This is a genomic window from Ectothiorhodospira shaposhnikovii (genome assembly GCF_022227765.1).
Classification (GTDB): domain Bacteria; phylum Pseudomonadota; class Gammaproteobacteria; order Ectothiorhodospirales; family Ectothiorhodospiraceae; genus Ectothiorhodospira.
This window is the reverse complement of record NZ_JAJMLZ010000008.1, coordinates 1-115343: the sequence shown is the minus strand read 5'-3', so window position 1 is coordinate 115343 and position 115343 is coordinate 1. Positions and strand designations below refer to the sequence as shown.

Genomic DNA, 115343 nt, shown 5'->3' with positions numbered 1-115343 from the left:
CCCCGAATGACAGTTTCCCGATCCCAAAATCATCCAGCGAAAAGCGCAGGCCCCTTGCCCTGAGTCGCTGCATCCTGGCAATGGCCTCTCCCATTTCCCCGTTCAGGCATTCTTCATTGATTTCCAGGCGGATGCGTCGGGGATCGACGCCGGTTTCATCCACCATGTCCATGATCATGGCTTCCAGCCCTGGCTGACGGAATTGTCTGGGACTCAGGTTGATGGCCAGCACCACGTTGGACCAGTCCCGATGTTCGGACCAGCGTTTCAGATCCTGGAAGCCCTGTTTCATGATCCATTGACCGATGGACAGGATCAGCCCCGATTCTTCCGCCACCGATATCACCTGAGCGGCCTTGATGAGGCCCCGGCGGGGATGTTGCCACCGCAACAGGGCTTCCGTTACCCGGATACGGCCATCGAGGTCATATTGCGGTTGGTAATGAAGGGTCAGTTGTCGATCGACCATGGCCTGATGCAGTTCATGGGCCAGGGCGGAGCGGGTTTCCAGGGATGACTGCATGGAGGGCTCGAAGACGCGCGTGCCGCTGCGTCCCTGGCGTTTCATCTCATACATGGCCATGTCGGCCTGTTGCAGTACCTCATCAATACTGACCGTATGCCCGTTGAAGAGGCTGATGCCGATGCTGGGCGTGATGACATGTTCCAGGGTGTTGAGCAGATAAGGTCTGCTCATGGTCTTGAAGATCTTGTCGCCGATGTCCTTTGCCATCTTCAGGGCCTCTTCTTCCCGCGAACCCAGGTTTTCCAGCATTACCACGAATTCATCTCCGCCCAGTCGAGCGACGGTGTCCACTTCCCTGACGCAGGCCTTGAGGCGATCGCCGACCTGTTGCAGCAGCAGGTCTCCCGTGCTGTGTCCGTAGGTATCGTTCAGGGCCTTGAACCGGTCCAGATCCATGAACAGCAGGGCCCCGTGCTGATCACTGCGCTTGCTGGAAACCACCGCCTTATCGAGTCGGTCCAGCAGCATGCGTCGGTTGGGGAGCTGGGTCAGTGCGTCATAGAAGGCCATCTGCGCGATGCGCTCACTGGCCTGTTTCTGCTCGGTCACATCCCGGATGACCGCCATGACCTCCCGGTCATTGAGCTTCACCAGGCGCGCCTCGAAGGTGCGCCGGGCGCCGGATACGTCCAGCGTGTATTCCACGAAATGCATGCGGTCCTCCGCCAGGACCCGCCGAATGGCGTCCAGAACGCGGACGGCGATCTCCAGGGGCAGCACTTCGGACACGTTCTTGTGCAGGAAGGTCTCGGGGGATTTGTAAAGGAGGCCTTTCTGACCGGCATGCCAGTCCAGATAACGTCCGTCATGGCTCAGGCGGAACATCAGGTCCGGCATGGCTTCGAGCAGGGCGCGGTTATAGCGTTCACTCTCAGCCAGCGCCGCTTCCGCCTCCTTGCGGCGATGGATGTCTTTGTTCACCCCGATCACCCGTGTGGGTCCGCCCTGTGCGTCCCGGCTGATCACCTGTCCCTGGTCCAGGACCCAGAGATAACTGCCGTCCTTGCAGCGCAGTCGGTATTCCGACTCATACATCGGGGTAAGGCCGTCCAGGTGTTGTTGGAGATCCTTGATCACCCGATCCCGGTCATCGGGATGCAGGCGCCCCTCCCAGGCATCAAACGACGGGGATATCTCTTCGGGCGCATGACCCAGCATCAGTGCCCAGCGGGGAGAGTGATAGGTCTGCCCGGTGACGGTATTCCAGTCCCACAGGCCCTGATGACTGCCCTCCAGGGCAAAGCGCCAGCGCAGTTCATTGTCCAGGATGGTGGTCTGCTGGGCCTCGGCCTGAATCCGCAGGTGGATGTTCTCGTTGAAACTGGCCTGGATGCGGGTCGCACTGACGAAGACGAATAGCAGAAAGAGGCAGACAATCAGCCCGGCCATCACGGACAGGGGTTCATCCTGCATCAGCAGGGCAACGGCCAGGGGCACCAGCATGGGGCCGACCAGGAACAGGGTGGACAGCCGGTCGGTGGCCAGGGAAATGATGGCTCCGGCGGTGATGCCGGCGATGGCGAAGGCCAGAAAGGCCTGAAAACTCAAGTCGCCGGACTGGGTGAGCAGGGCGCAGCCGATGCCCCAGCCGATGCCGGCGGCCAGGGTGGTGGCCCTGAAGCGCCTGAGCCAGACGGGGCGCTCGGGGGTGTCGGTGCGCTGGTAGGCCAGCCACAGTCCGCCCCGGACCAGGGCAACCAGCAGGATGAGGCAGAACCAGCCCAGCAATATGGGGACCGGTAGCACCGGCAGATGAATCAGGGCCAGGATGGCGGCCGCACCGATGGAGACCGCCACGGTGGCGGGCAGTCCCTCATAGAGGTAGCGGGTCTTTTCGGCATGATTGGCCAGTTCGGTCATCGGGACGACTCCCTTTGACAGGTTGACCGACCGGAGCGCCTGGTGTCGGGTCCGGTCTGGGAACGGCATCCATCTTGTGTCGGGCGAGTCTGGTTCATGCCCGAGGGCATCGCGTATCCGTTGCCGCGCATCCTGTTTGCATGCCTCGTGTCTCAGCTGCGTGGGTCAGCATGTCACAGCGGATGCACACTGACCATGTCCGGTTGACCCATCGATCCTGCCGCTTGAATCTTCGGTTCGTCACCGGCCTGCGGCGGCGGGTGTCTTGTCCTTGAAATCGCACAGGTCGGCGATCAGGCATTGCCCGCACTTGGGGATGCGCGCGATACAAGTATAGCGCCCATGCAGGATCAACCAGTGATGGGCGTCCCGCTTGAATTCCGCGGGTACCACCTTGAGCAGGCGTGTTTCCACCGCCAGCGGCGTCTTGCCCGGCGCGATGCCGGTCCGGTTGGCCACACGGAAGATATGGGTGTCGACGGCGATGGTAGGCTCGCCGAAGGCGGTGTTCAGCACCACGTTGGCGGTCTTGCGCCCGACCCCGGGCAGGGCCTCCAGGGCGGCCCGCTCACGGGGTACTTCTCCCTGCCACTGTTCCACCAGGATCCGGCAGGTCCTGATGATGTTTTCCGCCTTGCTGTTGTAAAGGCCGATGGTGCGGATATGGCTCTTGAGGCCTTCCAGCCCCAGGTCGAGGATGGCCTGGGGGGTGTTGGCCACGGGAAACAGCAGGGCCGTGGCCTTGTTGACCCCCTTGTCGGTGGCCTGGGCCGAGAGGATCACGGCGATCAGCAGTTCAAAGGGGGTGCGGTAGTTCAGTTCCGTGGTGGGGTGGGGGTTGGCCGCCCGCCAGCGGGTGAAGATCTCCCGGCGCTTGTCGTTGTTCATCGTTCAGCCGTCCGCCTCAGGCCCGGGCCTCCCCGAGGGCCTCGGCGCGACGGGCGGCCCGTTTTGCCAATCGATCATCCACCAGGTTCTTCACGGCCAGCAAAAGGCCCAGGCCGATGAAGGCCCCCGGTGGCAGGATGGCCAGCAGAAAGCCCCGGTAATCCTCGATCAGGGTCACCGTGAGTCCCCGGGCCGCCTCGCCGAACATGAGGTGGGCCTGGTCGAACAGGGTGCCTTGGCCGATGGCTTCGCGCATGCCCCCCAGGGCCACCAGCACCAGGGTGAAGCCGATGCCCATGATCAGCCCGTCGACGAAGGCCTTGGGGATGGTGTGCTTGGAGGCAAAGGCCTCGGCCCGGCCGATGATGGCGCAGTTGGTCACGATCAGCGGAATGAAGATTCCCAGCACCAGGTAGAGTTCATGGAAGTAGGCATTCATGGCCAGTTCGATGGCGGTGACCACCGAGGCGATGATGAGCACGTAGATGGGGATGCGGATTTCCGGCCGCACCCAGTTGCGGATGAAGGAGACGCTGACGTTGGAGGCGATCAGGGTCAGGGTGGTGGCCAGGCCCAGCCCGAGGGCATTGACCACCGTGCCGGAGATGGCCAGCAGGGGGCACAGGCCCAGCAGCTGCACCAGAGCGGCGTTGTTGTACCAGAGGCCGTCGGCGACGATCTTGCCGTAGGGGGTGTCATTCATCAGTGTGCGCCTCTTCATCCGTGTCATCGACGGGCATCGGCTCGAATACCTGTTCCCGATGGGTGTCGAAGTAGATCAGGGTGTCGCGTACCGCGCGCACCACCGCCCGAGGGGTGATGGTGGCCCCGGTGAACTGGTCGAAGATGCCGCCATCCCGTTGCACCGCCCAGCGTTCCACCGGCGGATTGCCCAGTTCCAGGTCGTCAAAGCCCAGGATCCAGTCGGAGCGGCCGGCCTCGATGTCGTCGCCCAGCCCCGGCGTCTCCCGGTGGCTGACCACCCGCACGCCGGCCACGCGGCCGTCCGCGCGCACGCCCACCAGCAGGTGGATGTCACCGGAATAGCCGCCGCGGGCAATCACGGTGAACACCGCGGCCACCGGCTCGTCTCCCAGGCGCGCCCGGTAGACCAGATGATTGCCGCCGCCGAGCAGGGCATGGCCGAGCACGGTGGTGTCGTTGATGATGTCGTTGTCGTATTCACCGTCGGGCAGGATTTCATGCAGGCGGGCCAGGGTGGCCGCCTCCCGGTTGGCTTCGATGCGCTCCGCCGTGCCCATGTGGATCAGGGCCACCAGTCCGGCCCCCACCAGTCCGAAGGCGGCCAGCAGGGCCGTGGAGAGATAGATTTCCCGCAGCACGTCCTAGCCCTCCTTGCCGGCCGTGGTCTTGCCGAAGACCCGGGGCTGGGTGTAATGGTCGATCAGCGGGACCATCATGTTCATGAGCAGGACCGCGAAGGCCACCCCTTCCGCATACCCCCCCCAGGTGCGGATGACGAATACCAGCGCCCCCACTCCGGCACCGAAGATCAGGCGTCCCCGGGGCGTGGTGCTGGCGGAAACCGGGTCGGTGGCGATGAAAAAGGCGCCGAGAATGGCGGCACCGCTGAAGACGTGGAACAGGGGGGAGGCGTAGGTCTCCGGATTGATGAGCCAGAACAGGCCGGAGAGCAAGGTGAGGGTGCCCAGCATGGCCACCGGGATCTGCCAGCCGATCACGCCGCGCTTGAGCAGCCATAGCCCCCCCACCAGGAACCACAGGCCGATCCACTCCCAGCCGACGCCTCCCAGATAGCCGAAGAAGGGGGAGTTCTGGATCTCGCTGATGGGGTGTGCCAGTCCCACCCCGGTCTGGATCCGGTCCAGCGGCGTGGCGGCGGTGATCATGTCCCAGGTCAGCCCGTCCGGGAGCGTGCCGGCGAAAATGGCGGCAAAGGTCTGGGGCAGGCTCAGGTTCAGTTCGGCGATGACGGAAGGACTCAGCCACAGGGTCATTTCCCGCGGAAAGGAGATGAGCACCACCACATAGCCCACCATGGCCGGATTGAAGGGGTTGTAGCCCAGGCCGCCGTAGAGATGTTTGGCCACCACCATGGCAAACCCGACCCCCACCAGGGTGACCCACCAGGGTGTCAGCGGCGGCACGGCCAGGGCGAACAGCCAGCCGGCCAGCACCGCGCTCAGGTCGGTGATGTGGGGCGTCAGGGTGCGACCACGCACCAGCAGCATCAGGGCCTCGCAGGCCAGGGCCACGGTGACGGCCAGGGAGACATTGATCAGCACCCCCCAGCCGAAATACCAGGTCATGGCCGCGGTGCCGGGGATGAGGGCCAGCAGTACCTGTCCCATGACCCGGTTGACACTGCGGGCGGGCGCCATGTGCGGCGAACTGAAGGTCTTGAAGCGCATCAGCGGTTTTCGTTGTCGTTTTCGGAGGCCGGCGCGGCGGCGGTGGTGTCCTGGGCGGCCTGTTCGGCCTTGCGGGCCTGAGCCCGCGCCAGGGCGGCACGGATCACCGCCTGCTTGGGATCTTCCCCCCCGTCGGCGGTGGGGGCCGTCTGCTGGGCGGCGGCCTGCTTGCGCTTCATGCGCTCGGCCTTTTCCCGTTCTTCCCGCTCCAGGCGTTCCCGGCGCAGTTCGTGGCGCTGTTTGGCGGCCTCGGCCTGGCGGCGCTCCCGTTCCTGGGACCAGATCTCGTTCTTGGCAAAGCGGTAATACTGCACCAGCGGAATATTGCTGGGACAGACGTGGGCGCAGCAGCCGCATTCGATGCAATCGAACAGGCTGTATTCCTGGGCCTTGTCGAAGTCACGGGCACGGCTGAACCAATACAGTTGCTGGGGCAGCAGGCCGGCAGGGCAGGCCTTGACGCATTCTCCACAGCGGATGCAGGGCATCACCGGACCGGGGCGCTCCACGTCGGCGGCGCGGGCGGCGATGATGCAATTGCCGCCCTTGATGATGGGTACCGCGTCGCTGGCCAGGGCAAAACCCATCATGGGGCCGCCCATGATCAGTCGCTCCACGTCGTCGGTGTAGCCCCCGGCCAGGGCGATCAGGTCCGCCACCGGGGTGCCCAGGTAGACCTGGAGGTTGCGGGGGCGGTGGACCCCGCTGCCGGTGACCGTCACCAGGCGGGAAATCAGGGGTTCCCCCAGGACCACCGCCCGGTAGATGGCGGCCAGGGTGCCCACGTTGTGGCAGACCACGCCGACGTCGGCGGGTAGCCCCTCGCTGGGGACTTCGCGGCCGGTGAGTACGCGCACGAGCTGGCGTTCGCCGCCGGTGGGATAGATGCTGGGAATGGGGACGATGCGGATGTTGTCCCGTTCCTCGCCGCCCAGGGCCTCGGTCATGGCGCGGATGGCCTCGGGCTTGTTGTCCTCGATGCCGATCAGGCATCGCTCGGGTTTCAGGGCGCGGCGCACCAGATGCATGCCGGCGATCACCGTCTCCGCCTGGGTGCGCATGAGCATGTCGTCGCAGGTGATGTAGGGTTCGCACTCGGCGCCGTTGATCACCAGGGTGTCGATCTTTTGGTGGGGGCGGGGGTTGAGCTTCACCGCCGAAGGGAAGGCAGCCCCCCCCAGGCCCACGATGCCGGCATCGCGCACCCGGTTGCGCAGCTTGACCGGATCGATGTTGCGATAGTCCTCGATGGGCGGCATCCGGCTATCGCCCCAGTCATCCTCGCCGTCGGCCTCGATGACGATGCTGGGGGCGGACAGGCCGGAAGGGTGGGGCACCGGCTGATCGCCGATGAGGGCGATGCGACCTGAGGTGGGGGCGTGCAGGTGGGCACCCACATAGGTATCCGAGCGAGCGATGAGCTGTCCCTTCTTGACGTGCTCGCCGCGCTTGACCACCGGCACGGCGGCCTCGCCGATGTGCTGCCGCAGCGGCAGGATCAGCCGCTGCGGCAGGGGCGCGGCGGCCACCGGCTCGGTGGTGCTTTCCGCCTTGTGGTCAGGCAGCTTGACGCCGCCATGGAATCGCCAGAGTGTATGGGAACTTGCGGTCATGGGTTGTCGTGGTCAGCGGGGGCTTTTGCGCCTCAGGCGCCGGAGCCCGCGGATGCCGGTCGGGCCAGATCCACCAGGCAGAGGCGATCGGCGGCGGTGTCCATGGGGAAGGGCCATTTCCAGGTATTCAGGTCCTGGGCAATGGGCACCATGCGGATGCAGTCCACCGGGCAGGGCATCAGACACAGCTCGCAGCCGGTGCACTGGGTCTCGATGACGGCATGCAGTTGCTTGGCAGCGCCGACGATGGCGTCCACCGGGCAGGCCTGCACGCACAGGGTGCAGCCGATGCAGCTGTTTTCGTCGATACGGGCCAGGGCCTTTTCCTTGACCTTGCCCTCGATGGGCTTGGCGTCGCGCCCGAGCATGTCGGCCAGGGCCATGAGCAGGCCGGTCCCCCCTGGAGGGCAGAGATTGATGTCCGCCTTGCCCTCGGCGATGGCGGCGGCATAGGGACGGCAGCCGGCAAAGCCGCATTGCCCGCATTGGGTCTGGGGCAGCATGTTGTCGATCTTCTCCACCACCGGATCGCTTTCCACGCGAAAGCGGATGGCGGAATAGCCAAGGATCATGCCGAACAAGGCGGACAGCGAACTGATGACTAGGACGGCGGCAAGCATGGGCGATTACGGCTCCTGGCTCGTCGATGGCGGCATCCGGGTCAGGGGGCCAGCCCCAGAAAACCCATGAATGCCAGTGACATGAGGCCCGCGGTGACCAGGGCGATGGCACTGCCGCGGAACGGTACCGGCACATCCGCGGCGGCAACCCGCTCGCGCATGGCGGCAAACAGGATCATGACCAGGGAGAAGCCGGCGGCGGCACCCAGGCCGTACATCACCGACTCCAGGAATCCATGGCTTTCCTGCACGTTGAGCAGGGCGACCCCCAGCACTGCACAGTTGGTGGTGATCAGGGGCAGAAAGATCCCCAGTACGTTATAAAGCAGCGGGCTGGTCTTGTGTACCACCATCTCGGTGAACTGCACTACGGCGGCGATCACCAGGATGAAGGCAATGGTGCGCAGGTATTCCAGACCGAAGGGCGCGAGCAGATACTCGTTGACCAGATAACTGCAGACCGAGGACAGGGTCAACACGAAGGTGGTGGCCAGGCTCATGCCGATGGCCGTTTCCACTTTCTTGGAAACCCCCATGAACGGGCACAGGCCCAGGAACTTCACCAGGACGAAATTGTTGACCAGGACAGTGCTGACCAGGATCAGTAGGTACTCGGACATGGGTCTCCCGCTCTGATGATTGAGTATCCGCTACCGGGCGCGCTGCCTGCAACCGGGCGGGTCATGGGGAAATCGCATGGAATCAGGGCTCCAGCCGGATCTGGTGAAAATCCGTCACCACCGGATGAGAGCCGGAGGCGGCCGCGCCCTGTCGCTGTACCAGGGTGGTCCGCAGGCCGGCTGCCGCCGCGGCATCCAGTTCCCGCGTGTCGTCGCAGAGGAACAGGGCCTCGCCCGGGGCGCACCCGATGCGTTCGGTGATGAGCTTGTAGGCGGCAATATGGGTCTTGCCGCCGATGCGGGTGTCGAAGTTGCCGCTGAACAGGGGGCGCAGGTCGCCCGCCTCGCTGTGGGCCAGGAAGTCTTCCTGGGCGCGTACGGAGCCCGACGAAAAGACATGCAGGGTGATTCCACGGTCATGCCAGGCCCGCAGGCAGGCCACGGCGTCCGGATAGATATGTCCCTTGAAATCCCCCCGGCGGTAGCCTTCTTCCCAGATCAGGCCCTGCAGGGCCTTGAGGGGCGTGATCTTCTGATCCGCCGACATCCAGGCCACCATGCGTTGCATCAGAGCCTCGTCATCCAGGGAGCCACCGGCATAGGCCCGGATGTCGGCCAGCAGGCGCTTCACCTCCGGTACCGTCCGGTGGGTGCGGACGAACTCGGGCAGGTGCTTGACCGCATGGGGGAGCAGCACTTCCCGGGTGAAGGACACCCCGGACAGGGTGCCTTCGATATCAGTGATGATGGCCCTGATCATGGCCGTGATTTCCGGATCTGGATGGGTGTCATCATGGCTTGAGTCTGCGCAGTTGCAGTTCACAGTCAAAGAGGAATTCGAAGGCTTCCACATGATGCCGGGCCTCGGCCGCATCCCGCCCCCAGGTATAGAATCCATGGCCCTCGATGAGGTAGCCGGGGGTGTCCGGGTGACGGTTCATGTGATCATCCACCTGCGCCGCCAGTTGGGGGATGTCCTGATCATTGCCGAAGATGGGCAGGGTGATCGAGGCGTCCCGGCAGGCGATGCCCGGCAGGGTACGGAGGACTTCGCAGTCGGTGAGGGTCAGTTCGGCGCCCTCCACGATGCGGGACAGCACGGTGGCGCTGACGGAATGGGTATGCATCACGGCACCGATCCGCGGGGAACGGCGATAGAGGATGATGTGCAGGAAGGTCTCCGCGGAGGGCTGCTTGCCGGGGGACAGGACGTTGCCGTCCAGATCCACCATCATCAGGCCGTCGTGTCCGAGTTCGCCCTTGTTGCGACCGGATTCCGTGATCACCATGCGGTGATCGTCCAGGCGCGCCGACAGACCGCCGGCGGTGGCCGGCATCCAGCCCCGGTGATAGAAGAAGCTTCCTGCCGAGATGAGTTGGGCGGCACGTGCCCCCAGGTGCTCGTGTGTCTCTTCCATACCTGCCTGATCAAAGGGAAAACAGCGGGTTAATGTACGCGACCCATGCGGCCGCGTCCATCCTGCCGGTCCCTTCGTTCAGGCACAGTGCGAAATGCCCTCCGGGACCTCCATGTTGCGGCACAGGGCTTCCAGGTTTTCCGGGTCCGGGTTCTGGGCCGCCCGCGCCACGTGCTCATGGGTGAGATGCGGGGCGAGCAGGGTGATGAAATCATACATGTAGCCGCGCAGCCAGGCGCCCCGGCGAAAGCCGATGCGGGTGATGTTTTCCGACAGTCCGGGTTCCGTGTCCAGTGCCACCAGGTCGTCGTCATGGCCCTTTTCCAGGGCAATGCGGGCGATGATGCCCACGCCCATGCCGTGGCGTACGTAGGTCTTGATGACATCCGCGTCCGCCGCCGTCAGCACCACGTCCGGGGTGAGTCCGGCGCGGCGGAAATCCGCGTCCAGCTTGGTGCGGCCGCTGAAGCCGTCCAGATAGGTGACGATGGGGTAGTCCGCCAGCCGTTCCAGGGGGATGGCGCCGGCACCGGCCAGCTCATGCCCCTTGGGAACCACCACGCAGTGAGACCAGCGGTAGGCGGGCAGCACGATCACTTGGCCGGAGGCCAGCATGGGCTCGGTGGCGACGATGAAGTCCACCTCGTCATGGGAGAGCATGTCGGCAATCTGCCGCGGCGTGCCCTGGTGGATCTGTACCCTGACCCGGGGGAAACGATGGCGGAAGGCGTCCACGATGGGGGGCAGGATGTAGCGGGCCTGGGCATGGGTGGTGGCAATGCGCAGATCCCCGGCTTGTTCATCCCGGGCCTCTTCCGCCGCCGCGCGGATGTTTTCCACTTCCCTGAGGATGACTTCACTGTATTCCAGCACCCGGCGACCCACGGCGGTCATGCCGGACAGATGCTTGCCGTTGCGCTGGAACAGGGGGACACCCAGTTCTTCCTCCAGCAGGCGGATCTGCTTGCTGATGCCCGGCTGCGAGGTGGCCAGGCGATCCGCGGCTTCGGAGATGTTGAGGTTGTAGCGAGCAATGGCCTGCAGATAGCGAAGTTGCTGGAGTTTCATGTCGAGATTATCCTGTGATCAAGGGCAAATGGCCCCGGATCAATCGGCTCCGAAAGGGAGCGTTGTCTGTATCGGCCCAAGTATACATATATAATCTTGCGTTATGTATCCGCCCCTCCGAGAAACACCCAAGAGGTTTGCTGCCGTCATTCCAGGGCCTTTGCCGTCGCTCCCGCGCAAGCGGGAGACAAGGGTTTTCGGCCCGTGACTGGATTCCCGCTTGCGCGGGAATGACCCGTTCATCATTCCCCCCTGCGGGAGCCGGTCTATCGGTGGATTCAATGCTCGGGCAGGTCAATGCCCTCGAAGATCCGGTCCACGCTCTCCTGGGTCCGGGCATTCAGGGCTTCCTGGACCCTTTCCTCTCCCGCGTGGGGGGCGAGCAGATCCATGAAGTGGCACATGAAGCGGCGCAGGTAGACGCCCTTGCGGAACCCGACCCGGGTAACATTTTCCCTGAACAGTGACTTGGCATCCAGGTAGGCCAGATCCGTATCCTGGCCGGGCTCATAGGCCATGTGGGCAATGATGCCGATCCCCAGTCCCAGTCTGACGTAAGTCTTGATGACGTCCGAGTCCGCCGCGCTGAGCACGATCTCCGGCGCAAGCCCGGCATTGGCAAAGTCCTGTTCCAGACGGCCCCGACCGGAAAAGCCGTGCACGTAGGTGACGATGGGGTAGCCGGCCACGTCTTCCAGGGCCAGGGACTTGACCCCGGTGAGCGGGTGCCCCTTGTCGACCACCACGCAATGGTGCCAGCGATAGGCGGGGATCATGAGCAGTTCCCGGTTCAGGGCGATGGCTTCGGTGGCAATGGCAAAGTCCACTTCACCGGAGGCGGCCATCTGGGAGATCTGTACCGGGGTGCCCTGGTGGATGAGCAGATGCACCCGGGGATAGCGGCGCCGGAACTGGGTGATCAGGGGCGGCAGGAAGTAGCGGGCCTGAGTATGGGTGGTGGCGATGCGCAGGGTGCCCCGCTCCTCGTCCCTGAAGTCTTCCGCCAGGGCATGGATGTTCTGCACTTCACTGAGGATGTTTTCGGCCCGGGCCAGGATCTGGCGACCGGCGGGGGTGACGTGACTGAAATTCTTGCCGCTGCGATGGAAGATCTCCAGCCCCAGTTCCTCTTCCAGCAGTTTCACCTGCTTGCTCACCCCAGGCTGGGAAGTGAACAGGCGCTCGGCGGCCTCCGTCACATTGAGGTTGTTCTCGACGATGGCCTTCAGATAACGCAACTGCTGGAGCTTCATGGGGACCCGGGTCTGTGTTGCTAATTCTATTGGGTGATTACAACACAAATTTATATTCTTTCAACCCGGCTTCGGGGGTTGCTAGATTTGATTTCAATCAAATGAGGAGGACCCGTCATGGCCCAGTCCAGCATCCACACCCCTGCCCAGGCCCATCATCGGGAAGTCGCGCTCAGACGTCGCATGGTGGCGCTGGAGCGGGAATTGCGTCACCTGGAAGAAGAATTGAACCAGGTACACCAAGCTACCGGAGCGCAGGGCCTGCCGAGTCGGCAGCCCCACAACCCCGGGTTCAGTCATCCGATTCCCGTCGCCGCCGGCTGACGGGCGGCCTATTTCACCCGCATGCCCGGCTGGGCGCCGGTATCCGGTGACAGGATGAACAGATCCTTGCCGCCGGGACCGGCGGCCAGCACCATGCCTTCGGACAGGCCGAACTTCATCTTGCGCGGTGCCAGGTTGGCCACCATCACCGTCAGGCGTCCTTCCAGGTCGGCCGGATCATAGGCCGACTTGATGCCGGCGAAGACCTGTCGGGTCTCGCCGCCCAGGTCCAGGGTCAGGCGCAGCAGCTTGTCGGCGCCTTCCACATGCTCGGCCCGGCTGATGCGGGCGATGCGCAGATCCACCTTGGCAAAGTCGTCATAGGTGATCTCTTCCCGGATCGGGTCCCGGGCCAGCGGCCCCTGGGGCTGGGTCGGCGTGGGTGCCAGACTTTCCTTCGAGGCCTCCAGCAGGGTCTGCACCGCCTGCGGGTCCACCCGGGTCATCAGGGGTTCGTAGGCGTTGATGCGGGTTCCCACCAGGGGCTGCCGCACCGCTTCCCAGGTGAGGGCGGGAATACCCAGAAACCCTTCCGCTTTCTCCGCCATGGACGGCAGCACCGGTCGCAGATAGGTGAGAATGGCCCGGAACAGGTTGATGCCCTGGGTGCAGACGGCCTGGACATGGGCCTGACCGTCTTCCTGCTTGGCCAGCACCCAGGGTTTTTGTTCGTCCACATACTGGTTGGCCAAGTCCGCCAGGGCCATGATCTCCCGCATGGCCTGACCGAATTCCCGCCGTTCATAGTGTCCGGCGATTTCCTCGCCGGCCCGCACGTAGCGGTCATACAGATCCGGATCCGGCAGGCTGTCGGCCAGGCGGCCGGCAAAGCCCTTGTGGATGAATCCGGCGCAGCGGGAGGCGATATTCACCGCCTTGCCCACCAGATCGCTGTTCACCCGGGCGATGAAATCGTCCAGGGACAGGTCGATGTCATCCACGCCGGGGCCGAGTTTGGCCGCGAAGTAGTAGCGCAGGTATTCCGGCTGCAGGTGGTCCAGATAGGTGCGGGCCTTGATGAAAGTGCCCCGGGACTTGGACATCTTCTGGCCGTTGACGGTGAGAAAACCATGGCAGTGCACCGCCGTGGGGGTACGAAAGCCCGCGCCGCTGAGCATGGCGGGCCAGAACAGGGTATGGAAGTAGGCGATGTCCTTGCCGATGAAGTGATGTAGCTCCGCCGTGCTGTCGGCGCGCCACCAGGCATCGAAGTCCAGGCCCTGCTGCTCGCAGTAGTGCTTGAAGCTGGCCATGTAGCCGATGGGGGCGTCCAGCCAGACGTAGAAGTACTTGCCCGGTGCATCCGGGATCTCGAAGCCCCAGTAGGGGGCGTCCCGGGAGATGTCCCAGTCGTTCAAGCCCGCCTCGAACCATTCCCGCAGTTTGTTGCGGATCTCCCCCTGCAGGCTGCCGGAGCCGGTCCATTCCCGCAGCATGGCGTGGAAGTCGCCCAGTTTGAAGAAGTAGTGCTCGGATTCCTTTTCCACCGGCGTGGCGCCGGAGATGGCGGAGACCGGGTTTTTCAGGTCCGTGGGGGCGTAGGTGGCGCCGCAGGCCTCGCAGGAGTCTCCGTACTGGTCCGCCGCGCCGCAGCGGGGGCATTCCCCCTTGATGAAGCGATCCGGCAGGAACATCTTCGCTTCCGGGTCGTAGGCCTGGCGGATGGTGCGCCGGGCGACATGTCCGGCATCCCGCAACCGGGTGTAGATCAGTTCGGCAAAATGGCGGTTTTCTTCCGAATGGGTGCTGTGGTAGTGGTCGAAATCCACCAGGAAGCCGGCAAAGTCCTCCCGGTGTTCCCGGCCGATGCGCTCGATCAGGACCTCCGGGGTGATGCCTTCGCTTTGCGCCTTGAGCATGATGGGGGTGCCGTGGGCGTCATCGGCGCAGACGTAGATGCACTGGTGGCCGCGCATCTTCTGGAAACGCACCCAGATGTCGGTCTGGATGTATTCCACCAGATGGCCCAGGTGGATGGGTCCGTTGGCGTAGGGCAGGGCGCTGGTGACCAGGATGTTGCGGGTATCGGATGTCATGATCTTGGCGGGGCAGGGAAAATGATTAAAGGTAGCAGGTCGGACGGATCGGGGCCAGTTTGTCGGCCTTTTTCAGCCTGCCCCTGTAGGGTTTGATGTTTTTTCGGGTTAGATTGGACGTCGAACCGTCTGCCGTTTGCAGATGTCAATAAACTCAAGGATCCATCGCCATGACACGCCACTTCATCGCATTACCCCGACACCTGGCCTGGTTCGGCGCCGTGCTGCTCCTGACCGCCTGCGTCACCATCAACATCTATTTCCCCGCCGCCGCCGCCGAGGATGCCGCCCGCACCATCGTGCGGGACGTGCTGGGCGAGACCGTGCGGCCCGCCGATGAGTCCCCGGAAGCCGCGCCAACCGCTCCGGACGCCCGTCTGGACGGCACCTCCCGGCGTGTGCTGGCGCTGATCCTGGACACGGTCATCCCGCCGGCCCAGGCCCAGCAGGCCAACATCAACATTCGCACCGCCACCATCGACGGTCTGCGGGCCTCCATGCGCTCGCGCACGCCGTCACTGCAGCCTCACTTTGCCTCCGGGGCCATCGGCTTCACCCGGGACGGGCTGGTGACCATTCGCGACCTCAATGCCGTACCCCTGCGGGACCGGGCCGCGGTACAGCGCCTGGTGACGGAAGAAAATGCCGACCGCAACGCCCTGTACCGGGAGATCGCCAGGGCCAATGACCGTCCCGAGTGGGAGTCGGACATCCGCGCCACCTTCGCTCGGGTCTGGGTGCAGGAGGCCCCACGGGGATATTGGTACCAGGATGAGCGGGGACAGTGGCGGCAGAAGTAGCCGTCCAGGGTGAATGACTGCATCGGCTACACTTCTTTCCATGTCGGATCGATATCGCCGCCTGGCTCCCTCTCCTCCGCGCCGTTTCCTGGTCACCCTGTCGGCAGCTCTGGTCCTGTGGTGGATCCTGACCGGCGGCGCGCCCGGTGCCTGGGCCATCGGTATCCCGGTGGCCCTGCTGGCTGCCGCCTCGGTCTTTGTCCTGCCGCCGGGGCGGCGCTACCGGCTATCCTTGCGTGGTCTGATGGTGTTCATGGGCTTCTTCCTCTGGCAGTCCTTCGTCGGCGGCCTGGATGTCTCCCGTCGGGCCCTGTCGCCACGGATGCCCCTGGCTCCCGGATTCATCGATTACCCGGTCCGGTTGCCGCGGGGGCCGGCACTGACCTTCTTCATGAACGTGATCGGCCTGCTTCCGGGCACCCTGAGCGTGGGGCTGCATCGACGCCGCCTTCAGCTCCATGTGCTGGATGTGGGGATGCCGCTGCATGCTTCCCTGTCCCGGCTGGAAGATCGGGTGGCGGCGCTCTTTGGTCTGCGGCTGGAGGCTTCGTGACATGACCGTGTTCTGGCTTTTCTGCGCCCTGTTCCTGCTTTTCACCGTTGCCGTGGGCATGGTGCGGGTACTGTCCGGCCCCACGCCGGGAGACCGGATGCTGGCGGCCCAGCTCTTCGGCACCGCCGGGGTGGCCATCCTGCTGCTGCTCTCCCTGGCCATGGAACAGCCGGCCCTGGTGGACGTGGCCCTGGTCTTCGCCCTGCTGGCGGCGGTGGCCACGGTGGCCTTCGTCAGACAGCGGGGTTTGCCACGGCAGGGGGGAGATCAGGCATGATGGGTCAGGTCATGGATGCCGTCAGCATGGGATTGGTGCTGATGGGGCTTGTGTTCTTTGCCGCCGGCAGCATCGGCATGCTGCGGTTCCCGGACGTCTATACCCGGCTCCATGCCCTGACCAAGGCCGACAATCTGGGGCTGGGGCTGGTGGTCGCGGGGGTGGCCCTGCAAGTCGGCAGCCTGCCCCAAGTGTTCAAGCTGATCCTGATCTGGGGCCTGGTGCTGGCGGCCGGCGCGGCCGGGTGCCATCTGGTGGCCCAGCGGGCCCGCCGGCGGGAATCCCATCGGCTCTGACTTCCCTGTTCGTTCATGCGACCACGCGATGCCTGAAGAGATCACCACCTGGTTTTTGATCGGTTTTGATGCCCTGCTGGTCCTCACCCTGCTGGGGGTTGCCTGGCGTCTGCTGGCGGGCGGGGATCTATTCCGGTCCGTGGTCCTGTTCATTGCCTTCGGTTTGCTGCTGTCCCTGGCCTGGGTGCGTCTGTCCGCCCCCGACGTGGCCCTCGCGGAGGCCGCCATCGGTGCCGGCGTTACCGGTGCCCTGCTGCTGGTGGCCCTGGGACGGTTGCGGCGTCTGGAAACCCGGGTCTTCGGGGGAGGAAAAAAGCGATGATCCGGCATCGCTCCGCACCGGCCCTGGTGCCCTTGATGAGCCTGGCCCTGGCTGGGCTGCTCCTTGTTGCCGTGCTGGATCTACCGTCACAGCCCGGGCTGGTCGAACCGGTGGCCGGCGCCATGGACCGGGCCGGTGTGGATCATCCGGTCACGGCGGTGCTGCTCAATTTTCGCGCCTACGACACCTTCCTGGAACTGGCGGTGCTGTTGCTGGCCGTGCTGGCGGTCTGGTCCCTGGGGCGTCGTGATCCGATTCCGGCCCGACCGGTGCAGGGGCCGGTGCTGCACGGCACCCTGCGTCATCTGATCCCGGTGGCGGTGGTTACCGGGGGCTATCTGGTTTGGGTAGGCAGCAGCGACAGCGGCGGCGCCTTCCAGGGCGGGGCCGTGCTGGGGGCCGCCGGCGTCATGTTGATGTTGTCGCGTCCCCGCGAGCTGCCCATGCTGCCCGCGCCGCTGCAGCACCTGGGTCTGGCCCTTGGGGTCTGTGTTTTCCTGGCGGTGGGCACCGCGGGTCTGCTGGCTGGTCACGGCTTCATGGGGTATCCCCCCGCCTGGGCCTACCCGTTGATCCTGGGTATCGAACTGGTCGCCGCCCTCTCCATCGCCCTGACCCTGGTGCTGCTGTTCCTGGGAGGGCGCCATGGCCACTGAGCCCGTCAGTCTTCAGATCTACCTCGCGTGTGGCACCCTGCTGTTCGTGATGGGACTGCATGCCCTGGTGGTGCGTCGTCATCTGCTGCTGAAGATCCTCGCCATCAACATCATGGGTTCCGGGATATTCATGGTCCTGCTGGGAGTGGCCGCCGGCGGTGATGGCGGAGTGGATCCGGTACCCCATGCCCTGGTCATTACCGGCATCGTGGTGGCACTCAGCGCCACGGCCGTGGCGCTGGTGCTGATGCTCAGGGTGAAGGCGGCCACCGGCCTGGCGCGATTGCCCCGGTCCGGGCCGGAGGACTGACATGCCGCTGGCCGCTGTCATGGCAGACGTGCTCCTGGCTCCCTGGCTGGTGATCCTGCCCCTGGCGGGTGCCTTGCTGGCGGGACTGTGGCCTGCCGCGGCTCGATGGTGGGGGCTGCTGACGGCGCTGCTCACCCCGGTCATGGCCCTGCTGCTGGCCCTGCAGGTGCATGCCCAGGGTCCCGTGATCCTGGATCTGGGAGGCTGGGCACCGCCCCTGGGTATCACCCTGGTGGTGGACGGCCTGGCCAGCCTGATGGTGCTGATGACCGCCGGGGTGGGGCTGGCCATCAGTCTGTATGCCCTGGGCTACCTGGGCGGAACAGACCGGGGCCGCTGGTTCTGGGTCCTCTGGCTGTGGCTGTGGGCGGCCATGAATGCCCTGTATCTGTCCGGGGATGTGTTCAATCTCTATGTCACCCTGGAACTGGTGGTGCTGGCGTCGGTGGCCCTGGTGGCCCTGGCCGGCGGTGCCGCCCCCCTGGTGGCGGCCATGCGCTACCTGCTGGTGAGCCTGCTCGGATCCATGGCCTACCTGATGGGGGTGGCCCTGCTCTACGGGGCTTATGGCACGCTGGATCTGCAGGGGTTGGGTGCCCAGGTGGTACTGTCGTCGGCCCCCATGCTGGCGGCGGTGCTGATGACCGTGGGGTTGCTGGCCAAGTCCGCCCTGTTCCCGCTGCATGTCTGGTTGCCCCCCGCCCATGGCAGTGCCCCGGCGCCGGTCAGCGCGGCGCTTTCGGCCCTGGTGGTCAAGGTGTCCTTCTATCTCATCCTGCGGCTTTGGCTGACGGTCTTCCCGGCATTGCCTCTGTCGGGGCTGGATGTGCTGATGGGGGCGCTGGCCGCCGGGGCGGTGCTCTGGGGCGGCCTCATGGCGTTGCGGGCCCCTCGGCTCAAGCAGGTGGTGGCCTATTCCACCGTGGCCCAGGTGGGCTATCTGTTCCTGCTGTTTCCGTTTCTCCGGGCGCATCCGGAGGGCTGGAAGGCGGTGGTCTTTTTCGCGGTTGCCCACGGGGTGGCCAAGGCCGCCGTGTTCCTGGCCGCCGGCACCCTGCAGCGGGCGGCGGGTCACGACCGGCTGGCGGAGTTGGGGGCGGTGATGCGGGGGCGGCTCAAGACCAGTTTTGCCCTGGGGATTGCTGGTGCCGGTCTGGTGGGTTTGCCCTTCACCGGGGGTTTCATCGCCAAATGGCTGCTGGTGCAGACCGCCCTGGAGGCCGGGCTGTGGATCTGGGCCCTGGTGGTGCTGGGTGGCGGGCTTCTGGCCGGTGCCTACGTGTTCCGTCTGCTGGGGCCGGCCTTTGAGCCGGGCCCCGCGGATCGGGGGCGTCCCTTGCCCGCGGTGATGGAATGGGTGCCCCTGGCCCTGGCCCTGCTGACCATCGGCCTGGGGTTTGCCGGTAGCCCGGCCTTGTCGTTGCTGGCCCGAACCCTGGCCGGGGGAGGGGGCTGAAATGGCAACGGGGGGATACATGCTGCTGCTGATTCTCCTGAGCTCCCTGCTGCCCGGGGTGGCCATCTTCTTCCTGCGGGAGCAGCAGTTTGCCCTGCGCACGGCCCTCAACCTGGGGGGCGCCACCCTCAAGTTCCTGCTGATCATTGCCCTGTTGGTGGGAGTGTACCGAGATGGCAAGACCTACAGCCTGAGCGTGAACCTGTTGCCGGGGATCGATCTGGTGCTGGCGGCGGATGCCCTGTCCCTCTTGTTTGCCACCCTCTCGGCGGTGCTCTGGCTGGTCACCACCATCTACGCCATCGGCTACCTGGAGGATTCCCCCAACCGCAGCCGCTTCTTCGGTTTCTTCAGCCTGTGCGTGAGCGCCACGGTGGGGATCGCCTTCTCCGGCAACCTCATCACCCTGCTGATCTTCTACGAGATCCTGACCCTGGCCACCTGGCCCCTGGTGGTACACCGGGGCACGGCGGAATCCTTCCGGGCCGGGCGCATCTATCTGGCCTACACCCTCCTGGGGGGCGCGGTGCTGCTGGGGGCCGTGGTCTGGCTGACCCTGCTGGCGGGTTCCGAGCCCTTTGTCGCCGGCGGTTATCTGCGGCATCTGAGTGCCGACCAGGGTCCGGTTCTGATCATGATCTTTGCCATGCTCATGGCCGGATTCGGGGTCAAGGCGGCCTTGCTGCCTCTGCATAGCTGGCTGCCCCGGGCCATGGTGGCCCCGGCCCCGGTGAGTGCCCTGCTGCACGCGGTGGCCGTGGTCAAGGCCGGGGCCTTCGGCATCGTGCGGGTGCTCAATGATGTCTACGGGGTGGAACTGGCGGCGGATCTGGGGGTGACCCTGCCGTTGCTGCTGCTGGCCATCATGACCATCGTCTATGGTTCGGTGCGTGCGGTGTTTGCCGATGATCTCAAGCAACGGCTGGCCTTTTCCACCGTCAGCCAGGTGTCCTACATCATCCTCGGCGTGGCCCTGGCCGGACCCATCGGTGCCGTGGGGGGGCTGGTGCATCTGGTCCATCAGGGGGTGATGAAGATCACCCTGTTCTTCTGCGCCGGGAATTTCGCCGAGACCCTGGGCATCCATCGGGTGGATGAGATGCGTGGGGTGGGCCGGCGCATGCCCTGGACCATGACCGCCTTCACCCTGGCGGCCCTGGGGATGATCGGCATTCCCCCGCTGGCCGGGTTCATCAGCAAATGGTATCTGGGCCTGGGCGCCCTGGAGGCGGGAATGGCCTGGGTGACCGGCGTGCTGGTGGTCAGCAGTCTGCTCAACGCCCTGTATTTCCTGCCGCCGATCCTGCGGGGCTGGTTCAGTCGCCGGGAGGGGCCGTGGCCCGATGAACGTCACGGGGGACGACGGCTGGAAACCCACTGGATGCTGCTGCTGCCCACGGTGACCGTCGCCGCCATGGCCCTGGGCATGGGGCTACTGGCCTCCCTGACCATCAGTCCCCTGTACTGGGTGACCTTCATCGTGGAATTCGAGTACGGCTACGATCATATCTGGCGCGCCATCTTCGAATGGGAGACGCCATGACCCCGGATCTTTGGCTGCTTCTGATTCCCCTGACCCCGCTGCTGCTGGTGTCTGCCCTGGCGTTACCGGTGGTGGGTCGTCATCTCTGGCGCCTGACCCCGCTGGCGGTGCTGCCGGCCCTGGCGGGTGCGCTGTGGCTGCCGGAAGGGGCATGGGCCTTCTACCCCTGGCTGCTGCTGGGCACGGAACTGGCCCTGGATCCGGTGGGACGCGGCTTTCTGCTGCTCACCGCCCTGCTGTGGGGCGCGGCGGCCGTTTACGCCCAGGGGTATCTGGGGGCAGGTCCGGCCCGGGTGCGTTTCCACGCCTTTTTCCTGTTGGCCATGGCGGGCAACCTGGGGCTGGTGGTGGCGGCGGACGTGGCATTTTTCTATACCAGCTTCGCCCTCATGAGCCTGGCCTCCATGGGGCTGGTGGTGCATGAACAGCGTTTTGAGTCCTGGCGGGCCGGGTGGGTCTATCTGGGCATGGCCCTGATGGGCGAGGTGGCCCTGTTCACGGGCCTGATCCTGCTGGTCCATGATGCCGGCGGGCATGGTCTGGTCCGGGTCTGGGAGCAGCCGCCGGGGACGGCGGCTGTGATCCTGTTGCTGGGTGGCCTGGGAGTGAAGGCCGGGATGGTGCCCCTGCATCTGTGGCTGCCCCTGGCCCACCCGGCCGCGCCCACCCCGGCCAGCGCCGTCCTGTCGGGGGCCATGATCAAGGCGGGCCTGTTGGGCTGGATGCGCCTGCTGCCGCCGGGTAGTGTGCCGGAAGCCCTGGGCACGGTCCTGCTGGTGTTGGGTCTGGTGGGGGCCGGTTATGGGGTGCTGGCCGGGGTGTTCCAGCATCGGGTCAAGACCGTGCTGGCCTATTCCAGCATCAGTCAGATGGGCCTGATGACGGCGGGCCTGGGGGTGGCCATGATGCACCCGGCCCTGGCGCCCGCCCTGATCTCGGCCCTGGTGCTCTATGCCTTGCACCACGGCATCGCCAAGGCCGCCCTGTTCCTGGGGGTGGGCATTGCCCAGCGGGTGGGGCGAACGGCGGCGCTGGCCTGGTTGCTGCTGCCGGGACTGGCGCTGGCGGGGATGCCCCTGACCAGCGGGGCCGTGGCCAAGACCCTGCTCAAGACACCCATGTACGATGCGCCCGTGGATCTGTCCCTGGTGACCCTGTGGCTGTCCACGGCCGCGGCCGGCACCTTCCTGCTGATGCTGCGATTCTGGGTGCTGGCCGCCGGTGGTTCGCGGGAGCCCCGCCCGGTGCCGGTGTCCCTGTGGATGCCCTGTCTGGTGCTGGTACTGGGCACGGTGGCCCTGCCCTGGGTGCTGGCGCCGGAGGATGCCTTCAAGGCCCTGGCCGTCGAGCCTGCGCTGGCGTTGCTCTGGCCGATGGGATTGGGTTTGCTGATCGGCGGCATTGCCCTGTTGCTGGCCCGTTTCCGGGGCTGGACCCTGCCCCGATGGATTCCCGAGGGGGACCTGTGGGTGCCTTTGGAGCGGGGCGGTCAGGGGGTGCTGGGATGGATTTCCCGTACCCCCGGGTTCTGGCACATGCCGGGCGGCGGGTTCACCCTGGCCCTGGTCCATGGGCTGCCCCGGCTTTGGGCGGCATGGCTGGTCCGGGTGGCCCGGGGCGAGCGCCTGCTGCTGCGCTGGGAGACCCTGGGGCTGCTGTTCATCGGTCTGGTGCTGTCGATGCTGGTGGCGATCTATCTGGGGGCGGTCATGGTCATGTCATGAATGGCCGTTAATCTGTCGGGGTTTTTGACAGTTTCCTGCGTCATACTCAAGCCCCGTTCCTGGTGATCCATGAAAATCACGATCCGATTGATGGCCGGAGCCACCGTGCTCACCGGCCTGGCCGTGCTGTTGTCCGCCGTCACCACGAGCCATGTGGCCGACCGCAGTGCCACCCAGGTGATCGAACATGCCATCGGTCAGCAGTTCCAGACGGTGGCGGATGGTCGTCAGGCACGATTGCTGGACGAGATGCAGGGGCTGGAAAATCTGCTGCAGACCCTGGCCCATGGCCGTCTGGTGCAGGATGCGGTTTACGGCTTCATCCGCCCTTTTGCTTCCTACCGCTACGAGGTCGAGGGTGGGTCCACGGAACAGCTGCGGCAACAGGTGGGTCGGTGGTATGAGGATCGCTATGCGCCCTTGTACGCGGCCCGTACCGGGGGCCTGAGCGCGCCCCTGGGAGATTGGCTGGGGGCCATGTCCCACGAGGCCCTGCTGATCCAGCGCTATTATGTGGCCGACAACCCCCATGACCCGGAAGACCTGAAGGCCCTGGTGGACCGCCGTGACGGCAGCATCTACGGACAGCAGCATCTGCGTTATCACCAGAGCTTGCGGGATACCCTTGAACGCCTGGGGTTCAATGACCTCATGCTCATTGATGCCCAGTCCCTGGCGGTGATCTACTCGGTGACCAAGGGGCCTGTCTTCGGTACCTCCCTGCGCCAGGGGCCTTTTTCTGACAGCGCCCTGGGGGCGTTGGCCCGGGGGATGATGGCGAATCGGGGGGCGGACGGGTTTCGCATGGCCCCCTTCGAGGACTTCTCGGGACGCTTCAATGAACCGGTGGTCTTCATCGGCGTGCCGGTCTTTCATGCCGTCTACAGTCCCGAGCGTCCCCTGGGCATGCTGGTGGCGGAGATCCCCGCGGCGCGTTTCACCCAGATCATGACCAATGCCGGTGGTTGGGTACAGGCGGGGCTAGGGGCCACGGGAGAGTCCTATCTGGTGGATGAGCGCCATCGTCTGGTGACCGAGTTGCGGCCCATGCTGGAGAATCGCACGGAATTCCTACGCCGGTTGCAGTCGGTTCGTCCCGACGCCCTGTCTCCGGATTTTCAGCGCGCCGCCGGCCAGGGCCGGATTGCCGGGCACCTGACCTTGGATACCGGCGCGGTCCGCGCCGCGCTGGCGGGGCATGGCGGCATGGGCCTTGAAAAGGATTATCTGGGACGGGACATGTTCATGGCCTGGACCCCCCTGGAGATTGCGGGCCATCGTTTTGCCCTGGTGACCCAGCAGGATCCTCTGGAGATCATGGCGCCATTGACGCAGATGCGGCGGGATCTGAGTGTCGGCGCCGTTTCCGGAGTGATTGTCCTGTCCCTGCTGGCGGCGCTGGCTTCCTGGTGGTTCGCCCGTCTCATCAGCCGCCCGCTGAGGGATCTGGCCCGTAACATCGGCGAAGCCGCCTCCCATCAGGATCTGACCCGTCGTTTTTCCAATGGTCGCCGGGACGAGATCGGCATGATTGCCACTGCCCTGGATGGCCTGTTCCGCGAGTTGGAGTCCTTCGTGGGCGGTATCGTGACCCGGTCGGGGCGTACTGCCGCCCTGGCGGACGGCAATGCCGCCACCAGCGAGCAGTGCCTGTCCTCCGTGCACGACCAGCGGGCCGCCCTGGATGCGCTGGACGCAGAGGCGACCGCCATGGAGTCCGCGACCGATCGTATCGTCGAGCAGATGCAACGGGTTGCCGAATCCGCCTCGTCGGCCACCCGGCTGGCGGAGGGTGGCCAGGCCCAGGTGCGGGACGTGGCCGGACTGACGGATGAACTGGCCCGGCAGGTCACCGAGTCCAGCGCACATCTTCAGGCACTGCAAGTGGCTGCCGGGGATATCGATTCCGTGCTCACCACCATCCGCAAGATAGCCGAACAGACCAATCTGCTGGCCCTGAACGCGGCCATCGAGGCGGCCCGGGCGGGAGAGCAGGGGCGTGGCTTTGCCGTGGTGGCGGAACAGGTACGCGGTCTGGCCGCCGATACCCGCGAGGCCACGGGGCGCATCCAGGGCATGGTGGAGCGTTTGCACGGCAACATGCGGGAGGTGGTGGATGCCATGGAAAACGAGCGGCAGACCGCCGAGCGCTGTGTGACCGAGACCGGCGAGGCGGTGACGGCGCTGGTATCCATCGGGCAGGCGGTGGAGGCCATCCGCCATGTGACCGAACAGGTCTCCGGGGATACCGACGTGCAGCGCGGCAAGACCCTGAGCATGCGCCGGCGTCTGGAGGTTTTGCTGCGGGAGGCCAATCAGACCGAGCTGGCCATGGCGGAGCAGGCCGCGGCTGCCCGGGAGCAGAAGCAAGTGGCGGCGGAGCTGGATCAGGCGGCAGGGTGTTTCAGGATTTCATCGCCCCACGGAGCGTCGCCCCAGGCATCGTCCGCCCCGCCGGTGGCGGGGCCGATCCCTCAGCCCCGGTCGAGGGCCTTGAGGACGGCATCGGCGGCACTTTCCACCACCTGACGGGGCTTGTCCACGCCGATCCACTCCAACCGGCCGTTGTCGATGATCATGGCATAGCGCCGGGAGCGGACCCCCATCTGACTGCCGGTGGCATCGGATTCCAGTCCCACGGCCCGGGTGAAGTCCCCATTGCCGTCGGAGACCATCATGATCCGGTCGCCCACTGCATGGATGTCGGCCCAGGCATCAAGGACGAAGATATCGTTCACCGCCAGGCACAAGAGGCGCTCGATGCCGGCGGCCCGCAGCTGCTCCGCCTTGTGGATGAAGCCGGGCAGATGAACACCGGAGCAGGCGGGCGTGAAGGCGCCGGGAACGGCGAACAGGGCGCTACGGTAGCCACTGAAGAGTTCCGTGGTGGTGATGGGGTGGTCACCTGCCGGTGTCATCACGCGCAGGGTGATCTCGGGGATCTGATCGCCGACCTGGATGGGCATGACGGGCGCTCCTTGAATCAATCCGGGTGGGGCAGTGTAGCCGCTCGTTGAGTAATAGATAAGTATTCACGGGATTGTGCTACAACCTGATCATGTTCACCGGCTCCACCCATTCCGTGACGATGCACAAACGAGGCAGTTCATGTCGGTAACGCAGCAGAGGATCGTCAACCCGCCGGAACTGATCCTGTTCGGGCTCTGGGTGCTGATCACCTTTCTGCTCGGCCTGACAGCATGGTTGCTTGAAGGCGGCGCCAGAGTAGTGATCCTGGATATGCTCCATTGGACTTCCGCCTTTGCCCTGTCGCTGGCCCTGGCATGGCGGGGCATGCGCCTGGCGGCCACGCACGATGCGGATGTGCTGTTCTGGCTCGTTCTGGGGGCGGGGCTGATGCTGGTTGGCCAGTTGGTCTGGAATCTGCAGGTGCTTGCCGGCTGGAATCCTTTTCCCTCCCTAGCCGATGTCCTGTTCCTGGCGGTGGGTCCCCTCTGGATGATCGGACTGATGCGCGCATTGAAGCTGCATCTGCCCGCGGACCGTTTCCATTCCGCGATGCTGGACATCTGCGGAATGGTATTTGCCCTGCTGGCGCTGGTGCTCACGCTCTATGTCCCCCATGGAGAGGAGATTTCCCTGATTGCCCTGCTGGTGCTGGTCTTCTATCCGGTCAGTTTTCTCAGTGCCGCCTTCTTTGCCCTGTTGATGATCCCCGGCATGGCCCTGCGCATGGCGCCGGCCCATCTGCTGCTGATGGTCGGTATCACCGCCTATGGGCTGACCTGGATGCAGTGGAATCTGATGGTGCTGGATGGCCAGCTGCAGGCGGGCATGCTATTCAACATGGCCTTTGGCGTCAGTGCTTTGTTGTTGGGCCTGGGTGCCCGTTTCTGGCGCATCGAGGTTCGACAGGAGCCGGGATATCTGAATGCCTGTGAGAGGGTCATGAATCATGTGCCCCTGCTTGCCATGTTGCTGGCCCTGGCGTTGCTGTTCCATTTCTTTTATGCCTTGACTGAAACGGGGTTTGAGCGAGGCATCATTTTCGTCTGCTGTTTGCTGACGCTGCTGCTGGTGGGGGTGCGCCAGACGCATATGTTAGAGGTGCTGGAGCGCCTGCGTCAGGCGGAAACGGCCATTTTGCAGAATCAGGAGCAGATGTTCCGGCTGGCTCATTATGATGCCCTGACTCATTTGCCAAACCGACTGTTCTTCGAGAACCAGATGGAACACGCCTTGCAAATGGCGGCTCGACGCCATGATCGAGTGGCCTTCATGCTGGTGGACCTCGATCATTTCAAGCAGATCAATGACATTTACGGCCACCGCACCGGAGACATGTTGTTGTGTGAAGCCAGCGCCAGGATCAGTCGTTCGCTGGATGATCGGTGTACCCTGGCCCGCATGAGCGGTGATGAATTCATGGTGATGGTGGAACAGTGCCGATCCAGAACGGAGGTTGCACAGCTGGCCGAAGGGATTCTGCAGGGGTTTTCCAAGCCATGCCTGGAAAGCGGCAGAGAGCCGCATTTTGTCACTGCGAGTATCGGCATCAGCCTGTACCCGGACGATGCTTCCACCGTGATGGAATTGGTCCGAAACGCAGACTTGGCGCTGAATCAGGTGAAATCCAGCAATCGCAACAGTTACTGCTTCTATTTGCAGGAATACACGCTCATCGCCCGTAAGCGCCTGGAATTGAGCACCCTGCTGCATCGTGCCCTGCCGGAAGGACAATTCCATGTTCTGTATCAGCCGCAAATGGATGCGGCCGGGCGGCTTGTGGGGGCAGAGGCATTGTTACGGTGGACCGTGCATGGCCAGCCGGTTTCGCCGGAGGATTTCATTCCCCTGGCCGAGTCCACCGGACTGATCGTACCCATCGGGGAGTGGATCTTCCGGTCTGTCTGTCGGCAGTTGAGGCAATGGCGGCAGGGTGGGGTAGAGATCGGAGCCGTCTCCATCAATATTTCGGCGGTACAGCTACGCCGACCGGAGCTTGCCCGTCAACTGCTGGACATCGCACGGGAGGAAGGCACTTCTCCTGATACCATCATGCTGGAGGTGACCGAATCGGAAATGCTTGATGACGAGGTCATCCCCACCGTGGTGGCCTTGCGGGAGGCCGGATTCGGCCTGTCCATCGATGATTTCGGCACCGGGCAGTCGTCCCTGGTCAAACTCAAGAAACTGCCGGCGGGTGAGTTGAAGATCGACAAGGCCTTTGTACGCGACATTGCCCACGACGAAGGGGATCGTCAGATCTGCGCCATGATTCTGGCCCTGTCCCACGCGCTGGGCCTGACGGTGGTGGCGGAAGGGGTGGAAACGCCGGAGCAGTTTCGACTGCTCCGTGGCATGGGCTGCCATCGCTTTCAGGGATGGCTGTTTTCTCCCGCGGTCGAGGCGGATGCATTGGTAATGGCAATTCCGGGCCTGATGGCTGGACTTCCCGGAAATGATGCCGGAAATACCCCGATCACCGATGGGGCCGCGTCTTGTGACACTGTTTGAGATGCACCGGGCCTTATCTCACATGTGACAGCCTGCTCCCGCGCGGCCTATCATGGTGTCATGCGTATTCTGCAAAGGAGCCGATCGGTGAAGATTGCGGACTATCCCGAGCACCTGAGAAAACTGGTGGAGCAGGGTGACCTGCGACGCATGCCCCGATCCCAGGCCCGGGCGGTGGGTGCGGCGCGGGCGGTCATGAGCATCGGCCGGGAAGTCTCCGCCGGTCAACTCAACCTGCATGCCATGAGCCTGGTCTATACCAGCCTGCTGTCGGTGGTGCCGTTGCTGGCCCTGTCCTTTTCCGTGCTCAAGGGGTTTGGTGCCCACAACGCGGTGGAACCATTCCTGCTGATGGTGTTGGAGCCCCTGGGCGAGCAGGGAGAAGAGATCGCCGCCAACGTGGTGGGCTTCGTGGATAACATGCGGGTCGGGGTGTTGGGTTTTATCGGCCTGATCTTCCTCTTTTTCACTGTGGTCGGTCTGATCCAGAAGGTGGAGACGGCCTTCAATTACATCTGGCATGTGACCTGTCCGCGCGGTTTTGCCCAGCGGTTCGCCAATTATCTCAGCGTGATCCTGGTGGGGCCGGTGCTGATCTTCTCCGCCCTTGGCATCACGGCCTCGGTGATGGCCACGGATGTCGTACAGAGGGCCATGGACTATGGTCTGGTGGGGGAGTCGGTGGCGTTGTTGAGTCGCCTGGTGCCGTATCTGCTGGTGACGATGGCCTTCGCCTTCATTTATGTCTTCGTGCCCAATACCCGCGTGAAACCGCTGCCCGCGCTGACGGGGGCGCTCGTGGCCGCGCTGCTCTGGCAGACCACCGGCTGGGGCTTTGCCTCCATGATGGCCGGGTCCACCCGGTACGATGCCATCTATTCCGGATTTGCCATCGTCATCATGGCGCTGTTCTGGCTGTATCTGAACTGGCTGATCCTGTTGGTGGGCTCCCATGTGGCCTTCTATGTGCAGAATCCCGGCTATCTGCATGTGGCCCAGGGGGTGCCGGTCAGACTCTCGGGGGATCTGCAGGAGCGTCTGGCCCTGAGGGTGATGCGGCTCACCGCGGAACGTTTCTATCAGGGCGAGGGGCCGACGCCAAGGATACAGATGGCCCGGGACTTCAATCTGCCCGAAGAGGCCCTGGCGCCGGTGCTGGAGGCGCTGAAGCAGGCCGGTCTGTTGGTGGCGGCGAGGAAAGAGGACGCAACCTATGTGCCGGGGCGGGATCTGGAACGGATCAGTTTGAAGGAGATCCTGGATTCGGTGCGCGGCTATGGCAGTTCATTGCTGGATGACGGGCTGCCCGGTGAGGATCGGCGGGTGGACCGGGTATTGAGGGAGCGGGACGAGATGCTGCGGGAGCGCCTGGGCGGCATGACCTTGAAGGCGCTGGTGACCGATGAGGGATCGGTACGGGGCGATAAGGATGGTGCCGGGGACGTGAAGCAACCCTGACCCATCGGGGCCGCGCCCGTTCGTGGACAGGCCCGCTCCTGCGGGTCTGTGTCCAGGACGGGTCTGTCACCAAAATGTCATGCTCTCTTCACAAACCTGACACCGCAGGTTTTCATACTGCCTCACGTCAAGACGGTAGGTAGCCCTTGCGGGCTTCTCGACACACGCACACCCCTGTCCAGAGGAAATCAATGATGAACCTGAAGAAGGCCCTTGTCGCCGGCGTGGCCGCGGCCCTGATGGTTTCCGCGCCCGCCATGGCGGATCGCGTCGACCCCAACCTGCCCGACTACCAGCGCGTCTCCGGCATCTCGGGCAATCTGTCCTCCATCGGCTCCGATACCCTGAACAACCTCATGACCCTCTGGGCCGAGGAGTTCAATCGCTTCTATCCCAACGTCAACATCCAGATCCAGGGTGCCGGCTCCGGCACCGCTCCGCCGGCCATCACCCAGGGTACCGCCAACTTCGGCCCCATGAGCCGTGCCATGCGCTCCTCCGAGATCCAGGCCTTCGAACAGGCCCACGGCTATCCGCCCACGGAAGTGGGTGTGGCCATCGACATGGTGGCGGTGTTCGTGAACAAGGATAACCCCATCCAGGGCATGTCCATTCCCCAGGTGGACGCGGTATTCTCCGCCACCCGCCGCTGCGGCCATCCCGAAGACATCACCCGCTGGGGTCAACTGGGTCTGACCGGTGCCTGGGCCAACCGCGACTTCACCCTCTACAGCCGTAACGCCGTCTCCGGCACCTATGGCTTCTTCCGTGAATTCGCCCTTTGCGGGGGTGACTTCAAGCCCAGCATCAACGAGCAGCCTGGTTCCGCCTCCGTGGTTCAGGGCGTGACCGAGTCCATCAACGGCATCGGCTATTCCGGCATCGGCTATCAGACCGCCGGTGTGCGCGCCATTGCCATCGGCAAGGATGAGTCCCAGCTCTTTGAGCCCACGGCGGAAAATGCCGCCACCGGTGACTATCCGCTGGCCCGTCAGCTGCTGGTCTACGTGAATGCCCACCCCAACCGGGGCATGGCGCCGCTGGAAAACGAATTCGTCAAGCTCATCCTGTCCAAGCAGGGGCAGGAAATCGTGTTCCGTGACGGCTACATCCCCCTGCCGGCCTCCGTGGCCGCTCAGGTGCGCGAGCGCGTCGGTGTGAAGTAAGCGGTCCTTGCGATCGACTGCAAACCGGCCCCGGCGAGGTATCGCCGGGGCCGGTTTTTTTGTGCCTCGCTTCCGTCACTCCCGTCACTCCCGCGAAAGTGGGAGCCCAGGCCTTTCAGTCCACCACTGGATTCCCGCCTTTGCGGGAATGAAGACATGCGTGCCTTTCATGAAATATGACAGTCCGTAACCATACTGTCACTTTCATGGGTTACCGTGCGCGCAAAGTGCAATCCCTTCGGACGGCGATTTCCCCATGACTGATGCATCCATCACAGCCCCGGGCAAGGACAGCAGGCCGTCGGCCACGCTGCTCCCCAGCGGTGAAAAACGTGCACGCCTGCGCAAGTGGCGCTATTTCAAGGACGGTGTGTCCCGCTATGGCGTGGGTGCCGGCGGTATCGGGGTGGTGTTCGCCCTGGGTCTGATCTTCGTCTACCTCTTTTACGAGGTTTTCCCGCTGCTGGTGCCGGCGGATGTCTCCGTCGAAAGCACCTACCAGCTCCCCGGTGATGCCGACGCCGATACCCTGTTTCTGACCCTGGAGCGCTATCAGGAACTGGGGGTGCGCTTTTCCGACCGCGGTATCGCCACCTTCTTTGAAACCGGCGATGGCCGCGTCCGCGCCCAGGCGGCCATGCCCATTCCCGAAGGGGTGGCTGTCACCAGCTTTGCCCATGGCGAGGCTCGCCAGCGACTGGTGGCCTATGGCCTGTCGGACGGCAGCGCCATCATCGGCCGCCATGCCTATGACCTGAGCTATCCGGATGACATCCGTTACATCACGCCCAAGGTGGATTTCCCTCTGGGGGATGACCCGGTGGTGGTGGACCCCCAAGGCAGGGCCCTCACCCAGATTGCCGTCCAGGAAGGCCCCCAGGGTTTCGTGCTGGCGGCGCTCACCGAAGACAACCGTCTGCTCATGAGCCGGGTACGCAGCACCACCAACCTCTTCACCGGGGCCGTGGACGTGCGGCGGGACTCTTTCCAGTTGCCGTCTCCACCCGGTAACACCCGGCAGATCCTGGTGTCAGGGGATCATCGCAGCGTCTTCGTTGCCGATGACCTGGGACAGCTCCATTACTACGACATCTCCGTGCCGGCCAATGCCCGTCTGGCCGATTCCGGCCGGGTGGTTCCCCAGGGACATCAGATCACGGCCATGGACTTCCTGGTGGGCACCCTGTCCATCATCGTCGGTGGGTCCGACGGTTCGGTGTCCCAGTGGTTCCTGGTGCGGGATGAGCAGAATCTTCATCACTTGACCCTGGTACGGGAGTTCGAGCCCCATGCCGCGCCCATCACCGCCATCACGCCGGAACTGGCCCGCAAGGGATTCTATGTGGGAGATGCCTCCGGTGTACTGGGCATTCATTACGCCACCTCCCACCGGACCCTGCTCAAGCGTCAGGTGACCGATGGTCCGATCCTGGACATCGGTCTGTCACCGGTGAATCGGGCCATGCTGGTGAGGGACGAGGCCGACAACATTTTGTTCCTGGACCTGCGCAATCCCCACCCGCAGGCTTCGTGGCAGGCTCTGTGGAGCCGGGTGTGGTACGAGGGGCGCAGTCAGCCCGAATTCATCTGGCAGTCCTCCGGCGCCACCGATGATTTCGAGCCCAAGTTCAGCCTGATTCCCGTGACCCTGGGTACCCTGAAGGCCGCCTTCTTTGCCATGCTGTTCGCCACCCCCCTGGCCATCATGGGTGCGATCTATACCGCTTATTTCATGCAGCGCCACCTGCGCACCGTGGTCAAGCCCACGGTGGAGATCATGGAGGCCCTGCCCACCGTGATTCTGGGCTTCCTGGCGGGCCTGTGGCTGGCGCCGTTCATCGAGTCCCATCTGCCGGCGGTGTTCAGTATCCTCATCCTCATGCCCCTGGCCATGCTGGCGGCCGGCTTCGCATGGACCCGCGTGCCCATGAGCGTGCGCCAGTACGTCCCCCTGGGCATGGAGATCCTGGTGTTGGTGCCGGTGATCCTGTTGGTGGGCTGGCTGTGCGTCGCCGCCAGTCCCCTGATGGAGGTGCTGTTCTTCGGCGGCAGCATGCGTCAGTGGTTGACCGACGTGGGCATTACCTACGACCAGCGCAATGCCCTGGTGGTGGGGATCGCCATGGGTTTTGCCGTCATTCCCACCATCTTCTCCATCGCCGAGGATGCGGTGTTCAACGTGCCCAAGCACCTGACCCAAGGTTCCTTGGCTCTGGGCGCCACCCCCTGGCAGACGGTGGTGGGCGTGGTGCTGCCCACCGCCAGCCCCGGTATCTTCGCCGCCGTGATGATGGGCTTCGGTCGGGCCGTGGGCGAGACCATGATCGTGCTGATGGCCACCGGCAACAGCCCGGTGATCAACTTCAACATCTTCGAAGGCATGCGCACCCTCTCGGCCAACATCGCCGTGGAACTGACCGAGACCGCCGTGGGCAGCACGCACTACCGCATCCTGTTCTTCTCCGCCCTGGTGCTGCTGATCCTCACCTTCGTGGTGAACACGGCGGCGGAGATCATCCGCCAGCGCCTGCGTCAGCGCTACAGCAATCTGTAGGCCGGGGAGGGCATGACATGATGATTTTTCTGGAACTGGACCGGAACATGCCGGGAACAAGCAAATGACTCTCAAGAACTGGTTCAAGAGCGGCAGCCCCTGGGTCTGGCTCAATGCCGGCGCCATCGCCATCAGCATGATCATGGTGGTGGGCCTTTTGGCCCTCATCCTGGTGCGCGGTTTCTCCCACTTCTGGCCCTCGCCGATCCTGATGACGGATCTGATCACCCATGACGGTCGCGAAATTCGCATCGTTGGCGAACTGTCCCGCTCCCAGGTGCTGCCGGCCCAGGTACTGCGGGATGCGGGGGTGCCCATCGATGACGATATCCAACTGGTCACCCGTCACCTGATCAAGCAGGGTAACCGGGATGTCTGGGGGCGGGACTTCGTCTGGTATCCGGAAATCGGCATGAGCCAGTGGTCCTATCCGAGAGATGTCATGCGCCTGGAGCGGCGTGAATGGGGCGATTTCTACGGCTTCCCCGTGCGCATCCTGGAACAGGGCCGCACCGTGGCGGAAGGAGACCAGCTGTGGCCGGAGCTGCAGCAGCGCATTCGCCGCGCCAACGATATCTTTGATGAAATCCGCCGCATCGAGCGACGGGAGATCGGCAACGTCAATCACCGCATGGAGCGGGTGCGTCTGAGCGAGCGGCGCCTGGACCTGCAACTGCGTGAAGGCCGCATCACCGTGGCCGAGCGGGATCAGGGCATGGCGGCCTTGGCCGCCCAGCGCCTGGTACTGGACCAGGAATACGCCGTGCTGCAGGAGCAGCTGGACGCGCTGTACAAGGACGTGCGTCGCGACACTCTGGTGACGCGGGTGATGGATGGTCGGGAATGGGAAATTCCCATGGCCCAGATCATTCGCGCCATCCAGCCGAACGACATGAATGTGTTCAGCAAGATCGGCCTGTATCTCAAGCAGTTCTGGGAGTTCATGAGCGGCTATCCCCGTGAGGCCAACACCGAGGGCGGCATTTTCCCGGCCATTTTCGGTACCGTGACCATGGTGTTCATCATGTCCATCATCGTCACTCCCTTCGGTGTGCTGGCGGCCATCTACCTGCGGGAATACGCCCGCCAGGGGCCGCTGCTGCGGGTGATTCGCATCTCCGTGTACAACCTGGCGGGGGTGCCCTCCATCGTCTTCGGGGTGTTCGGCCTGGGCTTCTTCGTCTATTTCATGGGCGGGGCCATTGACCGCAACTTCTATCCGGAGGCCCTGCCGTCGCCCACCTTCGGCACGCCGGGTCTGATGTGGGCCTCCTTCACCCTGGCCCTGCTGACCCTGCCGGTGGTGATCGTGGCCACGGAGGAGGGGTTGTCACGGATTCCAAGCACCATCCGTCACGGCAGTCTGGCCCTGGGTGCCACCAAGGCGGAGACCCTGTGGAAGGTGGTGGTACCCCTGGCCACGCCCGCCATGATGACCGGCCTGATCCTGGCCATCGCCCGGGCCGCGGGCGAGGTGGCGCCGCTGATGCTGGTGGGGGTGGTGAAGCTGGCTCCGACCCTGCCCATCGACGGTAACTTCCCCTTCATTCATCTGGAGCGCAAGATCATGCATCTGGGCTTCCACATCTTTGATGTGGGCTTCCAGAGTCCCAACGTGGAGGCGGCCCAGCCGCTGGTTTACGCCACCGCCCTGACCCTGGTGGTCCTGATCGTGGTGCTGAACCTGACCGCCATCAGCATTCGCAACCATCTGCGCGAGAAATATCGTGGCGAGTCGGATTGATCCCGATCGAAGAGATTCAAGAATATGGACGGCATGACAACCATGACAGAGCAGAACACCATGACCCACGGCGTCACCGCCGGTCTCTTCGAGAACACCGAGCGCAAGCGTCTGCGCCTGGCCGACGAGACCATTGCCCTGGAAGTGCAGGACCTCAACCTCTACTACGGTGAGGCCCAGGCCCTGAAGCGCATCTCCATGAAGGTGGCCGCGAAGCGGGTCACCGCCTTCATCGGCCCCAGCGGCTGCGGCAAGTCCACTCTGCTGCGCTGTTTCAATCGCATGAACGACCTGGTGGATGCCTGCCGTATCGAGGGCAAGATCCTGCTGGAGGGGGACGACATCTATGACCGCAAGGTGGACGTGGCCGAACTGCGTCGCCGGGTGGGCATGGTGTTTCAGAAACCCAACCCCTTCCCCAAGTCCATCTACGAGAACGTGGCCTACGGCCTGCGCCTGCAGGGTGTGCGGGACCGCAAGGTGCTGGACGAGGTGGTGGAGCGATCCCTGCGGGGCGCGGCCCTGTGGGACGAGGTCAAGGACCGTCTCCACCAGAACGCCTTCGGGCTTTCCGGGGGTCAGCAGCAGCGTCTGGTCATTGCCCGGGCCATCGCCATCGAGCCGGAGGTGATCCTGCTGGATGAACCGGCCTCGGCCCTGGACCCGATTTCCACCGCCAAGATCGAAGAGCTGATCTATGAGCTGAAGAAGGAATACACCATCCTCATCGTCACCCACAACATGCAGCAGGCGGCCCGGGTATCCGACTACACCGCTTACATGTATCTTGGCGAGATGATCGAATACGGTGACACCATGACCCTGTTCACCAATCCCAGGAAGAAGGCCACCGAGGACTACATTACGGGTCGTTACGGCTGATCGGCCGTTCTTCACCGACATTTTCGAGGCAATAGCGATGGACAAGAACAAACTGGGTGGTCACTACCTGGAGAAATACAACGAGGAACTGGAGAGCTTGCGCAACCGCGTCCTCGCCATGGGTGGCTTGGTGGAATCCCAGGTGATCGATGCCGTGAACGCACTGGTGGCCGCCGACGTGCGCCTGGCGGATCAGGTCATCAAGAACGATGCCCGGGTCAACAGCCTGGAGGTCATCATCGACGAGCAGTGCGCCGAGATCCTGGCCCGCCATCAGCCGGCGGCCAGCGATCTTCGCTTCATTATCTCCATCGTCAAGACCATCACCGATCTGGAGCGTATCGGCGACCAGGCGGAGAAGGTGGCCCGCATGGCGGTGCACTTGGCGGAGAAGGACAGACCCAAGAATCAGTACGCGGATGTTCAGTCCCTGGGCGAACGGGTGGCGCGTCTGGTGCATGAGGCCCTGGATGCCTTTGCCCGCATGGATGTGGAAGTGGCCCTGGCGGTGGCCAGGGAAGATGCGAACGTGGACCGGGAGTACGAGTCCGTGATGCGCCAGCACATCACCTACATGATGGAAGACCCCCGCACCATCACCCGTGCCCTGGACGTGATCTGGGCCCTGCGGGCGCTGGAGCGCATCGGCGATCATGCCCGCAACATGTGCGAATATGTGATCTACCTGGTGAAGGGCAAGGACGTGCGCCACGTCAGTCTGGAGGAGATGGAAAGGGCTGCCCGGGGCGAGACGCCGGGAGAGGAATAGGCCGCCCTCGCGGGAGTCTCCCGCATCGTGACTGCTGGTGCCCGGCTCTCAGTAGAGCCGGCCGCCGGTCGCCAGATACTGATTGAGCACGGCCACGGCCTCCTCCCGCAGCACCCCTCCCGTCACCCGGATGCCTCGCCGTTCCAGGGCCTGCGGCCAGGCCGCGGGCTTGTCGCCCTCGTCAAACCCGATGGCCCGAACATCCTCGTCCAGGGCCGCGTAGACCAGTTCCCGGATGCCGGACCAGGGCAGGGCACCCATGCACATGGCACAGGGTTCGGCCGATACCGCCAGCCGATACCGGTGTTGCCCGCCATCGCTCAGGTCGTGCCGCCCCACCCTCTGCTGGGCCATGGCCAGTGCCACCATCTCCCCATGCAGGATGGAACAGCCCCGGCTCACCACCATGTTCACCCCCGGTGCCACCAGGGTCCCGTCCTCGTCGAAGATGGCGGCCCCAAAAGGCCCGCCGGTGCCGTGGATCACATTCTGTCGGGACAGTTCGATGGCGAACCGGACCTGTGCCTCGGCGGTCTCCAGCACGGGAACCGGTCCTCGCAGTTGTGTCTGCAACCAGTCGGGCAGGCGGACTGTCAGCTCGGGTAATTCCATGATGCCTCCAGGTGGTCAACTGCCTGGGCTTCATTGTAGGCCTTGCGGGGCGTTCCTGAACCTGGCCGACACTCCCCTTGACCTGCCTCATATTCACTAAAAGAATCAATAGATGAATACAAATTCTTTTTTGATCGTTATCAATTGAAGTAACCTCCTGCAAAGCTCAAGAATGCAGGAGACGGCAGACAATGTACCAACAGGATGAATGGGACCAGGCCCTGCTGCGGGAGCGGGTGGCGGAATTCCGCGACCAGACACAGCGTTTTCTGGCCGGGCAGCTGACCGAGGATGCCTACCGTCCGCTGCGCCTCATGAACGGCCTCTATGTGCAGCGCCATGCCCCCATGCTGCGGGTGGCCATCCCCTATGGTGTCCTCTCCTCGGACCAGTTGCGGGGGTTGGCCCATGTGGCCGAGCACCATGACCGCGGCTATGGCCATTTCACCACCCGCCAGAACATCCAGTTCAACTGGCTCACGCTGGCGTCGGTCCCCGATGTCCTGGCCGAACTGGCCGAGGTGGGTTTGCATGCCATCCAGACCAGCGGCAACTGCATCCGCAACGTCACCACCGATCCGCTGGCGGGACTTTTGCCCGGCGAGGTGGATGACCCCCGGCCCTGGTGCGAGCTGATCCGGCAATGGGCCACCCTGAACCCCGAGTTCACCTTCCTGCCGCGCAAGTTCAAGATCGCCGTCAGCGGCCGCCTGCACGACCGCGCCGCCTGCCGGATTCATGATCTGGGGCTGGAACTTCGGCGGGATGAACAGGAGAAGCCGGGATTCCGGGTCTGGGTCGGCGGCGGCCTGGGTCGAGAGCCCCATCTGGCCCAGTGCCTGCGGGAGTTCCTGCCCGCTGATGATCTCATCGACTATCTCACGGCGGTATTGCGGGTCTACAACCAGGCCGGGCGCAGGGATCATCTCTACAAATCCCGTATCAAGATCCTGGTCAAGAGCCTGGGGATCGAGGCCTTCTCGAATCAGGTGGAAGCAACCTGGCAGGACATTCGTGAAACCCGGTCCATCTCGGCCCTGGCCGCCCTGGCGCGGATCCAGGCCCGATTCACCGAGCCGGCCCATGATCCCGCGCTGGCCGATGACCGGATCGAGCCCACGCCCACCGGGGCTTTTGCCCGCTGGCTCCGGTACAACACCCGTGAACACCGGGTACCCGGGTACCGGGTGGTCTTCATCCTGCTCAAGGGGCTGGAACGGGCGCCCGGCGACCTGACGGCGGTGGAGATGCGCGTGCTGGCCGATCTGGCGGATCAGCACGGCTTCAGCCGGTTGCAGACCACCCATGATCAGAACCTGCTGCTGCCCCATATTCCGGTGCGGGCCCTGCGGGAGGTCTGGCAGACCCTGGACATCCTGGGTCTGGCCAATCCCGGCATCGGCACGGTGAACGATGTGACCGCCTGTCCGGGACTGGATTACTGCAATCTGGCCAATGCGGCCACCCTGCCGCTGGCGCAGCAGATCCAGCAGCGTTTCCAGGATCTGGATTATCTCCATGACCTGGGGGAGGTCCACCTGAAGATCTCCGGCTGCATGAACGGATGTGCCCATCACCACGTGGCGGACATCGGTCTGCTGGGTGTGGAAAAGCAGGGCGGTTCCTGGTTCCAGCTGCTGCTGGGAGGCCGTGCCGGGGCCGAGAGCCGGCTGGGGCGCGTGCTCGGGCCGGCCCTGCGGGCGGAGCAAGTCCCGGACGCCATCGAAACAATACTCGCCCTTTACGCCGCCCGGCGGCTGTCGGGGGAGCCTTTTGCGGAGACGGTGCAACGCATCGGTCTCAAGACTTTCAAGGAAACGGTTTATGAACAACATGATCATTCTCGACGGGCAACTCACCACGGATCACTGGCGCACAGTGAGGGATGACGAATCCCTGCCGCCGGACGGAAACCTGCTGTTCGGGTATGAGCGGTTCGTCGCCAACGCCCTGTTCTATTCCCAGCGCCCCGGCGGACTGGGCGTGATCCTGCAACCGGAAGACAGCCTGGAGCCGATCCTGCCGTGGCTCGGCCGATTGAACCTGATCGGCCTGCATTTTCCCCGGGTGGCGGATGGCCGGCACTACAGCACTGCCCGGTTGCTGCGTACCCGGCACGGCTATCAGGGCGAACTCAGGGCGACCGGCGAGGTCTATCGGGATCAGCTGGACTTCATGCGCCGGGTCGGTTTCAACGCCTTCCAGTTGCCGGAGAGTGAAGATCCGCAGGCGGTGCTGAACGGTGTGAGGAGTCCGAGGGCCTATCCGGATCTGCAGTATGATCTGCTCAGAACCGCTTGATCGTCCGGTCTCCAATTTCCATATGGCTTTGGTCAGGCCCCGTTCAGGTCTTTTGGTCTATCCTCCCACGGAAGCCTGAACCTGTCTGCGCAAAAGACCCGGGAGCATCATCATGACCATTCTGAGCAAGATCAGCATTGCCGCCATCATGGGCGCGGCCGTCCTCGTCGGCGGCTGTGCGACGGGACCGACCCAGGAGCAGACCGGGGCGGTGATCGGCGGGGCCCTGGGCGGCGTCATCGGCAGTCAGGTTGGTGCCGGCAGGGGGCGTACCGCCGCCATCATTGCCGGCACCCTGGCGGGCGCGGCGGTCGGCGGTTCCGTGGGACGGACCATGGACGAAGTGGATCGCATGAACGTCTCCCGTGCCCTGGAAACCTCCCCCGACAATCGCCCGGTGGCCTGGCGAAACCCGAATACCGGCCACAGTTTCCAGGCCACCCCCACGCGTACCTACCAGGCCTCGGGTCAGGACTGCCGTGAATATACCGTCATCGGCAATATCGACGGTTCACGGGAAACCATCACCGGCGTGGCCTGCCGGGATGCCCAGGGGCGCTGGATCAATCAGTAGTTCTTTCAATCGATGACCGTAGCCGGTCCGGAGTCAACCATGTCCCCCGCAAAGGATGTTCCATTTTTCCTGAAACCCATCCTGATGCTGTCCCTGTTGATCGGTGCCCTGTCTCTGGGGGGGGTACAGGCGGAAGACGTGGCCATCACCGTCTACAAGGACCCCGACTGTGGGTGCTGTACCCTGTGGGAACAGCACCTGGAGGCCAACGGGTTCCGGGTGGACAGCCGGGAAACCCGTGCCATGGGTCTGGTCAAGGCGCAGGTGGGGTTACCCCGTGCCATGGCCTCGTGTCATACCGCCATTGTGGATGGGGTGATCGTGGAGGGACACGTTCCTGCCGAGGTGGTGCATCGCTTCCTGGCCGAGCGTCCGGCGGGAGCGGTGGGTATTGCCGCCCCGGGCATGCCGCTGGGTTCTCCCGGGATGGAAATGCCCGATGGCCGGACCCAGCCTTATGACGTCATGGCCTTCGATGCCGAAGGCCGCAGTTGGGTCTACAGCTCCCATAACGACGGTCAGTAGCCGAACACTACCACTGGCTCACACATGCTCATGCAACCCGCACTCGCGCTTGAGGCCGAAGAACCGCATCTGTGACGGGTCATCAATCTCATGTACCGAGCGCGTGGTATGGACATCACCGATGGACAGGTAGCCCTCGTGCCACAGCGGGTGATAGGGCAGTTCATGGCGGGTGAGATAGCGGTGCACATCCCGGTCGGTCCATTCGATGATGGGGTGAATCTTCAGCCGCCCATTCTGTGAGGCCACGATATCCAGGTTTGCCCGGGAGGCCGACTGCTGTCGGCGCAGCCCGGCAAACCAGGCGCGTGCCCCCAGTTCACCGAGTGCCCGCTGCATGGGTTCCACCTTGTTCATCCGGTTATAACGCTCGATTCCCTCCAGCCCCTGTTCCCACAGCTTGCCGTAGCGCGCCTCCTGCCAGTGCGGGGAAAGGGCGGCGCGGTACACATGCAGGTTCAGGTTGAGGCGCGAGGACAGTTCATCCACGAACCGATAGGTTTCCGGAAAGAGATAACCCGTATCCACCAGGATTACGGGGATATCCGGTTGTTCACGGGTCACCAGATGCAACATCACCGCGGCCTGCGCACCAAAACTGGAACTGAGCACGATCTGCTCGCCGAAGTGCTCCAGTCCCCAGCGCACCCGGGCCTGCGCATCCAGGGATGCCAGTGTGCGGTTGATGCCTTCCAGGTTTTCGTGGTTGTGCCGTTCAATGGCCGGTGCTGACATGCCGTGTTCCTCCATTCGTCGTTGGAGGTACAGTAGCAAGGATTGCGGATGGTCAAAAAAGAATAAAATGTAACTTATCGATTCATTTTTGATATTTATGGCGGTCTAGCCGGCCAGCCGCAGAGCCCGGAGCTGGGCGGTCTTCTTGTGCTGATGGGCCTGCATCCGCACCAGGATGCTGTCCAGGGTCTGAAGGGCGTCCAGGATATAGGGACCCTTGTTGAGCATGACGCATTCGGCCCGTCCCGCCATGGCGGCGTCCGTCAACTCCGGCCGCGAGATCAGGCCTTCCTTGGCCAGGCTTTCCAATACCTGGGTGGCCCAGATCACCGGCACATGGGCCGCTTCGCAGAGCCACAGGATCTCTTCCTGTATCTCCGCCAGACGTTCTCCCCCGATCTCCACCGCCAGATCGCCGCGAGCGATCATCACCCCCAAGCGGTGGCGCCCCAAGGTGGCCAGGATGATCTCCGGCAGATTCTCCACGGCTCGGCAGGTCTCGATCTTGGCCACGATGCCCAGGCCCGAGCCTCCTCGCCGGGCCAGTTCATCCATGAGCAGCATCATGTCCTGCCGGGATTCGACGAAGGAATAACCCACCAGATCCGCGTGGGCTGCCACGAAACCCAGGTGTTCGAGATCCTGCGGACTCAGGCCGGGCAGGTTCAGCGAGGCGCCGGGGAAATTGATGCCCCTGTCCGGCCGCAGGCGATGTCCCTGGGGACGGCAATGGGTGATGCGGATCATGACGCCGTCGTCAGTGAGGTGATCCACCGTACCGCCAATCTTGCCGTCATCGATCCAGACTTTTTGTCCCGCCTCCAGGGTCGCCAATGCCTCGGGCGTGGTACAGGCAATATGTGCGGGCAGCAGACATTGCCCCCTGTCGTCCACCGTTGCCGGTTGTCCCGGGGTCTGGGTGCGAGTCAGGTGCAGCAGATCATCCTTGAACAGTCGGATCGTGACGGGTTCCAGCGCGGGCCAGTCCAGTTGCAGTGTCTGTATCTCCTGCCAGTCACCCATACTGTTACGGCGTTCATGAACGAAATGGGTGGACTGGGTGAAATAGGCGCCGCGGTCCAGGGTGGCCAGCCGACCGCCATGGTCCAGTGTCTGCACGATGCTCATCCGGCGCTTCTTGCCCCGGGTATCTTCAAAAACCAGTCGGTCACCGGCCTGCATGCGATCCAGACAAGGAGCCGGCAGCAGATATTGATACACACCCTCACCCACAGTCATCAGCGTCCCGTTCGCGGGATTCAGGATGATCTGCGCTGGTTGCATCACCCTGCCAAGCAGGTTGCGCCGTGGTTTGACATGAGAAACCGGCGGACGATGGGCCAAGGGACCGGTGCGTAGCTTGTGACCCGCCAGATCCATCAGGATCGTACAGCGGGAGTTCAGTCTTCGCTCGGCGGCGCGCAGGTGGCGGATCATGGCGGACCAGACTTCCGGATCATCATGGGCGCAGTTGATGCGGGCGCAGTCCATGCCGGTTTCCATCAGTTTCTGCACCAGATCCTCATGCAGGGCGGCTTCCCTGGGCAGTGTGACCATGATGCGCACCTGCCTTCCGGCCGGCGGGGTTCCGAACAGATGGTCGGCATTTTCCTTGAGCGTGTGCTGACCCCGTTCGAAATCGATCCCTGCGGGTTCGGGATCGGCTTCATGGTTGCGGTGGGTGAGCCGGGTCAGTACCCGCAGCACCTGATTGATGCTGGCCATGACATGGGCTTCCGTGCGCCCCAGGGAAGAGAGCCCCTGTCTTGCCAGGCATGTCTGCAAGGGGCGCAGGTCTATTGCCCTCAATGCCAGATACTGGGCCAGATTGCGGGCGGAAAAGGGAATGATGTCCGGGCAATCGGGATGAAATTTCTTCAGCCGCTGTTCAGCGCCGGACACCACCTCGCTCCTGAGCTTGAGCATGGCATCCGTCAAGGTATTGAGGTCTGCCAGAGAGGCATCCGGGGTTGCCGAGGCGGGGCGCTGAGTCATGGGTTGGAGAACCTGTATCGCGCGTGGCCATTTCCACGCATCCACCCGTGAATACCATGCGGGCATGACAGGCGCGTGAACTTTTACAAAGACACGGCATTGTCAGCAAATTGTCATCGTGAATGCATAGCATGAGCGTGTTTTGCTTATCGAATCTCATCTCGACAATGGCTGACTGTGAGGAATGATTGTAATGAAACCGAAATTTCCCCTCCTGCTCGCAGGTCTTGTGCTGGTGCTGGGCGTGACGGGTTGCCAGACTGCGCCGGAAAAGTCCCCGATGGCTCAGGGGTTGTCACAACAGGCTGACATGAAGGGCCCCTTTGATCGCCCTGGATTCAGGGTGGAGGCGTCGGATGGCCGTTTGTGGGTGCTCAAGCCGGGCCAGGAAAAAAGTGGTGAGCACGTGGCCCTGATCGGTGCGGGTCCCCAGGGGATGACAGTGCGTGCCGTGGACCGTGATACCGCGCTGGAATATCTGGCCGCCAAGCCCGGATTCCAGGTAGAGGCGAAGGATGGGCGTCTGTGGGTACTTAAGCCTGGACAGGAGAAGAGTGGCAACCATGTGGCACGTATCGGCGTCGGTCCATTGGGCAGCACTGTCCGTGCGGTAGATGCGGAAACCATGGAAGCGTATCTGGCCGCTCAGCCTTGATTTTTATTAACGCGGCAATCAAACAAATCACTTTATTTCGTGTCTACTTTCAGCAAAATCAGTAACTTACTGGAGGCGCGATGGATGTGAATGGTCGCCGGTTTAATAATTCGCTAATTAAATATATACAATTTGGCCGGTATGGATGTTTGATTTAGAGGAAAATAAAAGCCTTGAAAAGTCAAGTGATTGAATTGCTGGATTGGTAATAAGTCAAGGCAGGTCAACGAGAAGCGCTCTGAAGTGAATTTCAGAGTGCTTCTTTTTTTTGCGCTCCATTTGAATATTTGATGTGGAAACCGGTCTGCCTGCTTGAAACCTTGGATAAGGCATAGTTTGAATACGTCATTCCCGCGAAAGCGGGAATCCAGGAACTGATTAGGAATTTAGGATTCCCGCTTTCGCGGGAATGACGGCAGGGAGGGGGCTTTTTTCCCTGATGTTGGATTGCCTGATGTTGAGTTGAATTTGTCAAATGATGTCTTTATCCATCTTTTTGTTTTTTAAAATGCTATCAAAAAGGGTTTTCCTGATAACAGTTCCGGGCCCAATTCTCTCCCATCTGCCGTCTGGGTGGCGTATCCAGTTGGGTTCTTTTGGTAGTTTTTCAGTTTTTAGTAGTGACCATTGCCAGTCTTCAGAATTGATATTTATAGGCGCGTTCTTTTTTGCTTGCGCATCTTCTTGGTGATTTTGGTCTTTGTTTTCCATGAATCTTAATATGTAGCAGTAAATTTCTTCTGCTTCTTCCGCTGTGTATTTGTTTTCCAGGCAGTCTGATATGTTTATTAGTTTGTATGTCAGGTAGGCGCTTGGCGCTCCGTTGGTAATTAAGTCGGCTGGTGGTCTTATGATGCTTAGGTGTGTTTCTTCGTATTTTGTTGGCTTAACTGGATTATGAATGTCGTGAATTAAGAATGATGTGTCGCTCCAGTTTACAGTGTCTTGTCTTTTTGATAGCAGTTTCGGGATGTGGACGATTTGATTTTTTTTGTCAAAGATTACGAATCTGTTGTGCTTCGTTTTTTCAGTTAATTTAAATAAAATAAGGCCTATGGGTATTAGTAGTGTTAGCCATATCATCCATAAGTTTATGCCGTAAAAAATGGCTGATATTGGCATAACTGCTCCAATTAGCAATATTGTCGTGGCGATCGTGTCTACAGTTTGGCTCCAGTAGTTATCTCCATATATTAATAGATCCCCATGATGCTTGGCTGGGGCTGGATTTTCTATTTCATTTTTTTTTGTTTTTTCGATAGTTTTTTCTGAGAGGGGTGAGGTGTTCTTTTCTTTTGATATTTTTATGTCAGATCTTTTAAATGTTTCTATTAGTGGGGATTTTACGGTTGATCTTGCTATTCCCATGTTTTCTCACTCCCTGTTAGCTGTGTTTGGCGGCCCACTTCACTCGCCTTGTTATTGATTTACCTGAAAATATTACTGCTTGGCCATTTTTTCTCAATATTTATTATTTTATAATTTTCTATTCCAGGTAAGGCGACATCTATGTTTGCTTTGATTCCGTGTATTATTTCTTTTCTTTTGGCCTCTAGGTAGAAGTGAGTTTTCTGTTTATTTTCTGAATTTTCTGTCCTGGATTTTGTTTTTTCCGTGATTTTTTTATTAATGTTTTTGTGGTTGAGTGTTATGCTTCCTTTTATGTTTTTGAGCTCTATTAGGTTGTGTGGAGTGGATATTGTGATTTCTATGATAACCTTGTCTTCGGGCCCTAGTTTTTTTGTTTTTCTGTAAATTTTAAATAGGTCTTCTTGGGTTTTATTTGTTTTTCTTTTGAGGTTTTTTATCTGGTTTGATTTGATGTCGTGGATTGTTATTGTTAATTCTATGTTGATTGTTGATATTATGATATTTTCGATTTCTTTCTTGATGTCTTTTGGGTTTTTTGTTCTTGGTGTTTTCCCGAAATGGCTTGTTATTATTGCTTTTTGTGTCTCGCTTCTTGTGCTAGCCATTATTGCTGTCTGGCCTAATGCGCCAATGGCTAGTGCCGTAAGTATTAGTAGTCCAGGTCCTGCTGGGGTAAGAAAAGTTATCGCTCCTGAGATGAATATTAATGACCCTCCGAAGACTTGGCCCATATTTTTAGATTTTATTCCATTTTTAATGGCGATAATGCCAGTTGCAGACTCTATTAGTCCTGCTCCACGATTTATTAATCTACTCGTTTTTCGGAGCAGTCCATTATAGTAATCTCTTCTGGCAGAGTTTTTTATTGCTTTCTCTGCTTGTATTTCATTTATTGAGAATAATGCAAGCGCTGATATTGCTGAGGCTAGATTTAGCTGTTCTTCAAGTGTTGCATTTTTTGGATTGCTTGCAGCGCTGAAGATGTTTGCTGTGATTATTGGTATTTTTATGGAGTTTGCAGTTGCTCTGTAGTGTGGGCTGGATGTAATATTTTGGCTGATCTGGATGTAGTGTACTGGGTCGATTATTTTTGGTGGTTTCGGTAATTTTATTTTTTTGGACTGAATTATTGTCTGTCCGATTATGTTTGTGCTATTGATTTCTTCTAGTTTGGTTTTTGTTATTTCAAGCCTTACTTTTGTTATCCTGCTTAGCATTTCTGCTGTTTCTTGAATTCCTTTCTCTGGTGTTTCAGTGTTTATGTTCAGCGTGGCTTCTGTCAGTGCCTGTAATATGCCTTCAATGGCGCCTGCGGAGAATGTGATTAACTTTAATCGGTCAATTTCCTTTAGGCTTTCTAAGGGTTTGCTTTTTGTTTTTAGTCTTTCTTCGTTTTCAAGCCAGGTGTATAGGATTGATCTTGCTTCGCTATCCTTGCCATTGATAACTGGGATTTCCTCTGTCTCTCCTATCGCTATTTTATATAGATAGCCCAGAGATTCTTGAGACTCATTTTCAAAAACCGCATATCCCCAGTGCAATATCCCTATGGCACGTGTCTCCGGGTTATTGCTGCTGGTAAAATCCTCCATGGATCTTTTAAACTCTATTGAGTTTAGTGTTTTTGCTAATTTTCTTTCTGTTGAGTTTTTTATGTTGTTGGATCTGGTTGTTATTTGATCCAGCTCGGTAAGTCTTCTTTTTATTCTTATGGTGTCCGCTACTTTTGTTAGTTCTGGGTTTTTCTCTATCATTTTCTGGATCAGTCTTCCAAGTGCTATTTCTCCTTTTGTGGCGGATTCTTCAATTTTTTCTAGTGTGGTTAGTTGCTCGTCTAGTTGATTTTTTAAATCTCTTGTCATCTGCAAGGGGTCTTGAAATATTGCTATAAGACAGCTGGAGGCGTCTCGTAATGTGAGCATGTCATTTCTGTCGTCTTGCAGCTGAAAATGTCTACGTGGTTGCCCTCCATGTTCTGCGTTATATCCAAGGCGACCCGACCTTGCGCTATCTCTGCCTAAACATAGAGGTTGAAACCTTTCTGCCACAATCGAATCATTACGGTTAGGCTTATTTGTGTTCATTGATATTGATGAGGATTGATTCCTCAAATCCCCCCACGCCATCCCCCCAAAACCCTCGATCCGTTCCCAGTGCCAGGGGATCTCGCTCATGGCCAGGTGATATTCATGGAGATGTCCTGCCACGTAGTGGGGTAGGAGTATTCTCGCGCCCAGAGGACAGTGCGCAGGCCGCTCGTCCTGGCCCTGCCATTGAGTCAGGTTGACTTCAAACCAACTGCCCTCGGGGCCGGCTTCCAGTTCCCGCCAGAGATGTCCGTCACGAAAGAGGTAAACCCGGCATCCGGGACGTATCGGGGCGGTTTCCCGCTGATCCAGGTCCAGTGCCCGATGCAGGACGATAGCGGCAAACTGATGGTGGTGGCGATGCACCCTGAGTTCCGGGTCACCTGCAAGGTTCCTTTTCCGCGGCATGACTCCACTGGCCAGCGGAACCCGGTAGATGCCGTGAAAGGGATCATCCAGCCGCAATACGAGGTCGACAGGCGCTTCTTCGAGCCCGGTGAAGATCATCCGATGATGGCCTCGGTGACCGGGTTCCGGTTCGGGGTAGGCTTCCATGTGTCGCTGGGTGGAACCCTGGGTTGTCAATTCGATCAGCAGTCCTTTTCCTTCGGCGCGATCCAGATCGATGTCCAGACGCAGGGCGTAAGGAGATTCCTCGACAGGCGGTGCCTGCAGTATCTCGAGATCGATTTCAGGCGGGGGTGCGCAGCCTGGCTGCATCAAGGGTGCCGGCGGTGTGTTGCGGCAATTGGAAACCATCTGGTCGAATTGCCGGACGGCCGGGCGTCCTTCGAAAAAGACATTGCCGGAAGCGGTCAGAAACTCCGCATGACCCTGCCGGGTACCGGAGCGAAGGCCACCGCAGTGACCGGCTTCGTCGCCTCGACTTCTGGAAAACCGTGAATCCAGGTGGCAGGCGGGGTGACCATTGATGAGGATGCTGCCGGCGGTGCCGACGGCATCCATGCTCTCGGCCACATTCATGTACGGGATGGGTTTGCACTTTTTGCCGATGCGGGTGCGGCAGACGTCGATGGTGGTGAGGATGCCTTCCGAGCCGGCATGGACCGCGCTGCGACCGTTGATGGCGATGTTCCGGTTACCGGAAGTCCGGGGTGAGTCGCCTCCCGCGTGACCGGACTCAGGTTCTCCCGAACTGAGTGGGCGGGTGAGGATGGTGCCCGGAATCAGACCGATGTGAGCTTCAACAGCATCGGCGATGGCTCGAATGTCTCCCGGGTTCAGCCTGCCCAGCAGGACATCACCACCCAGGCCGGTCCGTGGACAACGGCTTGTTCGCCCGCCATCCGGCGTGGAGGTCTCCGGTAGTGTCCAGTCGGGATCAATGCGGCGATAGAGGCCGGCCAGCGTCAGATGCGCGGTTTCCCGTCCTCCGAGCCAGGCCTTGAGTGCCCGCCGGCCTTGTTCCAGAGAGGGGAAGACGGGCAGGCCCTGGGCAATGCCGATACTGCCATTGTCCAGGGCCGCCATGCCCAGGAGCCCCGGGTTCTGGGTGCGCCAGGACAGGCTACCCCCTCGAAAGATGGTGAGAACTTCCGTGTCGTCAAAGTAATGGACCTCCTGATCGGAGGCGCCACCGGCAGCCGTGAACATGGGGGGCGTCCTTGCCTCTGGGATCGAAGAGAATCATTTCCCGGCGTTGTTCAAGGATCAAGTCCCTGGCCTGATTTTTTGGGAAGAGTTCTCATTTTTTTGTTGGATCTGACAGCTTTTGGTCGGCAGCGCAGCCGCTCAGCCACGGGTCACCCATGCGTTGCACCACCCGCCGGCCGCCACCAGTTTGCCGGGGAAGACGGCGCAAGGTCCCCATTCCGCCTGGGATGGATCGCTGAACATCAGGCAGTTGGCGCAGTTATGGCCTTCCTTATAGGCACTGTGGGTGGAATCCGAAGCATTCTCCACATAGCTCATGGCCTTTGCCTGTGCGCTGTTCGGATCCAGGCGTTCTGCCGCCAGGGCTGTGTGCCATGACAGGGGCAGGATGGTGACCGCGGCACCGGCCGCACTCATTTTCAGGAACCGGCGACGCTGCATGGAAGCATTCTTGTCACTCATGTTGCTGTTCTCCTCTATCTCGCTTTTGTCGTGTGCTGACAGCGTCGAGACCTTCTGCAGAGAGCGTGCCATCCTGCTTGCATCACTTCATGGGCGTGATGCCCCGACGACGGACACCCCGTTCCGTTCTTGGTTTATGTGCGCATAAAAGCTTGTGATCTCAATGGTTTTAGCGATCGATGCCGGGGGTTGTCGGGGTGCCCGGCGTTGATGCCGGGTGCGCACTTGTCCCCGAATCCTGGGGGATCGAATGCGCCGGTGCTGTTCATTCTCTGCGCAAGATGATCATAACCTGCTCACGTCATCGCCGATGACCGCGCCTATTGACGGCCTTGACTCCATTCGGGCTGAAGGGTGGGGTGCTGGAAGATTTTTTACCAGCCCGGCGTTGGTCGATCTGTTTTTAACCACCGGCCATGATCGTTTCAACCCGGGGGTCAACATAAGAATCAACGATTTACATATGGTTTTTTTGTTGGCCCGCATCCTGCATCAGCAGGCTGGCGAACCTTGCCCCACCATCCAGCAGTCGATGCTGACCTCCAGGTCTGCACAGGGCCTGCGCAATAACAAACAGGGGCAAACCAGAGGGGGTTGTGATGAGGCATTGGTTACTCGTATTCGGCATTGCACTGGCGATGGTGCTGGTACCCGTGGCGCCCGCCTGGGCGGTGGGTGGGGATCCCGAGCGGCCCGTGCGGGGTGTTGACAAGGTGCCCAAGCTGGAGGTGGACCGCTCCGCCCGTATCCAGGAACACGTGCAGCGTATCTTCAGGACACCCCACGCCAACTTCGCGGATGAGCGCACGCCGTTTGCCCAGGGCATGTGCAATCGCTGTCATGGGGCGGGGATGGAAATCTTCTTCAATCCGGAGAAGGAATCCGCCGAGCGCATGAACCAGCCCTGCCTGAGCTGTCATGAGGAGGGCGCCCGTCGCCACTGGCACGGCAGTACCCATGAATTCTCCGGTCTGGCCTGCGTCAACTGCCATGCCATGCACAATGAGCGCCCAAGACTGCTCAAGGCCGATACCCAGCTTGAGGTGTGCGGTGCCTGCCATCTGGATCGTCGCGCCGATTTCGGCAAGCCCTCCCATCATCCGGTCCCTGAAGGCCTCATGCAGTGTACCGACTGCCACAACCCCCATGGCACGCCCGGCCCCAGCAAGCTGATCGGCCATACGGTGAATGAGACTTGCTACAACTGCCATGCCGAAAAGCGGGGACCCTTCCTGTGGGAACACAACCCGGCCCGGGAGGCCTGCACCACCTGCCACGACCCCCACGGTTCCATCCACCGGCCGATGCTGGTCAGCCGTCCCCCCATGCTGTGTCAGCAGTGCCACCTGGGTTCCCATTCCGACGTGGCACTCACCGGGGCGCGGATGGACTTCCGGGTGCAGGGTCGCAGCTGCCTGAACTGCCATAGCCAGGTCCACGGTTCCAACCATCCCCGTGGCTTCGTGTTCAAGGAATGAGGCCAACCGTCACCGGCAACTGCCGGTGGATGAGGTGCGAGGAGAGAATCATGAGCAGAATGTCGAAATCACTCTTGACCACCACGGTCTGCGCCGTGGGTCTGGCCACGCCGTTGACCCTGGCCGCCCAGGAGGGATCAAACCAGATCGTGAGAAAGGAGATCCGGGCCGGCGTCGGTTATCTGAGCGAGGATTCCTTCCGGCTGGGACGCTTTACCGGCGTCGATCAGGCCGGTGTGTTCCTGGATCTGGGGTTCCTGCTGCGCGGGCTGGATCCCCATGACGGTGACACCAACCGCTACTGGCGGCTGGAAGGCCGCAACCTCGGACTGGATTCCCGCGGCTTGAAACTGGATGCCGGCGAACGGGGACGCTACAGCACCTTCCTCTATTACCAGGAAATGCCCAGCTATCAGTATCGGGACGTGGGCACGCCTTACCGTGGGACCGGGTCGGGAAATCTGAGCCTGCCGGCCGGCGGCGGGGCCGCAACGGCCGAGGATTTCCTGAGAGATGTGGATCTGGGCGCCCACCGTCAGCGTCTGAGCGTGGGGGGGCGGGTCAATCTGGATACCCGCTGGCGGGCCAGCACGGCGGTGCATTACGACCGCAAGGACGGCCTCATTGCCCGGGGCGTGAACAACGACTACTTCTGGGCGTTGCAGCGATCCGCCGTGGTACCGGTGCCGGTGGACTACGAGACCACGCGCTTCGAAGCCGATATCACCTACGACGGTGAACAGTTGCAAGGACGGCTGGGGTATCACCTGTCCGTCTTCTCCCAGCGTGACGGCCAGAGCCTGGAGGTCCCCGACGCCACGGTGGCCAACTGGGACAACGCACCGAGCCGCACGGTGGCGCTGGAACCGGACAATCAGTTTCATCAGATCACCGGTTCCATCGGTTATACCTTCACCGACAGCACCGCCCGGGTCGGTGCCGACGTGGCCCTGGGCAGAATGACCCAGGATGAGCGGTTCGTGGAGGCGTTCGCGGGGCTGCCTTCATCCCTGGACGGTCAGATCAACACCACCTTGGTGAATCTGCGGGCCAGCGGCCGTCCCCACGAGCGGCTGAACCTACGCGCGGGGTATCGCTACGACGACCGTGACAACCGCACCTCCGCCTATGACGTGGAACACAACGGACGGACCTGGTCTTCACGTCCGGTCAGTTCCACCCAGCACCGCTATCACGTGGATGCCAGCTACCGGGTGCAGGATCGGACCTATCTAAATCTGGGGGTGGTCAGGGACGAGCGGGAACGGACCTTCGATGACCGGGAACGCACGGATGAAACCGCCTACAAGGCCGGCATTCGCACCCGGGCGATTCCACGCACCACCCTCAGCGCTGAATTCCAGTATGCCGAACAGCGGGGTTCCAACTGGGAGCGGGACACGGCACCCGAAGCCCTGCGCAAGTACTACCTGGCGGATCGTGACCGTCAGAGCATCACCCTGCTGGCCACCTTCCAGGCCAATGGCCGGCTGCAATTCACGCCACGGGTGCAGTGGATCGACGATGACTATTCACGTTCCGAACTGGGACTGCAGTCCGCCGAGCGCCAGATCTGGGCCATGGATGTCTCCTATGTCCCCACTGACCGGATGACTGCCTTTGCCTTTTATGCCTACGAGAACGTCAAGGCGGATCAGGACGGTTTCCGGGCACCGACCCCGACCCGTCCCGGCGGCGAGTTCTGGCGTTCGCAGCGGGATGAGGACTCCCTGACCCTGGGCCTGGGCGGTGAATACGTGGTTCGCCCGGGCAAGCTGACCCTGGGGACCGAGCTGATTCATATCGAAAGCTCGGGCCGTGCCCGGGTGAGGTCCGAGCTCGGCAACGGCGTCTATCCCAGCCTGGAGGCACGCCTGACCCAATTCAGCCTCTACGGCGATTACCGACTGCGCCAGAACCTGGATTTCCGTTTGCGCTACATGGTGGAGCGTTACCGGGAAAAGGACTGGGCTCTGGATGGCGTGGGCGTGACCGGTGTCGGCAACCTCATCCTGCTGGATCAGGAAAGCCCGGATTACACCTCGCACCTGATCGCGGGCACGTTGCGTTATCGATTCTAGATTATTGATTTTAAAATAATTAATTCGATGGGTTGGGCGATATGGATGAGCGATGTTCGGCCTGGTGCCGGAATCGCTGCGAGCGTCCACGGCGAATCAACCTGGAGGTGGGGAGCATGGCACGAATCAGACGATCGAAAATGGAATACTTCACCGGTGGGGGATCTTCACCCCCGGTCACTCTCAGTGAGGTGGGGCAAGGTCGGTCTCATGGCCGCATGAATGTCGTCGTGAGGAACGGCATGCATCTGGCCCTGGTCACCCTGCTGGCCCTGGTGCTGACGGGCTGTCTGGCCAGCGACAGTGGTTTTGACGAAACCACCACCGGCGGCGGTGGTGGCGGTGGTGGTCTGCCGGCGCTGCCGGGTGATTCGGCCGCCGGCCCGGATCTGCGCATCACTAGCGCACAGGTCAACAATGAGGGGCATCCGGTGGTGGAATTCACCCTGCTGGATGGACGGGGTGCGCCCATCACCGACCTGTCCGCGGCCAGTTTCACCTTTGCCAAGCTGGCCCCCAGGAGCCGGTATGGTCAGGGCTATGACTGGGTGAACTACATCACCCGGGAGCGTCCGGTGCCCGATTCCGGGTGGATGCTGGCGGTCTCGGAGAACAATCCCACCGGGGCACCCATGTTCGGCAATGCCATTCAGGGGAATATCGAGAACAACGGTACCCTGGAGAATCTGGGCAACGGCGAGTATCGCTACACCTACAATCTCAATGTGAATCAGGCCAGCCGGACCATCACCGGCGAGAACGTGGGCCAGCTGTGGCGCTGCGTGGAAGATGGCTCTCATGATAGCCATGAATTCTCCGATCGCCGTCAGGCAGAGACTGAGCTGGGCGCGGCCATCCGCTGTTCCTGGGCGGATGGCACCACGCTGCCCCGGGGGGTTCGCATCGAGGGCAGTGGCAATACCCTGACCTATACGGTGGAATACAACGACGACTGGACCCACCGGGTGGGCATGCAGCTGGGAGGCGGCCTGGTGGCCAACGCCTGGTATGACTTCATCCCGGCCACCGGCGAGCGTCCCACCCATGGGGTGGATGCCACCCGGGACATGATTTCCCTCGACAGCTGCAACACCTGCCACGACGGCACCCTGCGCAAGCATGGCGGCAACCGGGTGGAGCCCCAGTACTGCGTCACCTGTCACAACCCGGGCAGCGTGGACCCGGTCAGCGGCCGCAGCATCGACTTCAAGCAGATGGTGCACAAAATCCATCGGGGACAGTCACTGCCCAGCGTGCGTGCCGGTGTGCCCTATTTCATCCGCAACAACGACTTCAGCAAGCTGCGATTCCCTCAGGCCGTGCATGACAATGGCAACATCGGTCATGTGGGCAACTATGCCTCCCACGGCGTCCTGCCGAATGGCAACCCGATCCCGCGTCAGGCCTCCTTCGGCATCGACAATTGCGTGAAGTGTCACATGGGTCAGGAGACCCGGGACGAGCTGGTGCTGATCGCCGGCGGCGAGGATCTGTTGGCCAAGCAGAAGCTGGCGAGGGTGACCCCGGACGGTGACAACTGGTGGGGTCCCACCCGTACCGTAGAGGCCTGCGCCGCCTGCCACGACAACGTGTTCTGGTACAACTTCTCCGATGCCGACGTGGCGCTGCCGGGTGGCGTTCATCCGGATGAGACCCTGCCGGCTCTGCTGGCCCAGCGTTTTGGGGCCTCAACCGAAGGGCCGAGGGGAGACTGGCGCAGCGGCCACCGGACCGGGTTCAATCCGGATACCGGATGGCAGGGTGACGGCACCCTGGCCGGCGCCTTGGGTAGTTCCCTGTTTGTCACTGGGAACTGTGGCGGCTGTCACAACCAGACCCCTGTCGGCGATGCCGCCAACATCGGGTTGCGGGGGATCGAGCAGGGCGGCAACAACCGGGTTCGCGTGACCCGGGCCCACCTGAGTTTCACCCGGGCGGGCATTCGCCAGGACCAGCTCCGGATCGAGCTGGAACCGGCCACCCTGGATCCGGCCGCCGAGACCGTGACCTTCCGCCTGCGGGTGCGGGATGACGCCAAGAACGTCTACCTGAGACACGACGTCAATGCCACCTTCTCCCTGGGCTTCGTCATGGGCTGGCGCGAGGAAGGTTTTGCCGACTTCACCCACTCCAGCGACGTCAATAACAACTGGCCGGGTCGTACCACGGACTTTGGTTGTAATGCCGGTTGCTGGACCAGTGGCTCGGGCAGCAACATCACCATTGCCGGACCCACGGGGAGCGGGTATTACACGGTGACCCTGGATGTGTCCTCCATCATCGACACCATGCCCGAAAACGGCACCGGCTCCATTGCGGTGCAGCATCAGGTGGTGCCGCTGGATGCCCTGGGTGCGGTGGATAGCGTCTGGGATGACAGCCGCACGCCCATCGTCAACGCCCTGCATCGGGTGACCACCTTTGCCATCGGCAACGCGGTTCCGACGCCTCGGCGTCAGGTGGTGGATGTGGAGGACACCTGCCGGTCCTGCCATATCCGTTTCGCCAAGCACGGAGGCAACCGCCGCAACAACCCGGAGCTTTGCGTCCATTGCCACAATCCCAACAATACGGACATTTCCCATGCGGCACGCCGGGGCGTGGAGGGGCAATTCGATGGCAAGCTTGAGGAGTCCAAGGACTTCAAGCGCATGATCCATCACATCCACAGGGCCAACATGGGGGCGGACGGCATCCAGCTGCGTGCCCTGGTATTCGGCGGTCCGGCTCCGCGGGGAGATGAGGATGGTCAGTGGGAGAACGCCCATCACTTCCCGGGCAGCATTGCCAACTGCAATACCTGCCACGTCAACGACAGTTACAAGCTGCCGTTGGCCGAGGGGGTGATTGGTTCCACCCATCGCAGCTTCGACTGGGAGACCGGCAACTTCGCCAATGCCGGTGCGGTGGCCTTCGGTGCCGATAACGAGCTGAATAACCTGGAGCAGCACCGGAAGTTCAGCCCGATTGCCTCGGTCTGTACCTCCTGCCACACCAATCCGGACTGGTTTGAGAACCATATCCAGCCCCGGGGTGGTTCCATGTCCGCCGGTATCAACAACCTGGATCCTGGCGGCGAAAACTGCCTGACCTGCCACGGTCCCGGCGGTGACGCGGACATCAGCCAGGTCCATGACATTCGGCCTCGGTGATGGGATGACCGGGGGGCTTTCAGTCCCCCGGCCATGACAGGTGTTCGTCCTTTTGACCCCTCCCAATGATTTTTCCAGGGAGGGGTTTTTTTTGGCGTTTTTCCACGGATTTCCTGGTGCTGGAGGTGGCATCCCGGGCCGGCATAAAGACCCTGTAACTTGACAGTCATTTTATTTGTGGTTATATGTCCATCACATTTGACAATAATCAAAGGCCGAAAGAGTGCCGGGCCATGTACCCGGCGCCTTGAGAAAAACGGCCGACATGCGACCTGGGGCGAGGAGAGAAGAGTGGACACCATGAGCGGCAATGTCATTCTGATCGGCTGGGACTGCAGTGCTCAAGGCAAGGCAGTGGAACGACTTCTCACGGCACAGGGACTGGCATGCGAGCATCGACCGACGCAAGAGGTCGTCGGCCCCGTGAGTGAGTCCGCGGAGGTTCTGCTGGTACGGGAAAGCGGTACCCGGGCCCCGGGACTGCCGGTACTGCAGGCCCTGCATGACAGCGGCAACACCCGGTCCGTGATCCTGGTGGGGGATCGTCTGCTACCGGAGCAGGTGGTGCAGGCCACCCGGATGGGGGCGCTGGATGTTCTGCCCGAGCCACTGGATACCGATCGGCTGATGGCCGCCCTGGAGCAGGCCCGTCTCAGCAGCCTGAGCGCCCATGTGGACGAGGTCATCCGGGAGGACTGTCCCTCGATCCTCGGCTCCTCTCCCAAGATGGTGGAGGTTTTCAAGCAACTCGGGGTGGCGGCCTCCAATGACCTGAACGTCCTGCTTACCGGCGAGACCGGGGTGGGGAAGGAGGTCTCTGCTTACTGTATTCACCGTCACTCCGCCCGGGCCGGCGGTCCCTACGTGGCCATCAACTGCACCGCCATCCCCGAAGGTCTGCTGGAAGCGGAACTGTTCGGCCATGCCCGCGGGGCCTATACCAACGCCGTCAATGACGGCATCGGCAAGATCGAGGCGGCGGAAGGAGGCACCTTGCTGCTGGATGAGATCGGCGACATGTCGCCCACCTTCCAGGCGAAGCTGCTGCGCTTTCTGGAAGACAAGCATTTTCACCGCTTGGGGGATGCATCCGCCCGTTCCGCCGATGTGCGCATCATTGCCGCCACCAACCGGAATCTGCTGGCCGAGGTGGAGGCCGGACGGTTCCGGCGCGACCTGTATTATCGCCTGGCCCAGTTCCCCATCAGCATCCCGCCCCTGCGTGAGCGGCCCGACGACATCCGTTCCCTGGTACGTGCCTTCGTGGCTGAGGCCAATCTGCGTCTGGGTCTCAAGATCACCGAGGTCTCCGAGGAGGCGGAGGCGGCTGCCCTGAGTTATCACTGGCCCGGGAATGTGCGGGAATTGAAGAATCTCGTCTATCAGGCCGCGGTGCGAACCCGTGTCGGCGGCATCACCGGCTTTCCCTTCGTCGTCGGGGCGGCGGGCGAGTGCCCGGCCGGTCACGAGGTCGGATCGGGTGGTGGATTGGAATCACTGGTGAAGCGGGCGGTGGCCGGGGGGCAGGTGCGGCACCTGCTGGAGGAATTCGAGGCCCTGACCCTGCGCAGTCTGCTGGAGGCCTTCGAGGGCAATCGCAGCCGGATCTCGGAAGAACTGGGCATCTCTCGCAATACCCTCAGGGCGAAACTCAAGGTCCACGGACTTTAATCCAGCAGTTCCAGCCCGCGAGTACGCCAGTTCACCACCGCCGTGTGGGGCACCATGCGGCGGGCCAGATCAGGGAAATCCTTGCGAATGACCTCGCGGGCAAAATCCGTGAGGAAGCGGGATTCCAGCATGGCCCGCGCCCGGTCCGGGCCGATCTCCTCATAGGGCGCCGAGGTCAGCAGCATGAAGCCGTCATCGGGTATCCGTCCCGCAGCCATGTTGTCCTCGATGATCCCCGCGGCCTTGTGCACGGGGGTGGACAGATCCGGGCTGTAGGGGCCGATGATCAGGGCCGTGTTGGGTACGTGCAGGAAGTCGAACCCCCGGCCGACGCAGATGGCCCATTCCCGATGCTGGATGTCCAGCTCCCGGGGCACGCCCCGCAGGGACTGTACATGGGCCAGGTTACCCTCCAGCAGGGGCAACAGATCCCGCCGCACTTCCGTCGGCATGTCGGGACAGACCGGCATCAGAAGACCTTCCAGATCCGCGGCATTCTCCGTCTCCAGACGGCTGATATCCAGCACCTCGTCCCGGTCACCGTGGATGATCAGGGCATCGCTATCGGTCTCGAAGCCGCAGACCAGCGGGTACACCTGCTGCCGGTCACGGCCGAACAGGGCCTCTGCCTGAGCACGAATCTGATGGGTGTGGGCGATGGCGGCCTCGGTGTCGTAGCCGAAACCGGCACAGCCCCGCGAACAATCGCCCCGGGATAGGTGATAGGTGATCATCAGCAGCACCCGATGCCCGGCGGAAGCCGCATCCTGCGCCATCTCTGCGATCAGCTTGCCCAGAAAGGGCCAGCCCAGATCAAAGCGTCCGCCCAGGTTGCGGAAAGGGCGGATGATGCCCAGCGGGGTGCGGGTGGCGTGGGGGATGTGAATGCGCCCGTCCATGCATTTGAGCACGGCGATGCGGGTGGAATGCCGTGCCAGATAGCGATCCCGGGCGAGAGAGGCCGCCGGGCTACAGAACAGTTCCGAATGCTTGCGGGACAGGTTGATCAGCCACTGGATGCGTTCCTCGATGGGGTAGGTGTGCACCTGCATGTTCTGGGTCGCCGGTCTTGATTTTATGCATGATAACACCAGCGATGGCAGGGCTCTTGAGCCAAGGACACAGCGGTCGGGACCGCCGGTGTCACGCCGGCGGCGTCGGGGCTCAGGCGGACGGACTGGAAAGGCGCAAGGCCGCATCGGTCCGATCCAGCGAGGCCTGAATCTCGGCCTCCCGTTCCACGGCAAAGGCAAGGAAGGCCCGGGCGATCAGTGACAGGTCCCGTCCCTTGGGGTGGACCAGGTACCAGGCACGCTGAATGGGGAAGCCTTCCACATCCAGCATGGTGAGTCGTCCGGCACCGCCGTCCAGGTTCAGGGAGTGCAGGGACAGGGTGGAGATTCCCAGGCCGGCGATGATGGCGTGCTTGATGGCCTCGTTACTGCCCAGTTCCATGCGCACGTTGGGCTTGAGGCCGTGCTTGCCGAACAGACGGGTTACCGCATCCCGGATGCCCGAGCCCGGCTCGCGCAGGATGAAGCGCTCCTGGATGATCCGCTCCAGCGGGATGTTCTTTTCCCCGACAAGGGGATGGTCGGCACGGGCGACAATGATCAGGGGGTTGGGCGCCAGATAGGTGGCCTCCACGGACAGGCCGATGGAGTCCGGTTCGCCGAAGATGTACAGGTCGTCCTCATGGTTGAGCATCCGTTCGATGATGCGGTCACGGTTGCTGACCTTGAGGGAGACATCGATGCCGGGGTAGGTCTCGCAGAAGGCCCCAAGGATCTCCGGGGCGAAATACTTGGCCGTGGTGATGACGCCCAGGCGGAACCGGCCCCGCTTGAGGCCCTTGAGATCCGCCAGACGTATTTCCAGGTCCGCCAGGGTGTCCAGGATGCCCCTGACGGCCTGATAGACCTCCCGGCCTGCCTCGGTGGGTTCCACGTTGCGTCCCGACGGCATGAACAGGGGCGCGCCCACGGTCTCGGAGAGTTTCTTGATCTGCATGGAGACGGTGGGCTGGGTCAGGAACAGCTCTTCCGCGGCCCGGGTGAAGCTGCCCAGCCGGACGATGGCCTCCAGGATCTGCAACTGCCGCAGGCTGGCGTGGCGGATGAACCGGTTGGGCATGTCCGGCTGGCGCGATTCATCCTGGGATCCCGCATCCTCCGTGCCGGTGTCGTGTCGCTCGTCCATGAGGGTCACTCAGTCGGGCCAGACCCGGCGGCCCGGAAGGTATCCGGGGTCGGCGGTTCGGGGCTGTGGCTTGCGGGTGGACGGGCCGGATTTGCCGGCCGTGGCCGGGCTCCGACGGCGCCGGGGCGTGGCCGTGGCCGGACTACCCTGTGCCGTGGGCGTGTGGGTGACTTCCGGATTGGCCCGGGTCGTATCGGCGGATGAGGCGGGGGCCGAGGGCTTTGCGCCAGCCGTGGGCGGTGATTGCTCGTGCTTGGGTTCGGTCATGGGTGCGCCTCGTTGGTGTCCGTGGGCTGGAAGGCATCCAGGGCGTCGACGAAACGGCGTTGTTCGTCGCTCAGTTCGGTGGCGTTGTCGTCGGCATGCAGGGTGATGTTGACATAGGTGCGTCCGAAACTGATGTCGGGGTACACCCCTTCCTGTTCCGACAGTGCCCCGGCCTGTTCCAGAAAGCGGCGTGTGGCCTCGTAGTCCGGAAAAGCCAGACGGCGCTCCAGTCGCAACGGGCGTTCACGGCGGGTCCAGTCGGGATGCATGGGCAGCTCTCCTTCAGAAATAGACACGATCTCCGAAATCATGATGCCGTGTCGGGGCCAGCGACGCCAGCCACTGTTCCAGTCCATGAAATCCATGGATCTCTTCTTCCAGCAGCGCGGCGAAGAAGTCTTCGTGGCCGGCGTCACCCAGACGGCGGCAGCACGTCACGGCATCCTGATAAAGCGCGATGATCTCCCGTTCCAGGCGCAGATCTTCCCGCAGCAGGGCTGCCAGGTCACCGCCCGCGCGGGCCGGACGCAGCTGGGAGGCAGCGGGGGCGAACCCCAGCGCGAGCATGCGCTGGGTGAGACGGTCGGCGTGGTGCATTTCCTCCACCATCTCCCGGCGCAACCGTGCCGCGGCTTCCGGCAGGCCCCAGGCCTCCACCAGCGAGGCCTGGGTCATGTACTGCTGGACCGCCGAAAACTCAAGGCTCAGGGCGCGACCGAGATAGCCGGGGATGCGGGGATGAATGCGGCCGGATGACACCGGACGTCCCATCATCGTCAGGCGGCGCTACCGCCGGTCTTGCCCAGGATCGGCTCCACTTCCCGGTGGGGACGGGCGATGATGTGAGCGGCCACCAGGCCGTCACCCACCCGCTCGCAGGCATCGGCGCCGGCCCGCACGGCGGCGTTCACCGCGCCGGTCTCGCCGCGCACCAGCACGGTCACATAGCCGCCGCCCACGAATTCCCGTCCGATCAACCGCACCTCGGCGGCCTTGGTCATGGCGTCCGCCGCCTCGATGGCGGGCACCAGGCCTCGGGTCTCGATCATCCCAAGCGCGATACCGTAGTTGTCATTGGCCATCTTCGTCTCTCCGATCATTCACTTTGATGTGTGTTCATCCCGATTGCCGGGTCATTCGGTGCTGGGGCCGCCCACGGGCAGGATGAGCTCCACCTCCCGGTGGGGGCGGGCGATGATATGGGCGGCCACCAGGCCGTCACCGACCCGCTCGCAGGCATCGGCGCCGGCCCGCACGGCGGCGTTCACCGCGCCGGTCTCGCCGCGCACCAGCACGGTCACATAGCCGCCGCCGACGAACTCCCGCCCGATCAGCCGCACCTCGGCGGCCTTGGTCATGGCATCGGCCGCCTCGATGGCGGGGACCAGGCCGCGGGTCTCGATCATCCCCAGGGCAATGCCGTATTTGTCGCCACTCATGGTGTCTCTCCTGTGTTGTTTCGGATCATCGTTGTCAAAATCCCCGTCATGCCGGTTCCCACTGATCAATCACCCCGCCCACGGTCAGGTCGGTGAGGATGTCCGCGTTGCCCATGGCATAGCGGGCCGCGGAACCACTGACCAGGAACACCCAGTCACCCGGGCGGGCACCCACCGGATCGGTGGCCACGGCCTGGCGGCCCTGGGGGTCCCGCACCAGACGCAGATCCACATGGGCCAGCCCCGGAATTCGCTGTGTACAGACCACCGACCCCACCACTTGCCGGACTTCCATCAGCTCGACTCCCCGCCGCCGGCTTCGTTTTCCGGCGGCCAGCGGTCGATGATGCCGACGATGGTCAGGTCGCTGGGAAACTCCTTGCTGCCGGCGGCCTCCCGGGCCGCCGAGCTGCCCACGCAGATCACCCAGTCACCGGGGATGCAGCCCACGGAGTCCACCGCCACCTGACGGGAGCTGCCGTCGCGCACCACCAGCAGGTGCTTGTGTTCAAAGCCGGGTATCCGGTTGGTGGATACCAGCGGGCGTTCCACCTGACAGATCTTCATCAGTGTCCTCCTTGTCCGCTTGGGTCCGTGGACGCGGCCACCCGCTCCAGACCGCCGCGGGTGTCACAGTCCCGCACCACCAGCAGGCGGTGCAGCAGGCCGTCCCGGACGAGGGGGGCGTAGCGTTCGGTCATGGCTCGGTCCACCTGCAGGCAGCGGGCGATGGCCCGCTCCCGGGCGCCGGGCACCTGGCCGTGGTAGTCGAATCGGATCACCACCGGGATGGGCAGGCCGTGGGGATGATTGAGTCCCCCCAGGATGCGGCATCCCACATCCAGGTCGGCGGCACCTTCCTCCACCGTGTGCAGGTAGGCGAAGAAGGTGAGGTTGCGCAACTGGATCTCCTCGAAACCGATGCCCACGCCCATGAAGCGCTCCGCGTGGCCCTGGTCCGGGTAGGCACCGCCGTGACGGCGGTCCACGTAGTCCAGTTGGGACAGGTTGTGTTCCACCAGATGGGCGATCAGCTTCACCATGCCTTCGTCGGGTGAGGCGGGGGCGTGTCGGCGAACCTGCTCCAGAATGTGGCCGCGGGCGGCCTCCGGCGTCATGGACAGGGTCTGACGGTAGATGTCACGGGTATCCAGGCCCGATTGCAGGTCCATGTGCCCACCGGCGTCGGGGACATGGATGCGCAGGGCATCGGTATCCGTGTCCAGGCCGATGAGCAGCAGGGCGACGGAGGCGCCGCAGCAGAATCCGTTTTCCACCGCCTGGCGGAAGGCCTGCAAACGTTCCAGACCGGCCCGGGCCGCCGCCGTATCGTCGGAGCCGTGGGCGGCGCAGCCTTCGTGGGCGGGATGACGGGAGCTGAAGTGGTAGATCACCGTCTTCAGATATCGGGTCGGGGCATCGGCGGTGTTGGGCGTGCCGGCCCGGTAGCGGGCATGCTCCACCTCCACCCATTTGCTCACCGTGTCCTCCACGTCGAACAGGGCGCCGGCGGATGAGCGCCGTCTGACCGCGCCGAAGGGCAGGCGCAGCACATAGCTGATGGCGTGGGCCAGACGACCGTCGGCACAGGGCGTGACGTCCATCAGGTGAAAGCCACAGCCTTGCAGGAAGGTATTGAATGCCCGGGTGTCATGGCCCTTGAGCGGGTCGTGGGCAAAGAAACCATCGGCCATGCGGCAGTAGGTCTCGAACAGGCAGGCGGCGTGGAGGCGGGGCAGATCCAGTCCCTTGATCCAGGCATCCGCCAGCAGATGATCCGGCAGCCGGAATCCCAGGGTCTGTTCCGCCAGGGCCTGGGCCTTGCCGACAAAGCCCTTTTCCCGCTGCAGTCCGGCCAGTTCCCGCAACAGCGGCAGGATCCGGTCGAAGGATGACTTCACCGCGGTTTCGTAGGCCTGGAGCCGGTGGTTGGCCGCCTTGTCGGTGAGGGGATGCAACTGAGCCTGGGACCGGCCGTTCCCGGCCGGGGATGAAACCCGATGCACATGCCGGGGATGCGCTTCCCGCACCGGCATCGCCTCGGACGGCGGCTCCGTCCGGGCGATCGGCGAGGGCTGGGTGGATGCCGCGCCGCGGCCATGACGACGAACCGTCGGGGCAGTGGCCCAGATCAGACTGTCACGGTGTGAGCGGCGGCGGGTGAGCATGGTGTGTCGGTCTCTGGTTCGTGTGGGTCGGTTTCAGTGGTGGTTTCAGTGGTTTTGAAGGGACAGGGTCCGTGCGGGTCAGCCCCGGGCGCCGCCTGAGTAGGTAACCAGTGATCCTTTTTCCGTATTGCCGCTGCTGCCGGTCACGCGACTCACCGGCGGCGGCACATCCTGGTTACGCTTGTGGGTGACGGCCGGCATGGCACCCATCAGACCGGGCCGGGTGGGATTGCGGCGGCGGGCGGAACTGCCCTCGGTGCCGGTTACCCGGTCGCCCCGTTCCCAGTCATCGCCGGTGATCTTGCTGCCGCTGGACTGGCCTTCCCCGGTGATACGGGCACGGCGGGGTGTTTCTGGCTGGGGATCAAAGTCGGTGGATGCCGCCTCCGGCAAACCCGCGTCCAGATCCCCCAGCGCGGCGGGCAGCCGTTCCGGACGGGCCTGATCGGTACCGGTGATCTTGTCCGCCGCCATGTCGAAGGGGCCGGTGATGCGACCGCCCTGCTGGTCATAGCGGGTACCGGTTACGCCCACGCTGCGCCGTTCACGCTCTACCTGACGGGCCGGCGAGGTGACGGTGAAACCCTGTCCCGGCGTCGTTTCCAGGGGTTGCGGGAAATCCGGCTGACCGGGTTGGGCGGCCAGGGAAGTCCGCTGCTCGATCCGGGCCTGGGCCTCGGGCGGGCAATAGTCCGCGATCTGTTCCGGGCTGGTGTAGGGCGTGCCGGTCACCGCCTGACAAGTGCCCGGTTCGTCGCCGGTCACCTGACGGGAGCGGCCGGGCAGGCTGCCGGAGACGGTGCGACCCCGGGCGGTGGTGGTATGGGTCACCTTGGGTGGCTGGGTCGGTCCCGGCGGCGGTGTGTCGCAGAACTGTTCGTACTGCTCCTGGCCGACGTACTCGTTCCCGGTCACACGGCGGCAGGTGCCCGGCTCGTTGCCCGTCACCCGGGCGCCACGGCCCAGTTCGTTGCCGGTCACCCGACTGCCCTGACCGGTGCGGGTGACATGCACCTTTTCCGGCCGGTTGGGCGGGGTGGTCTGGCAGAATTCGTGAAAGATCTCCGCACCCAGGTATTCAGTGCCGGTGACGGCGCGGCAGGTGCCCGAGTCATCACCGGTCACACTGCGGCTACGCCCCACCCGGGTACCCGTCACCGACTGGCCTGCGGCGGTTTCCGACAGCCCCACCTTCCAGGGCTGATCCTGGGCCGGTCCGGACCGGCCGGGCCGGGTGCGTCCGGCCGGAGCGGTGCGACGGGTACCCATGGCACCGCCCTGGCTGCGCTGGGCCCGCACACTGCGGGCCAGTTCCCGCCCGGACAGGCGGGGATTGGCCTGCCGGGCCAGGCTGGCCGCCGAGGCGGGGGTGCCGGCGGCCGACTTGCCCCGGGTGGACAGGGCGGCGCGCCGAGCCCGGGACTGCAGGCGTCCGGCCGGCTGGGTGTTCGGGGCATTGCGGCGCGGTGCGTTCCGGCGACGGTCCTGGGCGGTGCCGTTTCCGGTACGGTCGCTGCTCCGACGGGAGAGGGAATGACTGCGGGTCACGGTCCGCTCGGTCCGGGGTATGGCGGATTCGTCGTTGCGGCCGCATTGCCCGCCGCACTGGCAACCGGAGGCCGTGGACGGCTGAACGGTGTCCGGCGTGGCGGCCACGGGGGCCTGCCGGACCCGGTCGCTGGAGGTGTCGGCCCGCTTGCCGGCCCGGGACAGGGCGGCACGGCGGGCCAGTGCCTGGGCGCGACCGGAAGCCTCGGCGACCACGGGGCGGGCGGCAGTGGCACGACCACGAGCGGGGGATGTCGCCGTCGGCGCGGACAGTCGGGCACGGGGTGCCGGCCGGCTCACGGCCGGTTCCGGCGCCGGCCGTGGGGCCGCCGGTCGAGGGGCGGCACCCGTGCTGCCCTTGCCCCGGCTGGAGAGGGCCTGGCGGCGCGCCAGGGCGGCCTGGCGCCCGCTGGAACTGCTGGATGGTCTGTTAGCCATGGTCTTTCCCCGCTCGTGGTCTGCCTTGGTCCGTGATCAGCGCCGCCCCTCGAACACCACGAAGGATGCGCCTTGGCACTGGGTGTAGTTGTCGTAGCCCGTGAGCCGCACATGGTGATCCGGGTAGGCCCGATGGCAGGCCTCCAACTCGGCGGCCACATGGTCCAGGTTCACCTCGCCGAAGAAGGGCAGCTTCCACATGGTCCAGTAGTGGTTCATGGAAAAGTCCGGATGCACATGTTCGATGCCCGGCGTCCAGCCCTGGGCAATGATGTAGGCGATCTGGTCAAAGACCTCTTCCTGGGTCAGCGGGGGCAGGAAACCGAAGGTTTCCAGGGTCTGTCGGGTCTGGTAGTCACCCATGGTGTTCTGGAAAGGCATGTCTGCAGGTCCTCATGTTCGGAAGGGGGAGTGATCCGGCCCGGTGCGCGGGATCAGCCCGCGTCCAGCTTGTCCACGGTGTCGAACTCGAACTTGATCTCTTTCCATGTCTCCATGGCGATGGCCAGTTCGGGGCTGTGACGGGCCGCGTCGGTAAGGATCTCGCGGGATTCCCGCTCCAGATCACGGCCTTCGTTGCGGGCCTTGATGCAGGCCTCCAGGGCCACCCGGTTGGCGGCGGCGCCGGCGGCATTGCCCCAGGGATGGCCCTGGGTACCGCCACCGAACTGCAGCACGGAGTCGTCGCCGAAGATGGTGACCAGGGCGGGCATGTGCCAGACGTGGATACCGCCGGAGGCGACGGCGAACACCCCGGGCATGGAGCCCCAGTCCTGGTCGAAGAAGATCCCGCGGGAGCGGTCTTCGGGGATGAAGGACTCCCGCAGCAGGTCCACATAGCCCAGGGTGGAGGCCCGGTCACCTTCCAGCTTGCCCACCACGGTGCCGGTGTGCAGATGGTCGCCGCCGGAGAGGCGCAGGCACTTGGCCAGGACGCGGAAGTGGATGCCGTGCTTGGGATGACGGTCGATGACCGCGTGCATGGCCCGGTGGATGTGCAGCAGCATGCCGTTCTTGCGGCACCACTTGGCCAGGCCGGTATTGGCGCAGAAGCCGCCGGTGATGTAGTCGTGCATGATGATGGGCTGGCCCAGTTCCTTGGCGAACTCGGCCCGCTCGTACATCTGTTCCGGGTCCGGCGCGGTCACGTTAAGGTAGTGGCCCTTGCGTTCGCCGGTTTCCGCCTGGGCGGCGGCCACGGCCTCGGCCACGAACTCGAAGCGGTTCTGCCAGCGCATGAAGGGCTGGGAGTTGACGTTCTCGTCGTCCTTGGTGAAGTCCAGGCCGCCGCGCAGACATTCATAGACGGCGCGGCCGTAGTTCTTGGCCGAGAGGCCCAGCTTGGGCTTGATGGTGCAGCCCAGCAGGGGGCGGCCGTACTTGTTGAGCTTGTCCCGTTCCACCTGGATGCCGTTGGGCGGACCCATGCAGGTCTTCACGTAGGCCAGGGGGAAGCGGATGTCTTCCAGGCGCAGATGGCGCAGGGCCTTGAAACCGAAGACGTTACCCACTAGGGAGGTGAGCACGTTGACAATGGAGCCTTCCTCGAACAGGTCGATGGGGTAGGCGATGAAGGTGTAGAAGGATTCCTTGTCGCCGGGCACGTCCTCGATGCGGTAGGCTCGCCCCTTGTAGAATTCCATGTCGGTGAGCAGTTCGGACCACACCGTACTCCAGGTCCCGGTGGAGGACTCGGCGGCCACGGCGGCGGCCACCTCTTCCCTCGGCACTCCCGGCTGTCCGGTGACCTTGAAGCAGGCCAGCAGGTCGGAATCCAGGGGGACGTAGTCCGGGGTCCAATAGAGTTCGCGGTACTCTTTCACACCCGCGTCGTAGGTCTTCACGCTCATGGTCATCAGCTCCTGTGGTCTGTGCCCCGCCTCTGACGGGAAGGCGACGTTTGCTCTATGGGAAAGCTACAGCAGGAGTGGGTATATCTATAAATCGATTGTTTCTATTTAATGGATTGACAGGAGTCTATGTATGGGTGGGAAGGTCGTGATGACATTTGATGAGTGAGCGTCACGTCTGCACGTCTGCGCCCGTGCCCTTTTACACCGTCATTCCCGCTTTCGCGGGAATGACGGATCAGGTTACGGGAATGACCTTCATACACTCGGGAACCTGTTCAGGCATGGCGATGCCCGAATCCGGAGTACTCATAGATTCAATGATATGAGTCCATTTACGAAATTCGATTATTGTTGAACTGAATCCCCTTCGATAATGGGGCCACTCAATGAGGAAGCCCAGATGCGAGTCTTCAACGAGATCCGGTTCAACAATCTGAAGGGAGACCTGTTCGGCGGCGTGACGGCGGCGGTGATCGCCCTGCCCATGGCCCTGGCCTTCGGCGTGGCCTCCGGCGCCGGCGCGGAGGCGGGGCTTTACGGCGCCATCCTGATCGGCCTGTTCACCGCCCTGTTCGGCGGTACGCCCACCCTGATCTCCGAACCCACCGGCCCCATGACGGTGGTGTTCACGGCGGTGATCGCCTCCCTGATCGCCGCCAATCCGGAGCAGGGCATGGCCATGGCCTTCACCGTGGTGATGCTCACCGGCGTGTTCCAGATGGCCTTCGGGGCCATGAAGCTGGGACGCTACGTCACCATGATGCCCTACACCGTGATCTCCGGGTTCATGACCGGCATCGGCATCATCCTCATCATCCTGCAGTTGCCCGGCCTGCTCGGGCATGCCACCCCGGCGGGGGGGGTGATCGGCACCCTGCAGGGGTTGCCCGGCCTGCTGGCGGCCATTGATCCGCTGGAACTGCTGCTGGGTGGCGCCACCCTGGCCATCCTGCTGTTCATGCCGGCCCGCCTGAAACGCTATCTGCCGCCCCAACTCATCGTGCTGGTGCTGGGAACGCTGGCGGTCATGTACTGGCTGGGCGGTGAGCAGGTAAGGGTGATCGGCCCCATCAATACCGGGCTGCCTTCCCTGCAACTGCCGGTGTTCACGGCGGAACAGTGGCTGATCATCGTGGTGGACGCCCTGGTGCTGGCCCTGTTGGGGTCCGTGGATGCCCTGCTGTCGTCCGTCATCGCCTCCAGCATGACCCGCCATGAATCGAACTCGGACAAGGAACTGGTGGGGCAGGGCATGGGCAACCTGGCCTCGGGTCTGTTCGGGGGCCTGCCGGGGGCGGGGGCCACCATGGGGACGGTGGTGAACATCCAGGCCGGCGGGCGTTCGGCCCTGTCCGGTATCGTGCGTGCCCTGATCCTGGCCGTGGTGGTGATCTGGGCCGCCGGACTCACCGCCAACATCCCTCTGGCGGTGCTGGCCGGAATCGCGGTGAAGGTGGGGCTGGACATCATCGACTGGCGCTTTCTGCGCCGTGCCCACCGGGTGTCTCCCAAGGGTGCCCTGATCCTCTACGGGGTGATCGCCATGACCGTGTTCGTGGATCTGATCACCGCCGTGGCCATCGGCCTGTTCGTGGCCAACGTGATGACCATCCGGCGACTGGCGGACGTGCAGGCGGAGTCGGTCTGCATCCTGCCGCCCCGGCGACCCGAGGATAACGACACCAACGGTCGCTGCGCCGACCTGTCACCGGAGGAACGGGCGCTGCTGGCCCAAGGCAAGGGGCGCTTGAAGATCCTGCATCTGAGCGGTCCCCTGGTGTTCGGCGCGGCGGAGGCGATCACCCGTCAGGAACCCAAGCTGGAAGGGGCCGGTGTGCTGGTGGTGGATCTGGCTCGGGTACCCCATCTGGGCGTGACCACGGCGGTGGCCCTGGAGGCCGCCATCCGGGGTGCCCTGGACGGGGGCGTGCAGGTGATCATGACCGGCGTCCAGGACCAGCCCAGGGCGCGGCTGGCCCAGTTGGGGCTGGACGCCCTGCTTGGCCCGGATGCCTGGATCCCGGAGCGGCATCAGGCGCTGGCGCAGGGCGTGCAGCGTCTGATGCCGCCGGTACAAGGCCAGTGACTTACCGGCTTTCCAGCGGTGCCTGGTCGCGACGGGCCCTCCACCAGTCGGCCATGTCCTCCAGCAGTTTATAGAACAGCGGCACGAACAGGAGGGCCAGGGTACTGGCCGCCAGCATGCCGCCCACCACCACGGTGCCGATCTCCTGACGGCTGGCCGCGCCGGCACCGCTGGCATACACCAGCGGCAGGCTGCCGACGATGAAGGTGAACGCGGTCATCACGATGGCACGGAAACGCTGCCGTGCCGCGGCCGTGGCGGCCTCGGTGGTGGACATTCCCTCGCGCCGGTTCTGGGCCGCAAACTCCACGATCAGGATGGCGTTCTTCGCCGCCAGACCGATCAGCACCAGCAAGCCCACCTGGAAATAGATGTCGTTGGGGAAGCCCCGACCAAAGGAGGCGATCACCGCCCCCAGTACCCCGAAGGGCACCGCCGAGGCCACGGCCAGCGGCAGGGTCAGGCGCTCGTACTGGGCCGCCAGAATCAGGAATACCATCAGCATTCCCAGGGCGAAGGCGGCACCGCCGGCCCCGGCCCCCGCATCCAGCTGGTAGGCCTCACCGATCCAGCCCAGCACGGTGTCCGCGTCCTGATTCAGTTGCGCCGCCACGGCCTCCAGGGCCTCCTTGGCCTGGCCGGTGGTGTAGCCGGGTGCCGGGTCAGCCAGGATCTTGGCCGCCGGGAAGATGTTGAAGCGGTTGATGATGTCCGCGCCGCTGGTGCGTTCCAGGGTCACCAGGGAACTGAGCGGGATCATGTCGCCGCTGCCGGAGCGCACGAATACCCGACGCAGGTCGTCGGCCTGGCTGCGGAACTCACCTTCGGACTGCAGGTTCACCTGCCACAGACGTCCTGAATAGGTGAAGTCATTCACATACAGGGAACCGAAGGTGCTGCGCATGGCATCGAAGACCTCGGTGATGGGCACGCCCGCGGCCATGGCTTTCTCCCGGTCCACCTCGGCGTGGTAGCGGGGGATGCCCGTGGTCAGGGTGCTGCGCACGTTGGTCAGTTCCGGCCGCTCGTTGCCCAGAGCCGCCAGTTTCTGCGCCAGGGCCTCGATCTGCGCCGGGCTGGTGTCTCCCCGCACCTGCAGATAGCCTTCCACGCCGCCGGTCAGGGACAGGCCCATGATCGGGGGTGGGATGAAGGCAAACACATTGGCCTCCTGAATCCCCATGCCCATGCCCATGACGCGGCGGGCGATGGAGGCGGCATCCTGTCCTTCACCCTGGCGATCATTCCAGTCGGTCAGGTTGGCAAAGCCCACGGCGGCATTGGTGCGCAGGGAGCCGGCGATGATGTCGAAGCCGGCAAACGAGGTGAAGTCCTGGATCTCCTCCTGCCCGATGAGCTGGGCGGACAGGGCGTCCCGCACCTGTTCGGTGCGTCCCAGGGCCGACACCGGCGGCAACTGTGCCACCACCAGGGAAACCCCCTGGTCTTCCTGGGGCACCAGTCCCGTGGGCATGCGCTCCAGCAGCCACACGGCACTACCGGTGAAGCCGGCAAACAGCACCACACCCAGTATCCAGCGGCGCAGCAGGAAGGCCACCGTCGCCACGAAGGCGTCGGTGATGCGGTCAAACACCCGGTTGAAGAGGCGGAACGGCGCGCTGGGCGCGTGGGGTTGCTTGTCCAGCAACAGGGCACACATGGCCGGGGTGAGGGTGAGGGCGACGATGCCCGAGACCACCACCGAGACCGCGATGGTCACCGCGAACTGGCGATACAACTCGCCGGTCAGCCCGCCGAGGAAGGCCACCGGCGCGAACACCGCCACCAGGACCAGGGTGGAGGCCACCACGGCGCCCGCCACCTGCTGCATGGTCTGGATCGAGGCCTCGCGGGCCTTGAGGCCCTTTTCCGCCATCAGGCGTTCCACGTTTTCCATCACGATGATGGCGTTGTCCACCACGATGCCGATGGCCAGCACCAGTCCGAACAGGGTCAGCAGGTTGACGGAAAACCCCAGTGCCTGCATGCCGGCGAAGGTGCCGATCAGGGACACGGGAATCGCCGCCACCGGGATCAGGGTGGCGCGCAGGTGCTGCAGGAACAGGAAGGTGACCAGGATCACCAGACCCACCGCAATGAACAGGGTGATGAACACCTCGCGGATGGAGATCTCCACGAACTCGGTGGTGTCGTAGGGGATGTGATAGGTCAGCCCTTCCGGGAAACGTTCCGAAAGCTCACCCAGCGCGGCACGCACCGCCCGGGCCGTGTCCAGGGCGTTGGCCCCGGGTTGCAGGTAGATGCCCATGGGCACCGTGGGGCGGCCGTTATGGGTGGCGGAGAAGGCGTAGTTCTGCGCCCCCAGTTCAGCCCGGGCCACGTCCCCCAGTCGCAGGGTGCTGCCGTCGGGTTGGGCGCGCAGGATGATGCGTTCGAATTCCGCCGGGTCCGCCAGCTGTCCGCGGGTGGTCACGGTGAAGGTGAAGGCCTGATCCACCGGGGCGGGTTCGGCGCCCAGGCGCCCGGCGGCGAACTGGGCATTCTGCTGCCGGATGGCATTGGCCACGTCGGACGGGGTGAGATCGAACTGGGCCAGCTTGTCCGGCCGCAGCCAGATGCGCATGGAGTAGTCCTGAGCCCCGAACAGGGAAGCATCTCCCACGCCGGGCAGGCGTACCAACTCGTCCAGCACGTTGAGCAGGGCGTAGTTGCTGATGAAGATGGGGTCGTAACGGCCGTCCGGGGAACTGAGCACCGTCACCAGCAGGATGTTGGTGGAGCGGGCCTGTACCCGCACCCCCTGGTCGCGCACTTGCTGGGGCAGGCGGGGCAGGGCGGCCTGAACCCGGTTGTTGACGTTGATGGCGGCCTGGTCCGGGTCCGTGCCCATCTCGAAGGTCACGGTGATCTGGATGGTGCCGGCGTCGGTACTGGAGGACTCCATGTAGATCATGTTGTCCACCCCGTTGATCTCCTGCTCCAGGGGCGCCGCCACCGACTCCGACAGCACCTGGGCGCTGGCGCCGGGGTAGCTGGCCTGGACCACGATCTGGGGCGGCACCACGTCCGGGTACTGCTCGATGGGCAGCGCCCGCAGCGAGGCCAGCCCCGCGACGATGATGATGATGGAGATGACGGATGAAAAGATCGGTCGATCAATGAAGAAGCGCAACATTACTGGTCCCGTCCCTGAGCATTCACGGGAGAGACCTTGACGCCGTCACGCAGGCCCACGTGGCCGTTGATCACCAGGCGTTCACCGGCCGAGAGCCCGTCCAGGATCACCTGCCGGCCATCCACCATCGGTCCCAGACGCACGTGCCGGGCGTGGGCGGTATCCTCATCGTCCACCAGGAAGACCCGGGGGCCGTCCCGGTCCTGGCTGACCGCGGTCGGATCGATCAGGAACACGTCCTTGAGCTCCTGCACCATGATGCGCACCCGCACGAACTGACCAGGGACCACCAAACGGTCCGGGTTGGGAAACACGGCGCGGGCGGAGACGGTGCCGGTGCGGGGATCGATGCTGCTGTCGGTGAAGTCCACCTGGCCCGTGTGTTCATACAGGCTGCCGTCGGGCAGCAGCAACTGGACCTCGTGGCTCTGGACTTCTTCGCGCCCCATCATGGCCTGGCGGGCGGTGCGCTGGATGGCGGCATCCTGCTCCGGCAGGGAGAAACGCACATGGACGGGATCATGCTGGGTCAGGGAGGTGAGCAGGGTGCCCTGACTGATGAGACTCCCCTCGGGCAGGCTTTCCAGTTCCGTGGTGCCTTCGATGGGCGCCACCACGGTGGTATAGCGCAGATTACGCTGGGCATCGGCGACCGAGGCACGGGCCAGATCCACCCGGGCGCGGGCCAGTTCCAGTTCGGACAGGGCCTGATCCCGGTCCCGGGTACTGACCACGTTGCGCTGATACAGGTCGGAGATCCGGTTCCATTCCCGCTGCGCCTGATTCAGTCCGGCCTGGGCGTTGGCCTGTTCCGCCTCGGCCATCTTCAGGGCGATCTCGTAAGGCTCGGGGTCGATGCGGAACAGCGGAGTGCCCTGGCCGACGGCCTGCCCTTCCACGTAGAGCCGTTCTTCCAGAATCCCGTCCACCCGGGCGCGCACTTCCACTTCCCGTGAGCCGCGCACCCGCCCGGCGTAGTCGCCACGGACCTTCACATCCTCCGCGGTCAGGGTGCTCAGGGTCACCGGCGGCGGGGGCATGCCGCCGGACCCGTTACCCGCGGCTTCGTCGCCGCTGCCGCAGGCGGACAGCCAGAGGGCGGCGAGCAGGGTCGCGGTCAGGCCGGCGGCGGGCAGGGCCCGGCGGGTACGGGAGGGGGTGGACATGGAGCGAGTCTCCGGAGCGGGGGTGTTTACAGAAACATACAGACGTGCATGTATAATAGGTCCGAAATTCTGACTGTCAAGCGCGGGAACCATGCGACGCACCAAAGAAGAAGCCGAACAGACACGAAACCTGTTGCTGGATGCGGCGGAAAAAGTCTTTCTGGAACAAGGGGTTTCCCGGGCCAGCCTGGAGGCCATCGCGCGCGAGGCGGGCATGACCCGGGGGGCCATCTACTGGCATTTCCGCGACAAGGCGGCCCTCTACGGGGCCATGCTGGACCGGGTGCGTCTGCCGCTGGAACGGCTGCGGGACGAATTCGTCCGGGAGCCTGACGCGGACCCCGCCGAGGTCATCGAACGGCTCTGTCTTGCGGCGTTGGAGACGTTGGCCGGCGATGCCCAGGTGCAGCGGGTGTATACCATCGTCTTTCACCGTCGGGAGCGGGAGGCGGACAACCAGGTCTGGCGGGATGCGGAACTGGAAGGGCGGCGCCGGGCGGCCCGGGTCATGCTGGAATGTTTCCAGGCGGCCCAGGTGGCGGGGCGACTGCGCCCCGGGGTGACGCCGGAAATGGGGCAGCTCACCCTGGAACTTTATTTCACCGGCCTGTTCTATGCGTGGCTGCTGGAGCCGGAATACTTTGATCTGTTGAAGGATACGCCCGCCATGATCCGTCGTATTCTGGACGGTCTGCTGCTGCCGCCCGGATAGGCCGCGCTTGCGCTACCTTGTCCCGTCCTTTGGATGGACCCGCACACAGTCACCCGACCGAGACGCAATCCATGGAAACTCCCCTCAAGGATCTCTGGCATCACCTGCACCATGACGAAGTGCTCGAAACCCTGGACACCCACGAGCAGCACGGTCTCACGGAACAGCAGGCCCGCGAACGTCTGGCCACCCACGGCCCCAACACCCTGACGGCGGCCCGGCAGACCTCCTGGCTTAAGCGCCTGCTGCTGCAGTTTCACAATCCCCTGATCTACATCCTGCTCATCGCCTCGGTCGTGACCCTGGCGCTTGGGGAATACATCGATTCCGCGGTCATCTTCGGCGTCGTCCTCATCAATGCCGTCATCGGTTTCGTTCAGGAGTCCAAGGCCGAGGATGCCATCAATGCCCTCAAGGGCATGCTCTCCTCATCCGCCGCCGTGGTCCGGGACGGTAGCCGCATCACCATTGCCGCCGCCGATCTGGTGCCCGGCGACATTGTCCTGCTGGCTTCCGGCGACAAGGTCCCGGCCGATCTGCGTCTGTTGTCCTGCCGGGATCTGCAGATCGACGAGTCCGCCCTCACCGGGGAGTCCGTGCCGGTGGACAAGCAGCCCGGACAGCTGGCCCGGGACACGGTGCTGGCGGATCGCGGCAATATGGGATTTGCTGGCACCCTGGTGACCTACGGTACCGGCCGGGGCGTGGTCATCGGCACCGGCGATCGTACCGAGACCGGCAAGATCGCCGGCATGATCAATGACGCCGTCACCCTGGAAACCCCGTTGACCCGCAAGATCAACGCCTTCAGCAGGATCCTGCTTTGGGTGATCCTGGTGCTGGCCGGCATCACCTTCGGCGTGGGCCTGCTCTACGGCCAGGACTGGGTGGACACCTTCATCGCCGCCGTGGCCCTGGCGGTGGCCGCCATCCCGGAGGGACTGCCGGCGGTGGTCACCATCACCCTGGCCATCGGGGTACGCCGCATGGCCCTGCGCAACGCCATCATCCGCAAGCTGCCGGCGGTAGAGACCCTGGGGTCCACCACCGTGATCTGCTCCGACAAGACCGGCACCCTGACCGAGAACCAGATGACGGTGCAGCGGATCATCGCCGCCGATACGGAATTCGAACTCACCGGGAGCGGCTACAATCCCGAAGGCCGGATTCTGAGGGACGGCAGCCCGGTCGAGGCTCCCGCTGCTCACCATCAGGCCCTGTACCATTGCCTGCTGGCCGGCCTGCTGAGCAATGACAGTGAGCTGGTGGAACGGGACGGTCGCTGGAGCGTCCACGGCGATCCCACCGAAGGGGCACTGATCGCCAGCGCCCTCAAGGCCGGGTTCGACCGTCACGACATGCGTGGTCGGCTGCACCGTGTCGATGTCATTCCCTTCGAGTCGGATCGACAGTACATGGCCACGCTGCACCGCCATGATGAGGGCCACCGGGTCTACATGAAGGGGTCGGCGGAGCGGGTGATCGCCCATTGCAATCGGGCCATGAATGCCGAGGGAGAGCGGGTACCGATCCATCGGGAACAATTACAGGCACAAGCGGAGGCGCTGGCGGCCCAGGGTCTGCGGGTGCTGGCCTTTGCCATGGGTGAGACCGATGCCAACCGGCTGGATGTTCCCGACCCGGACAAGGACGAGGATCGGCTGATCTTCCTGGGCCTGCAGGCCATGATCGATCCGCCCAGGGAGGAAGTGATCCATTCCGTGGCCCTGTGCCGCAAGGCCGGCATCCGGGTGAAGATGATCACAGGCGACCATGTCCTCACCGCCCGCGCCATTGCCGAACGCATCGGCATCATCCGGGATGAAGACAAGGATCAGCGACGGGCATTGACCGGGCGCCAGTTGGCGGAGTTGCCGCCGGATGAATTGAGCAAGGCCGCCGACCAGGTCTCGGTCTTTGCCCGGGTGGCGCCGGAGCAGAAGCTCCGGCTGGTGGAGGCCCTGCAGGCCCGGGGCCATGTGGTGGCCATGACCGGTGACGGGGTCAACGATGCCCCCGCCCTCAAGCGGGCCGACATCGGCATCGCCATGGGGATCAACGGCACGGAAGTGTCCCGGGATGCCTCGGACATGGTGCTGGCGGACGACAATTTCAGCTCCATCGAGGCGGCGGTGGAGGAGGGGCGCAACGTCTTCGACAACCTGATCAAGTTCATCACCTGGGTCCTGCCCACCAACCTGGGGCAAGGGCTGGTGATCATGGTGGCCATCCTGCTGGGCCTGACCCTGCCGGTGCTGCCGGTGCAGGCCCTGTGGCTGAACATGACCACGGCGGTGTTCCTGGGCCTGATGCTGGCCTTCGAACCCCGGGAGCCGGGGATCATGGCCCGGGCGCCCCGTCGGCCCGATGCGCCGATCCTCAGCGGCGAAATCATCGGCCGCATCTTCTCGGTCAGTGCCTTGCTGCTGGTGGGGGCCTTCGGTCTGTTCCAGTGGTCACTGGCCCAGGGTGCGAGCCTGGAGGAGGCCCGCACCCTGGCGGTGAGCCTGTTCGTGGTGGTGCAGAGCTTCTTCCTGCTCAACTGCCGTTCCCTCTCCCGCAGCGTGTTTCGCACCCATCCGTTTTCCAATCCCTGGATCTGGTGGGGGATCGGGGCGATGTGGATGGTCCAGCTCCTGTTCGTCTACACACCGTGGATGAACCTGCTGTTCCAGAGCGCGCCGCTGTCATTGCAGCACTGGGGCCTGATCCTGGGCTACGGTGTGTTCGTACTGCTGCTGGTGGAACTGGAAAAGGGGCTCTGGCGGCGCTGGAAACGGGAGGGAAATCCGGTCAGCGCGGGGTCTTGAGCCACTCCCCGAACCGCCGCAGTACCCGACTGCTCTCCGGGGTCGGCCGGATGTTAGCCAGCAGGCCGTCGATCTGCCGCCCCTGTTCCGCCAGCCGGTCCCGGTAGTACATGACGTAATGGGGGGTGATGCGTTCATCGAACTCCGGATGAAACTGCACCCCCCAGGCGCACCCGTTCACCACGAACCCCTGGTGGGCCTCCATGTCGCTCTCGCCCAGTGCCATCGCCCCGGGCGGCAACGCCACCACCGACTGGCTGTGGCTGACCTGGCCGTAGAACCGGCCCGGCAGCACCGAGAACAGGGGGTCTTCGGCGGCCTCGCCGTGGAGCCGGACCTCCACCGTGCCCACCTCGATCCCCCGGGGATTCCAGTCCACCCGGCCGCCCAGGGCGTGGGCCAGGATCTGGTGGCCGAAGCAGATTCCCAGGATCGGCACACCGGCTGATACCGCGCGCGCCAGCCAGTCGGCGGTCTGCTGGATCCAGGGGGCCTCCTCCGTGACCATGGCGCCGGAGCCGGTGATGACCACGCCGACAACGTCCCCTGGTGCCGGCAGCGGATCACCGGCCTGGACATCCACCACCTTCGTTTGGGTTTGGGGCCAGTCCATGCCGGCGGCGATCCAGTCTTCGTAATCCCCGGGAAAGTCCTGAAGAGAGTCGATCTTGGTACCGGTCTTGATGATGAGCAGTGTGTCCATGGGATCTCTCGCGATGCGTCCGCAATGCAGGAAGTCAAGAGATTACTCTAGAAAGCTGCAGTGCATCAAAACCACGACCTGCCGATGAGCCAGCGGGGTCTGGCCGGGATCTGCTCCAGGATCGGGCGCGGGTCATAGGCCACGGCCGGCAGGGGCAGGGGGCCATGGGGCAGTGTCTGGTCCAGTTGCCGAAGGCGGTCGATCCGGTCGCGGGTGGCGGGATGGGTGCGCAGCCAGGAGGGTTCCGGGGCACGGCGGCCCGGCAGCAGCACCTGTTCCAGCAGGCCGCCCTGCACCCGCTCCAGCTTGTCCAGGGCCATGGCCAGACCGACCGGATCGCCAGTGAGGCGGGCCGCGCCCAGGTCCGCCTCATATTCCCGGCTACGGGAGAGGGCCAGCTGGAACAGGGTGGTCAGGCTGGGGGCGAAGATCAGCAGCAGGATGGCGCCCCAGTGAATGGTGGCATGTCCCATGATCAGCAAGGGCAGGTTGATGATCAGCAGGACCTGGCCGAACAGGGACAAAAGGACCGTGAGCCGGGAGGACAGATCGGCAAAGGTCATGGTGCGCAGGTCATTGTGGGCCACATGGCTGATTTCATGGGCCAGCACGGCGGTCAGCTCACGCAGGCTCAGGCGCCGCAGAAGGCCGTCGGAGACGGCCACGGCGGCCTGCCGTCGGTCGCCCACGGCGAAGGCATTCATCATCCGGGTGGGGACATAGTGCAGGGTGGGAGCCCGGGGCAGGCCGGCGCGGCCGGCGAGCTGGTCCATGATCTCCAGCAGCACCGGGGCGTACCGGGGATCAAGCCGGTAACCCTGATACATGCGCATCACCAGGCCGGGCGAGGCCATGGGGTTGAGAAAATAGAGCACCACCACCGCGGTCACCACCCCGGTACTGTGAACCGGGCCGCCGATGAGCCAGGCGATGGTCCCCAGCAACAGCACCATGGCCCCCACCAGGGCGAGGGACTGCAGGCGGTTGTGCAGGTGGTGGGCTGTGTGGGGCATGGCGGGGCAGGGTTCGGGTGATATACCCATTGACCCGGTCACCCGGTTTTCGTTCTGCGCTCCCCGCCGTCCTTCACGCCCGATCCAGGCTCTTGCGCAGGTCCTCCAGTCGCTTCACCGACACCTTCTCCACCGTCCCCAGTTCCTGGGCAAACAGGGACACCCGTAATTCCTCGATCAGCCAGCGGTAGCGCGACCACTCGCCGCCGGTGCGTCCGGCCGCCCGGCGGGCCTTGCAGTCCTCCCACAGGGGTTCCACGTCCACCCGGGCGCGCCGGTCCTTGTCCGGCGCATGGTCCAGCCGTTCCATGCGCCGCTCGATGGCCGCCAGATAACGGGGATACTGGGCCAGCCGGTCCGGCGGCGTTTCCAGCAGGCAGTGGGGATGGATCAGGTGTTCCAACTGGTCCCGGATGTCTCCCGCCGCCTCCACCCAGGACAGGGGCAGGGCGCCCTTGAGGCGGGCGCGGATGCGCTGGTAGACGGCCAGGATCTCCCCCGCCAGGGCGCACAGGGCATTGGCCGTCGCCACCAGTTCGCCCCGGCCCGCCTCCAGGCGCTGCCGAAACCCTTCCGCGTCCGTGGGCCAGGGCTCGGCCATGAATACCCGCTCCACCGCCGCAAACACCAGGTCATCCTTGAGGGCCTCGCAGCGATCCACGGGGTTGTACTGCAGGCACAGGCGCTGAATGTCCGGCAGGTTTCGGTACAGGTACTTCACCGGCTCCCTTGCCCCCAGCATGAACAGCCGTCGCAGGCCGGCACGATGGATCTGTCCGGCCCGGGCCGGACTGTCCGCCAGGATCAGGGCCACGCTGTCGCCCCGGTCCTCCAGGGCTGGATAGCCCCGCAGGGTGGCGCCGTGCTGACGGAATTCCACGTACTCCGTCAGGGGGCCGAAATCCCAGTCGGTAAGACCGTCCCGTTCCATGTCCTCGGGCCGGTGAGCCTCGAAGCTCTCCACCGCCCGTCCGGACAAGCTGTCCTTGAGGGCCTGCAGATCCCGGCCGGTCACCAGGGTCTTGCCCTGGGCGTCCACCACCTGGTAGCGCAGTTGCAGATGGGGTTCCAGGCGCTCGGGCTGCCATTGGTCCAGAGGGACGTCGGTGCCGGTGATCTGGCGCAAGGCCCGGGTCAGGGCCGGGATCAACTCGCCCTCGGGCTCTCCCAGCCGGGCCAGGGCCGCCCGGGCGAACTCCGGGGCCGGCACGAAATGGCGGCGCAGGGATTTGGGCAGGGTCTTGATCAGGGCGGCGAGCTTTTCCTCCAGCAGACCCGGCACCAGCCAGTCCCCCCGATCAGGGTCCAGGGCATTGAGGGCCGCCAGGGGCAGGGTGAGGGTGACGCCGTCCGCCTCGTGGCCCGGTTCAAAACGGTAACTCAGGGGCAGCCGCAGGCCACCGCTCTCCAGCACGTCCGGGAAGCGCTCCCCGCCCAGGTCCGGGGCCTCGCGCTGCAGCAGGGTGTCCCGGTCCAGACGCAGCAGGGAGGGATCATCCCGCTCCGCCTGCTTGCGCCAGCGTTCAAAGCCCGCGCCGTCATGGACTGTGGCCGGCAGACGGCCATCGTAAAAATCGTAGAGCACCTGCTCGTCCGCCAGCAGATCCCGGCGCCGTCCGCGGGCTTCCAGGTCCTCGATCTCCCGGATCAGGGCCTGGTTGTGGGCCAGGGCAGGGGCACGGCTACGCAGCCGACCCGCCACCAGACCCTCGCGGATGAACACTCGACGGGCATCCGCCGGGTCCACCCGGCCATAGTTCACCTTGCGCCGGGGGTTGACGATCAGCCCGAACAGGGTCACCCGGTCCCAGGCCGCCACGGTGCCCTGGCGGGGTTCGAAATGGGGTTCATGGTAGTGGTGCTTGAGCAGATGACCCGCCACCGTTTCCAGCCACTCCGGACGGATGGCGGCGCATTCCCGGGCGTAGACCCGGGTGGTCTCGGCGATCTCGGCGGCCATGACCCAGGCCGGGGCGCCCTTGAACAGTCCGGAAGACGGATGGATGTGAAAGCGCCGGTTGCGGGCGCCCAGATAGTCGTGCTTTTCCGTCTTCACCCCGACCTGGGTCACCAGCCCGGTGAGCAGGGCCCGGTGGATGGCCGCCGGATCGGCCGGTTCCTGGTTCTCCTTCAGGTCCATCTCCCGCAGGCTCTGGCGTAGCTGGCCGTGCAGATCCTGCCATTCCCGCATGCGGATGAAGGACAGGAAATGCTCCCGGCACCAGGCCCGCAGCTTGGCCTTGGACAGATGGCGGGACTGTTCCCGCCAGGCGGCCCACAGCTTCAGGTAACCCAGGAAGTCCGATCCCGGTTCCCGGAATCGGGCGTGGGCCTCGTCGGCGGCCTGACGTTTCTCGGCGGGGCGTTCCCGCGGGTCCTGGAGGGCCAGAAAGGCCACGATCAGGGTCACTTCCGCCAGTGCCTGCTCCCGGGCCGCTGCCAGCAGCATGGCCCCCAGGGTCGGGTCCACCGGCAGCCGGGCCAGTTGCCGGCCCGTGGCGGTGATGCCGTGGGCATCGTCCACTGCCCGCAGGGTCTGCAGCAGCTTGAAGCCGTCCCGGATCAGACGGGAGTCCGGCGGCTCCACGAAGGGAAAATCCTCCGGATCGCCCAGGTTCAGGTGGGCCATCTGCAGGATCACCGAGGCCAGGTTGGAGCGCAGGATCTCCGGGTCGGTGTACGCCGGGCGAAGCTGGAAGTCCTCCTCGCCGTAGAGGCGGATGCAGATCCCCGGCCCCAGGCGCCCGCAGCGCCCCGCCCGCTGGTTGGCGGAGGCCTGGGAGACCGGCTCCAGGGACAGGCGCTGGATGCGGGAACGCCAGGCATAGCGGGCAATGCGCACCAGCCCCGAATCGATCACATAGCGGATGCCCGGCACGGTGAGGGCGGTTTCGGCCACGTTGGTGGCCAGTACCACCCGCCGGCCGGTGTGGGGGGCAAAGACCTGGTTCTGTTCCGCCGCCGACAGCCGGGCGTAGAGGGGCAGGATCTCCGTATGCCGGGGATGGTGCTTGCGCAGGGCCTCGGCGGCTTCGCGGATCTCCCGCTCTCCGGGCAGGAACACCAGAATGTCGCCGGGACCGGCCTGGGCCAGTTCATCCACCGCCGCCAGCAGGGCCTCATTCAGATCCCGTTCGGTGTCGGCGTCATCCTCGCCGGTGACCGGGCGGTAGCGGATCTCCACCGGGTAGGTGCGGCCGGGGACTTCGTAGACGGGGGCATCGGCGAAGTGGCGGGCGATGCGTTCCGGGTCCAGGGTGGCGGAGGTGATGATGAGCTTGAGGTCCGGCCGCCGGGGTAGCAGACGCTTGAGATAGCCCAGCAGGAAGTCGATGTTGAGGCTGCGCTCATGGGCCTCGTCGATAATGAGGGTGTCGTAGGCACTCAGTAGTGGGTCCGAGCGCAGTTCCGCCAGCAGGATGCCGTCGGTCATGAGCTTGACCAGGGTGCGGGGGCCGACATGATCGGAGAAGCGCACCTTGAAGCCCACCTGCTCCCCCAGGGGGCTGTTCAGTTCCTCGGCAATGCGGCTCGCCACCGAGCGGGCGGCGATGCGCCGGGGCTGGGTGTGGCCGATGAGGCCATCGGTCCCCCGGCCCAGGGACAGGCAGATCTTGGGCAGCTGGGTGGTCTTGCCCGAGCCGGTCTCGCCGCAGATCACCACCACCTGATGGGCCTGGATCAGACGAGCGATCTCCTCCCGATGGGCGCTGACGGGCAGATCGTCGGGGAAGTTCGGCGAGGGCAGGGCCTGGCGGCGTTGTTCACGGGCCAGGACCGAGGCTTCGATCCGGCCGGTCAGGCGTTCCAGGAGACGGTCGGCGGGTTTGCCGGTCCGGAGCCGGCGGCGGGCGCGGTCCAGCTCCTTGCGAAGGGCGTCATGGTCCCGTGTCAGGCAAAGGGGAATGCGTGCGGCGAGCTGATCGGGGTCCGGGTGAGACATGGAGACGTGTCGGTATGGAGCACTGACGCCGTCAGGCGTCAGGCACCCGCACCATGATGGTCTGGACCTGGTTGGCGTGCAGTCGCTCGCGCATCCGGTTCAGGTTGTCCAGTTCCGTGAACGGTCCCACCTGTACCCGGTGCCAGGTATCCCCGTTCACCGTCACGGGCTGGATGCGGGCCTCCACCCCCATCAGGGCCAGGCTGGCGCGCAGGCGGTCCGCTTCCTGATGGGAGCGGAAGGAACCGGCCTGCAGCAGATAACGGCCGGGCTGCTGCACCGGGGTCGGCGGGGGCGGCGGGCCGCCGGGGGCCGTGCGGGGCTGGACCTGGGGTTCCGGGACCACCACTTCCAGTTCCGGCAGCAGGGTATAGAAGTCGAAACGGGGCCTGGGCGCCTCTTCCGCCGGCTTCTGGGCGGGTGCCTGGGCCGGGCGGGCGGGTTGCGGCTGCTGGACGGGCTGTTGCTGGATCTGGGGCGCCGCCACCGTCGTCGTGGTGGTCGGTGCGTCGCGCTGGGTCTGCAGATAGACCACCGCGGCAGCGAACAGGCCCACCGCCAGACCGGCCACGCCCCAGACCCAGCCGGGCAGGGGTGGCCTTTCTTCCGCCTGTCGGCGGCGGCTGGCCTGGCGCCGGGAGCCGCGGGCCATTACATCTCCTCGGGCGCGGAAACGCCCAACAGCGTGAGACCGTTGGCCAGTACCTGACGCACGGCCAGGATCAGGTTGAGGCGGGCATCCCGCAGATCGGCATCGTCCACCAGGAACTGGTGTGCGTTGTAGTAGGTGTGGAAGTCATTGGCCAGATCCCGCAGGTAGTTGGCCACCTGATGGGGTTCTTCCGCCAGGGCGGCCGCTTCCACCAGTTCGGGGAAGTGGGCCAGGCTGCCGAGCAGGGCGGATTCATGATCCTCCGTCAGCCGGTCCAGGTGGGCGTGGCCGTTGGCCGGGTCATGAGTCAGACCCTTGGCCTGCATCTGTCGCAGCACGCTGCACACCCGGGCATGGGCATACTGGATGTAGTAGACCGGGTTGTCGGCGGACTGGGACTTGGCCAGATCCAGGTCGAAGTCCAGGTGCTGTTCGCAGCGGCGCATGACATAGAAGAACCGGGCGGCGTCGTTGCCCACTTCCTCGCGCAGTTCCCGCAGGGTGACGAAACTGCCGGAGCGGGTGGACATCTGCACCCGCTCGCCGCCCCGGTAGAGGATGGCGAACTGTACCAGCAGCACGTCCAGACGGGCATCGTCCCGGCCCATGGCATGGAGTGCCGCCTTCACCCGCGGCACATAGCCGTGATGATCGGCGCCCCAGACATCGATCACCCGGTCATAGCCCCGGTCGAACTTGTCCATGTGATAGGCGATGTCGGAGGCAAAGTAGGTGGTCTGGCCGTTGTCCCGCTGAACCACGCGATCCTTCTCGTCGCCGTATTCGGTGGAACGGAACCACAGGGCGCCGTCCTTTTCATACAGGGCGCCCTTGTCCCGCAACTGTTCCAGGGCCTTGTTGACGGACCCCTTGTCGGTGAGGGAGCGCTCCGAGTACCAGGTCTCATAGGTGACGCCGAATTCCGCCAGGTCGTCACGGATGTCATCCAGGATGACGTTGAGGCCCAGTTCGAAGACGTAACGGTAGCGGTTGTCGCCCAGCAGCCCCTTGGCCCGCTGGATGACCGCGTCGATGTATTCTTCCTTGTCGCCGCCGTCCGGTTCGTCCGCCGGCAGGCCGTCCATCAGGGCCTCGGTGGTGACGGCATAGTCCTGGCCGTGTTCCTGGAACAGGGTGTCGGCGATGTCCCGCACGTATTCGCCCCGGTAGGCGTTGGTGGGGAAGTGGAACTTCACCCCGCAGCGTTCCAGGTAGCGCAGCCAGACGCTGGTGCCCAGGATGTCCATCTGTCGGCCGGCGTCGTTGACGTAGTATTCCCGGTGCACATCGAAGCCCACCGCCTCCAGCAGGTCCGCCACCGCCGCGCCGTAGGCGGCGCCACGACCATGACCCACGTGCAGGGGGCCGGTGGGGTTGGCGGAGACGAATTCCACCTGCACCTTCTTGCCGGCGCCCAGACGGCTGCGACCGTAGGCTTCTCCGGCCTCCAGCACCTGGGTGATCACCGCCAGACGGGCACCGCGGCTGATGAACAGGTTGATGAAGCCGGGACCGGCGATCTCCACCTTGTCCAGGATGTCCGATTCGGGCAGATGGTCGATGATCAGCTGCGCCACGTCCCGGGGTTTGCGGCCCAGGGGCTTGGCCAGTTGCAGGGCCAGGTTGGTGGCGAAATCACCGTGGGCCTTGTCCCGGGTGCGCGTCAATTGAACCTCCACCGACCGGTCGGCGGGCAGGGTGCCGTTGCCGGTGAGGGTGTGGAGGGATTGTTCGAGCAGAGCCTGTAATTGAGGTTTCAAGGTTTCGGTATCCGAAGAAGAGCGAACGGCGGGGAAATCTGAACGAGGGCAGATTCTATCGGGAATGGCAAGGGGGGTGAATACCCTTGCCGGGATGAGGCGCCCGGGGAGCGGCCGGGATGGGGCAAAGAGCCCGCGGTTTACTGCAGATCCACCGGGTCCACGTCCACGGACCACCTGACCTTTCTGGCCCCGGGCAGCCGGGGAAGATCGGGCAGCCAGATCGCCAGGGCCTTTTGCAGATCCTGCCGCCGCCCTGCCTGCAGCAGCAGATGGGCCCGATACCGTCCCGCCTTGCGTTCCATGGGGGCCGGGGCCGGCCCCCAGGCCTGCACCCCCCGGGGGGTGCTCGACTCCAGGGCGTGACGAGCGCCTTCCAGAAACACCCGGGGCGCTTCGGCCGCCGTGGCTTCCGCCCTGAGCAGCGCCAGTGCCGCGTAGGGGGGTAGGCGGGCCTCCCTGCGCTCGGCCAGTGCCGCCTGGGCAAAGGCCCCGTAGCCGGCGCCCAGCAGGGTCAGCAGCAGGGGATGCTCCGGGTGATGGGTCTGGATCAGCACTTCTCCGGGCCGGGTGCCGCGCCCGGCCCGTCCAGCCACCTGCACGATGGTCTGGGCCAGCCGCTCCACCGCCCGGAAATCGGCACTGAACAGCCCCTGATCCGCCTCCAGGATGGCCGCCAGGGTCACGTTGGGAAAGTCATGGCCCTTGGCCAGCATCTGTGTCCCCACCAGGATCCGGTGGCGGCCGCTGCGCACCCCTTCCAGGGCGGATGCCAGGGCACCCTTGCGTCGGGTGCTGTCCCGGTCGATGCGCACCACCGGCCAGGCGGGAAAGTGCCGTCGCAGGGCCTGTTCCACCCGCTCGGTGCCCTGGCCCCGGCCGGCCAGGGGGCGGCCGCAGTCCGGGCATTGAGCGGGCACGCCGCTTTCATGGCCGCAATGATGGCAACGCAGGCGGCGGATGCCCGCATGCCAGGTCATGCGAGCGTCGCAGCGATGACAGTCGGCCACCCAGCCGCACTCATGGCAGATCAGGGCTGGGGCATAGCCGCGCCGGTTGAGGAACAGCAGCACCTGGCCGTCATCCTCCAGGTGCTGCTGCATGCGGTCCAGCAGGGGGACGGACAGGCCCTCGTCCATGAACTGGCTGCGCACGTCCAGCAACTTCAGGCGCGGCGCCGAAGCGCCGCCGGCCCGGCCCGGCAGGGATAGGTGCCGGTACTGCCCCCGCTCCACGTTGGCCAGGCTCTCCAGGGCCGGGGTGGCCGACCCCAGCACCACCGGCACCTGTTCCCGGTGAGCGCGCATCACCGCCAGATCCCGGGCGTGATAGCGGAAGCCGTCCTGCTGCTTCAGGGAAGGATCATGCTCCTCATCGACAATGATCAGGCCCGGCCGTGCCCAGGGCGCAAAGACCGCCGAGCGGGTGCCGATGATGACCCCGGCCTCGCCGCCACGGGCACAGAGCCAGGCGCAGTGACGCTCGCCGTCGCCAAGACCGGAGTGGAGCACGGCAATGGGGGTATCCAGGCGTGCCCGGAAGCGGCCCAGCAGCTGGGGGGTGAGGGCGATCTCCGGCACCAGCACCAGGCATTGGCGTCCGCTTGCCAACACCTGCCGGATCACCTGCAGATAGACCTCGGTCTTGCCGCTGCCGGTGACGCCTTCCAGCAGATGGCAGGTGAATCGGCCCAGGGTCGCCGCGATGGCGTCCACCGCCTGTTGCTGGGCGGTGTTGAGTGCGGGCGCCGGAGCCGGGGGCGTATCCGCCGGGCTCAGGCAGGGGCGGGCGTATATCCGTGCCAGTCCCTTGTCCACCAGTGCCTTGAGGGACTGGCGGGGATCGGTGTCCTGTTGCTCCCTGAGTCGTTCCAGGGCCAGATCCTCCTTCGCGTCCTGCAACAGGCGCAGCAGGGCGGCCTGACGGGGAGCGCGGGTGAGGGTGGCCGGGTCGGTGCGGCGGCCCGCCTCGGTCAGGGTGCAATACTCGATGCCCCGGGCCTCGGCCGGTTTGCCCTGGCGCAGGGTGACGGGCAGGGCGGCGGCCATCACCTCACCCAGGGGGTGCTGATAGTAGTCGGCGGCCCAGGCGAGCAGGTTCAACAGGGCGGTGTTCAGTAGCGGCCCGGTATCCAGGGTGGCGCCGATGGGCCGTAGCCGGTGGCTCGGCACACTGGATGCGTCACCGTGGCCGATGACCACACCCACCACCTGACGCCGTCCGAAGGGCACCCGCACGCGGGCACCGATGGCGGGCAGGTCGGCCTCATCCGGAGCGGGCAGGTAGTCGAAATACCCCTGCACGGGGGTGGGAACGGCGACACGGAGGATGGTGGGCGAGGAGGACTGAGGCATGGTGGCAAATGATGCCACATCCGCCCGATGATAAAGCTGCTCTCCCCCTGGCGGGAGAGGGGTTGGGGTGAGGGAGTAAAATGAAAAAAGCCCGGCGATGACGCCGGGCCTTGTCACTTTACTTTGCGGGATCGGGATTAACCGATTTCCTTGATGCTGGAGATCAGCTCGCTGGCGGCCTTCTGGCCGTCGCCGTACAGCATGCGGGTGTTGTCGGCGAAGAACAGATGGTTCTCCACGCCGGAGAAGCCGGCACCCTTGCCACGCTTGATCACGATGACGTTCTTGGCCTGGTCCGCGTTCAGAATCGGCATGCCGTAGATCGGGCTTTCCGGGTTGGAACGGGCCACCGGGTTCACCACGTCGTTGGCACCGATGACGATGGCCACGTCGGCGGTCTTGAACTCGCTGTTGATCTCATCCAGGTCGTAGATGATGTCGTAGGGTACGCCGGCTTCGGCCAGCAGCACGTTCATGTGACCGGGCATGCGGCCTGCCACCGGGTGAATGGCGAACTTCACCGTCACGCCCCGCTCCTGCAGCAGCTGGGTCAGTTCCCAGATCTTGTGCTGCGCCTGGGCCACGGCCATGCCGTAACCGGGGACGATGATCACCTTGTCGGCAAACGCCATCATCACGCCGGCGTCGGAGGCCTCGATCTCCTTCATGGTGCCGGTCACTTCGGACTGATCGCCACCGCTGCTCTCGCCGAAGTGGCTGAACAGCACGTTGGAGATGGGACGGTTCATGGCCTTGGCCATCAGCTGGGTCAGCAGGGTACCGGCGGCACCCACCACGATACCGGCAATCATCAGCGCGGCATTGTCCAGCACCAGACCCTTCAGGCCCACGGCCAGACCGGTGAGAGCGTTGTACAGGGAGATCACCACCGGCATGTCCGCGCCGCCGATGGGCAGGGTCATGAGGATGCCGAAGGCCAGGGCCAGCAGCAGGAACACGGTCAGCAGGGCACCGTTCACCTGAGCGCCGCTGAAGCTGATGATGATGCCCAGCAGCACGGTGGCGCCGAGCACGCCCAGGTTGATCTTCTGCTGCATGTCAAAGCGCAGGGACTTGGTGATCAGGCCCTGCAGCTTGGCGAAGGCGATCAGGGAGCCGGAGAAGGCCACGGCGCCGATGATCACACCCAGCACGGCGATGAACTGGATGGTCCAGCTCAGCTCGTAGGAACCCATCAGGGCCACGATGCCGATACCGGCGGCCGCGCCGCCGCCCATGCCGTTGTACAGGGCGATCATCTGCGGCATGTCGGTCATGGCGACGCGCTTGCCGGTGTACCAGGCCAGACCGCCACCGATACCGATGCCCAGGATGATCAGCAGGTAGTTGATGAAGCCGCGGACTTCAGGGTGCAGGAAGGTGACCACCGTGGCGATGACCATGCCCCAGCCGGCCCAGATGATCCCGCGACGGGCGGTGACCGGCGAGGCCATCTGCTTGAGGCCGACGATGAACAGCACCGCCGCCGCAAAGTAGGCTACGTTGATGATGAAACCCATTTACTTGGCCCCCTTGCTGGACTTGAACATCTCGAGCATGCGCTCGGTCACCACGTAACCACCCACGGCGTTACCGGCGGCCAGGATCACGGCGATGAAGCCCACCCACATCTGGGCCGTGGTTTCGGCGTGGCCCAGGGCCACCATGGTACCCACCAGCACGATGCCGTGGATGAAGTTGGAGCCGGACATCAGCGGCGTGTGCAGGATCACCGGCACCTTGGAAATGACCTCGTAGCCGGTGAAGGCGGCGAGCATGAAGATGTAGAGTGCAACAAAACCCTCGATCACTTTTGATCTCCTTCCACAAGGCTGCGGGTTGCGTCGTGCTTGATCTCACCGTCGTGGGTCAGACAGCTCTTGGCGATGATCTCGTCGTTCCAGTCCAGGTTCAGCTTGCCGTCGGCGAGCACGGGGGACAGGAAGTTGAGCAGGTTCTTGGCGTACATTTCGCTGGCGTGCAGCGGCACCTGGCTGGGCACGTTCAGGGGGCCGTGAATGGTCACGCCGCCCTTGGTGACGGTCTTGCCGGGCTTGGTCAGCTCGCAGTTGCCGCCGCCCTCGGCGGCCAGGTCGATGATGACCGCGCCGGACTTCATGCCGTCCACCATCTTCTGGGGGATCAGCATGGGCGAGGGGCGGCCGGGGATGGCGGCGGTGGTGATCAGCACGTCGCACTGGCTGATGAACTTGGCCAGAGCTTCCTGCTGTTTTGCCTTTTCCTCGTCGGTCAGTTCGCGGGCATAGCCGCCTTCGCCTTCCGCCTTCACACCCAGATCCAGGAACTTGGCGCCGAGGGATTCCACCTGCTCCTTGGTGGCGGAGCGCACGTCATAGGCCTCGACGATGGCGCCCAGGCGGCGGGCGGTGGCGATGGCCTGCAGGCCGGCCACGCCGGCACCGATCACCAGCACCTTGGACGGACGGATGGTGCCGGCCGCGGTGGTGAGCATGGGGAAGAAGCGACAGGACAGGTCCGCACCCATGATGGCGGCCTTGTACCCGGCCACGGCGGCCTGGGAGGACAGGGCATCCATGCTCTGGGCACGGGAGATGCGGGGAATCAGCTCCATGGCGAAGCTGGTGATCTTCTTCTTCTGCAGCGCCTTGACCACATCCGTGTTCTTGTGAGCATGGAAGAAGCCGATGAGGGTGGCCCCATCCTTCATCATGTTCACTTCCTCCTGGGTGGGCGGGGCCACCTTGACCACGATGTCGGCTTCCGACATCAGGGTCTTGGCATCGTCCACCACGCGGGTGTCGGCATAGGCCTCGTCCGGGAACTGGGCATCGCGCCCGGCACCCTTCTGGATCATCACTTCAAGACCCAGTTTGGCAAAGCGCGCGGCGACCGTGGGGTCCAGTGCGACGCGCCGCTCGCCCTGGGCGGTTTCTTTGGGTACGGCTATCTTGATCGGCATGGGTTGACTCCGTCTGCCCGTGCAGGGGTAATGGCCGGATGACGACCGATCCTGACGATGAGGACTGCAACGGTTTTTGGGTGGATGCGAACCAGTTCGGGCGCCGCCGTCAGGCGGGGATGCCCAAAAACAGGGCATGGTAGCGGAATTTTTCCGGCCTTTGAACATCCAATGTCGATCATGTTGGAATCCGGGTACGAAAAATCGTGTCGGACCCTGCCGAACATGGGGACTCAGGTCAACGAATCAACGGCTTGATAATTGCTTTCTGGGTCCGTTTGCGGCAGAGTCGGGCGGTGCCGGTATAACCTCCCGAGGGTGCAGAGGTGTACGAGTTCAGTCAGCAGGTACTGCGAACTGACGCATCGGGCATGCCGATGGAATGGATCGATTATCAGCATGCGGTGCGGCTCTACCACGCTGAGCAGGTGGCCTACACCTGCGGCTCCCTGTTGTACCGGATTCGTGGCGGCATCAATGCCCGAACCGGCCGGCGCAGTCTGGTGGAGGTGAATTCCATCATTGCCACCCACGGCACCAACAAGGCCGTCAGTCAGGCCTATTCACCGCCACTCAACAATGCGGCCTTGTTCAAGCGTGATGCTCATTTATGTCTTTATTGCGGCAATCACTTTCAGCACCGCGACCTGTCGCGGGATCATGTCACCCCCATCAGTCAGGGGGGGCAGGATCTATGGTGCAACGTGGTGACCGCCTGCAAACGCTGCAACAACCACAAGGCCGGCCGCACGCCCGAGCAGGCCGGCATGCAGTTGCTGGCGGTGCCGTTCATTCCGACCCATGCGGAATACATCTATCTTCAGGGGCGCCGTGTACTGGCGGACCAGATGGAATTTCTGCAGGCTCATTTTCCAAGAACCAGTCCCCTGCGGCTGCGTCCGCGGCAGTAGTGCGCCACGTGTCAGGTATCATCGGCGGCGTGGCCCTGTCCGGGATCTGGTTTCCTTCGGCCTGCCTTGAGGGGGCAGGCTGTCCGTCCGCGGGGCCGTACCCCGGTGCTGGTGCATCCTCGCCGGCCGGTTTACAGTCGCGCCTTATGTCCTGGGGGGAAGGGTCCAGATGGCTCTTGAAGTAGGGAGGAGTACACTCGGCCTTCGCGGCCCCGCACTGCGGGGGGAGGGTGATTCTGTCGCTTCAGCGGCCGATCACGCGGCCCGAGGGTTGTCGTCAAACCATAAAGCAGAACAAGCCATGACCTATATTGGCGAGCCGAATTACCGACATGGGAGTCTCCATAGCCTGGGGGTGCTGATCACCAACCTGGGGACGCCCGATGCGCCCACGCCGCAGGCGTTGAGGCGCTACCTCAAGGAATTTCTCTGGGATTCCCGGGTGGTGGAGGTGCCGCGCCCCGTGTGGTGGCTGTTGCTCAACGGCCTGATTCTCAATACCCGCCCGCGCCAGAGTGCGGCCAAATATGCCCGTATCTGGGGCAAGGACGGCTCCCCGCTGCTCACCATCACCAAGGCCCAGGGCCAGGCGGTGGGCCGCCGAATCGCCGAACGGCTCTACGGGCCGGTCAAGGTGGCGGTAGCCATGCGTTACGGCAACCCCTCCATTCGTTCCGGTCTGGAAGAGCTGCGTCGGGCCGGTGCCCGACGCATCCTGGTGTTGCCCCTGTATCCCCAATATGCGGCCTCCACCACCGGCTCCACTTTTGATGCCGTCACCCGCGCCCTGAGTGAATGGCGCTGGGTACCCGAGACCCGCTTTGTCATGGGCTATCACGACGACGACGCCTACATCGATGCCGTGGCCGCCAGCATCCGTGAGCACTGGGCGACCCATGGCCGGGGCGAGCGTCTGCTGTTTTCTTTCCACGGTATTCCCCGCGACTATCTGGACCAGGGCGACCCTTACCATTGTTACTGTCAGACCACGGCCCGCCTGGTGGCGGAGCGTCTGGAGCTGCCGGAAGATCGCTGGCTGGTCTCCTTCCAGTCCCGTTTCGGCAAGGCCCAGTGGCTGACCCCCTATACCCTGGAGACCATCGTCGGTCTGCCCGGGCAGGGCGTGAAATCCCTGGATGTGGTCTGCCCCGGCTTTTCCGCCGACTGCCTGGAGACCCTGGAAGAGATCGCCGACGAGAGCCGCGAGGCCTTCATCGAGGCAGGTGGCGAGCGATTCAGCTACATTCCCTCCCTCAACACCCGTCAGGACCACACGGACGCCCTGGCCGACCTGATCTGCCGTCATGTGCAGGGCTGGCCCGAAGCGGACGAGAACTATGATCGCGAGGCACAGCGGGAGGCGGGTGAACTGATTCGTGCCCGGGCGCTGGCCATGGGTGCGAAGAACTGAAGCGTGACCGGCGGGGGGATGTGGCAGGAATGCAGATCGGTGGCCTGATCATCGGTGATGAGCTGCTGTCCGGCAAGCGGCGGGACAAGCACATGGATTTTCTCATTTCGGTACTGGCCCGGCGTGGGCTGGAACTGTCCTTTGTCCGTTTCGTCGGAGATGATCCCGGCCTGCTGACCGAGAGTTTGCGTCAGACGCTGGACTCCCAGGCCCTGATCTTCAGCTTCGGCGGCATCGGTGCAACGCCCGATGACCGTACGCGTCAATGCTTCGCCCGCGCCGCGAATGTGGAACTCGGACTCCATCCCGAGGCCGTGGCCATTCTGGAGGAACGCTTCGGCGAGCAGGCCTATCCGCACCGGATCCGCATGGCGGAACTACCCGTGGGGAGCACGCTCATTCCCAACCCGGTGAATCAGATTCCGGGTTTCAGCATGCGCCACCACCACTGTGTTCCCGGTTTCCCCAACATGGCCTGGCCGATGGTGGAGTGGGTGCTGGACACCCATTACAATCACTTGTTCTCCCGGATTCCGTGCATCGAACGGCTGATCCTGGTCAGTAACACCCCGGAGAGCGAGCTGGTGCCGGTGATGGAGGCGGTGCTGGAGCGGTTTCCGGAGATTCGCATGTCCAGCCTGCCTTCATCGGAGAACGGTTGCCGGGAAGTGGAGCTGGGCATCAAGGGGCTGGCCGATCAGGTGGCCGAAGCGGCCGCCCTGGTGATCGAATCCCTCAACCAGGGCGGCATGCCCTGGGTGGAAAAGCCTCAGTTGTCGCAGATCCCGTCGTAGGCAGGGAAGGGATTGAGGCAAAGCAAAAGGCCGGGCAAATGCCCGGCCTTTTGCTTATGTCGACGGCTTTTTGAGTCCGGCGTTAGTTGAACAGGCTGATACGGGTGGTCACCCAGTCCCGGCGCACGCGGGCATGGTAGAACGCCGCCGCCACATGGATCACGATCAGCGCGATGATGCACAGGGCCACCACGGTGTGGGCCTGGAACAGGGTTTTGGACAGTTCGGGATCCTGGCCGATGAAGCCGGGCAGTTCATAGGTGCCGAAATTCACCGGATTGCCCGCGGCGGCGGTGGCCAGCCAGCCGATGATGGGCATGGCAATGACCAGCACGTAGAGCAGGAAATGCACCAGACCGGCAAAGAAATGCTGGGCGCGGGACAGGTCGATGGCATATTCAGGGGTGCCCTGGCTCACCCGTACCAGCAGGCGCAGGACCATCAACCCCAGGATAGTGATGCCCAGGGTCTTGTGTCCCATGTAGGCATAGCCGGCCATCTCTACCCCGACCAGTTCCACGAGACGTTCATAGCCCAGCGTGCCCAGGGTCATGCCGCCGATCAGGGCCGTGATGAGCAGGACGGCGATCACCCAGTGCAGCAGGCGCAGCAGATAGGAATAGCGTGGTAGCCCGGAGGCCACACCAACAGTCGGATAGGCAGTGCTCATGTTTGCTCCCTTGTGGGTTGTCATCAGCTTGAGTGCGGGCCGACAGGCCTGTTCTCCCCCTGAACCCGTCTGCGGGTATGTGTCTTGCAGACGCGATCAATGCCGACCCTGCAGAAAACCACAATCTAGCTTAGCAGTATCGACGGGTCTTGTTCGGGGTGTCCACGATCTGGGACAAAAAAATGCCCTGAAAATCGTCGGGATGTTCTTTGTGCAGGTCTCATCGGGATGTACTTTATCCCGGTCTCGCCGGGATGTCGTGCATCCAGGGCGCGTCGGGACGCCGCACATCCTGGTCACGATAGCCTGCCGGCCGCTTATGGACAGTCCGTCATTGATGCAGCAACATGCCTATATGAATGATTCGTGCCGGAGGTGTCACTATGGCCATCACGACCCTATCCAGTCGAGAGCTTAACCAGAACGTTACCCGCGCAAAGAAGGCTGCCAAGAGTGGCCCGGTGTTCATCACGGATCGCGGCAAGCCGGCGCATGTGCTGTTGAGCATTGAGGAGTACCAGCGGCTGACAAGGCAGCGCCGCAATATTGCTGATGCCTTGGCCATGCCGGATGTTGCGGACATCGAGTTTGATCCGCCGCGTGTGACCATCGGCACCCAGCCGGCTGATTTCTCATGATGTTTGTTCGTGACCATCCTCAATCCGTGGGAGGGTGGCTGGATGGATTGATTGGTGGGCCCGGTCGGACTCGAACCGACGACCAAGGGATTATGAGTCCCCTGCTCTAACCAACTGAGCTACAGGCCCAAGGGGAAGGAAATCAGGATAGGGGAAGATACAAGAGATCGGGCGGCAGGGGAAGCGTGTCCTTGGCGTTCCGGCCTTTGCGGGGTGTTGCTGTCCGTGGGTGCCTTGTTGCTCGCCGGTCGGCTCCCACGGTTGCATCTGTGGCAATCGATGTGGGAGCCGACCTGTCGGCGAATCAGGCGTATTTCACTCTACTTATTCCAGGTCCAGGAAGCTGCGCAGCATCTCCGAGCGGGAGGGGTGACGCAGCTTGCGCAGGGCCTTGGCCTCGATCTGGCGGATACGCTCGCGGGTGACGTCGAACTGCTTGCCCACCTCTTCCAGGGTGTGGTCGGTGTTCATGTCGATGCCGAAACGCATGCGCAGCACCTTGGCTTCCCGCGGGGTCAGGCTGGCCAGAACCTCGCGGGTGGTCTCCGACAGGCTTTCCCGGGTGGCGGACTCGATCGGGGACTGCACGTTCACGTCCTCGATGAAATCCCCCAGGTGGGAGTCCTCGTCGCCGCCGATGGGCGTCTCCATGGAGATGGGCTCCTTGGCGATCTTGAGCACCTTGCGCACCTTGTCCTCCGGCATCTCCATGCGCTGGGACAACTCCTCCGGGGTGGCTTCGCGGCCCATCTCCTGCAGCATCTGCCGGCTGATCCGGTTGAGCTTGTTGATGGTCTCGATCATGTGCACCGGGATGCGGATGGTGCGGGCCTGGTCCGCGATGGAGCGGGTGATGGCCTGACGAATCCACCAGGTGGCATAGGTGGAGAACTTGTAGCCGCGCCGGTATTCGAACTTGTCCACCGCCTTCATCAGGCCGATGTTGCCCTCCTGGATCAGGTCCAGGAACTGCAGGCCGCGATTGGTGTACTTCTTGGCGATGGAGATCACCAGACGCAGGTTGGCCTCCACCATTTCCTTCTTGGCGCGACGGGCCTTGGCCTCGCCGATGGACATGCGACGGTTGATGTCCTTGATTTCGCCGATGGTGAGGCTGGATTCCTCCTCGATGGCCACCAATCGTTTCTGGGCACGCAGGATGTCATCCCGGTGCTCGGCCAGCAGTTCCTTGTATTTGCTTGCCTTGCCCTTCAGGCACCCATCCAGCCATTCCAGGTTGGTCTCGTTTTCCGGGAAGGTGCGAATGAAGTCCTTGCGGGGCATCTGGCAGGTGTCCACGCACAGGCGCATGATGGCACGCTCCTGGTTGCGGATGCGTTCCACCATCTCGTGCAGGTCGGCGGTGAGCTGATCCACCAGCCGGGGCACCAGCTTGAATTCCATGAAGTAGCGGGCCAGTTCCTCGCGGGCCTGGCGGTATTCCTCACGCTTGTCGGCGCCGGCGTGGGCAATGGCCTTCTCGTACATGGCCTTGAGGTGCGTGAAGCGGATGCGGGCCTCTTCCGGGTCCGGGCCGGTATCCTCGGGGGCGGCGGCTTCGTCGTCGCTGTCGTCCTCATCCCCGTCATCGTCGCTATCGCTGTCGCCGTCGTCGCCGTCATCGGCCGCCTTCACGGAAGGCGTGTCTTCCTTGGGCAGGGAAACGGCGGCGATCTCTTCCGCGTTGGGGTCGATGAAGCTGACCACCACATCGGTGAGCTTGGTTTCGCCCGCTTCCACCTGGTCCCATTCGGCCAGCAGGGAGGCGATGGACTTGGGGTAATGGGCCAGGGCGAACAGCACCTGGGACAGGCCGTCCTCGATGCGCTTGGCGATCTGGATCTCGCCTTCGCGGGTCAGCAGTTCCACCGTGCCCATCTCGCGCATGTACATGCGCACGGGGTCGGTGGTGCGGCCGAATTCACCATCCACGGAGGCCAGCGCGGCGGCGGCTTCCTCGGCGGCGTCGTCGTCGGTGGAAACGGAGCTGTCGGAGAGGATCAGACTGTCGGAATCAGGCGCCTGTTCATGGACGGTGATGCCCATGTCGTTGATCATGGCGATGATGTCTTCGATCTGTTCGGGATCGACGATGGTGTCCGGCAGGTGATCGTTCACCTCGGCATAGGTCAGGAAGCCCTGCTCCTTGCCTTTGGCGATGAGCTCCTTCAGGCGGGATTGCTGTTCTTCGTGATTCATGGAAACCTGCTCAAGCTGGGAACTGTGCGCAAACCGGGGAGGCTCTGGCCGGGACTGAAACGTTCAAGTATAGCACCCATCATGGGTGGCTGCCATCTCCGCCCGAAACGGGACGGTACCCTCCTGGCAGCTTCGGCGCCGGGCGCGGCTTACCGGGACTTTCTCGTCAGCAGGGCCTTCAGCTCGGCCTTTTCATCCTCCGACAAGGCCGACCGGGACGCCTTGGCCAGCAGGGCTTCGGTGCGCTGCTCGGTGTACTGTCCGCGCAGGCGGCCCAGGGCATCCCGCAGCAGTGTCGGCACCGATTCTTCCTGGCTGGGCGGCGGTTGCCACTGAGCCAATTTTAGTAGATGTCGTCCGGTTTCGCTGTCTCTCCAGCGCTCCAGCAACCCCGCGGTGGTTAGATTGGGGTTCTGCGCCAGAGTTTCAAGCACCTGAACCAGGACCTTGACCCCGGGGGCCTGCAGATCTTGCAACCAGCGCATGTCGTCCAGCTCCCGGGCCAGCGTCGGTTGATCCAGCAGGATCGACAATGCCAGACGCACCGGTGTGATCTCCAAGCGTTGCCGCCGGTTTGCCGGGGTGGGGCGGTGGGAAGGCGAGGGGGCCGGAGGTGGGTCGGCTTCACGTGGCGCCAGGCCCCGCTCAAACTGATCCGTGGACACGGTGGCCAGTTGTGCCAGTTCGTTGACGATCTGGGCGCGCAGCAGGCCGTCGGGCATGTCCCGGATCAGGCGGGTGGCCTGGGTACCCAGGGCGGCACGGCCTTCCCGGGTGCCGGCATCATGTCGCTGCCTGAGTTCGTCGATGAGGACATCCGACAGGGGGCGGGCCTGGCCCATGCGTGCCCGCAGACCCTCGATGCCTTCCCGGCGCACCAGGGTATCCGGGTCTTCCCCTTCCGGCAGGAACAGGAAACGGACCTGGCGTCCATCCCGCATCACCGGCAGGGTCTGTTCCAGGGCACGCCAGGCGGCCTCCCGGCCGGCGCGGTCACCGTCGAAGCAGAACACCAGATGGGGGACCACCCGGAACAGTCGCTCCAGATGATCCCGGGTGGTGGCGGTGCCCAGCGTGGCCACCGCATTGCGCAGTCCGAACTGGGCCAGGGCGATGACATCCATGTAGCCTTCCACCACCAGCAGTTCCTCCAGCCGGGGGGAGGCCTTGCGTGCCTCGTACAGGCCGTAGAGTTGCTGTCCCTTGTGGAAGACCGGGGTTTCCGGGGTGTTCAGGTACTTGGGTTCTCCCGGCCCCAGCAGACGGGCGCCAAAGCCCACCACCCGGCCTCGGCTGTCGCGGATGGGGAACATGATGCGGCCCCGGAAGCGATCATAGGGTGGACCGCCGTCCCTTTGGGTGGCCAGGCCCGCGTCGAGCAGCTCCTGTTCCTTGAAGGTCTTGCCCAGGGTCCGCAGCAGGTCATCGCGGAGATTGGGGGCAAAGCCCAGGCGGAAGTCCCGGGCAATTTCGCCGGTGAGTCCCCGTTGCTTGAGATAGTCCACTGCTTCCGGGTGGCGGCGCAGATTGTCCGTGAAATGGGTGGCGGCGGCCTCCTGGGCGGCGATGAGGCGTTGGAAGCCTTCACTGTCCCCGCGGCCCGGGCCGCTTTCCCGGGGTACTTCCATGCCGGCCCGCCGGGCCAGTTCTTCCACCGCCTCGACAAAATCCATGTTGTCGTACTCCATCAGGAAGCTGATGGCGGTGCCGTGGGCGCCGCAGCCGAAGCAGTGGTAGAACTGCTTTTGCGGGGTGACGTAGAACGATGGGGTCTTTTCCGCGTGGAAGGGGCAGCAGGCGGCATATTCCCGGCCCTGTTTCTTCAGGGTGACGCGGCTACCCACCAGCTCCACGATATCGGTGCGGGCCAGCAGTTCATCAATGAAGGCTTGGGGGATGCGGGACATGAATGTTCCAAGCCCTTCTCCCCGGTGGGGAGAAGGGCGGGCCTGCGACGGATATCAGTTCGCCATGGCGTCCTGTACCGACCGGAAGCTGCGAATGAACGGCTGATTGCGCCGCACTTCCGCCGGCAGGGCCGGGATGGCGCTACGGGCCGCATCGGCGGAGGCATAGGAGCCGAATACCAGCACATACAGGGTCTGATCCCCGCGCCGCATGGGGAACCAGGCGACATCGCCGGGCAGATTGGTGTTGCGGGCATAGTCCCGAACCGCCGCCTCATTGCCGCTGGCCAGGATCTGGATGGTGAAGCGATCCGGGGACTGGGCGCGAAGCCACTGGGCATCACGGATCCGCTTGCCGTCGGCCGTGGTGGTCGGTGCCGGGGCGGCCGCGGGTGGCGACGGTTGGCGCGGTGCCGCCGGAGCCGGTGGCGTGGGAGCCGGGGCCGGAGTCGGCTGTGCCGGTGCCGGCGCCGGGGGCGGCGTGGGCTCCGGTTCCGGCACCGGTTCGGGCTCGGGTTCCGGCGCCGGCATCGGGGTCGGTTCGGGCGCCGGCCGGGGTGGGGTGATCGGTACCGGTTGAATCGGTACCGGTTGCAGCACGCGATCCTGGGGTGTTTCCGCCGGTGCCGGTCTCGGGGTTTGCTGAGGCAGCATGATGGGCTGGCTGAGGGTGGTCTCGGCCGGATCTTCACGACCCGTGAAAATGCTGGTCAGGATCAGCACCACGCCCACCAGAACCACGCCGGCCACCGCCGGCGCAAACCAGCGTTGCTGCCAGAAGGCCGGTGAGCCGTCGGCGTCGTCGTCTGTTTCATCCTCGCTGTCCCCGGCGGTATCGGTCGTGCCACCGAAAAGGGCGGCCAGGCGCTTGTTGGCCAGGGTGTTGATGCGCCCCGGCAGCCCGTTTGAATCCCGATGGATGGCCTGGATCGCGTCGTCGTCCAGCAGGCGGGGGTTTTCCAGTCCCGCGGCCTGCAGGCGATGTCGCAGGTAGGCGGCCGTTTGCTCCCGGGTAAAGGGGCGCATCTGGACGGTCATCTGGGTTTCCGGGCTGTCCAGGGATTCGTCCAGGGCGCTCAGGTGTTCTTCGATCTCCGGTTCGCCCACCAGCAGCAGGCTGAAGCACTGGTTGGTCTGATCGTGAACCCGGCGCCGAGCCTGGACCAGTTCCGCCAGCACCGCCGAGTCAAGCAGATGGGCGTCGTCGATGGCCAGCACCGGGCGCATGCCCTGCTGGACCATGGCGGCCATGAAACTGTCCAGATGCTCACCGCCCTGGGGCGGGGCGGCATCCTTCCAGTACTGACGCACGGTGTAGTCGATGGCCGCCAGGCTGATGTTGGCGCGGGCCTTGAAGGCGCAGAAGTCCATGCTCTCCCGGCCCTGTCCCAGGATCCGCAGCAGCTGGGTGCTCTTGCCCACCCCCAACTCGCCCTTGAGGATGACGATGTTCTGGTCATTGCGAAGATGTTCGAGGACCACGTTCACCGGCATGTCGGTGGCCGGGTCCGTGTAGAGGAATTCTTCGTTGGCGACTGGACCGAAAGGTTGTTGCCGGAGTCCGAGTCGTTCGAGACAGTCGGCGGACAGCATATCGTTGGCCATGGCTTACCTGGATGTCATGAGAGTGTGTTCGGGTCGAACAGGCGACCGTATTCGGCAATGGCAAAGCGATCGGTCATACCTGCCAGATAGTCGGCGATGGCGCGGGCCCGACCGGCATCGCCGGTCTCCGCGGCCAGGCGTTTCGCCTTGTGTTCGTGTTCGGTCGGCAGCAGGGCGGGGTCGGCCATGTAGGCCTGGAACAGCTCCGTCAGCACTCTGGCTGCCTTGACGGTCATGCGTTTGACCCGGTAATGACGGTAAAGATGCTGACGCAGAAACCGTTTCAACTCAAGGTTATATTCCCGGATCTGTGGACTGAAGCAAATCAGCGGACGAGGTTGCAGGCGCACGGCCTCCAGGCTGTCCGGCGCTGCCGCGAGGATGCGGGCCTGGCTGCTGTCGATCAGATCCGTGACCAGGCGGTTGATCATGCGGCGGATCACTTCATGACGGGTGCGCTTTTCACTCAGGTCCGGAAAGCGGGTCCGCACTTCCTGAAAGGCCTCCCGGAACAGGGTGACTTCCATGAGCCGGTCCACGGTGATCAGCCCCGAGCGCAGACCGTCATCCACGTCGTGGTTGTTGTAGGCGATCTCGTCCGCCAGATTGTTGAGCTGGGCTTCCAGGCTGGGCTGGTGACCCTGGATGAAGCGGGCGCCGACATCGCCCAGGGCGGCGGCCGCCGCCGGGGTACAGTGCTTGAGGATGCCTTCCCGGGTCTCGAAGGTCAGGTTCAGACCGTCGAATTCCGCGTAATGAGCTTCCAGCACATCCACCACCCGCAAGGACTGCAGATTGTGCTCGAACCCGCCGTAATCGGCCATGCACAGGTTCAGGGCGTCCTGACCGGCATGTCCAAAGGGGGTGTGTCCCAGATCGTGGGCCAGGGCGATGGCCTCGGTGAGATCCTCGTTGAGGCGCAGCACCCGGGCAATGGCGCGGGCGATCTGGGCCACTTCCAGGCTATGGGTCAGGCGGGTACGGAACAGGTCTCCCTCGTGATTGACGAACACCTGGGTCTTGTATTCCAGGCGACGGAAGGCGGTGGAATGAATGATGCGGTCCCGGTCGCGCTGGAACTGGCTGCGATAGCGGGGTGGGTCCTCCGGGTGATGGCGCCCCCGGCTGTTGCCTTCATGCGCCGCATAGGGGGCAAAGCGCTCGGGGTCCATGACAGGCGCCGGATGGGTGTTCATGGGTGGGCCAGGGCCTCCAGGGTGTCGTCCAGGGCGCGGGGATCGAAGTCGGCGGTGACCAGCGACCGGCCGATGCCCTGCATGAGCACCAGGCGCAGCCGGCCCTGCTGAACCTTCTTGTCCACCGCCATCAACTCCCGGAAGCGGGCGGCGGAGAGACCCGGCGGGGCCTCGACGGGCAGCCCGGCGGCACTGATCAGGGCGGTGATGCGTGCGACTTCGGACTCGCTCATCCAGTCCATGCGGCAGGACATCCGCGCGGCCATCACCATGCCCATGGCCACCGCCTCGCCGTGCAGCCAGCGGCCGTAGCCCAGGCCGGTCTCGATGGCGTGACCGAAGGTATGCCCCAGATTGAGCAGGGCGCGGCGACCGGATTCCCGTTCATCTTCCGCCACCACCCGGGCCTTGTCGGCGCAGGAACGGCGGATGGCGAAGGCCAGGGCCTCCGGCTCCCGCGCCAGCAGGCGGGGAAGGTGCTGCTCCAGCCACTGGAAGAACTCCGGATCATCGATGAGGCCGTACTTGATCACCTCGGCGATGCCCGCGCTCAGCTCCCGGTCGGGCAGGGTGTTGAGGGTGTCGGTATCGATCAGCACCAGGCGGGGCTGGTGAAAGGCCCCGATCATGTTCTTGCCCAGGGGGTGATTGACGCCGGTCTTGCCGCCCACGGACGAGTCCACCTGGGAGAGCAGGGTGGTGGGCACCTGGATGAAATCGATGCCCCGCTGATAGCTGGCGGCGGCAAAGCCGGTGATATCGCCGATCACCCCGCCCCCCAGGGCGATCAGCACGGCGCCGCGGTCCAGCCGTCGTTCCAGCAGGGCGGTGTAGATCGTGTCCAGGGTCTGCAGGTTCTTGAACTGCTCGCCGTCGGGCAGGATCACCGTCTCCACCGGGCCGGTGTCGGTCCGTGCCAGGGTCCGGGTGAGGGTGTCCAGATAGAGGGGGGCGATGGTTTCGTTGGTGACCACCATGGCCCGGCGGCCCTTGAGGGCCTGGTCAAGCCATGCCGGTTCATCCAGCAGGCCCCGGCCGATATGGATCGGATAACTGCGTTCGCCAAGTTCAACGGTGAGTGTGTCCATGGGGTCATCATACTCGACGTGTGAAAACCAAGGCCAGATGCGTGTCCGCCGGCAGGCTCAGGTCCCCGCGACCTGGTCCGCGCCCGCGCTCCGGGGGCGGGAGGACGTGTCTCGGGGGCGACGAAAACGCCGGGCAATGGTCCTGACCGTGCCGCGCAGGTGTTCCCGGTCGGTGTCCACGATCAGGTCGGCGATCTCCCGGTATAGGGGGTCCCGGGTACGGAACAGCGCCTCCAGGCGGGCGCGGGGGTTGTCGGTCTGCAGCAGGGGACGGTTGCGATCCCGCGAGGTGCGTCGGAGCTGGGTATTCACCGAGGCGCGCAGATAGACCACCAGGCCGCAGCGGGCGAGCCGGGTCCGGTTTTCCGGACGCATCACCACGCCGCCGCCCGTGGCCAGCACGATGCCCTGACGGCTGCACAGATCATCGATCACGGCCGCTTCCCGGTCCCGGAAACCGGTCTCGCCCTCGTATTCGAAGATGGTGGGGATGCTCACCCCCGTGCGCCGCTCGATTTCCTTGTCGCTGTCCACGAAAGGCAGATGCAGATAGGTGGCCAGGTGCCGGCCCACGGTGGACTTGCCGGCACCCATGGGGCCGATGAGGATGATGTTGGACATGCCGGCCAAGACGGGGAATCCCACTGGTTTCACGTGGTTGCGATGGTGGCATGGAGCGGTGAAGGATGGCAAATACCGCGGACATGTCGGCGGCAACGGAACTGGATTACACTCAGGAAGGACCGCAATCATTCCAGTGCGCACCTCACCATGGAGTCATTCGCATGATGCAAAAGACACTGCTTTCCCGTTCCGTGACGGCCCTGATCCTGCTGCCGACACTCATGCTGGCGGGGTGCGGCCAGACCAGCCATTCCACCGAGGAACGACTGGAGCGCGCCCTGAGCTTTCAGGCAGAAGGCGATCTGCGTGCCGGCATGATCGAATACAGAAACATCCTGCAGGCGGAACCGGAGCACGTGGAAGCCCGCTGGCGTCTGGGGCTGGCTCATCTGGAGTTGGGAGAGGCCGCCGCCGCCGAGAGCGAATTCCGGCGCGCCATGCAGCTGGGTTGGGATGCGCCCGAGGCCGCGGTGCTCATGGCTCGGGCCCAGCAGATGCAGGGTCGCTTCGACAACGTGGTCAGCGGCCTTGATCCGGCCCGGCTGCAGCGCCCGGAGGACATCCGTGACGCCGAAGTGCTGATGGGTTGGGCGCTGCTGGGACTGGAGCGTCCCGACGATGCCGCCGAGTCCTTCCGCAAGGCGCTGGAACTGGCGCCCCGCCATGCCCCCGCCCTGACCGGTCTGGCCCAGGTCCATTTGCTCAAGGGCGAGACGGACCGGGCCAGGCTGCGTCTGACCGAAGCCCTGGAACACCAGCCCGACTACACCGATGCCTGGGACCTGCTGGGGGAGATCTTCCGCGCCCAGGGGCGTCTGGATGATGCCGAACTGGCCTTCACCCGCATGATCGAAAGTGCCGCCATGCCGTACATGGGGCATTTCAAGCGGGCCCTGACCCGCATTGCCCGGCAGGACTGGGAGGGTGCCGCGGCGGATCAGCGGGCACTGGCGCGGCTGGGCGGTGATCTGCCTGCCACGGCCTATATTGATGGCATGATTCGTTTCCACGAGCGTGATTTCCAGGGCGCCGTGCGCGCCCTGGAAACCACCCTGCGTGGCAATCCCGGCTATCTGCCGGCCCTGTTCTTTGCCGGAGCCTCCCATTTTGCCCTGGGCAATCTCCAGCAGGCCGATACCCATCTGGGGCGATTCGTGCGGGTGCAGCCCGACTCGGTCGCCGCCAATCGCCTGCTGGCCGCCGTTCGCATGCAGACAGGACAGGTGGAGGATGCCGAGGTGTTGCTGGATCGGGTCCTGACCCGGGATCCCGCGGACCTGCTGGCGCTGGAACTGATGGCCGGCGTCCAAGCCATGCGCGGTGATGCCGCCGCCGGCATCGGTCTGTTGCGGGAGCGGGTGGCGCTGGATCCGGAATCCATCCCCGCCCGCATGCGTCTGGCCCGGGCACTGATCGAAGGGGGTGACCGGATCGCCGGACTCAAGGAACTAGAATCCCTGCAGTCCCTCATTCCCGATGAGCAGATGCTGGAACTGGCCACGGTGGTGCGCCTGCTGGAAGAACGCAACTTCCAGGAAGCCTTGACCTTGGCTCAGGAGCTGGATGAAAAGCAGCCGGGTCAGGCCGCGCTCAGCAACCTGATCGGCGTGGCCCATCTGGGACTGGGGGATCTGGCCCAGGGCCGGGAGGCCTTCGAGCAGGCCCGCCGCCAGGAACCCGGCAATCTCATTGCCACCCGGAATCTGGCGGTCCTGGCAATGCAGATGGAAGGGCCGGATCAGGCCCTGCAGATTCTGGAGTCCTCCCTGCGGCAGCGTCCCGATGACCATCGCCTGTTGCTGCTGCTGGCCAATCTGGAAGAAAACCGGGGCGACCGGACGCGGGTCGGCCCCTTGCTGGAACGAGCGGTGGCCGCCGCTCCCGAGGCGCTGGAACCGAAGATCCTGCTGGCCCGCTACTACCTCAACACCGATGAGTCCCGACGCGCCGTCTCACTGCTGGAAGGGTTGCGCGCCGCCAACCCGGATAATCCCGCCCTGCTGGAGACCCTCGCCTTGTCCCAGGCGGCCTCCGGGCAGATGGACAATGCCATCACCAACCTGCGCCGTCTCACCGAGATCACGCCCCGGAATGCGGAAGTGCATCACCGTCTGGGACTGTTGCAGCAGCAGGCGGGGCGTCAGTCCGAGGCGCGCAGCGCCCAGGCCCAGGCCCTGGAGCTGAACCCCGAGCACTTGGGCGCCCTGGCGGCCCTGGCCAACCTGGAACGGGAGGCAGGGCGCCCGCAGGAAGTGCTCGCCCTGTCCCGGCGCCTGCAGTCCCTGGAGGCCGGCCGCGCCTTCGGCTGGTTGCTGGAAGGGGATGTTCACTACGTGGCCGAGGCCTTCGGCAAGGCGGCTGACGCCTATGAGTCCTCCTATCAGGCCCAGGCCACCACCGAGTCCGCCATCAAGTACTTTGAGGCCCGGCGCCGGGCGGGGGATCTGCAGCAGGCCCGCCGGCTACTGGCCGGCAGGGTGGACGCGGTTCCCGCCGATGCCCAGTCGCGGATGGTGCTTGGCACGTCCTACCTGGAAACGGGGGAATACGACCGGGCGCTGCCCCATTATGAAATCCTGGTGGAGCAGGTACCGGGCAACGCCATCGTGCTCAACAATCTCGCCTTCATGTATCTGAGGCAGGGAGACGAGCGCGCCCTGGCGATGGCCCGGGAAGCCCATCGGCTGGCGCCCGAGATTCCCCACATTAAGGACACCCTGGGCATGGCCCTGCTGGAGCAGGGGGATGCCGCCGAAGCCCTGAGACTGATCCAGGCCGCCCGTGAGGCCCTGCCGGAGGATCCCACCATCGGCTACCACCATGCCCTGGCCCTGCATCACAACCGGCGTTCGGCGGAAGCCCGTTCCGTGCTTGAGTCCGTGCTGGCCGGTTCCGGTGCCTTCAGCGAGCGTGCGGCGGCCGAGGCCCTGCTGACGCAGCTGAAGTGATGGACGCCTGATCCGGCCCTGCCTCCGCGGGGCCGGGTCTTTGTGCATTAAAAAATGTCTCGGGCTGTGTACACTCAAGGATTCAAGGATGAACATCTGGCCAGAGGTGCCGACCCATGTTGCCTGCCTGTGATATGTGTGATGACCGTGCCGGACGGCACCGAGGTTTTTCCCTGACCGAGGTCCTGGTGGCCCTGCTGGTGCTGTCCATCGGCCTGCTGGGGCTGGCGGCCCTGCAACTGAACGGCCTCAAGGGCGTGCACTCCGCCTATCAGCGCACCCTGGCCGGCGTGATCGCCATGGATGCCGGCGAGCGGCTGTGGATGAGTCTGGCCGATGGGAAAGAACCGGAGGACATCCAGGCCGAATGGCTGAGCGACTGGGGGAATGACACAGATTCACCCGGTTACACTCCCGGCAAGGCCACCTTGCCGGGCTTGAGTGCCAGTTCCATTGACCCTGACAATGGGGGATGGATCATCACCGTGCGCTGGTCCGAGGGACGATTTGACGAACCCTCCGGTCAGTCGGTGTTCGAGTACCGCCTCACCCTGCCGACAGGGGGTGGTTCATGAGCGCACCTTCCTCTTGCCGGATTCCCTTGCCGCGTCAGTCGGGCCTGTCCCTGGTGGAACTGATGGTGGCCATGGTCCTGGGCCTTCTGCTGCTGGCGGGGGTGATCCAGGTCTTTCTGGGCAATCAGACCACTTATCGGGAGACCCAACGCCTGGCCGCCCTGCAGGAAGCCATTGGCTACGGCGTGGACTTCATGGTTCGGGACATCCGGGGCGCCATTGCCCTGGAGGTGGATAACGGGATGCTGCGGGTGACCCGCGACCGGGATCTGGCCTGGTGCGGCGTCGATGCGGGTGTGGGGGATGTTTTCTACTACGTGGCGGCCGGTGGTCTGCGCTGCGGTGACGGCGCCACCCAGAACCATGAGCTGGTGCCGGGGCTGAAGGATGGATCCATGGTCATCCGTCTGATACCGGAGGATAACGTCCCAACCATCGGCGTCCGTATCAGCCTGGTTTTTGAAAGCCGTTCCGCCCCCGGTCAGCCCGTCCATGAGCACCCCGTGCAGTTTCATGTGGCGCTGCGCAACGCCCTTCTGCCTTACGTTCAATAGCCTCTTGCCTGCACCGAACTCTGAACCAGTTCAAGGTTTTCCGGGTATCGGGTTGCTTTAATGGATGAATCGAGGCGACAGACGGACTTGTCAGGGAGGTTGAGATGCCCATTTCTCCGGTTCGCGAGCGGGGTGCCGTGCTGGTGGTCAGCCTGGTGCTCCTTGTCCTGGCCACCCTTGTGGGCGTGAGCGGCATCAGCACGGCGGTGATTCAGGAAAGGATTGCCGGTAACCACAAGCAGATCTCCGATGCCTTCATGGCGGCGGAGAGTGGTCTTGGCCACGTCGTCAAGGTGCTTGCGAACCCATCCGCTGACGCCTGGGATTCGGAAGAGGACATGCTGGAGGCCATCGGTGGTAGCGGCCCCCACTATGTGAGTGGCCCTGGCGGTGCTTTCTGGGGAGCTGAAGTCGTCTACCCCTATCCGGGTAAGGATCACCACGCTGAAATCACTGTGACCGGAGAGGTTGCGGGGATTGGCGCACGTCGTGTGCTCAAATTGAGCGTGGATCGGTATCTTGACCCCCCCGGTTCGGGGGATCCGGTGCCTGATTCCGCGTATACCTGCATCGGTACTGCGTGTGAGTTGGTTCGGGTACTGCCGAAACAAGGCAAGCTTTACTATGATGGCGGAGATTGGCTTCCCCCCAGTGAACGCTCTTGTGGTTCCAGTAACTGTTTAACCGGCACCCTCCTGGACGAAGCAGAATCCATGGCAGGTGTCCACTTGGTGTCGTCCGAGGCTCATCTGACGGAGTCCGAGACGCTCGCTGTCCTTTCTGATTTGCCGGCGCAAATCACCGGCGATCCCCAGATAAAGGTCACATCACCGGACGCATTTGGTGGCCCCCCCGGCGGGCGCGGCTGGCAGGAGTATGTGCATGAGTTGCTCGATGGCCGGTCCGGAATGGTTTCCACGCTTGCGCTTGATCTCTCTCCGGATTCCGGGAGCCTAGGGCTTGGTGATCTGGTTCGCAGCGATGCGCCCGGCGTTTACCACATCACCGGCTCCGGCAGCATCGGCCTGTCTGAGAACGTTCATGGCGCCGGTGTTCTGGTCATTTCCGGCGGTATGTCCGATAACGTCATGCACACTGTCAATCTTTTCCCCTCAAAGGGGACGTTCATTTTTGAGGGGCTCGTCATCCTTGTGGACGGCGCCATCGTGAACACCGACTTGGCCAATATCAGCATCTACGGGGCGGTGGTTACCCTGCTCGACGAGCATGCGGAATCGGGTGGTGGATTGATGGGCAATGTGGATATCCGCTACAGCAGCAAGGCCTTGGAGCGGTTGACCGAATACCGTCTCTGGGATCCCCTTCGTCCGGGGTTTACATGGACCTGGCGTGAAGTGATGGATCAAGGTCAGAACATATGACGCGGCGGGATCCGCCCCTCTGATCGTAATTCGGTAATCTAAGGAGGGCGCTGGGATGATGCCTGTTGGAGCTCGCCCACCTCCACAACCCTCGGTAAGCCCCGTGTGAATGGTGTTGCCTGCATGGTTTCCGGGTTAATGCAGCGCGACCCTTGTCGAGCATTCACATGCTTTGAATGGTTTTTCTTTCTCTTCCCTCCCTTTCCCGTCAAGTCATTCCCGCGAAGGCGGGAGTCCAAGGTTTCAATTTGACTGGATTCCCGCCTCTGCGGGAATGACGGCGGGTGGCGCTTTGGTTGGGAATCCTTCGCGGGAATGACGGCGGGAGGGCGCCTTCGCCCGGAATTGTCTCATCTCCACTGTTGATTCTGGTTTGTTATGTTATAACATCTGCCTGGTTCGCCGAATCAACGCACCAGACTGAAACGGAGATGACCATGGCCACGAAACGCCTTCCGCTGACAGCGGCTGCCTTGCTGCTGTTTCCCTTGTCCGGGGTGTATGCCCAGGAGCCGCCGCGCGGCAGCACCCTTGCCGGCGCCACCATGACACCGCTGCCGGCATTGGGCGGTGAACGGGTGTCTTCCGGCAGCGCCTTCAACCCGGACATCTCTGTCATCATCGATACCGTGTATTTGAACGAATTCAGCGGCCATGTGGGCACCCCGGCCGGGTTTGGGGGTGGCCACGATCATGGTCATGACCACGGCCATGATCACGATCATGGTCACCACCACGGCCATGGCCTGGAGGAGGGCTTCAATTTCCGTTCCGCGGAACTCACCTTCACCGCCTCCGTGGATCATTACTTCGATGCACTCCTCACCCTGCACCTGGATGAAGACCACGTGGAGGTGGAGGAGGCCTACATCACTACCCGCAGCCTGCCCGCCGGCCTGCAGATCAAGGCGGGCAAGTTCCTCTCGGACATCGGCTACATCAACGCCCAGCACACCCATGACTGGGCCTTCGTGGATCGCCCCCTGGTGAACGAATACCTCTTCGGCGACCACGGACTGCAGGAGAAGGGCGTCCAGCTCACCTGGACCCCGAAGACCGCTTTCTACAGCGTCTTCGGCCTGGAACTGCTCCAGGGCGAGACTGCCGGCATCGCCTCCTATGAAGGGCATGGCGAGGGCAAGCCCTTCAGCGACAAGTCCGGTCCCCGGCTCATCACCGGCTTTGCCAAGCTGGCTCCGGATCTGGGCTACAACCACGCCGCCCAGTTCGGCCTTTCCTATGGCCATGCCCGCGCCTTCCAGCTGTCGGACTTCCACGATCACGGCGACCACAGTCACCGCCTGAGCTGGGACGGCACCGCCTGGTTTGCCGGTGTGGACGCCGTCTACAAATACGACGCCGGTCGGTCATTCGGTCATGGGGACTGGGTGGTGCAGGGGGAGTATTACCACCGGGAGATCGATGTGGATTTCCGGAATAACCAGCGTCCTCCGGTGTCCGACGTTGCCCGTCAGGACGGCCTGTATGTGCAGGCGGTGTACGGTATTGCACCCCGCTGGCAGTTCGGTGTCCGGGCCGATGCCCTGGGCATGACCAACCGCAACACCCTGCAGTGGATGGGGCACGGACATCAGGGTTACGAGTCCTTCGGCACCTCCTACCGCTATGCCGCCAACCTGACCTTCCGTCCCACCGAGTTCTCCTTGCTGCGTGCCCAGGTTAACCGGGCAGATTTCGCCAGTGAGGACGATCATGACGAGGATGGCTGGGCCTTCATGCTGCAGTTCCAGGTCGCACTGGGCGTGCACGGTGCCCACCGGTTTTAAAGGAGATCAGGACGATGCAAAAATGGCTGGCAGGACTGTTGCTGATGTGTCTGGCCGTCACGGCCCAGGCCTCCCTCCAGGTGGTAGCCACCACCTCGGCCATGGGCATGCTGACGCAGACCGTGGGTGGTGACGCCGTCACGGTGCGGGTGCTGGCACCGCCGGATCGGGATGCCCATTACCTGCAGGCCCGTCCGAGCATGATGGCGGCCCTGCGCGGCGCCGATCTGGTGGTGGCCGTGGGGGCGGACCTGGAAGTGGGCTGGCTGCCCGCGGCCATCCAGGGGGCCGCCAACCCGGCCCTGAACCCCGGCCGAACGGGTTACTTCGAAGCCGCCGCCCAGGTGGCGTTGATCGACGTCGGCGGTCCGGCGGATCGGTCCCTGGGGGATGTCCATCCCGCCGGAAACCCCCATGTGAACATGGACCCGGTCCGCATGGCCGAGGTGGCCCATGCGCTGTCGGAGCGCCTGTCCCTGCTGGTGCCGGAGGATGCCGCCAGGTTCCGGGCCAACGCCGAGGCCTTTGCCGATAAGGTAGAGGCCCGACTGCCGGCGTGGCAGGCCCGGGTGAGCGGGGCGCCGGGGGTGGTCTTCTACCATAAGGATGCGGATTATCTGGCGTTGCGACTGGGGGTGCCGGTGCTGGGTTACGTCGAACCCGTACCGGGTGTTCCGCCCACCGCCCGGCATCTGCGCGATCTGGTGCGTGACCTGACGGGCCGGGACGGCGTCGTGATCCGGGCCGTTCACCATCCGGAGCGGGGGCCGCGCTTTGTGGCGGAACAGCTGGACTGGCCCCTGCATGCCCTGCCGCTGGACCCACCCCTGGGCGCGGATGCCGAGGCCTATCTGGCACTGATCGACCAGTGGGTGGAGGCCATGGTCGGGAATGCTCGGTGATGCAGCCCCTGCTGGTCTGTGACGGACTGATCGCCGGCTATGACAGGCCGGTGGTTGGTCCGGTCAGTTTCGATCTCTACGCCGGGGAAGTGGTGGGTCTGCTGGGCAGTAACGGGGCGGGAAAATCCACCTTGCTCAAGGCCCTCACCGGTCAGGCCCGGGTCTTCGACGGTTGCCTGACCAGGGCACCGGGGCTGCGCATGGCCCATCATCGCCAGCAGCCCGTTCGCCCCCGGGAGTGTCCTCTCACCGGGGATGACCTGGTGCGCCTCACCGGGGCCGGTCGACGGACGCCCCCCGATGACGTGGCCCGGTTGCTGGATTGCCGCATGGATCAGCTCAGTGGCGGGCAGTTCCAGATCGTACAGATCTGGGCCTGTCTGGGCAGTCCGGCCGATCTGATCCTGCTGGATGAGCCGACCAACAACCTGGACCCGGAGGCCACCACCGGCCTGGTCCGCCTGATTCGGGAAGGTCTGGGCGGGCGGACCCTGTTGGTGGTGAGTCATGAAGCCGACTTCATCCAGACGGTCTGTTCCCGTGTCGTGCCCGTGAGTCCGTGATGCTTGAACTGCTTCTGGATCCCTTGTTTCACCTGCCTTTCGTGACCGGTTTGTTGCTGGCACCGGTCGCGGCCATGGTGGGTGTCTATCTGCGGCTGCGGGATGAATGGCTGGCGGCCCTGGCCTATGCCCAACTGGCGGGGGCGGGTGGTGTGGTGGCTGTGGCACTGCACGCATCGGTCATGCTGGGTGCCGTGGTGGCCGCCGGTGGACTGGCCGTCATCAAGGGCTTGCTGACCCGTCCCGGCAACGACCACTATGTGATCTTCATTCTGGTGGGGTGGGGTGTGGCGCTGGTGGCCTCGGCCTTCAGCGCCCACGGCGACATGGTGGGCAAGTCCTTGATGGATGGGCAGCTTTATTTCACCGGTCGTCCTCATCTGATGGCGGCCGTGGCCCTGATTGTGGCGGGAGTGCTGTGCCTGCCCTGGTTGTCCGGCTGTCTGCTCATGTCCCGTTTCTATCCGGATCATTTTTCGGCCAACGGCCTCTCGGCGCGGCCGCATCAGATCACGTTTGACCTGCTGGTGGTGGCCACCGTGGCCATCACCACCACCAGCTTCGGCGTCATGGCCGCCTTCGCCCTGTTGTTCGTGCCGGCCTGGATCGCCTGGCGCCTGGCCCGTGGCTGGGTGTGGGTATTGTGGCTGGCGGCCGGGATTGCCGTGGTGGCCTATCTGCTGTCCTTCGTGCTGGCGGTGGCCCTGGACCAGCCCTTTGGTCCCGTGCTGGTGCTGGTATTGGCGGCCATGAGCCTGCTGAGGTGGTTACCCATGCCGGTGCCGGGGCGGCGCTGAAGGATGATGTTCAATGTTTTCCCAATTGTGCGGAGGCGAAATCGACGAGCTGTTGGTAGTGACGCTGCCGGATGATGTCCAGCACAGCGCCTCGAACTCGCCCATGCGACGCTTGCTGATCAGACCGGCGCCATGAAGCCCACGTGCTGTCTCGTGCATCTCGTCCAGAATTCGGCTGTTACGCTTTGTCGTTGCCATCACCATGATCCACAATTCCACCGGCAGCCAGCGCAATAGCCAGTTGCCGATCATCAAAACCAAGCAGCTCCCTTGCCACCTCCTGGAGTATCCGCAGTTCGTCCTTGTCGATGTTGGATCGCTCGGCAAAAAGTGGGGGCAAAAAGTGGGTATCCTTTAGATTCCTAGATTTTTACAGAAACTGCGAGGGCAGGCAGGCCGGGATTCAAAGTGAGCTGCCGCTAGCGCGACGCCACCAGCAGATCGGCTACCCTATGGGCCCATCCACCACGACACCCAGGCTATGGGCAACACCCTCCCTAACCCCCACGACACCCTGTTCAAGGCCCTGCTGGAAGATCCCGAACGGGCCGGTACCCTGCTGCGCGAGAGCCTTCCCAAGGCCCTCACCGACAAGATGGCCGATGATCCCCAGCCCGTCGAGGGTTCCTTCATCGACGAGAACCTGCGCGGTACCCACAGTGACCGGTTGTTCCAGGTGGCTCTAAGGGATGGCCGCAGCGCCTTCATCTACACCCTCATCGAGCACAAGTCCTGGCCTGACATGGGGGCGCCCCTGCAACTGATGGGCTACCGCCACCGCATCTGGACCCGCTACGCCCAGGACAAACCGGAACGACTGCGCAAGCTGCCACCCATCATCACTCTGCTGGTCTACCATGGCCGGACCCCATGGAACGTGCCCACCCGGCTGATCGACTGCATCGATGCCGACGAGGATCTGCTGGCACTGCAACGGGATGGCGGCTATGCGGTCAAAGACCTCAACGGCAATACCCCGGCCTACGAGAACTTCTCCGACCACCCCCTGCTGCGGGCAGGACTGGCGGCCCTGGCATGGGCCTTCGTCAAGCAGTTTCACCCCGAGCAACTGGCCCGGTTACTGCGGGATTTACCCGATGAACACCCCCTGACCCGGCAGATATTGATTTACATCGTCCGGGTCCACACAATGACCGAAGATGAATTCAAGCAAGGGGTGGCCATGGCCAAACCCCATCTCGTGGAGGCACTTACCATGTCGCTGGCTCAGGAATGGATGGATCGCGGCGAAGCCAAGGGGCTCCAGAAAGGCATTCAACAAGGGCTTCAGCAGGGGCTTCAACAGGGGCTTCAACAGGGCGAAGCTCAGACCCTGTTGCGTCAGATCGAGCGCAAATTCGGTCCCCAGGCCAGGATGCACTGCCAACAGCGCGTCCAACAGGCCGGTGAGGCTCAACTCCTCCAGTGGATCGATAACATCCTCATCGCGGAACGCCTGGAAGATGTCTTCCAGAACGATTCCTCCCTACAATAATCTGCCCACCCCGGCATGGATTGCCGGGAACAGCAACTGGGTGAATTCCTCGAAACAGGATTCCAGGGCATCCTTCCACGGGCTGTCATGATCCGTGGGCCGCGCCCATCCCGCGCAGGAATTTCGCTTGGCGGGATGCACGCACCGACCCGGCAAAAGGCAAAAGTGGGTGTCCTTTGGATGTAGATG

95 protein-coding genes, 1 tRNA gene and 2 pseudogenes (1 of these 98 running past the window's edge) are annotated in these 115343 nt (G+C 63.8%); 44 read left to right on the top strand and 54 right to left on the bottom strand.

The features are described from left to right. From LQD11_RS12205 to cysB, 12 genes are all read right to left on the bottom strand, one after another. On the bottom strand, positions 1 to 2386 hold the 5' portion of the coding sequence (locus LQD11_RS12205; protein ID WP_238617789.1) for an EAL domain-containing protein. Its footprint begins 269 nt before the window's first position; 2386 of the gene's 2655 nt are visible here — the first part of the coding sequence; the start codon lies at positions 2384 to 2386; the stop codon falls past the left edge of the window. Between the two features lie 240 nt (positions 2387 to 2626). Further along, positions 2627 to 3274 carry an endonuclease III gene (gene nth, locus LQD11_RS12200; protein WP_238617788.1) on the bottom strand — a complete coding sequence of 216 codons (648 nt, stop codon included), beginning with the start codon at positions 3272 to 3274 and terminating at the stop codon, positions 2627 to 2629. A 16-nt stretch (positions 3275 to 3290) separates the two neighbouring features. Beyond that, positions 3291 to 3977: an electron transport complex subunit E gene (locus LQD11_RS12195; protein WP_238617787.1), complete on the bottom strand. Its 687-nt coding sequence runs from the start codon at positions 3975 to 3977 to the stop codon at positions 3291 to 3293. Beyond that, complete coding sequence (rsxG, locus tag LQD11_RS12190; RefSeq protein WP_238617786.1) at positions 3970 to 4617, bottom strand: electron transport complex subunit RsxG; 648 nt, start codon at positions 4615 to 4617, stop codon at positions 3970 to 3972. Before rsxG ends, LQD11_RS12195 begins: the two co-directional genes overlap by 8 nt. A gap of 3 nt (positions 4618 to 4620) precedes the next feature. Then, complete coding sequence (rsxD, locus tag LQD11_RS12185; RefSeq protein WP_008932392.1) at positions 4621 to 5667, bottom strand: electron transport complex subunit RsxD; 1047 nt, start codon at positions 5665 to 5667, stop codon at positions 4621 to 4623. Further along, positions 5667 to 7280, bottom strand: coding sequence for an electron transport complex subunit RsxC (gene rsxC / locus LQD11_RS12180; protein ID WP_238617785.1), 1614 nt, complete (start codon positions 7278 to 7280; stop codon positions 5667 to 5669). The genes rsxD and rsxC overlap by 1 nt, the downstream gene beginning before the upstream one ends. Before the next feature lie 32 nt (positions 7281 to 7312). Further along, on the bottom strand, positions 7313 to 7900 hold the full coding sequence (gene rsxB / locus LQD11_RS12175) for an electron transport complex subunit RsxB (protein WP_008932394.1): 588 nt from the start codon (positions 7898 to 7900) through the stop codon (positions 7313 to 7315). 41 nt (positions 7901 to 7941) lie between these two features. After that, positions 7942 to 8520 carry an electron transport complex subunit RsxA gene (rsxA, locus tag LQD11_RS12170; protein WP_008932395.1) on the bottom strand — a complete coding sequence of 193 codons (579 nt, stop codon included), beginning with the start codon at positions 8518 to 8520 and terminating at the stop codon, positions 7942 to 7944. A gap of 82 nt (positions 8521 to 8602) precedes the next feature. After that, positions 8603 to 9280 carry an acireductone synthase gene (gene mtnC / locus LQD11_RS12165; protein WP_238617784.1) on the bottom strand — a complete coding sequence of 226 codons (678 nt, stop codon included), beginning with the start codon at positions 9278 to 9280 and terminating at the stop codon, positions 8603 to 8605. 31 nt (positions 9281 to 9311) lie between these two features. Next, positions 9312 to 9938 (bottom strand): methylthioribulose 1-phosphate dehydratase, encoded by a 627-nt coding sequence (locus LQD11_RS12160; RefSeq protein WP_008932397.1) that lies wholly within the window; start codon positions 9936 to 9938, stop codon positions 9312 to 9314. 78 nt (positions 9939 to 10016) lie between these two features. Next, positions 10017 to 11006 carry a LysR substrate-binding domain-containing protein gene (locus LQD11_RS12155; protein ID WP_238617783.1) on the bottom strand — a complete coding sequence of 330 codons (990 nt, stop codon included), beginning with the start codon at positions 11004 to 11006 and terminating at the stop codon, positions 10017 to 10019. Positions 11007 to 11284: 278 nt separating this feature from the next. Next, the gene (cysB, locus tag LQD11_RS12150; RefSeq protein ID WP_008932399.1) at positions 11285 to 12259 is read right to left on the bottom strand and encodes an HTH-type transcriptional regulator CysB; all 975 of its coding nucleotides are present in this window, start codon (positions 12257 to 12259) and stop codon (positions 11285 to 11287) included. A gap of 117 nt (positions 12260 to 12376) precedes the next feature. Between cysB and LQD11_RS12145 the strand changes: the two genes are divergently transcribed. Next, entirely contained in the window at positions 12377 to 12583 is a 207-nt protein-coding gene (locus LQD11_RS12145) for a hypothetical protein (RefSeq protein ID WP_238617782.1), read from the top strand. A gap of 8 nt (positions 12584 to 12591) precedes the next feature. Here the strand turns inward: LQD11_RS12145 and metG are convergent, their stop codons facing one another. After that, positions 12592 to 14619 carry a methionine--tRNA ligase gene (gene metG / locus LQD11_RS12140; protein WP_238617781.1) on the bottom strand — a complete coding sequence of 676 codons (2028 nt, stop codon included), beginning with the start codon at positions 14617 to 14619 and terminating at the stop codon, positions 12592 to 12594. A gap of 170 nt (positions 14620 to 14789) precedes the next feature. Between metG and LQD11_RS12135 the strand changes: the two genes are divergently transcribed. From LQD11_RS12135 to LQD11_RS12090, 10 genes and pseudogenes are all read left to right on the top strand, one after another. Beyond that, on the top strand, positions 14790 to 15419 hold the full coding sequence (locus tag LQD11_RS12135; RefSeq protein WP_238617780.1) for a YdbL family probable chaperone protein: 630 nt from the start codon (positions 14790 to 14792) through the stop codon (positions 15417 to 15419). 40 nt (positions 15420 to 15459) lie between these two features. After that, positions 15460 to 15972, top strand: coding sequence for a Na+/H+ antiporter subunit E (locus LQD11_RS12130; protein WP_008932403.1), 513 nt, complete (start codon positions 15460 to 15462; stop codon positions 15970 to 15972). A 1-nt stretch (position 15973) separates the two neighbouring features. Then, positions 15974 to 16249 (top strand): MrpF/PhaF family protein, encoded by a 276-nt coding sequence (locus tag LQD11_RS12125; protein ID WP_238617779.1) that lies wholly within the window; start codon positions 15974 to 15976, stop codon positions 16247 to 16249. Further along, positions 16246 to 16545 carry a cation:proton antiporter gene (locus LQD11_RS12120; protein WP_008932405.1) on the top strand — a complete coding sequence of 100 codons (300 nt, stop codon included), beginning with the start codon at positions 16246 to 16248 and terminating at the stop codon, positions 16543 to 16545. Before LQD11_RS12125 ends, LQD11_RS12120 begins: the two co-directional genes overlap by 4 nt. A gap of 28 nt (positions 16546 to 16573) precedes the next feature. Then, a pseudogene (locus LQD11_RS12115) lies at positions 16574 to 17523 on the top strand (hydrogenase subunit MbhD domain-containing protein). Then, complete coding sequence (locus tag LQD11_RS12110; protein WP_238617778.1) at positions 17513 to 17833, top strand: NADH-quinone oxidoreductase subunit K; 321 nt, start codon at positions 17513 to 17515, stop codon at positions 17831 to 17833. The pseudogene LQD11_RS12115 and the gene LQD11_RS12110 overlap by 11 nt, the downstream one beginning before the upstream one ends. A 1-nt stretch (position 17834) precedes the next feature. Then, positions 17835 to 19289, top strand: a complete 1455-nt coding sequence (locus LQD11_RS12105) for a complex I subunit 5 family protein (protein ID WP_238617777.1) — start codon at positions 17835 to 17837, stop codon at positions 19287 to 19289. A 1-nt stretch (position 19290) separates the two neighbouring features. Next, positions 19291 to 20832: a complex I subunit 5 family protein gene (locus tag LQD11_RS12100; protein WP_238617776.1), complete on the top strand. Its 1542-nt coding sequence runs from the start codon at positions 19291 to 19293 to the stop codon at positions 20830 to 20832. Further along, positions 20829 to 22556 carry a complex I subunit 5 family protein gene (locus tag LQD11_RS12095; RefSeq protein ID WP_238617775.1) on the top strand — a complete coding sequence of 576 codons (1728 nt, stop codon included), beginning with the start codon at positions 20829 to 20831 and terminating at the stop codon, positions 22554 to 22556. The genes LQD11_RS12100 and LQD11_RS12095 overlap by 4 nt, the downstream gene beginning before the upstream one ends. 69 nt (positions 22557 to 22625) lie before the next feature. Beyond that, entirely contained in the window at positions 22626 to 25085 is a 2460-nt protein-coding gene (locus tag LQD11_RS12090; protein ID WP_238617774.1) for a methyl-accepting chemotaxis protein, read from the top strand. Here LQD11_RS12090 and LQD11_RS12085 read toward each other — a convergent pair. Beyond that, a complete protein-coding gene (locus LQD11_RS12085; RefSeq protein WP_238617773.1) occupies positions 25031 to 25522 on the bottom strand; it encodes a peroxiredoxin in 492 nt (163 codons plus the stop codon). The two genes, LQD11_RS12090 and LQD11_RS12085, sit on opposite strands and share 55 nt — an antisense overlap. A gap of 142 nt (positions 25523 to 25664) precedes the next feature. Between LQD11_RS12085 and LQD11_RS12080 the strand changes: the two genes are divergently transcribed. From LQD11_RS12080 to phoU, 7 genes are all read left to right on the top strand, one after another. Further along, positions 25665 to 28034 (top strand): putative bifunctional diguanylate cyclase/phosphodiesterase, encoded by a 2370-nt coding sequence (locus LQD11_RS12080; RefSeq protein ID WP_238617772.1) that lies wholly within the window; start codon positions 25665 to 25667, stop codon positions 28032 to 28034. An 87-nt stretch (positions 28035 to 28121) separates the two neighbouring features. Further along, entirely contained in the window at positions 28122 to 29492 is a 1371-nt protein-coding gene (locus tag LQD11_RS12075) for a YhjD/YihY/BrkB family envelope integrity protein (protein ID WP_238617771.1), read from the top strand. Positions 29493 to 29686: 194 nt separating this feature from the next. Beyond that, a complete protein-coding gene (locus tag LQD11_RS12070) occupies positions 29687 to 30658 on the top strand; it encodes a PstS family phosphate ABC transporter substrate-binding protein (RefSeq protein WP_276315701.1) in 972 nt (323 codons plus the stop codon). Positions 30659 to 30914: 256 nt separating this feature from the next. Continuing rightward, positions 30915 to 33212 carry an ABC transporter permease subunit gene (locus LQD11_RS12065; protein ID WP_238617770.1) on the top strand — a complete coding sequence of 766 codons (2298 nt, stop codon included), beginning with the start codon at positions 30915 to 30917 and terminating at the stop codon, positions 33210 to 33212. A 64-nt stretch (positions 33213 to 33276) separates the two neighbouring features. Further along, complete coding sequence (pstA, locus tag LQD11_RS12060; RefSeq protein ID WP_238617769.1) at positions 33277 to 34956, top strand: phosphate ABC transporter permease PstA; 1680 nt, start codon at positions 33277 to 33279, stop codon at positions 34954 to 34956. Between the two features lie 24 nt (positions 34957 to 34980). Then, positions 34981 to 35838, top strand: coding sequence for a phosphate ABC transporter ATP-binding protein PstB (gene pstB / locus LQD11_RS12055; protein ID WP_238617768.1), 858 nt, complete (start codon positions 34981 to 34983; stop codon positions 35836 to 35838). Between the two features lie 37 nt (positions 35839 to 35875). Then, complete coding sequence (gene phoU, locus LQD11_RS12050; RefSeq protein ID WP_238617767.1) at positions 35876 to 36607, top strand: phosphate signaling complex protein PhoU; 732 nt, start codon at positions 35876 to 35878, stop codon at positions 36605 to 36607. A gap of 48 nt (positions 36608 to 36655) precedes the next feature. Here the strand turns inward: phoU and LQD11_RS12045 are convergent, their stop codons facing one another. Then, on the bottom strand, positions 36656 to 37219 hold the full coding sequence (locus LQD11_RS12045; protein WP_238617766.1) for a nucleoside deaminase: 564 nt from the start codon (positions 37217 to 37219) through the stop codon (positions 36656 to 36658). Between the two features lie 191 nt (positions 37220 to 37410). Here LQD11_RS12045 and LQD11_RS12040 point away from each other — a divergent pair, with 191 nt between their 5' ends. From LQD11_RS12040 to LQD11_RS12025, 4 genes are all read left to right on the top strand, one after another. Beyond that, positions 37411 to 39108, top strand: a complete 1698-nt coding sequence (locus tag LQD11_RS12040) for a nitrite/sulfite reductase (RefSeq protein WP_238617765.1) — start codon at positions 37411 to 37413, stop codon at positions 39106 to 39108. Next, a complete protein-coding gene (locus LQD11_RS12035; RefSeq protein WP_238617764.1) occupies positions 39044 to 39520 on the top strand; it encodes a DUF934 domain-containing protein in 477 nt (158 codons plus the stop codon). The genes LQD11_RS12040 and LQD11_RS12035 overlap by 65 nt, the downstream gene beginning before the upstream one ends. 112 nt (positions 39521 to 39632) lie before the next feature. Further along, positions 39633 to 40094 (top strand): RT0821/Lpp0805 family surface protein, encoded by a 462-nt coding sequence (locus LQD11_RS12030; RefSeq protein WP_238617763.1) that lies wholly within the window; start codon positions 39633 to 39635, stop codon positions 40092 to 40094. Positions 40095 to 40133: 39 nt separating this feature from the next. Next, positions 40134 to 40619, top strand: a complete 486-nt coding sequence (locus LQD11_RS12025; RefSeq protein WP_238617762.1) for a DUF411 domain-containing protein — start codon at positions 40134 to 40136, stop codon at positions 40617 to 40619. Positions 40620 to 40637: 18 nt separating this feature from the next. On the opposite strand, the gene LQD11_RS12020 is transcribed toward LQD11_RS12025, so the two are convergent. Together LQD11_RS12020 and LQD11_RS12015 are read right to left on the bottom strand one after the other, a co-directional pair. Next, positions 40638 to 41354: a phosphoadenylyl-sulfate reductase gene (locus tag LQD11_RS12020; protein WP_238617761.1), complete on the bottom strand. Its 717-nt coding sequence runs from the start codon at positions 41352 to 41354 to the stop codon at positions 40638 to 40640. 105 nt (positions 41355 to 41459) lie between these two features. Further along, positions 41460 to 43349, bottom strand: coding sequence for a pyruvate kinase (locus LQD11_RS12015; protein WP_238617760.1), 1890 nt, complete (start codon positions 43347 to 43349; stop codon positions 41460 to 41462). 193 nt (positions 43350 to 43542) lie between these two features. On the opposite strand from LQD11_RS12015, the gene LQD11_RS12010 reads away from it, so the two are divergent. After that, a complete protein-coding gene (locus tag LQD11_RS12010) occupies positions 43543 to 44004 on the top strand; it encodes a hypothetical protein (protein WP_238617759.1) in 462 nt (153 codons plus the stop codon). Positions 44005 to 44475: 471 nt separating this feature from the next. Here the strand turns inward: LQD11_RS12010 and LQD11_RS12005 are convergent, their stop codons facing one another. From LQD11_RS12005 to LQD11_RS15765, 3 genes and pseudogenes are all read right to left on the bottom strand, one after another. Continuing rightward, positions 44476 to 45372 (bottom strand): hypothetical protein, encoded by an 897-nt coding sequence (locus LQD11_RS12005; protein WP_238617758.1) that lies wholly within the window; start codon positions 45370 to 45372, stop codon positions 44476 to 44478. A 59-nt stretch (positions 45373 to 45431) separates the two neighbouring features. Beyond that, positions 45432 to 47549 (bottom strand): hypothetical protein, encoded by a 2118-nt coding sequence (locus LQD11_RS12000; RefSeq protein WP_238617757.1) that lies wholly within the window; start codon positions 47547 to 47549, stop codon positions 45432 to 45434. 705 nt (positions 47550 to 48254) lie between these two features. Further along, positions 48255 to 48446, bottom strand: a pseudogene (locus LQD11_RS15765) (PAAR-like domain-containing protein); the annotation flags it as partial. Between LQD11_RS15765 and LQD11_RS11990 the strand changes: the two are divergent. After that, a complete protein-coding gene (locus LQD11_RS11990; RefSeq protein ID WP_238617755.1) occupies positions 48384 to 48581 on the top strand; it encodes a hypothetical protein in 198 nt (65 codons plus the stop codon). The pseudogene LQD11_RS15765 and the gene LQD11_RS11990 sit on opposite strands and share 63 nt — an antisense overlap. 633 nt (positions 48582 to 49214) lie before the next feature. On the opposite strand, the gene LQD11_RS11985 is transcribed toward LQD11_RS11990, so the two are convergent. After that, on the bottom strand, positions 49215 to 49538 hold the full coding sequence (locus LQD11_RS11985; protein ID WP_238617754.1) for a high-potential iron-sulfur protein: 324 nt from the start codon (positions 49536 to 49538) through the stop codon (positions 49215 to 49217). A 599-nt stretch (positions 49539 to 50137) separates the two neighbouring features. Between LQD11_RS11985 and LQD11_RS11980 the strand changes: the two genes are divergently transcribed. The 4 genes from LQD11_RS11980 (at position 50138) to LQD11_RS11965 (ending at position 57920) form a co-directional block, all read left to right on the top strand. Next, on the top strand, positions 50138 to 51016 hold the full coding sequence (locus LQD11_RS11980; RefSeq protein ID WP_238617753.1) for a DmsE family decaheme c-type cytochrome: 879 nt from the start codon (positions 50138 to 50140) through the stop codon (positions 51014 to 51016). Between the two features lie 50 nt (positions 51017 to 51066). After that, the gene (locus tag LQD11_RS11975) at positions 51067 to 53097 is read left to right on the top strand and encodes an MtrB/PioB family decaheme-associated outer membrane protein (protein WP_238617752.1); all 2031 of its coding nucleotides are present in this window, start codon (positions 51067 to 51069) and stop codon (positions 53095 to 53097) included. Between the two features lie 218 nt (positions 53098 to 53315). Further along, positions 53316 to 56249, top strand: coding sequence for an OmcA/MtrC family decaheme c-type cytochrome (locus LQD11_RS11970; RefSeq protein ID WP_238617751.1), 2934 nt, complete (start codon positions 53316 to 53318; stop codon positions 56247 to 56249). Between the two features lie 300 nt (positions 56250 to 56549). Beyond that, positions 56550 to 57920 (top strand): sigma-54-dependent transcriptional regulator, encoded by a 1371-nt coding sequence (locus LQD11_RS11965; protein WP_238617869.1) that lies wholly within the window; start codon positions 56550 to 56552, stop codon positions 57918 to 57920. Here the strand turns inward: LQD11_RS11965 and LQD11_RS11960 are convergent. The 13 genes from LQD11_RS11960 to LQD11_RS11900 form a co-directional block, all read right to left on the bottom strand. After that, on the bottom strand, positions 57917 to 58972 hold the full coding sequence (locus LQD11_RS11960; protein ID WP_238617750.1) for a carboxysome shell carbonic anhydrase: 1056 nt from the start codon (positions 58970 to 58972) through the stop codon (positions 57917 to 57919). The genes LQD11_RS11965 and LQD11_RS11960 overlap by 4 nt on opposite strands. A 112-nt stretch (positions 58973 to 59084) precedes the next feature. Continuing rightward, positions 59085 to 60053 (bottom strand): LysR family transcriptional regulator, encoded by a 969-nt coding sequence (locus tag LQD11_RS11955; protein ID WP_238617868.1) that lies wholly within the window; start codon positions 60051 to 60053, stop codon positions 59085 to 59087. 75 nt (positions 60054 to 60128) lie between these two features. Then, entirely contained in the window at positions 60129 to 60386 is a 258-nt protein-coding gene (locus tag LQD11_RS11950; protein ID WP_238617749.1) for a hypothetical protein, read from the bottom strand. Beyond that, positions 60383 to 60655: a 4a-hydroxytetrahydrobiopterin dehydratase gene (locus tag LQD11_RS11945; protein ID WP_238617748.1), complete on the bottom strand. Its 273-nt coding sequence runs from the start codon at positions 60653 to 60655 to the stop codon at positions 60383 to 60385. The genes LQD11_RS11950 and LQD11_RS11945 overlap by 4 nt, the downstream gene beginning before the upstream one ends. 13 nt (positions 60656 to 60668) lie before the next feature. After that, a complete protein-coding gene (locus tag LQD11_RS11940; protein ID WP_238617747.1) occupies positions 60669 to 61160 on the bottom strand; it encodes a ferritin-like domain-containing protein in 492 nt (163 codons plus the stop codon). Positions 61161 to 61162: 2 nt separating this feature from the next. After that, positions 61163 to 61468 (bottom strand): alpha-carboxysome major shell protein CsoS1, encoded by a 306-nt coding sequence (locus LQD11_RS11935; RefSeq protein WP_200171838.1) that lies wholly within the window; start codon positions 61466 to 61468, stop codon positions 61163 to 61165. A 51-nt stretch (positions 61469 to 61519) separates the two neighbouring features. Beyond that, positions 61520 to 61825, bottom strand: a complete 306-nt coding sequence (locus LQD11_RS11930; protein ID WP_238617746.1) for an alpha-carboxysome major shell protein CsoS1 — start codon at positions 61823 to 61825, stop codon at positions 61520 to 61522. Between the two features lie 46 nt (positions 61826 to 61871). Beyond that, a complete protein-coding gene (locus LQD11_RS11925) occupies positions 61872 to 62120 on the bottom strand; it encodes a carboxysome peptide B (RefSeq protein ID WP_238617745.1) in 249 nt (82 codons plus the stop codon). Then, positions 62120 to 62392 (bottom strand): alpha-carboxysome shell vertex protein CsoS4, encoded by a 273-nt coding sequence (locus tag LQD11_RS11920; protein WP_200171834.1) that lies wholly within the window; start codon positions 62390 to 62392, stop codon positions 62120 to 62122. The genes LQD11_RS11925 and LQD11_RS11920 overlap by 1 nt, the downstream gene beginning before the upstream one ends. Next, entirely contained in the window at positions 62392 to 63993 is a 1602-nt protein-coding gene (locus LQD11_RS11915; RefSeq protein ID WP_238617744.1) for a carboxysome shell carbonic anhydrase, read from the bottom strand. The genes LQD11_RS11920 and LQD11_RS11915 overlap by 1 nt, the downstream gene beginning before the upstream one ends. Before the next feature lie 78 nt (positions 63994 to 64071). Continuing rightward, positions 64072 to 65979, bottom strand: coding sequence for a CsoS2 family carboxysome shell protein (locus tag LQD11_RS11910; protein ID WP_238617743.1), 1908 nt, complete (start codon positions 65977 to 65979; stop codon positions 64072 to 64074). 36 nt (positions 65980 to 66015) lie between these two features. Next, complete coding sequence (locus LQD11_RS11905) at positions 66016 to 66360, bottom strand: ribulose bisphosphate carboxylase small subunit (protein ID WP_090208164.1); 345 nt, start codon at positions 66358 to 66360, stop codon at positions 66016 to 66018. Positions 66361 to 66413: 53 nt separating this feature from the next. Further along, the gene (locus tag LQD11_RS11900) at positions 66414 to 67829 is read right to left on the bottom strand and encodes a form I ribulose bisphosphate carboxylase large subunit (protein ID WP_238617742.1); all 1416 of its coding nucleotides are present in this window, start codon (positions 67827 to 67829) and stop codon (positions 66414 to 66416) included. 403 nt (positions 67830 to 68232) lie between these two features. Here LQD11_RS11900 and LQD11_RS11895 point away from each other — a divergent pair, with 403 nt between their 5' ends. Next, positions 68233 to 69918 (top strand): SulP family inorganic anion transporter, encoded by a 1686-nt coding sequence (locus tag LQD11_RS11895; protein ID WP_238617741.1) that lies wholly within the window; start codon positions 68233 to 68235, stop codon positions 69916 to 69918. A 1-nt stretch (position 69919) separates the two neighbouring features. On the opposite strand, the gene LQD11_RS11890 is transcribed toward LQD11_RS11895, so the two are convergent. Together LQD11_RS11890 and LQD11_RS11885 are read right to left on the bottom strand one after the other, a co-directional pair. Then, positions 69920 to 73054, bottom strand: coding sequence for an efflux RND transporter permease subunit (locus LQD11_RS11890; RefSeq protein ID WP_238617740.1), 3135 nt, complete (start codon positions 73052 to 73054; stop codon positions 69920 to 69922). Then, positions 73054 to 74220 carry an efflux RND transporter periplasmic adaptor subunit gene (locus tag LQD11_RS11885; RefSeq protein WP_238617739.1) on the bottom strand — a complete coding sequence of 389 codons (1167 nt, stop codon included), beginning with the start codon at positions 74218 to 74220 and terminating at the stop codon, positions 73054 to 73056. Before LQD11_RS11885 ends, LQD11_RS11890 begins: the two co-directional genes overlap by 1 nt. 91 nt (positions 74221 to 74311) lie before the next feature. On the opposite strand from LQD11_RS11885, the gene LQD11_RS11880 reads away from it, so the two are divergent. Together LQD11_RS11880 and LQD11_RS11875 are read left to right on the top strand one after the other, a co-directional pair. Next, a complete protein-coding gene (locus tag LQD11_RS11880; RefSeq protein WP_238617738.1) occupies positions 74312 to 74932 on the top strand; it encodes a TetR family transcriptional regulator in 621 nt (206 codons plus the stop codon). Between the two features lie 71 nt (positions 74933 to 75003). Further along, complete coding sequence (locus LQD11_RS11875) at positions 75004 to 77742, top strand: cation-transporting P-type ATPase (protein ID WP_238617737.1); 2739 nt, start codon at positions 75004 to 75006, stop codon at positions 77740 to 77742. Here the strand turns inward: LQD11_RS11875 and LQD11_RS11870 are convergent. From LQD11_RS11870 to LQD11_RS11830, 9 genes are all read right to left on the bottom strand, one after another. Beyond that, entirely contained in the window at positions 77726 to 78445 is a 720-nt protein-coding gene (locus LQD11_RS11870) for a glutamine amidotransferase (protein ID WP_238617736.1), read from the bottom strand. The genes LQD11_RS11875 and LQD11_RS11870 overlap by 17 nt on opposite strands. Before the next feature lie 65 nt (positions 78446 to 78510). Continuing rightward, the gene (locus LQD11_RS11865) at positions 78511 to 79458 is read right to left on the bottom strand and encodes a zinc metalloprotease HtpX (protein ID WP_238617735.1); all 948 of its coding nucleotides are present in this window, start codon (positions 79456 to 79458) and stop codon (positions 78511 to 78513) included. 73 nt (positions 79459 to 79531) lie between these two features. After that, positions 79532 to 83401 carry an ATP-dependent RNA helicase HrpA gene (gene hrpA / locus LQD11_RS11860; RefSeq protein ID WP_238617734.1) on the bottom strand — a complete coding sequence of 1290 codons (3870 nt, stop codon included), beginning with the start codon at positions 83399 to 83401 and terminating at the stop codon, positions 79532 to 79534. A 31-nt stretch (positions 83402 to 83432) separates the two neighbouring features. Further along, entirely contained in the window at positions 83433 to 84053 is a 621-nt protein-coding gene (locus tag LQD11_RS11855) for an SPOR domain-containing protein (protein WP_238617733.1), read from the bottom strand. Then, the gene (argS, locus tag LQD11_RS11850) at positions 84053 to 85813 is read right to left on the bottom strand and encodes an arginine--tRNA ligase (protein WP_238617732.1); all 1761 of its coding nucleotides are present in this window, start codon (positions 85811 to 85813) and stop codon (positions 84053 to 84055) included. The genes LQD11_RS11855 and argS overlap by 1 nt, the downstream gene beginning before the upstream one ends. Before the next feature lie 140 nt (positions 85814 to 85953). Next, on the bottom strand, positions 85954 to 88167 hold the full coding sequence (locus tag LQD11_RS11845; protein WP_238617731.1) for a primosomal protein N': 2214 nt from the start codon (positions 88165 to 88167) through the stop codon (positions 85954 to 85956). Positions 88168 to 88304: 137 nt separating this feature from the next. Next, entirely contained in the window at positions 88305 to 89687 is a 1383-nt protein-coding gene (locus tag LQD11_RS11840; protein ID WP_238617730.1) for an NAD(P)(+) transhydrogenase (Re/Si-specific) subunit beta, read from the bottom strand. Further along, entirely contained in the window at positions 89688 to 89945 is a 258-nt protein-coding gene (locus tag LQD11_RS11835) for an NAD(P) transhydrogenase subunit alpha part 2 (RefSeq protein WP_050814270.1), read from the bottom strand. 29 nt (positions 89946 to 89974) lie between these two features. After that, complete coding sequence (locus LQD11_RS11830; RefSeq protein WP_238617729.1) at positions 89975 to 91108, bottom strand: Re/Si-specific NAD(P)(+) transhydrogenase subunit alpha; 1134 nt, start codon at positions 91106 to 91108, stop codon at positions 89975 to 89977. Positions 91109 to 91479: 371 nt separating this feature from the next. On the opposite strand from LQD11_RS11830, the gene LQD11_RS11825 reads away from it, so the two are divergent. From LQD11_RS11825 to LQD11_RS11815, 3 genes are all read left to right on the top strand, one after another. Beyond that, positions 91480 to 92019 (top strand): HNH endonuclease, encoded by a 540-nt coding sequence (locus LQD11_RS11825; RefSeq protein ID WP_238617867.1) that lies wholly within the window; start codon positions 91480 to 91482, stop codon positions 92017 to 92019. Positions 92020 to 92320: 301 nt separating this feature from the next. Next, on the top strand, positions 92321 to 93430 hold the full coding sequence (hemH, locus tag LQD11_RS11820; protein ID WP_238617728.1) for a ferrochelatase: 1110 nt from the start codon (positions 92321 to 92323) through the stop codon (positions 93428 to 93430). Between the two features lie 29 nt (positions 93431 to 93459). Further along, positions 93460 to 94224, top strand: a complete 765-nt coding sequence (locus LQD11_RS11815; RefSeq protein WP_238617727.1) for a competence/damage-inducible protein A — start codon at positions 93460 to 93462, stop codon at positions 94222 to 94224. 82 nt (positions 94225 to 94306) lie between these two features. Here LQD11_RS11815 and LQD11_RS11810 read toward each other — a convergent pair whose 3' ends face one another. Then, positions 94307 to 94894: a cytochrome b gene (locus LQD11_RS11810; protein ID WP_238617726.1), complete on the bottom strand. Its 588-nt coding sequence runs from the start codon at positions 94892 to 94894 to the stop codon at positions 94307 to 94309. 383 nt (positions 94895 to 95277) lie between these two features. Between LQD11_RS11810 and LQD11_RS11805 the strand changes: the two genes are divergently transcribed. Further along, entirely contained in the window at positions 95278 to 95532 is a 255-nt protein-coding gene (locus LQD11_RS11805) for a type II toxin-antitoxin system Phd/YefM family antitoxin (protein WP_238617725.1), read from the top strand. A gap of 52 nt (positions 95533 to 95584) precedes the next feature. Here LQD11_RS11805 and LQD11_RS11800 read toward each other — a convergent pair. The 7 genes from LQD11_RS11800 to aroK all read right to left on the bottom strand — a co-directional run bounded on the left by LQD11_RS11800 (position 95585) and on the right by aroK (position 104148). Continuing rightward, positions 95585 to 95661 (bottom strand) — tRNA-Ile (locus LQD11_RS11800). A gap of 195 nt (positions 95662 to 95856) precedes the next feature. Next, positions 95857 to 97731, bottom strand: a complete 1875-nt coding sequence (gene rpoD, locus LQD11_RS11795) for an RNA polymerase sigma factor RpoD (RefSeq protein ID WP_238617724.1) — start codon at positions 97729 to 97731, stop codon at positions 95857 to 95859. A gap of 149 nt (positions 97732 to 97880) precedes the next feature. Continuing rightward, positions 97881 to 99638 carry a DNA primase gene (gene dnaG, locus LQD11_RS11790; protein WP_238617723.1) on the bottom strand — a complete coding sequence of 586 codons (1758 nt, stop codon included), beginning with the start codon at positions 99636 to 99638 and terminating at the stop codon, positions 97881 to 97883. A gap of 54 nt (positions 99639 to 99692) precedes the next feature. Next, positions 99693 to 101243, bottom strand: coding sequence for an AAA family ATPase (locus tag LQD11_RS11785; RefSeq protein ID WP_238617722.1), 1551 nt, complete (start codon positions 101241 to 101243; stop codon positions 99693 to 99695). A gap of 14 nt (positions 101244 to 101257) precedes the next feature. Then, on the bottom strand, positions 101258 to 102439 hold the full coding sequence (locus tag LQD11_RS11780) for a deoxyguanosinetriphosphate triphosphohydrolase (protein WP_008932933.1): 1182 nt from the start codon (positions 102437 to 102439) through the stop codon (positions 101258 to 101260). Next, on the bottom strand, positions 102436 to 103527 hold the full coding sequence (gene aroB, locus LQD11_RS11775) for a 3-dehydroquinate synthase (protein WP_238617721.1): 1092 nt from the start codon (positions 103525 to 103527) through the stop codon (positions 102436 to 102438). The genes LQD11_RS11780 and aroB overlap by 4 nt, the downstream gene beginning before the upstream one ends. A gap of 57 nt (positions 103528 to 103584) precedes the next feature. Further along, positions 103585 to 104148, bottom strand: coding sequence for a shikimate kinase AroK (gene aroK / locus LQD11_RS11770; RefSeq protein ID WP_238617720.1), 564 nt, complete (start codon positions 104146 to 104148; stop codon positions 103585 to 103587). A 164-nt stretch (positions 104149 to 104312) separates the two neighbouring features. On the opposite strand from aroK, the gene prsT reads away from it, so the two are divergent. The 8 genes from prsT (at position 104313) to LQD11_RS11730 (ending at position 113659) form a co-directional block, all read left to right on the top strand. After that, the gene (gene prsT / locus LQD11_RS11765; RefSeq protein ID WP_238617719.1) at positions 104313 to 107099 is read left to right on the top strand and encodes an XrtA/PEP-CTERM system TPR-repeat protein PrsT; all 2787 of its coding nucleotides are present in this window, start codon (positions 104313 to 104315) and stop codon (positions 107097 to 107099) included. Between the two features lie 116 nt (positions 107100 to 107215). After that, positions 107216 to 107674, top strand: coding sequence for a type IV pilus modification protein PilV (gene pilV, locus LQD11_RS11760; protein WP_276315700.1), 459 nt, complete (start codon positions 107216 to 107218; stop codon positions 107672 to 107674). After that, positions 107671 to 108228, top strand: coding sequence for a PilW family protein (locus LQD11_RS11755; RefSeq protein ID WP_238617718.1), 558 nt, complete (start codon positions 107671 to 107673; stop codon positions 108226 to 108228). The genes pilV and LQD11_RS11755 overlap by 4 nt, the downstream gene beginning before the upstream one ends. Positions 108229 to 108332: 104 nt before the next feature. Beyond that, positions 108333 to 109610 carry a PilX N-terminal domain-containing pilus assembly protein gene (locus LQD11_RS11750; protein ID WP_238617717.1) on the top strand — a complete coding sequence of 426 codons (1278 nt, stop codon included), beginning with the start codon at positions 108333 to 108335 and terminating at the stop codon, positions 109608 to 109610. Positions 109611 to 110155: 545 nt separating this feature from the next. Beyond that, positions 110156 to 111397 carry a TonB-dependent receptor gene (locus LQD11_RS11745; protein ID WP_238617865.1) on the top strand — a complete coding sequence of 414 codons (1242 nt, stop codon included), beginning with the start codon at positions 110156 to 110158 and terminating at the stop codon, positions 111395 to 111397. Positions 111398 to 111411: 14 nt separating this feature from the next. Beyond that, positions 111412 to 112299: a metal ABC transporter substrate-binding protein gene (locus LQD11_RS11740; RefSeq protein ID WP_238617716.1), complete on the top strand. Its 888-nt coding sequence runs from the start codon at positions 111412 to 111414 to the stop codon at positions 112297 to 112299. Beyond that, positions 112299 to 112862 (top strand): ATP-binding cassette domain-containing protein, encoded by a 564-nt coding sequence (locus LQD11_RS11735; RefSeq protein WP_238617715.1) that lies wholly within the window; start codon positions 112299 to 112301, stop codon positions 112860 to 112862. The genes LQD11_RS11740 and LQD11_RS11735 overlap by 1 nt, the downstream gene beginning before the upstream one ends. Then, on the top strand, positions 112862 to 113659 hold the full coding sequence (locus tag LQD11_RS11730) for a metal ABC transporter permease (RefSeq protein WP_238617714.1): 798 nt from the start codon (positions 112862 to 112864) through the stop codon (positions 113657 to 113659). Before LQD11_RS11735 ends, LQD11_RS11730 begins: the two co-directional genes overlap by 1 nt. Here the strand turns inward: LQD11_RS11730 and LQD11_RS11725 are convergent. Then, positions 113630 to 113911 (bottom strand): hypothetical protein, encoded by a 282-nt coding sequence (locus tag LQD11_RS11725; protein WP_238617713.1) that lies wholly within the window; start codon positions 113909 to 113911, stop codon positions 113630 to 113632. The two genes, LQD11_RS11730 and LQD11_RS11725, sit on opposite strands and share 30 nt — an antisense overlap. Positions 113912 to 114140: 229 nt before the next feature. Here LQD11_RS11725 and LQD11_RS11720 point away from each other — a divergent pair, with 229 nt between their 5' ends. After that, positions 114141 to 115154 (top strand): Rpn family recombination-promoting nuclease/putative transposase, encoded by a 1014-nt coding sequence (locus tag LQD11_RS11720; protein WP_238617712.1) that lies wholly within the window; start codon positions 114141 to 114143, stop codon positions 115152 to 115154. Positions 115155 to 115343 lie beyond the last annotated feature (189 nt).

What these genes read in the sequence shown, in the direction of transcription:
- phoU (WP_238617767.1), top strand. Translation starts at nt 35,876, where the DNA reads ATGGACAAGAACAAACTGGGTGGTCACTACCTGGAGAAATACAACGAG.
- LQD11_RS11900 (WP_238617742.1), bottom strand. Translation starts at nt 67,829, where the DNA reads ATGAGCGTGAAGACCTACGACGCGGGTGTGAAAGAGTACCGCGAACTC.
- aroB (WP_238617721.1), bottom strand. Translation starts at nt 103,527, where the DNA reads ATGGACACACTCACCGTTGAACTTGGCGAACGCAGTTATCCGATCCAT.
- LQD11_RS11840 (WP_238617730.1), bottom strand. Translation starts at nt 89,687, where the DNA reads ATGGGTTTCATCATCAACGTAGCCTACTTTGCGGCGGCGGTGCTGTTC.
- LQD11_RS12010 (WP_238617759.1), top strand. Translation starts at nt 43,543, where the DNA reads ATGAAACCGAAATTTCCCCTCCTGCTCGCAGGTCTTGTGCTGGTGCTG.
- LQD11_RS12045 (WP_238617766.1), bottom strand. Translation starts at nt 37,219, where the DNA reads ATGGAATTACCCGAGCTGACAGTCCGCCTGCCCGACTGGTTGCAGACA.
- LQD11_RS12005 (WP_238617758.1), bottom strand. Translation starts at nt 45,372, where the DNA reads ATGGGAATAGCAAGATCAACCGTAAAATCCCCACTAATAGAAACATTT.
- rsxD (WP_008932392.1), bottom strand. Translation starts at nt 5,667, where the DNA reads ATGCGCTTCAAGACCTTCAGTTCGCCGCACATGGCGCCCGCCCGCAGT.
- LQD11_RS12110 (WP_238617778.1), top strand. Translation starts at nt 17,513, where the DNA reads ATGGCCACTGAGCCCGTCAGTCTTCAGATCTACCTCGCGTGTGGCACC.
- rpoD (WP_238617724.1), bottom strand. Translation starts at nt 97,731, where the DNA reads ATGAATCACGAAGAACAGCAATCCCGCCTGAAGGAGCTCATCGCCAAA.
- LQD11_RS11835 (WP_050814270.1), bottom strand. Translation starts at nt 89,945, where the DNA reads ATGCTCGCCGCCTTCACCGGCTACGAGGTCATTTCCAAGGTGCCGGTG.
- LQD11_RS12025 (WP_238617762.1), top strand. Translation starts at nt 40,134, where the DNA reads ATGTCCCCCGCAAAGGATGTTCCATTTTTCCTGAAACCCATCCTGATG.
- LQD11_RS12100 (WP_238617776.1), top strand. Translation starts at nt 19,291, where the DNA reads ATGGCAACGGGGGGATACATGCTGCTGCTGATTCTCCTGAGCTCCCTG.
- LQD11_RS11905 (WP_090208164.1), bottom strand. Translation starts at nt 66,360, where the DNA reads ATGCCTTTCCAGAACACCATGGGTGACTACCAGACCCGACAGACCCTG.
- prsT (WP_238617719.1), top strand. Translation starts at nt 104,313, where the DNA reads ATGATGCAAAAGACACTGCTTTCCCGTTCCGTGACGGCCCTGATCCTG.
- LQD11_RS12065 (WP_238617770.1), top strand. Translation starts at nt 30,915, where the DNA reads ATGACTGATGCATCCATCACAGCCCCGGGCAAGGACAGCAGGCCGTCG.
- dnaG (WP_238617723.1), bottom strand. Translation starts at nt 99,638, where the DNA reads ATGTCCCGCATCCCCCAAGCCTTCATTGATGAACTGCTGGCCCGCACC.
- pilV (WP_276315700.1), top strand. Translation starts at nt 107,216, where the DNA reads ATGTTGCCTGCCTGTGATATGTGTGATGACCGTGCCGGACGGCACCGA.
- LQD11_RS12105 (WP_238617777.1), top strand. Translation starts at nt 17,835, where the DNA reads ATGCCGCTGGCCGCTGTCATGGCAGACGTGCTCCTGGCTCCCTGGCTG.
- LQD11_RS11875 (WP_238617737.1), top strand. Translation starts at nt 75,004, where the DNA reads ATGGAAACTCCCCTCAAGGATCTCTGGCATCACCTGCACCATGACGAA.
- LQD11_RS12090 (WP_238617774.1), top strand. Translation starts at nt 22,626, where the DNA reads ATGAAAATCACGATCCGATTGATGGCCGGAGCCACCGTGCTCACCGGC.
- LQD11_RS11955 (WP_238617868.1), bottom strand. Translation starts at nt 60,053, where the DNA reads ATGCCCAACCGGTTCATCCGCCACGCCAGCCTGCGGCAGTTGCAGATC.
- LQD11_RS11970 (WP_238617751.1), top strand. Translation starts at nt 53,316, where the DNA reads ATGAATGTCGTCGTGAGGAACGGCATGCATCTGGCCCTGGTCACCCTG.
- LQD11_RS11845 (WP_238617731.1), bottom strand. Translation starts at nt 88,167, where the DNA reads ATGCCTCAGTCCTCCTCGCCCACCATCCTCCGTGTCGCCGTTCCCACC.
- LQD11_RS11735 (WP_238617715.1), top strand. Translation starts at nt 112,299, where the DNA reads ATGCAGCCCCTGCTGGTCTGTGACGGACTGATCGCCGGCTATGACAGG.
- LQD11_RS12080 (WP_238617772.1), top strand. Translation starts at nt 25,665, where the DNA reads ATGTCGGTAACGCAGCAGAGGATCGTCAACCCGCCGGAACTGATCCTG.
- LQD11_RS11865 (WP_238617735.1), bottom strand. Translation starts at nt 79,458, where the DNA reads ATGCCCCACACAGCCCACCACCTGCACAACCGCCTGCAGTCCCTCGCC.
- LQD11_RS12145 (WP_238617782.1), top strand. Translation starts at nt 12,377, where the DNA reads ATGGCCCAGTCCAGCATCCACACCCCTGCCCAGGCCCATCATCGGGAA.
- LQD11_RS12160 (WP_008932397.1), bottom strand. Translation starts at nt 9,938, where the DNA reads ATGGAAGAGACACACGAGCACCTGGGGGCACGTGCCGCCCAACTCATC.
- LQD11_RS11890 (WP_238617740.1), bottom strand. Translation starts at nt 73,054, where the DNA reads ATGTTGCGCTTCTTCATTGATCGACCGATCTTTTCATCCGTCATCTCC.
- LQD11_RS11805 (WP_238617725.1), top strand. Translation starts at nt 95,278, where the DNA reads ATGGCCATCACGACCCTATCCAGTCGAGAGCTTAACCAGAACGTTACC.
- LQD11_RS11755 (WP_238617718.1), top strand. Translation starts at nt 107,671, where the DNA reads ATGAGCGCACCTTCCTCTTGCCGGATTCCCTTGCCGCGTCAGTCGGGC.
- LQD11_RS12040 (WP_238617765.1), top strand. Translation starts at nt 37,411, where the DNA reads ATGTACCAACAGGATGAATGGGACCAGGCCCTGCTGCGGGAGCGGGTG.
- LQD11_RS11780 (WP_008932933.1), bottom strand. Translation starts at nt 102,439, where the DNA reads ATGAACACCCATCCGGCGCCTGTCATGGACCCCGAGCGCTTTGCCCCC.
- LQD11_RS11785 (WP_238617722.1), bottom strand. Translation starts at nt 101,243, where the DNA reads ATGGCCAACGATATGCTGTCCGCCGACTGTCTCGAACGACTCGGACTC.
- LQD11_RS11730 (WP_238617714.1), top strand. Translation starts at nt 112,862, where the DNA reads ATGCTTGAACTGCTTCTGGATCCCTTGTTTCACCTGCCTTTCGTGACC.
- LQD11_RS11855 (WP_238617733.1), bottom strand. Translation starts at nt 84,053, where the DNA reads ATGGCCCGCGGCTCCCGGCGCCAGGCCAGCCGCCGCCGACAGGCGGAA.
- LQD11_RS12000 (WP_238617757.1), bottom strand. Translation starts at nt 47,549, where the DNA reads ATGAGCGAGATCCCCTGGCACTGGGAACGGATCGAGGGTTTTGGGGGG.
- LQD11_RS12015 (WP_238617760.1), bottom strand. Translation starts at nt 43,349, where the DNA reads ATGACTCAGCGCCCCGCCTCGGCAACCCCGGATGCCTCTCTGGCAGAC.
- LQD11_RS11740 (WP_238617716.1), top strand. Translation starts at nt 111,412, where the DNA reads ATGCAAAAATGGCTGGCAGGACTGTTGCTGATGTGTCTGGCCGTCACG.
- LQD11_RS11930 (WP_238617746.1), bottom strand. Translation starts at nt 61,825, where the DNA reads ATGAGTGGCGACAAATACGGCATTGCCCTGGGGATGATCGAGACCCGC.
- LQD11_RS11870 (WP_238617736.1), bottom strand. Translation starts at nt 78,445, where the DNA reads ATGGACACACTGCTCATCATCAAGACCGGTACCAAGATCGACTCTCTT.
- LQD11_RS11975 (WP_238617752.1), top strand. Translation starts at nt 51,067, where the DNA reads ATGAGCAGAATGTCGAAATCACTCTTGACCACCACGGTCTGCGCCGTG.
- LQD11_RS11895 (WP_238617741.1), top strand. Translation starts at nt 68,233, where the DNA reads ATGCGAGTCTTCAACGAGATCCGGTTCAACAATCTGAAGGGAGACCTG.
- LQD11_RS11940 (WP_238617747.1), bottom strand. Translation starts at nt 61,160, where the DNA reads ATGATGGGACGTCCGGTGTCATCCGGCCGCATTCATCCCCGCATCCCC.
- LQD11_RS11945 (WP_238617748.1), bottom strand. Translation starts at nt 60,655, where the DNA reads ATGCATCCCGACTGGACCCGCCGTGAACGCCCGTTGCGACTGGAGCGC.
- LQD11_RS12120 (WP_008932405.1), top strand. Translation starts at nt 16,246, where the DNA reads ATGATGGGTCAGGTCATGGATGCCGTCAGCATGGGATTGGTGCTGATG.
- LQD11_RS12030 (WP_238617763.1), top strand. Translation starts at nt 39,633, where the DNA reads ATGACCATTCTGAGCAAGATCAGCATTGCCGCCATCATGGGCGCGGCC.
- LQD11_RS12095 (WP_238617775.1), top strand. Translation starts at nt 20,829, where the DNA reads ATGACCCCGGATCTTTGGCTGCTTCTGATTCCCCTGACCCCGCTGCTG.
- hemH (WP_238617728.1), top strand. Translation starts at nt 92,321, where the DNA reads ATGACCTATATTGGCGAGCCGAATTACCGACATGGGAGTCTCCATAGC.
- hrpA (WP_238617734.1), bottom strand. Translation starts at nt 83,401, where the DNA reads ATGTCTCACCCGGACCCCGATCAGCTCGCCGCACGCATTCCCCTTTGC.
- LQD11_RS11920 (WP_200171834.1), bottom strand. Translation starts at nt 62,392, where the DNA reads ATGAAGATCTGTCAGGTGGAACGCCCGCTGGTATCCACCAACCGGATA.
- LQD11_RS11910 (WP_238617743.1), bottom strand. Translation starts at nt 65,979, where the DNA reads ATGGCTAACAGACCATCCAGCAGTTCCAGCGGGCGCCAGGCCGCCCTG.
- LQD11_RS11815 (WP_238617727.1), top strand. Translation starts at nt 93,460, where the DNA reads ATGCAGATCGGTGGCCTGATCATCGGTGATGAGCTGCTGTCCGGCAAG.
- metG (WP_238617781.1), bottom strand. Translation starts at nt 14,619, where the DNA reads ATGACATCCGATACCCGCAACATCCTGGTCACCAGCGCCCTGCCCTAC.
- LQD11_RS11985 (WP_238617754.1), bottom strand. Translation starts at nt 49,538, where the DNA reads ATGAGTGACAAGAATGCTTCCATGCAGCGTCGCCGGTTCCTGAAAATG.
- cysB (WP_008932399.1), bottom strand. Translation starts at nt 12,259, where the DNA reads ATGAAGCTCCAGCAGTTGCGTTATCTGAAGGCCATCGTCGAGAACAAC.
- LQD11_RS12195 (WP_238617787.1), bottom strand. Translation starts at nt 3,977, where the DNA reads ATGAATGACACCCCCTACGGCAAGATCGTCGCCGACGGCCTCTGGTAC.
- LQD11_RS12085 (WP_238617773.1), bottom strand. Translation starts at nt 25,522, where the DNA reads ATGCCCATCCAGGTCGGCGATCAGATCCCCGAGATCACCCTGCGCGTG.
- LQD11_RS11720 (WP_238617712.1), top strand. Translation starts at nt 114,141, where the DNA reads ATGGGCAACACCCTCCCTAACCCCCACGACACCCTGTTCAAGGCCCTG.
- LQD11_RS11980 (WP_238617753.1), top strand. Translation starts at nt 50,138, where the DNA reads ATGAGGCATTGGTTACTCGTATTCGGCATTGCACTGGCGATGGTGCTG.
- LQD11_RS11915 (WP_238617744.1), bottom strand. Translation starts at nt 63,993, where the DNA reads ATGCTCACCCGCCGCCGCTCACACCGTGACAGTCTGATCTGGGCCACT.
- LQD11_RS11750 (WP_238617717.1), top strand. Translation starts at nt 108,333, where the DNA reads ATGCCCATTTCTCCGGTTCGCGAGCGGGGTGCCGTGCTGGTGGTCAGC.
- pstB (WP_238617768.1), top strand. Translation starts at nt 34,981, where the DNA reads ATGGACGGCATGACAACCATGACAGAGCAGAACACCATGACCCACGGC.
- LQD11_RS11810 (WP_238617726.1), bottom strand. Translation starts at nt 94,894, where the DNA reads ATGAGCACTGCCTATCCGACTGTTGGTGTGGCCTCCGGGCTACCACGC.
- LQD11_RS12035 (WP_238617764.1), top strand. Translation starts at nt 39,044, where the DNA reads ATGAACAACATGATCATTCTCGACGGGCAACTCACCACGGATCACTGG.
- rsxC (WP_238617785.1), bottom strand. Translation starts at nt 7,280, where the DNA reads ATGACCGCAAGTTCCCATACACTCTGGCGATTCCATGGCGGCGTCAAG.
- LQD11_RS11960 (WP_238617750.1), bottom strand. Translation starts at nt 58,972, where the DNA reads ATGCAGGTGCACACCTACCCCATCGAGGAACGCATCCAGTGGCTGATC.
- nth (WP_238617788.1), bottom strand. Translation starts at nt 3,274, where the DNA reads ATGAACAACGACAAGCGCCGGGAGATCTTCACCCGCTGGCGGGCGGCC.
- LQD11_RS11725 (WP_238617713.1), bottom strand. Translation starts at nt 113,911, where the DNA reads ATGATCGGCAACTGGCTATTGCGCTGGCTGCCGGTGGAATTGTGGATC.
- LQD11_RS11935 (WP_200171838.1), bottom strand. Translation starts at nt 61,468, where the DNA reads ATGGCCAATGACAACTACGGTATCGCGCTTGGGATGATCGAGACCCGA.
- LQD11_RS12130 (WP_008932403.1), top strand. Translation starts at nt 15,460, where the DNA reads ATGTCGGATCGATATCGCCGCCTGGCTCCCTCTCCTCCGCGCCGTTTC.
- LQD11_RS11950 (WP_238617749.1), bottom strand. Translation starts at nt 60,386, where the DNA reads ATGACCGAACCCAAGCACGAGCAATCACCGCCCACGGCTGGCGCAAAG.
- LQD11_RS11925 (WP_238617745.1), bottom strand. Translation starts at nt 62,120, where the DNA reads ATGGAAGTCCGGCAAGTGGTGGGGTCGGTGGTCTGTACACAGCGAATT.
- rsxA (WP_008932395.1), bottom strand. Translation starts at nt 8,520, where the DNA reads ATGTCCGAGTACCTACTGATCCTGGTCAGCACTGTCCTGGTCAACAAT.
- LQD11_RS12135 (WP_238617780.1), top strand. Translation starts at nt 14,790, where the DNA reads ATGACACGCCACTTCATCGCATTACCCCGACACCTGGCCTGGTTCGGC.
- LQD11_RS12020 (WP_238617761.1), bottom strand. Translation starts at nt 41,354, where the DNA reads ATGTCAGCACCGGCCATTGAACGGCACAACCACGAAAACCTGGAAGGC.
- aroK (WP_238617720.1), bottom strand. Translation starts at nt 104,148, where the DNA reads ATGTCCAACATCATCCTCATCGGCCCCATGGGTGCCGGCAAGTCCACC.
- LQD11_RS11825 (WP_238617867.1), top strand. Translation starts at nt 91,480, where the DNA reads ATGCCGATGGAATGGATCGATTATCAGCATGCGGTGCGGCTCTACCAC.
- LQD11_RS11885 (WP_238617739.1), bottom strand. Translation starts at nt 74,220, where the DNA reads ATGTCCACCCCCTCCCGTACCCGCCGGGCCCTGCCCGCCGCCGGCCTG.
- LQD11_RS11830 (WP_238617729.1), bottom strand. Translation starts at nt 91,108, where the DNA reads ATGCCGATCAAGATAGCCGTACCCAAAGAAACCGCCCAGGGCGAGCGG.
- LQD11_RS12125 (WP_238617779.1), top strand. Translation starts at nt 15,974, where the DNA reads ATGACCGTGTTCTGGCTTTTCTGCGCCCTGTTCCTGCTTTTCACCGTT.
- pstA (WP_238617769.1), top strand. Translation starts at nt 33,277, where the DNA reads ATGACTCTCAAGAACTGGTTCAAGAGCGGCAGCCCCTGGGTCTGGCTC.
- rsxB (WP_008932394.1), bottom strand. Translation starts at nt 7,900, where the DNA reads ATGCTTGCCGCCGTCCTAGTCATCAGTTCGCTGTCCGCCTTGTTCGGC.
- LQD11_RS11965 (WP_238617869.1), top strand. Translation starts at nt 56,550, where the DNA reads ATGAGCGGCAATGTCATTCTGATCGGCTGGGACTGCAGTGCTCAAGGC.
- mtnC (WP_238617784.1), bottom strand. Translation starts at nt 9,280, where the DNA reads ATGATCAGGGCCATCATCACTGATATCGAAGGCACCCTGTCCGGGGTG.
- LQD11_RS12155 (WP_238617783.1), bottom strand. Translation starts at nt 11,006, where the DNA reads ATGAAACTCCAGCAACTTCGCTATCTGCAGGCCATTGCTCGCTACAAC.
- LQD11_RS11745 (WP_238617865.1), top strand. Translation starts at nt 110,156, where the DNA reads ATGACACCGCTGCCGGCATTGGGCGGTGAACGGGTGTCTTCCGGCAGC.
- LQD11_RS12070 (WP_276315701.1), top strand. Translation starts at nt 29,687, where the DNA reads ATGAACCTGAAGAAGGCCCTTGTCGCCGGCGTGGCCGCGGCCCTGATG.
- LQD11_RS11880 (WP_238617738.1), top strand. Translation starts at nt 74,312, where the DNA reads ATGCGACGCACCAAAGAAGAAGCCGAACAGACACGAAACCTGTTGCTG.